This window comes from Microbulbifer aggregans (assembly GCF_001750105.1).
Classification (GTDB): domain Bacteria; phylum Pseudomonadota; class Gammaproteobacteria; order Pseudomonadales; family Cellvibrionaceae; genus Microbulbifer; species Microbulbifer aggregans.
The window spans coordinates 3598601-3713943 of record NZ_CP014143.1; the positions used below are offsets into that span (position 1 = coordinate 3598601).

Consider the following 115343-nt stretch of genomic DNA (forward strand, 5'->3'; position numbering starts at 1 on the left):
ACCGTCGCGTGGAGATGCGCTTCCGCTAGTCAAACCCGTCAATTCAGACATTCACGCCTATCCAATACCCGGCCCCAGGCCGGGTATTTTTTTGCCGCCAACTTCATCTTTTTTGCGGGCCTGAGGAATTCCGCGCCGACTTTGTTTTTTTATTCGACAGATAGGGACGCGTCGTCTACGCCGTCCACAGAATCTGTGGATATCTCTGTGAGCAAATACCGGTAAATCCCCGCCAGCCCCCATGACACCGTTGTAACCTTAATATGAAGAAATTTTAATCAAGGCAATATCCTCTTGAAAATCAACAGGTTACAACCTCCTCTAAAACAGACTTGACAACAATTGAAGCTAAATTCAGCTCTTGACAGGTTAGCGCTTTGCTGTGGAAAGGCTTGCTGGTGCCACTCGAGAAAGTCAATGCCCGACGATCATCTCAGGTGGTTCTTGGCGCAAATTATCGTGACTGGAACCTATGGCAGCTGACTGCGGCCAATTGAAAGGTATCTGCGACGCGACCACTCCCATTGCCGGTGGGAAGCAGGCAACGGTGGACCGGCCATGGAGGGAGTTGAAACAGCATTCAGCACCGCTGGTTGGTCGCCCGCTCCTGGCTCAAAGACGAGTTCTGACCATGACCACCCACCGGCGCAATGTGACGACGTGTGCTATATACAGACGCTAGATAACGATAAAGACAGGCTAACAGGGAAGGTTACCTGACTTCGACTTCGCCAAAACGCCACACTTGCTTGGCCACCGGAGAAAGCGTAATGGATCTACGCCATACCTTGCCAATACACTCGCGACCCGTATCACTTCTTGCATTCATTCTCCAAATCCCCCTGATTCTCGCCAGCGCGCCAACCCTGGCTCTGGGACTGGGTAATGCGTCGCTAAAAACCACTCTCGGCTATCCGCTCGCTGTGGAAATTCCCATATTGGATCGCAGCGCCTCACTGGATGTGTCGCAAGTCAGGGTCCGCCAGGTAGTCGGCATTGATGCCAAGCAAATGGGCTACGATCTGGCCGCCACTGCCCTGCCTCTCTCAATCGATGTCAGCGAGATGTCCAGCGGTCTTACCATCCAGGTAAAGTCACCCGCGCCGTTGAATGAGCCCTTTGTCAGCTTCGTCCTGGAACTGAGCTGGCCCGGCGGCACCCTCTATCGTGACTACGATCTGCTGTTAGACCCGCCGCCAATCGCCCCGCCAACTGCGGCAACAGCCCCGACCAACCCCGCCAGCCCGGCCACCCAAGCCCCCGGCACAAGTCCCGCCCCGGGGAACCTCACCTACGCTGGTAAGCAATGGCGCGTGGCTCCCGGAGATAGCCTCTGGCGCATTGCCCGCCAGCTACAGCCCGATATCAGTATCCCGCTTGATGCTGTAATGGCGGCCATCCATGCACGTAACCCGCACGCATTCCTCAATGGCGACATGAACCGCCTGCAGGCCGGTGCACTATTAGATCTCCCCGGCGCCAATGATTATTCTGCGCCGCCAGTCGCTGCCGCGCCGAGCCCAGCCGGGCGTGAGCCATCTTCCCGGTCCATGAATACAGCTTCTTCCGTGGTCCAGAGCAACGAAACAGCCCAGGGCCGCCTGCGCCTTTCTGGCAGTCCGGCGGGCAACAGTGGCAGTCGCACTGTGCACCCCAGAGAGGAAATTGATGCTATTAAGGAGCAGATCGACAAAGTCAATCGGGAGAACGAGCAGTTGCGCCAACAGATCCAGCGTATTGAAGCCAGCGACTATATGGCCGTTATGCAGGAAATGCTGCAACTGCAGGAACAGCGCATCGAGGAGCTGAAAGCGCAAATGCGTAATGACGCCTCCACCCGTGCTGGAGCCGACAGCACCGCCATTACTCCCGACACAATCAGCAACGCGACACCACCGGCTGTGCCGGCCCCTGTCATCATCCGTGACGCGGGCCCCAGCTTTACTGCCCTGCTGCTCTTGGCCCTGGCCGCTTTCGCGGTAGGTGTAGCCCTCAGCCAGCTGCGGGACTGGTGGCTTAAGCGACGTACAGCTACTGAGGCCCCGGCAGAGAATCAGATTCTCAACTTGGATTCACTCACTAGTCACTGGGGCGGCGAAGCTCCACCACCTGCGCCGGAGGCGGACTCAGCCGAAGCGGAGGAAGGCGAGATGACGGTTTCAGTTAGTCAGGACAAAGGCCAGGAAAACGCCGGCGACCCAGCCCCTCCCCGCACAGGCAGCTCTATCGAGGAGCCGCAATTGGATGAAGCCATCAGTCAGGGCCCTTCTGACTTGCCAGCGTCGGGCGCGGCTGAGGCCGGCAATACCGAAAACAAGCGTGTCATCAGCGGCATGGCAGCGGCTGATAAAGAGGAGAAAAACCAAGGTAGCGCTGGCAGCCCTGCAATCCTTAGCCCCGAGAGCCTTTTCGAAGACCTACAGCTGGATGAGTCCTTTGCCGAGGACTCTGTGGACCTGGCAACGCCAAACAGTCACTCCATCAATAAGGATCTGGTACTGGAATTTGACGCAATCGACCTGTTTCCCTTGGCGGAAATAGATCTGGCTGCCACCCGACCGGAACCCGACGTAGATGGTAACGCCGATGCCGATGACAAAATGGCCATCAAAGAGGCCGCTATTTAATTGTCTTACGCTAACAGGGTATGTGCCCGCAGCGCTGTATAGTACGGCCAGCTTTGTTCCGGAACAGGCCCGTTAGCGTACTGCGATCAACACGCTGCGGGACCTCGAGCAGATTATTACCGGTGACGCCAGCATCACCATAATCCGTCGAGGGTAAAGAGATGACGGTATCTGGTGCGCTGGAAAAATAACCCGCCGCGGAGCTTCCCGGCCAGAAAAGTACTCAATCGTTTCTGGCCGGGATTGGGGTCATTCCCACTCGATCGTAGCGGGGGGTTTACTGGAGACGTCGTAGGTCACCCGCGAGACATTCTCGATCTCGTTGATGATGCGGTTGGAGACCTTTTCGATCAGCTCGTAGGGCAGATGCGCCCAGCGGGCAGTCATGAAATCCACGGTCTCAACCGCACGCAGGGCAATGACGTATTCGTAACGACGGCCATCACCAACGACGCCGACGGATTTCACCGGCAGGAATACGGCAAAGGCCTGGCTGGTTTTGTGGTACCAGTCCGCGTTGTGCAGTTCCTCGATAAAGATGGCATCCGCCTCCCGCAGGATATCGGCGTAGTTCTTCTTCACCTCACCGAGAATACGCACGCCCAGTCCCGGCCCCGGGAAGGGGTGACGGTAGACCATGTCGTAGGGAAGACCGAGCTCCAGGCCGATCTTGCGCACTTCATCCTTGAACAGCTCCCGGAGCGGCTCCACCAGCTCCATCTTCATGTCTTCCGGCAAGCCACCGACGTTATGGTGTGACTTGATCACATGGGCTTTGCCGGTCTTGGCGGCCGCGGACTCGATCACGTCCGGATAGATAGTGCCCTGGGCCAGGTAGTTCACGTCCTTCAGCTTGGCGGCTTCCTCGTCGAAGATCTCGATAAAGGTATTGCCGATGATCTTGCGCTTGGCTTCCGGCTCGTCTTCACCGGCCAGCTTGGACAGGAACAGGTCCTCAGCATCGGCGCGGATCACTTTCACACCCATGTTCTCGGCGAACATTTCCATCACCTGATCGCCTTCATTTTTGCGCAGCAGGCCATTGTCCACGAACACACAGGTGAGCTGGTCGCCAATAGCCTTGTGCAGGAGCGCGGCCACCACCGAGCTGTCCACGCCGCCCGACAGGCCCAGCAGCACCTTGCCGCTGCCCACCTGCTCACGCACCTTGGCGATGGAGTCCTCGATAATGTTGGCCGGCGTCCACAGCTTTTCACAGCCACAGATTTCGATCACGAAGTGCTCGTAAATGCGCTTGCCCTGCAGGGTATGGGTTACCTCAGGGTGGAACTGCACACCAAAGAAATTTTTGTCCGCATGGTACATGCCGGCGATCGGACAGGATCCGGTGGACGCCATCAGCTCGAAGCCCTCGGGCATCTTCACCACTTTGTCACCGTGACTCATCCACACATCCAGCAGCGCGTGGCCGTCACCGTCCAGGTGATCCTTGATATCGTTCAGCAGGGCCGAGCTGCCCTCCACTTTCACCTGCGCATAACCGAATTCGCGGATATCACTGCCCTGCACGGCGCCGCCCAGCTGGTGGGCCATGGTCTGCATGCCGTAGCAGATGCCCAGTACCGGCACGCCCAGTTCATACACCGCCTCCGGTGCCCGCGGAGAGCCCTCTTCCGGCACGGATTCGGGGCCACCGGCGAGAATGATCCCTTTGGGGTTGTACTCGCGAATCTCTTCCTCCGTCATATCGAAGGCGCGGATTTCGGAGAAAACGCCCAGCTCGCGCACACGGCGGGCGATCAGCTGGGTGTACTGGGAGCCGAAGTCGAGAATCAGGATTCGGCTGGCGTGGATATCTTGAGACATGGCTTACTCGTCGATCAGGGTTATACCCAGAAACTGCGAACGGACCCATCGGGTCCGCTCGCCTTCAGAAAAAGAATAGATGCTGCCGCGACAGGGCTATCGCAGCAGCGCTGCCATCAGCGGCCGCCGACCGGGTAGTTCGGCGCTTCCTTGGTGATGGTCACGTCGTGCACATGGGACTCGCCCATGCCCGCGGAGGTAACCCGCACAAACTCAGGCCTGGTACGCATGGTTTCGATAGTCGAGCTACCGGTATAGCCCATGGCGGAACGCAGGCCACCCATCATCTGATGCACGATGGCGGCAATGGGGCCCTTGTATGGCACCCGACCCTCGATACCTTCCGGTACCAGCTTTTCGGCGCCCTTGCTGGCATCCTGGAAGTAGCGGTCGGAGGAACCCTGGGTGCGGGACATGGCGCCCAGAGAGCCCATGCCACGGTAGGACTTGTAGGTCCGCCCCTGGTACAGCTCAACCTCGCCCGGTGCCTCTTCGGTACCGGCGAACATGGAGCCCATCATCACGGAGCTGGCACCGGCGACGATCGCCTTGGCGATATCACCGGAGAAGCGGATACCGCCATCGGCAATCAAAGGCACTTCAGTGCCTTCCAGCGCCTTGGCGACCTCGGCGATCGCGCTGATCTGGGGCACGCCCACACCGCTGACAATGCGGGTAGTACAGATGGAGCCCGGGCCGATACCGACCTTCACGGCATCCGCGCCCGCTTCCAGCAGGGCCTTGGCCGCTTCAGCGGTGGCGATATTGCCGCCGATCACATCCACTTGCGGATGCATCTCCTTGATCCGGCGCACACGCTCGATCACGTTGCGGGAGTGGCCGTGGGCCGTATCCACCACCAGCACATCGACGCCGGCCTCAACCAGTGCGGCGACGCGGTCATCGGTATCCGGGCTGGTACCGACGGAAGCGCCTACACGCAGGCGGCCATCGGCATCCTTACAGGAATTGGGGTACTGTTCCGCCTTGTTGAAATCCTTGACGGTGATCAGGCCACGCAGCTCGAGGTCGTTATTGACCACCAGCACCTTCTCAATGCGGTGCTTGTGCAACAACTCCTGGACTTTCTGGGGTGCGGCGCCCTCTTCGACAGTCACCAGTCGCTCGCTGGGGGTCATGATACTGGCGACAGTGGCATCCAGGTCGGTCTGGAAGCGCACGTCGCGGCTGGTGACGATTCCCACCAGGTTGCCCTTCTCCATCACCGGCACGCCGGAGATGTTGTGGTGGGTGGTCAGGGCGATCAGCTCGCGTACGGTGGCGTTGGACTCGATGGTGATCGGGTCCTTGACCACGCCGGCTTCGAACTTCTTGACCGCGCGCACTGCCAGCGCCTGATCTTCGATCGACATGCTTTTATGGATGATGCCGATGCCACCTTCCTGGGCCAGAGCAATGGCCAGGCGCGACTCGGTCACGGTATCCATGGCAGCGGACACCAGGGGAATATTCAGAGAAATGTTGCGAGACAGCTTGGTCTTCAGGGAGACATCTTTGGCGGTTACCTCGGAATAGCCGGGCACCAGCAGGACATCGTCAAAAGTGAGAGCTTCGCGCGCAATGCGCAGACCGGATTCAGACATGGACACTCAAACCTCGAAAGTGCGGGATTGGGTATCGGCGCGATTATAGCCGCAAGATCCCGGGCAACGAAAGCCATTTTTGCACCATTCCACCCCGAATTGCCGGTGCGGCAGGCTGGGCACTTTACCTGGAATCCGGATACTGCAATATTGGCCCACCAAATTTAGCCTCGCGAGTCAGAAATGCCATCGACCCCGCCCAGCTCCGGCCCCCAGCGCAGTGTCCTGTCGGTCAGCGACCTCAACCGCGAGGTCAAGCACCTGCTGGAGAGCAGTGTGCCGCTGCTGTGGGTGAGTGGCGAGATTTCCAACTTCGCCGCGCCGAGCTCCGGGCACTGGTACTTTACTCTCAAAGATCCTCGCGCCCAGGTGCGCTGCGCCATGTTTCGCGGGCGCAACCGCAGCGTGCGGTTCCGGCCGGAGAACGGCCGCGAAGTGCTGATCCGCGCCCGGGTCAGCCTCTATGAGGGACGCGGCGAGTTCCAGCTGATCGTGGAACATATGGAAGAAGCCGGCCTCGGTGCCCTGATGCGCCAGCTGGAAGCCCTGAAGGCCAGGCTGCAGGCAGAGGGCCTGTTCGACCCGGCCCGCAAGAAGCCGCTGCCCTATCTGCCGGCCAATATCGGCATCATCACCTCCCCCACCGGCGCCGCGGTCCGCGACATGATCCAGGTACTGGGCCGCCGCTACCCGGCAGCCAAGATAGAACTGTGGCCAGTGCAGGTACAGGGCCAGGGGGCCGCAGAGCAGATTGCCGCTGCGATCCGGAAGGCGGGCCAGTCAGGCCGCCACGACCTGCTGATCGTCGGCCGTGGCGGTGGCTCCCTGGAAGACCTGTGGGCCTTTAATGAGGAAATCGTCGCCCGCGCCCTGGCGCAATGCCCGATTCCCACCATTTCTGCCGTTGGCCACGAAACCGATACCACCATCGCGGATCTGGTGGCGGACCTGCGCGCACCGACGCCATCGGCCGCCGCAGAGATCGCCAGCGCCAATGCGGCCGAATTGCTGGCGACCTTCAGCGAAATCCGCCAGCGCCTGTATCGCGGACTGCAACTGCAGCTACGACACCTGCGCCAGCAGGTACAGCTGACCGGCAACCGTATCCGCCATCCGCGGGAACAGCTGCAGAACCGCGCCCAGCGCCTCGACCACCTGGAGCTGCGCCTCAAGGGTGCGATCAGGCAGGGCCTGCAAGACCGCCGCCGGGAACTGGAACTGGCAACCAGCGCCTTTACCCTCGTGCACCCGGAGCGGGAGCTGCGCAACCGCCAACAGCAGCTGGGAACGCTCAGGGAACGGCTGCATCGGGACATGGAATTTCAGCTGCAGCGCCGCGGGGAACTGCTGGCGCATCAGGTGCAGCTACTGCAAAACGTCAGCCCCCTGGCGGTGCTGCAACGCGGCTACGCCATCGTCCGCGACGAGAACCAGCATGTAATCAAGAAAGCGACGTCACTGCAGAGCGGCCAGCGGGTCACTACCCGGCTGGCCGATGGGGAGTTCTCAGCCATCGTAGAGTAAGTCAATTTCGGGCAAGACCGGCTTGCCCTCCATTCCTACTCGCCCCTGGATATCGTGCGTTAGCGGTGGTGATACCCCGACACTACCATGAGGCCTCAACACCTGCCCTGCCCCAGACCGGCGGCAGGGCCGCTCAGGGCCATTGGCCGCACTCGTAGGGAAAGCGCTGACGCCACCGCCGCGCGACCGCTTTCTCACGGCCGCCAAGCGCGCCCATCTGTTCTCCCATGCAGCACGCAGGAGATCGCCATGGGTCAGAGTCACCTCACCCGACGCCCGGATTACCCGGCTTTTCTTCACTGCCTCTTACTAACCTTCCTCGCCCTCACTTTAACCGTGAGCACAGGCTGTGGGGAGCGGGAAGCGGAAAAACCGGCTGATTCACAGCCAGTGGAGGGAGAAATTGAAGGGGTATCCGAACAGCCCCAGGGTGATCACATCTTCCAAAATTACCGGGAAACCGGCGACCTGCAGGCCATCAAGAAGCGCGGCATTATCCGCTTTGTACACCTCTACGAAGACCCCGGCGGCGTTTTTGCCAGGACTGCGATCGTCAGCCAAAGCCACGACGTGCTGGCCAAGCGTCTGGCCGACCAGCTGGGACTGAAGGCGCAGTTCCTGGTGGCGTTAACCCCCCAGCAAGGGATCGATATGGTGATCAACGGCGAGGCCGATGTTATCGCAGATAACCTCGAGGCCACGCAACAGCGTCGGGACATACTCGGTCTCAGTGAACCACTGCAAAGAACCAGTCGAGTACTGGTAACCGGTAAAAAAGGGCCGGATATCAGCGATCCGGCAAAGCTAAAGAACGTCGAACTCACCGTCCTCGCCGACAGCATGATTGCGGTCCACGTTCACAAATTCGTGGCCGAGCACCCCGCGGCCAAGCTCACGGTGCGTGAACTCCTGGCAGACCAGCTGATGACGCAGTTTCTTGATTCCATGGACGGGGATAAACCTCTGACCACAGTCATACAACAGGATAGAGCTGAGTCCTTGAGGCGCTACCATGGGGATGTCAAAGTCGGGGGGGCCATCGGTGAACCGGTCGCGATGGTGTGGGCCGTGCGGAAGGATGCCAGAGAGCTACAAACCCGGATCAACAACTTCCTGACCAAGACCCTCGTAACAGCTCCCGGAAAGCGCGAGGCGGACTGGAGTTCGATCAAGAAATCCGGCGTGCTGCGTTTCGCCACTTACAACGGCCCCAGCTACGCGCTCTGGAAAGGCGTCCTCACTGGTCTCGACTATGAGCTGGCCAGGGATTTTGCCGAAAAAAATGACCTCGAGCTGCAGATGATCGTGGTGCCGGATAAACATGACCTGATCGACTATGTGAAGTCCGGGCGGGCCGACATTGCGGGGGCCACCTCCACAATTACCCAAAGTCGCGAAAGACAAGGGATTGCCTTCAGCCAGCCAATTCTCGAAACCTCACAGCGGGCCCTGAGCAACAAGGACTCCCCGCCCATTGATTCCCTGCAGGATCTCAATGGCAGGACTCTCGTATTGCGAGCTCACTCGGCTTTTATCGAAACCGCACAACGGCTGCGGCAGAAAGGCATCGACTTGGAGATTGAAGTCGCGCCTGAAGGAACCACCTTTATGGAAATAATCAGAGGTGTTGCCGAGGGCAAGTTTGACGCAACCCTGGAAGACTCCAATCTCGCCGACCTTCAGATAGCACTCTACCCGCAGTTAGTAAAAGGCGCTGTGGTCAGCGACCCTCTTCCCCAGGGGTGGATGGTAGCGGAAGGTAATGAAACCTTACTCGGCAAAGTCGATGGATTCCTGAAAGGTTTTCTTGAAAACAAGGAAAACCGGGCCATGGTTGACAGCTATTTCCGGCCCGATGAACAGCTGCTAAACAAGGCCAAAGCCCGACTTCTGCCAGGCGGGAAACTATCGCCCTTTGATGAACTGGTCAGGAAGTACGCTCTGCAGCACAACCTCGACTGGCGACTGGTGGTGGCACAGATGTGGCAGGAGAGCAATTTCGACCCGAAGGCGGAGTCCCACGTGGGCGCACAGGGATTAATGCAGGTCATGCCACGGACTGCGCAGGAAATGGGGTTCCGGGGTCCACTGTTCGACCCCGAACACTCGGTCCACGCGGGCACCAAGTACCTCAACTGGGTGCGGGACCGCTTTGAGGACGACCTGCCGGCCGATGAAAAGTTGTGGTTTTCCCTCGCCGCCTATAACGCGGGCATCGGTCACTTACGTGACGCCAGGGCACTGGCCAGCCAACTGGGTCTGGATCCGAACCAGTGGTTCGACAATGTTGAAGTCGCCATGCTCAAACTCTCGGAACCGCGCTACTTCGAAAAAGCGCGTTACGGTTACGCCCGCGGCCAGGAACCTGTGCTCTATGTACGCAACATCCGGAACCTTTATCGCGCTTATACCGATATTGCCTCCGGTGACACAGCGCTTATGCAGAGCGATGAGCGCCAGCCATTAAACATGGTAGGTCTGTTGCGGCATGCCGACTATTCCCCGTCCACGTGCACCCTACCCTCTCTGCCCGCCGGAATCACGGTGCATCCAATTCGCCCACTGCCTCGAGCCCCATCACCTTAAGATAAGGGCCGTGGAGGTTGCCGGAGTTAACTATGGTAACTGGCAGACGACTACTCTTTTTACCGCACAGCGTGGCCCTCTTGCTCGCTATCTTCCTGATCTTTTGCCTCTCTGGTTGCGACAGGGAGGAGAAGGTCACAGGGCCAACCTCGGCTCCAGCAGTCGAGGCAACCAGCACAACGGATACGGACAATACAGCAGATACGGTATCCGAGGCAGGGGAAGCAGCGCCACTTGCTGAGGAAACACCGACGGAGCTTGCACAGGAAGCTGAGAAAACAACTGAGAAGTTCTACGAGCAAGCGAAGCCCGTTGCGGAAGAGCCTGTCAAGCAGACCCAATATATTGAGACCGGTGATCTCAGCGCGCTGAGAGAGCGCGGCATCATCCGTTTTGTCAGCCTGACCGGGGACAATGAGGGCTACCTGCCCCGAAAAGCCATCGTCACCCAGAGCCATCGCGAACTCGCCGAGAGACTGGCACAGCGACTCAAGCTGGAGCCCCGCTGGCTGATTGCGGAAACACCTCAACAGGCGATTGAGATGGTACAGGAAGGGCGTGCGGATATCGTGGCGGAAAACCTGACCGATACCGCGGAGCGAAGAGAGATTGTCGCCTTCAGCCAGCCTATCCAACAGACCTCCGACGTGCTGGTAACCGGTGTCAACGGGCCGGACATCAGTGATGTCAAAAACCTCAAGGGAACCGAGCTGATTGTCCTCGCCGGCAGCACCTATGCAGAAACGGCCAAGCGGCTGGTTGAGGAAAACCCGGGAGCCAACCTGACGGTGCGGGAGGTCTACCTCAATGCAGAGCGGGATACCCTGTTCGATATGGTCAGCAAAGTCGACAATGCGGTCACTGTTTTACACAAGGGTATTGCCGAAGATACGCTGCAATACAGACATGACCTCAAAATGGGGGCCGAGGTCAGCGAGCCAGAAAATATTGCCTGGGCAATGCGCCTGGATGCAAAACGACTCAAGACCCGCGTCAACAACTTCCTCACCCGCACCCTCGTTACCGCGCTACCTGAACGGACTAACCACTGGCACGCGATCAAAAAATCCGGCGTGCTGCGCTTCGCCACCTACAATGGCCCGACCAGCTATTACATCTGGCGAGGGACGCTCCGTGGCTTTGACTATGCGATGGTCAAGTCATTCGCCGACAAGCACAAGCTGGAGCTCAAGGTCATCGTTGTGCCCTACGAAGAGGATCTGGTGGACTGGGTCGCACAGGGCAAAGCTGATATCGGCAGTGCGACCACCACCATCACCGAAGAACGCCGCAAGAAAGGTGTGGAATTCAGTGAACCATTTACTGAGACTCCGCAAAATATCATCAGCAACCGCAAAAAACCCCAGATCGCCACACTGGGTGACCTTGCCGGCAGGACCATTGTTCTCCGTGCGTATTCAGCCTTCATTGAAACAGCCGAGACACTGAAGGAAAACGGTCTGGATGTGAACATTCAGATTGCGCCTCCCGACGAGTCCTTCGCCGAGGTGCTGAATAAAGTCGCTGCGGGAGAGTATGACGCCACGATCGAGGACGGCTATATCGCAAAGATGCAGGCTGCGCTGCGCCCAAACCTGCAGATCGGTTTGCAAGTCAGCGATCCGCTGCCGCAGGGTTTGATGGTAAAAAAGGGCAACAATGATCTACTCAAACAAGTGAATCGTTTTATGCGCCGGTTCACCAGCAGCGATGAGCATGAAAAGTTACTGGCCGCCTACTTCGAGCCCGACAAACACCTGGTACAGCGTATCAGTGCCCGGGTGGTTCCCGGAGAGGATCTCTCCCCGTATGACAAGCTCGTGAAAAAGAACTCGCTTGAGCGCGATTTTGACTGGCGCCTGATCACAGCGCAGATGTGGCAGGAAAGTAACTTCAACCCGAAGGCTGTATCGCCGGTTGGCGCCCAGGGATTGCTGCAGGTCATGCCGCGCACCGGTGCCGACATGGGGTACCCGCCACCGCTGTTCGAGCCGGACCGCAACCTTGAAGCAGGGGTGAAATATATGGAGTGGATCCGCAATCGGTTCAAGGATCCCCTGCCCCTCAGCGAAAAACTCTGGTTTACGCTGGCTTCCTATAACGCGGGCCTCGGGCATGTGTACGATGCACAGCGCCTGGCGAAGGAGCTGGGGCTGGATCCGACCAAGTGGTTCGACAATGTGGAAGTGGCCATGCTGAAGCTGTCAGAGCCGCGCTACTTCGAGAAAGCCCGCTACGGCTATGCCAGAGGCGCCGAGCCAGTGGCCTACGTGCGCAAGATCAGCAAGCTTTACGTTGCCTATACCAACGTGGCCGAAGGTGAAGTCGCCGGGGAAATTCCCACGGAGAGTTCCGGGGCGCTCACATTCAGAGTGTCAGCACAATCTTGCCGATATGATTGCTGGACTCCATCAGCCTGTGCGCCGCTACAACGTCCTCAAGGGCAAATGTCGCCGCGATCTGGGGACGCACCTTGCCCGCAGCAATCAGCGGCCAGACCTTCTCTTCAAGAGCCCGGGCAATCGCCGCTTTTACCTCCGGCGGCTGAGGCCGCAGGGTGGAACCGGTCAGGGTCAGGCGCTTCACCATGACTGGCAACATATTCAGCTGGACTTTAGCACCCTGCAGGAAAGCGATATTCACGATGCGGCCGTCCCGGGCGGCCAGCTGGACATTGCGATCCACGTAGTCCCCGCCGACCATGTCCAGGATGACATCGGCACCGTGCCCCTCGGTGGCTTGCCGGATCACTTCGACGTAGTCGTCGTTACGGTAGTTGATCGCCTTCTCTGCCCCGAGCGCTTCACAGGCAGCGCACTTTTCATCCGACCCTGCAGTGGCAAACACCCGCGCGCCAAGGTTACTGGCCAGCTGGATCGCAGTGGTGCCGATTCCCGATGAGCCACCGTGAACCAGGAATATCTCGCCCGGCTGCAGCTGCGCGCGGTCAAACACATTGCTCCACACGGTGAACATGGTTTCGGGTAATGCGGCTGCTTCCGCCAGGCTCAGGCCCTGTGGCACCGGCAGACACTGAGCCACTGGCACCGCCACAAACTCCGCATAGCCGCCACCATTGGTCAGGGCACAAACCGGGTCGCCAGGCTGCCATCCCGCAACACCCTCACCCAGCGCAGCAATTTCTCCGGCGACTTCCAGTCCCAGAACCGGGGATGCTCCCGGAGGAGGCGGGTATAGTCCCTGGCGCTGGACGATATCCGGGCGATTGACGCCTGCGGCGGCGACACGGATCAGCACCTCCCCCTTACCGGGTTGGGGCACCGCCATCTCAGCGACGCGCATTACCTCCGGCTCGCCATATTCCGGCAACTCGATATAGCGCATGGAACCCCCAGGTTGTGCAAAAACAGATTGATAGGACGCAAAAATAAAAAAGCCCGGCAGAGCCGGGCTTCTATTCTAGGCGGGTTTAGAGGTCATAGGTCAACTCGACGCCCATCACCCGGCCCTTGTTGAGCGGCGTGAAGCTCGCACCGGGACCACCAAGATTGACGGGCAGCTGGGTATTGTTGCCCTCGGTGACTTCATCCAGCATGTTGCGGCCGAAGAACGCCAGCTGGTAGTTGCCGGCATCGGGTGTATAACCGATGCTGAAGTCCAGCATATCCGCCTCGGACAGCATTCCTCGGTTGTTATCCGTGTACGGCGATGCATCGCGATGGTTGAAGTTGATGCGCGACGTCACGGTACCGGTAGAGCCGAGCGAGAGGTCATGTACGAGACCGACGCCGTAAGTCCAGGGCGCAAGACGCGGAATATCCAGGCCGAGATCGACGTCGTTAACGAGACCGTCACCACTGATATCACCAAGCACTTTATCGTAGTCACCATCGACGTAACCGGCATTCAGGGTGAATAGCAGGTTGTCGCTGGCCACGGCCATCGCCTCGAATTCGGCACCGCGGATCGTGGCGTCGGCAGTGTTACGAATGATCTGCACCACACCCACGATTGGGTTGCTCAGATTCTCCTCCCGCTGCATATCCTCAATGGTGTTGTGGAAGAGCGCGAAGTTGGTGCGCAAACGTCCATCCAGCCATTCCGCCTTGCCGCCAATCTCGAAGCTGGTCTGCTCTTCCTGATCGGTCGGCCCCGGCAGTTCGCCCGGCCCGGTGTTCCGCATGTTGTAACCACCGCTGCGGAAGCCCTTGGTCCAGAAGGAATAAATCTGCGCGTTGTCGGCCAGATTCCACTGCAGGCCGACCTTGGGCGTGAACGCATTCCAGGACTCGCTGTCCTCGAAGTCATAAGCGGCACAGCCATCCAGCGTACACAGATTCACCGGAATCGTGGCGATCTGGGCATCCTTCTCCTCGGTGGAGTAGCGCCCACCGAGCGTCAGGATCCAGGATTCATTCAGGTCGATATCGGCCTGGGCAAACACCCCCATCGCCTCATGATCCTGCTGGCCGCCACCAGTCCAGTTGAGCCCACCGGGTGCGGACAACGGCAGGATGCGGTTCTCCAGATAGGTGAGATCCTGATTGAACCAGTAAACGCCCGTAGTCAGAGAAGTGGCGCCAAAGCGGCCGGCGTAGCGCAATTCGTTGGAGAGCTGGCTCTGCTCGACTCTGGTATTGGCGTGGAAGGCGGTGATCGGCAGGGAGTCGATATCGCCGAGGCCAACCGCGTCGTACTCGCGCCAGGCGAGAATATTGGTGACGGTACCGTTACCGAAAGCCACGTCCTGGTTGAACTCGGTGATTACCTGGGACCACTCGTCTTCCTGGTAACCGCGCTCGTTCTGCGCAACCTCGAAGGAATCATCGCTGTTGTCCCATCCGGAGACATCGACACCAAACAGAGGATATGCCGGGAAATTCACCGCCAGCGCGCCGCGGTTCTGGGCCACCACGCCGTCGGAATCCATGCGACCGTGCTCCATGCGCACCAGCAGCTCGGCAGTTTCGGACAGCTCGACACTGAAGCTGGGACGCAGGAACCAGGTATCCGAAGCGCCGAGGTCGTCCTCGCCGGTAAAGGCGTTTTCGAACCAGCCCTGGTCATTGTTGTAATACGCAGTCAGGCGGCCGTTGACGGTATCGGAAATGGCGCCATTGATGCTCGCCGCGGCGATGGAGTCCAGGTTATCCGTAGTGGAAACCTTGAACTTGCTGGAGAATTCCTCCGTCGGGCGCGCTGTACGGATGACCACCGCACCGCCAGTCACGTTGCGGCCGAACAGGAGTCCCTGGGGACCGCGCAGAATCTCGATACCTTCCAGGTCGAAGAGGTCGGTCACCACACCGGCGTTGATGCCCATGTACATGCCGTCCACAAATACACCCACAGTCGGGTCGATGGAGGGAATGGAGCTGTTAACCCCGAGGCCGCGAACGGTAAAGTTCGCGGTATTTTTTACAGTGCCGATGTCGTCGAGCTGCACGTTCGGCATCTTGAAGGACAGGCTCTGCAGATCCTTGGTTTGCAGTGCCTCCAGCTGGTCGCCGGAAAATGCGGTGGCAGCCACAGGTACTTCCTGCAGTCTCTCCGCCTCGGCGCGCTTACGGGCCGTAACCTGTACTTCTTCCATGATGGTGCCCACGGCACCCTCGGCTGCGTGCGTGGCACCAATGCCGCTGGCCAGCCACAGTGCCGCCACCGAGCAGGTGGACAGCAGGACAGATACACTGCCGCCGTTGAATTGTCGTCCCATTGTTCTCTCTCCATTGCCATCTAAAATTTTTATTGGCAGCAACGGACCCACCGCGATCGGTACTGCATTGCCCCGTTTATTGTTGTTGTCGGGGCTCCGACCAGTGACCGCGCTGAACATCATCGACATGTCGCCGATGCCTTCAAGATTACCCCCGCCGCGTGACCAGCGGAAGATAATTCGTCGGCAAATACGCTCAATTCATGCAGTTTTTTCTACGGGGAATGGGACTTTCCGGATCTTGATCCTGCCACGACTGACTTACCTACCGCCGCGCCCAATCGTGGTGCATGCCCGGTTTAAGAACACAAAGAGTTTCAGGAGTGGAAATGCGATGGCGGGCACCACGCGGGATGAGCGCACAACCGAAATTGAGCAAGAGGGAGGCAAGCGAGAAACTAAAGGAGGAAACCGGTAACCGGCGATCCGGTTACTGTGTCCTCAACTCCGGTAACCGTAGTACCAGCGCGCAGTGGTATCACCAATATTGCGCACCGAATGGTTTGCGCCGGCGGGAATCAGGAGTTCTTCACCAATCGACGGCCTGCTGACAGCGCCGTCGATTTCCACTTCCAGGATCCCCTCTGCCGGCATCAATAGCTCATCGACATCGTGTACAAAATCCTCCCAGCACTGGCCCGCAGGATCCGTCCACAAGTCACAGGAAAAGCCGCGTCGCGCCCAGTCGGCACTGAGCGCGCTGGCATCGACACGGCTCACGGCGACAGGCGTTCTATCTGCCAGCTGTCATCGTCCTGGCGGCGGTATATAAACCGGTCGTGCAGACGACTCGCCCGGCCCTGCCAGAACTCCACGGCCTGATGCACCACCCGGTAGCCTCCCCAGAATTCCGGCAGTGGAACCTCGCCCTCGCCGAAGCGGGCTTTCATTTCCTCAAAGCGCTCCTCAAGCTTGTCGCGGGATTCGATGGCATCGCTCTGGTGTGAAGCCCAGGCGGCCAGTTGGCTCTCCCGCGGACGAGAGTGAAAATAACTTTCCGCTTCCTCTCGGGTCAGCCTTTCAGCACGTCCGTAGACGATGACCTGACGCTCCACGGACTGCCACGGAAACAGCAGGGATACCTGCGGGTTCTGTTCAATATCCCGCGCCTTGTGGCTTTTCAGGTTGGTGTAGAAAGCGAAGCCGCGTGCATCATAGCCTTTGAGCAACACGATCCGCTGTGAGGGCTGGCCCTCGCTATCGACGCTGGCCAGGCTCATGCAGCTGGGGTCGGACAGATCCGTTTCCACCACTTCCTGTAACCACTGCTCGAACTGGTGGACGGGATCGTCCTTCAGATCCCCCCGATTGAGTCCGCCACGCAAATACTCCCGGCGCCACTGATCGATTTCCATAGTACTCCGTCCTTTCTGGCTGTGCCGTAAGTGTACTGCCTCCGCATCATTTTCCCAGAGGCCCGGCGGTGCCAAGTTTTCTGTCCGTCCCTGCGGCAAATCAGTATTTTCCGGTGAATTTCACGCCCGAAGTGCAGACTCTGCGGGCGCTTGCGCGCTTCCTGCGGGGCGGCTAGGCTCGGCCATCAATCGAACAAACAACAAACAGGGAATAAGAGCAGTTATGTCCTCCGCACCCACTTGTGCCCAGGTGTTGATGCGCCTGCTGCGCGAATACCAGGTTGAAAAAGTCTTCGGTATCCCCGGTGTCCACACCATCGAACTGTATCGCGGCCTGCCGGGCAGCGACCTTCAGCACGTGACCCCGCGGCACGAGCAGGGCGCCGCTTTTATGGCCGATGGTTACGCCCGTGCCAGTGGCAAGGTCGGTGTCTGCTTTTTGATTACCGGCCCGGGACTCACCAATGCGGCCACCGCCATGGCCCAGGCCTATTCAGACTCCATCCCTATGCTGGTGATCTCCGCGGTCAACCGCCGCGAGGATCTGGGCATGGGCCGCGGGCGTTTACACGAATTGCCGCGCCAGAGCGATGTCAGCCGCGGTTACTGCATCTGGCAACACAGCCTTACCCAGGCAGAGCAATTGCCAGAGGTCATGCACCGGGCATTCCAGTTGCTCGGCTCCGGCCGTCCCGGCCCCGTGCATATTGAAATCCCCATCGACCTGTTCCCGGCGCCGATGCCCGGTTCGATTGATGACTATCGCGCGGCACCCGCAGCTGCCAGCCCTGCCGCCAGCAGCACAGCGATAGAGACTGCCGCCGCATGGCTGCAGAATGCAGAACGTCCGGTGATCCTGCTGGGTGGTGGTGCGCAGGCCTGCGGCACCGATGCCACTTCGCTGGCGGAAAAGCTGGCAGCACCGGTGTTCGAATCCCTCGCCGCAAAGGGCATCGTCGACGAGCGTCACCCGCTCTGCGGTGGCGCCAACCTGAGCTTCGACGCCGTGCGTAATCGGATTGAAAGTGCCGATGTGGTACTCGCCGTTGCAACGGAGCTGGCGGAAACCGACCGCAACCTGGTGCGTGAAAACTACAACTTCAAGGGCAAGCTGATCCGCGTCGACATCGATGCCGGGCAGCTGGTCTGCAACGCCAATCCGGACCTCGCCATCTGTGCAGATGCGGCCGAGACCCTGGCCCAGCTGAACCGCGCCCTGCCGGAAGGTAACGCAGAGCGCCGAGACCGGGTCGCCGGCGAACTGGAAGAGATCCTGCAAGCATGCCGCAAGGAGTGGTGGCCCGGTTCCGAAGAGCGTTTCCCCTGGGTACAGGCCCTGCGCGAGGCCCTGCCGGACGACGGCGTACTGGTAACAGACTCTACCCAGCTGGCCTATAACACCAACCACGCCCTGCCCCTGTATCAGCCCCGCAGTCACGTGACCTGCACCACTGGTTACGGCACCCTCGGATTCGCCCTGCCGGCGGCAATCGGCGCACGACTTTCCAGCGAGCGGGATGTCGTGGCATTGATCGGCGACGGAGGTCTGATGTTTACTCTCGGCGAACTGGCAGTGGCCGTGGAACAGCAACTGCCCCTGCCGATCCTGGTGTGGAATAACGCCGGCTACGGTGAAATCCGCGATTTTATGGATGACGCAAAGGTGCCCCAGGAGGGCGTCAACCTGCGCACCCCGGACTTTGTCGCCATGGCCAAATCCTTTGGCGCCGAGGGCTGCCTGATCGATCGCCCGGAACAGCTGGGGCCGGCAGTCGCCGAAGCCCTGAGCCGCAACACACCGACCATTATTGAAATCACCGCGCCCTGAAGGGCCACAGACGGAATGGTGTTATGACTGATTTGAGCAAACTGCATACCGACAAGCTGTATATCAATGGCCAGTGGCAAAATTCACATGGCGGCGACCTGCATGCGGTGATCTGCCCGGCCACCGAGGAAAAGATCTGCGACGTGGTCCAGGGCACTGCGGAGGACGTGGATCTGGCCGTGCAGGCCGCGCGCGAGGCGTTCAAGACCTGGCGCACTACCACTGCTGCCGAGCGCGCCGCTTTCCTGAACGCTATTGCCGATGGCATGGAGGCGCGCAAGGAAGAACTGATTGAGGCAGTATCCGTGGCGCTGGGCTGTCCGGCGCACATCACTGAATGGCTGCACGTGGATGGCCCCATTTACGCCACCCGCTATTACGCCAAGCGCGCCCACCTGATGGAAGAGACCGAAAAAGCTGGTCACTCACTGATCATGCGCGAGCCGGTGGGCGTATGTGGCTTTATCACACCGTGGAACTACCCCCTGCACCAGTTTGTCGGCAAGGTGGCCCCGGCCATCGCCGCCGGCTGCACCATGATTGCCAAACCCTCGGAGATGACGCCTCTGCAGGACTATGTGATGGCGGAAATCATCGATTCCGTGGGCCTGCCCGCCGGTGTCTTCAACCTGGTGCCCGGCGCCGGCCCGATCGTCGGTGCGGCCCTGTCCGCCCACCCGGATATCGACATGGTTTCATTTACCGGTTCCACCCGTGCCGGGGTGGAAGTGGCCCGGGCAGCGGCGCCGACCGTCAAACGTGTTTGTCAGGAACTGGGCGGCAAGTCGCCGTTTATCATCACTCCCGATGCGGACCTCGAGGCCGCAGTGCGCTGGGGCTGTGAGGACGTGTTCATCAATACCGGGCAGACCTGTACCGCCCTGACCCGCATGCTGGTGCCGGCTGATCGCTACGAGGAAGCGGTGGAAATCGCCAAGCGCGTGGCCGAGGAGGTGAAACTGGGCAAGGGTGGCGACGCCTTCATGGGCCCACTGTCGTCCGCGCGCCAGCGCGAGATCGTGCGCAGTTACATCGACAAGGGGGTCAGCGAGGGTGCGCGCCTGGTGGCCGGTGGTGCGGAGGCCCCCGAGGGCCTGGAGCAAGGCTTCTACGTCAAGCCCACGGTCTTTGCCGACGTCACCAACGACATGACCATCGCCCGCGAAGAGATCTTTGGTCCGGTGACCTGCCTTATCCCCTACAAGGACCTGGATGAGGCCATCGCCATCGCCAACGACAGCGAGTACGGCCTGTCCAGCGGTGTCTGGGCCAAGGATGCCGAGAGTGCGCTGCCGGTGGTGCGCCGCCTGGAGGCCGGACTCTGCTTCGTCAACGGTGGCGAGTTCAACTACGACGCGCCCTTCGGCGGTTTCAAGCGCTCTGGCAACGGACGCGAGTTCGGTGAAGCCGGTCTCGATGAGTTTATCGAACTGAAATCCGTGCAGATGCCGGCATAAACCTCTGCGCTGCCCCCGCCCGGGGGCAGCCGAGTTGACTGTCCATTCCCGCCCCGCTATCTTTCTCCCCGACATCAAGAGAGTGGCTGACGCCAACGCCAACCTGCCAACCGGGGCAAGGTGGTTGCTCTCTCACCGGAGATACACGGGGAGAGAGGATGGGACTCGATTTTCCACAAGAAAATCTCGGGTAATCCAACCGGAATTGCGAATCTCGCTTCGCAGCTTCCACGTCAGCCCTCCAAAGCTTTTAACTTGGAGGGACCATGTCCGAATCACTGATTTCCAGCAAAGCATTCATCGAGATACAGATCGCCAACCAGCGCAGCCGCACTGCAGTCAGAGCCGTGCGCCAGGGCGATCGCCAGCTGCTGTGGCAACTGCTGTTCGACACTGCCGAGGAAGCGTTAGAATTCGCCACCACCTGCCGCACCAGTGAAATACCGGTCACGGCCCACAAGGCCTGTGAACTGGCGGGTTGAACGCTAACCTTGTGTATTCGCCAGTGTATCCGGGCATTCAGCGGATACACTGCCGGGCGCCACAAGCGCACATCTGAGGAGCCAACAAAAACACCATGTCCAAGTCAGAGCAATTCTTCCAGCATCTGCGCGATGAACTGAAGCAGATCGAGGCCGATGGCCTGTACAAGCGCGAGCGCATCATTACCTCCCAGCAGGCGGCCGAAATCCAGGTCAACAACGAACTGCCGGTGCTGAATTTCTGTGCCAACAACTACCTCGGCCTGGCCAACCACCCGGACCTGATCGCCGCGGCGAAAGAGGGCCTGGACCAGTACGGCTTTGGCATGGCATCCGTGCGCTTTATCTGCGGTACCCAGGACATTCACAAGGCGCTCGAGTCCCGTCTGTCGGAATTCCTGCGCACCGAGGACACCATCCTCTACACCTCGTGCTTTGATGCCAACGGCGGCCTGTTTGAAACCCTGCTGGGCCCCGAGGACGCCATCATCTCCGATGCCCTGAACCATGCCTCGATCATCGATGGCGTGCGCCTGTGCAAGGCCAAGCGCTTCCGCTACGCCAACAACGATATGGCAGACCTGGAAGCCAAACTGAAAGAAGCCGATGCTGCCGGTGCGCGCACCAAGCTGATCGCCACCGATGGCGTCTTCTCCATGGACGGCGTCATCGCCGACCTGAAGACACTGTGCGACCTGGCAGACAAGTACGACGCCCTGGTAATGGTGGACGACTCCCACGCGGTGGGCTTCCTCGGTGAGCACGGCCGCGGTACCCACGAGTACTGCGATGTCATCGACCGGGTCGATATCATCACCGGCACCCTGGGCAAGGCTCTTGGTGGTGCTTCCGGCGGCTACACCTCCGGGCGCAAAGAAATCATCGACCTGCTGCGCCAGCGCTCGCGCCCGTACCTGTTCTCCAACTCCGTGGCCCCGGCCATCGTCACCGCGTCCCTGAAAGTGCTGGACATGCTGATGGAAGGCGGCGAATTGCGGGAGCAAGTGCAGGAGAACTCCGCCTACTTCCGCCGCCGCATGTCCGAGGCCGGCTTCACCCTGGCAGGCGCCGATCATCCGATCATTCCGGTGATGGTAGGCGACGCGGCCCTCGCCCAGAAGATGGCCGACATGATGCTCGAGCGCGGTATCTATGTAGTGGGCTTCTTCTACCCGGTGGTGCCCAAAGGGCAGGCCCGGATCCGCACCCAGATGTCCGCCGCGCATACCCGCGAGCAACTGGACCGCTGTATCGATGCCTTCGTGGAAGTGGGCAAAGAGCTCGATATCATTTAATCCATTCATTCACCGCGACCCGGGTTCTGCCACAAGCGGACTCCGGGTCTTGTGCTGGCCGGCTTACCGCCGCCAGAAACGGGATAACGCATGAAAGCACTGTCAAAACTGAAGGCAGAACCGGGCATCTGGCTCACGGACGTGGAAGTACCGGAGCCGGGCCACAACGACCTGTTGATCAAGATCCGCAAGACCGCTATCTGCGGCACTGACATGCACATCTACCACTGGGACGAGTGGTCCCAGAAGACGATTCCGGTACCCATGGTGGTCGGCCACGAGTATGTGGGCGAAGTAGTGGGCATGGGCCAGGAAGTAGCCGGCTTCGAGATCGGTGATCGCGTCTCCGGCGAGGGACACATCACCTGTGGCCACTGCCGCAACTGTCGCGCTGGCCGCCGCCACCTGTGCCGTAACACCTACGGTGTCGGCGTGGACCGCCAGGGTGCCTTTGCCGAGTATCTGGTTATTCCGGCACTGAACGCCTTCAAGATCCCGGAAAACATTTCCGACGAACTGGCCTCGATCTTCGACCCGTTCGGCAACGCCGTGCACACCGCCCTGTCCTTCGATCTGGTTGGCGAGGACGTGCTGATTACCGGTGCGGGCCCCATCGGCATCATGGCTGCAGCCGTGGCCCGTCATGTGGGTGCCCGCCACGTGGTCATCACGGATATCAACGACTATCGCCTCGAACTGGCGCAGAAAATGGGCGCTACCCGCGCAGTGAATGTCAGCCGCGAAAAGCTCACCGACGTCATGAACGAGCTGGGCATGAGCGAAGGCTTCGACGTGGGTCTGGAAATGTCCGGTGTCCCGGTGGCCTTCCGCGATATGCTCTCCGCCATGAATCATGGCGGCAAGATCGCCATGCTCGGTATTCCCGCCGGTGAGATGGCCATCGACTGGAGCCAGGTGATCTTCAAGGGCCTGATCATCAAGGGCATCTATGGCCGCGAGATGTTCGAGACCTGGTACAAAATGGCGAGCCTGATCCAGTCCGGGCTCAACCTGGATCCGATCATCACGCACCAGTTCAAAATCGATGACTTCCAGCAGGGCTTCGACACCATGGCCTCCGGTGAATCCGGCAAGGTCATCCTCGACTGGCAATAATCCCCCCGCCGGAACCGGGTCACCCCCAGAGGGTGATCCGGGCCCTCTTTTCCCACATATCCTCCTCCTGTGAGGCCGGTGACCGCCGGTTCCCCTCAAATCGGGCAACTTCGCCCAACAGCGCCTAGACTCAGGTGACAGACTTCACACACGAATTTACGCGCCAGCGGTCAGTGCAGTTACGCGTATGGCCGGCGAAATGGAGGAGCAGACCATGAAACTGACATATCGATTCCTGGTGGGCGCAGCGGCGCTAACTGTTGCGGTCTTTGCCCGCGCGGATGTGGTTATCGAAATGCACGCCGTCAGCAAGGACGGCGTGGGCAAATCCCTCGGCAAAGTCGTGGCAACCCAATCCAAGTACGGTGTTGTGTTTACGCCGATGCTGGAAGGGCTGCCATCGCCGGGCACACTGCACGGCTTCCACGTGCACGAGAATCCCAGCTGTGAGCCGGGCGAGAAAGACGGCAAGGTGGTGCCGGCCCTGGCGGCGGGTAGTCACTATGACCCCAAGAAAACCAACCGGCACAGCTTCCCGTGGGGCACCGGCCATCTCGGTGACCTGCCGGCCCTTTATATCGACATGGACGGCAAGGCCAATAGTCCGGTGCTGGCGCCGCGCCTGAAGCTCTCAGACCTGAAAGGCCGCGCCCTGATGATTCATGCCGGAGGAGACAACTACTCCGACCAGCCGAAGCCACTGGGCGGCGGTGGTGGGAGGGTCGCCTGTGGCGTGATCCGCTGAGCACCGAGCCTTGAAGCGGATCATCATCCCCCTTCTGTTGGCCCTGGTACTCCTCGCCCTGGCCGGCACCATCCAGCAGTGCACCAAGGGCGAGCGTGAGGTTTCCCCGGCCACAGAGGAAAGCGGCCAGGCGCCGTAACGCTCCTCTCTCCGGCAAAGCGCTGGTCCAACCGGGACCAGCGCCCCACCGTCAGCGGATCAATGACACCTGGCGGTCGTAGGTGTAGGACTGCAGGCCGAAATGGCCATAGGGGTAGGTATAGCTCGCACGCTCACCGGCAATCTGACTCGAGTGCACACCACCCACAGTGCATACCCCAGTGGCACAGACGATCTGGTCCGACCAGCTTTTGATGCTGTACACGCGGCTTGCAATGGCCTTGCCATACAACCAGTCGAGGAAGGGGCTGGACACAGACAGGCCATAGTAACCACAGGTGCTGTTGAAGACATTGAAGGGATAGGTGCCGCAGGTCCAGAGCCCCCGATAGGCACCGGCAATTCCTACGAAGGCATCCACTTTATCCCTTACACCTGCCTTCACAATCTGCTGGGCGGCCAGCGTCACGCCCATGGAGTGACCGATCACGTCGATCTTCCCCGTACAGGAATTGGCAATGGCATTCTGGATGGCATTGCGTACCGGCGTCTCTTCCGAGCCGTTATGGTCATTACACGCGGCACAACTTTTCGAGCCCCAGTTGGGCAGGTAAATCTGTGCACTCGAATACCCCTGACTATTCAGCGCCTGCACGGTATTGTCCCAGTCCCCGGGTGATCCGGAATTTCCGTGCACCAGCACGACATTGTCGCTGCAGGCGGCATAACTGCCTGCGGCCAGTAGCCATGAGCAGAACAAGGCGAGAAAACCGACAGCACGTGCCGGTAGCGATCGATATGACATGGTTTCCCTCTGTTTTCTCTCATTATTTTTGTGTGGTGCAGTCCGTTATCCGTCTGCCCTTTTTCCTGTGAGGGGAAGCCAACCGCAAACCTCTAACGCGAGTGACCTCCACTGTCGAGAATCGACCGGGATAACCCGGAGAAAAAATCAGACCAAAGTCGTAGATGGCGCCCGCTTGATGGACGCAGCGCACATTTTGAGGTGTCTGGCGCAGAATATTCCCAGTCACAATCCGAACTAACGGCTAAACACGGCGTGAAAAAACACTATGCTGCTGAGATGGAGAGAAGCAATTTCAGAGTACTAATCACCCTCGGCATCGCCCTGCTGTTACTGGCAACCGTCGGTTACCTGTTTTATGCCAACCGCGAGCACCAGATCCGCATTCCGGAGGCCGAGCTGCAGCAGCGGTTCGAGCGGCGCCTGCCGCTGACCAAAACCTATCTGAAGTTTTTTGATGTCACCCTGGAAAACCCCCGGGTCGATTTACTTGAAGAGACAGGCCGCATCAGCGCCGGCATGGATGTGCAGGTGCAGATTCGCACCCCGGGAAAAACCCGGAGTTATGGCGGCACCGTGGATGTGGCCGGCCTGGTGCGTTACGAATCGGCGAGCGGCAGATTTTTTCTTTTCGAGCCGCAAATCGAGCGGCTGGAACTGGGGGACCTGAAAGACCCGACCCTAGAGCGGGTACGCGCCGTCACCCAGAAAGCCCTGGAGGAGTATTTCTCTATTCAACCACTATACGAATTGAAACCCGGCGACATCCGCCAGCGGGCCGCTCGTATGGTGCTGCGCAATGTCGAAATCGAGGACGAAGAGCTGGTCATTACCCTCGGTCTTTAGCGGCCCCGTCGCTCGCGCCCGACTCAGGTTTGCCGAGCAGCCAGCTGCAAGTGGTTCCCTGCACCAGCAGGGAAAACAGCACCACCCCGAATACCATTGACTGAATCGTCCACCAGTACGGCAGATCCTCCGGCAGGGAGAGCACCAGCGCAACGGCCACTACCCCGCGGAGCCCACCCCACCCCATCAGCAGACGCCACTCCTTCGGTATCGGCGGTCCAATAAAGCGCGCCAACGGTGCCAGCAGGAAAATGGTGAGCGCGCGAGCACCCACAGCGGCCGCAATGGCGATGATCATCGCCAGCCAGCGTTCACTGAACATCTCCCAGGTAATGACCAGCCCCATGATCACGAAGATCAGGGCGCTGAACATCAGGCTGAGCCACTCCCAGGTGGGTGCCGCGTGGGCCAGGAAAGTTTCGCGCTGCTCACGCAGGCAGGCGCGGGCGACAATGCCGCAAGTCATCACCGCGAGGATGCCGGAGACATGCACCACATGTTCCGCCAGGTAGAAACTGCCGAAGGCAGCCAACAGCAGTACAACCAGCGCCGCCCCGGCTGAGCGGAGAAAGAGCACGACGATTGCCGTCAATAAACCACACACCAGGCCTATGGCGAGGCCGCCAAAGAAGGTGGCAAAGAAATACAGTGTCACCGTGCCCGGACCTTCCAGGGCTTCTCCGGTACTGGCGCTACCCTCCATGACCGTGTGCAGTGCCACCCCCAGAGTCAGGCTGTAGAGCAGGATGGCAGCGGCATCATTAAAGAGGCTCTCCCCTTCCACCAGGGTGATGAGGTCTTCACCGGAGTGCTTTGTGCGCAGCTTGTTGACCACCGATACCGGGTCCGTTGCCGCGAGAATCACACCGGTCAGGAAGGCGGCGATCCAGGGAAAATCCTCCGCGCGGTCGATGCCGTAGTAGGTCAGAAGCCCGATCAGGATCGCGGAGAGAACAACTCCCACTGTTGAGAACAGCAGCACGGGACCCAGCCACCGCTTCAGCACCACGGGTTCAATCTGCCAGGCCGCCTCGAAAATCAGCACCGGCAGGATAACGAAAAAAACCAGTGCCTGAATATTGTGGGCGCGCAGACCGGTATCGAAATTGATGGCCGGCAGGAGCATACCCGCGAGCACGCCGGCAATCAGGCAACCGAGGGTATTGTCCGTGCGCAATACCCGGGCCAGGGCCAGGCCCACGACGGCCGCGATGGCCATATACAGCCCCTGCCCTACGAGCGTAATCACACTGTCGGCAGACTCCATTGCCTTCTCCCTTTGCTGTCAGATCCCCTGTCGCCGCTGCCGGGTTACTCCACGCCCCTGTCCGAGGCGATCACAGATTTGGGCTTCACTTCCGGCACCAGTTCGGACAGCGGCGTGGCCAGGCCCCGCTCGTTGATCACTTCGACATGATGGCGCCGCAACTGTCGCGGCTCCCGCACACCGCAGGAGTGGGCGATGGTGCCCACCTCGTAGGCGAGGTTGCGGGCGTAGTTGTTGACCCGCTCTGCCTTGTCCACCGGATCCAGTCCCTGCTGCAGATCCCGATTATGGGTCGTCACCCCGGTGGGGCAGGTATTCTTGTTGCACTGCATGGCCTGAATGCAGCCCAGGGCAAACATGAATCCGCGACCACAGTTGACGAAATCCGCCCCCATTGCCAGCGCCCAGGCCACCATCGAGGGGGTCAACAGCTTGCCGGAGGCAATGATCCTGATGCGATCGCGCAGTCCGTACTGGGCCAGCAGATCCACCACCAATGGCAGGCTGCGGTTGATCGGCAGACCCATATAGTCCATGAGGCTCTGGGGCGCCGCGCCACTGCCGCCATCAGCACTGTCGATGGTGATGAAGTCCGGTGCGTACTCCAGTCCTCGCAGCTGGATCCGCTCGCACATCTCATGCAGCCAGTCACTGGTACCGATGACACACTTGAAGCCGGTAGGCTTGCCGGTGACCTCGCGGATGTGGTGGATCATGTCCAGCAGGCCATCGACGGTATTGAATTCAGGGTGGCCATTGGGGCTGATGGAATCCTCCCCGACCGGGATACCCCGCACCCTGGCAATCTCTTTTGTCACCTTGATGCCGGGCAAAATGCCGCCTTTTCCAGGTTTCGCGCCCTGGGAGAGCTTCAGTTCGAACATCTTTACCTGGCGCCGCTCGGCCACCTGGCGCAGCTTCTGATCGCTCAGCAGGCCCTTCTCATCGCGCACGCCGTACTTGGCCGTGCCGATCTGGAAAACCACATCGCAGCCGCCGGACAGGTGATGGTCGGAGAGCCCTCCCTCACCGGTGTTGAGCCAGATCCCGGCCTTCGCCGCACCGTGCGAGAGGGCGGTAACCGCCGGCACCGACAGGGCACCAAAGCTCATCCCGGAAATATTGACGATAGCACTGGTGGTATAGGGGTGCTCTGCATAGCCCTCACCGAGGGTTACCTCCGTGGGGGGTACGGCATCCTTTTTGAGGGTCGGAAAGGGGTAATTGAGAAACAGCACGTCACCGGGCTGGTTCAGCGGGCGCGTGGAGCCGAATGCGGACGTGGAATCGACGTTTTTGGCCGCGCGGTAGACCCAGCTGCGCTGGGCGCGGTTGAAAGGCAGCTCTTCCCGATCGAGGGCAAAGAAGTACTGGCGGAAGAATTCCCCCAGATGCTCGAACTTGTAGCGGAAGCGGCCGAGGACGGGAAAGTTGCGCCGGATAGCCTGCTTGGACTGGCTGATATCCGACAGGTACATGTACAGCACGTACAGCACCAACACCACCAGCGTGAAGGCGAACAGCAGTGCAAATACCTCCAGCACCTGCATTGCAAACGCGCGTATCGCCGCAACCGCCTGTAAGTCCATACCGCCACTCCCTAGTCAGATCAGCCCCTATTGTATGTGGCGGAAACCTGGCTTGCACCATCGGCACCCTTCAAAATAAACTGTATGCATATACAGCTATGTGAAAGAAGCAACTTGGCCAACGATCATCCCGATACCCCTACGCAGCTGCACCGGGGCCGCGGCGCTGTCAGCAACCTCGCCGGCCGCTTTGCCAGCAACACCAGCACCCGTGAAAGCGATGGTTGGGAGCTGAACGAGATAGTACCTGCACGGCTACACACCGAGGCCCTGCCGGAGCGGGCCAAAAGCATTATTACCACCAATCGCTCCCCGGATATCCCTTTCGACCAGTCCATCAACCCCTATCGCGGCTGCGAGCACGGGTGCATCTATTGCTATGCCCGACCGGCGCACGCGTACATGGATTTATCTCCCGGGCTGGACTTCGAGACACGGCTGTTCTTCAAACCCGACGCCCCGGCACTGCTGGAGCAGGCACTGCGCAAGCCCGACTACCGCTGCAGCCCTATCGCCCTCGGTTCCAATACCGATCCCTACCAGCCACTGGAACGACAGCAGCGCATCACTCGCCAGCTGCTCGAAGTGATGCTGCGTTTTCACCAACCGGCCACCATCGTCACCAAGAGCCAGCTGATCCTCGATGATCTGCCCCTGCTCAGGGAGATGGCGCAGAAAAATCTCTGTCGTGTGGCCATCAGCGTCACCACTCTCGACAGTGAACTCAAGCGCCGGCTCGAGCCCCGCACCGCCGGTCCTTCGGCGCGACTGCGCACCATCGAGGCCCTGAGCAGCGCAGGCATACCGGTCGCCGTGATGGCAGCCCCGATGATTCCCGCGATCAATGACAGTGAACTGGAGGCCATTCTCACCGCCGCCCACAATGCGGGAGCCGACCAGGCGGCATATATCCTTCTGCGGCTGCCCCATGAAGTTGCGCCCCTCTTTCGTCAGTGGCTACAGGAACACTACCCGGAGCGACTGTCCCACGTCATGAGCCTGGTACGCCAGAGTCGCGGTGGACAGGACTATGACAGCGACTTTGCCCAGCGGCAGACCGGTTCCGGTGTTTTTGCCCAACTTCTGCAACAACGCTTTCGGGTCATGTGCCGCAAACTGGGCCTCAACAGTCGCCGGCAGTCACTCGACTGCAACGCTTTCTCTCCACCGCCACAGCCCGGCGACCAGCAATCGCTGTTTGATTAGCGGCGATGTTTTCCTGCCCTGTTCATTTCAATAGAGCACGGATTTGCGGACAATGTGCCGACGGAGGAAATGCTTTTGAGTGGCTGGTTTGTTTATTTGATTCGCACCCGGCAGGGCGCGCTCTATACCGGCATCACCCGGGATGTGGAGCGTCGCTTTGCCGAACACAGCGCTGGCGGCGTCAAGGCCGCCAAGGCACTGCGAGGTCGCGGCCCGCTGGAGCTGGTATTCCAGCGTGCGCTGCCAGACAAGTCCGCCGCGCTGGTGATGGAGGCGCGCATCAAGAAATGGAATAAAGCGCAAAAAGAGGCGCTGGTACGCGGTGAGGTAGAGTTGCCAGAGGCGGCATCCGATCATTAGTGACGCCGCGGAAGGGTATTGATGAGCTCACTTCTTGCCGGAGGAGTCCTCATCCCGCCGGGCATAGGCGCGGCAGATTTTCCGCATCGCCTCCATCTGCTCGGCGAAGTTGCGACATCCGCGGCATATGGCCAAATGCATGCGCAGCCCCATACGCTCGCTGAGGCCCAGCTCACGCTCCTGGGCTTCCGAGACGAGGCGGGTGATTTCGCGGCAACTTTTCACGATTCCTCCTGGGCCTCACCGGCCTGAAACCAGTTGTTCTCGAGACACAGCCGCAGGCGCATGCGCGCACGGTGCAGTGTGACATTGAGATTACTCACGGTAATTTCCGCGGCGGCGCAAATCTCCGGGGTCTCCAGCTCGATAAATTCCCGCATCATAAAGATCCGTGCCTGCTGCCCCGGCAGCCGGTCGAGGCAGGCTTCGAATACCCGCCAGAAATGGCGGTCGTGGATGGCCGACTCGGGGTCCTCCCAGTGGGACGGACGCTCGTCCCGTTTCCAGTGGCCACGGGCATTGAACAGCTGGTCCATATCCCGCTGCTCTTCATCCGCGCGCAGCATGGTCTGCACTTCTGCCTGACGGCCCCGGGCCCTCAATGCATCGGCGATCTTGTTCTTGAGGATGGCAAAAACCCAGGTTTTCAGCGCGGCGCGACCATTGAAACTGCGCACACTCTTCAGCGCCCCCAGCAGTGCCTCCTGAACGGCATCCTCGGCCTGCTCCCGATCCCCCAGCTGCAGCAGGGCAAAGCGTTGCATCTGCCGCCGCAGTTCTTCCAGATAGGCGGCATCCTGCAGATGGGACGCCTCCTCCGGAAGACCGCTTTGCGCTTCCGGGCCGTGCCCTTCGGCCATCTCTCCGCCGGCCTTGTCGCCCGCCAAGTCTCCCACGACTGCTCTCCTCCGGATGATAAGGGCCCCTGCCAATCCACAGCCCGGCACTCACCGGACGGCCTCAGCCTCGCAACTCGGCTGGTCAACAGCATTCTGTCGACTTCAACACCTCTGTCGCTTCGATCAGGTGATTTATTACAGTTCTGTTGCTCGAATTTCAGCTGGCGGCCCCAACCGGGCCTTCCCCCTGGTGACTACCAGGGAATGGGGCTGCCATCGTAATTTAAAAAAGATCCGCTTTTATCCGCAGAGGTATGGAGCAGGACCTTTTTCAGGCCGCTCACACTCTTCTGAGCGGAGATGAGGGCATTGGGTCCGCCCATATCGGTCTGGACCCAGCCCGGATGCAGCGCGACGACGGTAATCCCCCGCTCCGCCAGATCGATGGACAGGCTCTTGACCACCTGATTGACCGCCGTCTTGGAAGTCCGGTAGATATAGCCGCCGCCGGAGCTGTTGTCGGCAATACTGCCCACCTTGCTGCTCATCACCGCGATCAGTTTGCGTTCACTGGCCGCCACATTGGCACAGAAGGTTTCCGCCAACATGTAGGGGGCAATGGTGTTGGCCTCCAGGACCTTGCGCCACTCGTCCCGGTCTACCCGCCCAAACAGGGTGCCCTTGGGACCGTAGTAGCCCGCGTTACTCAGCAGGATATCGATCGGCTGACCGCCCAGACGCTCCGCCAACTGGGCCATCTGCCGGTAATCCGTCACGTCCAGGGTATAGACCTGCAGCCTCGGGTATTGCCGCTCCAGCGCTTTCAGTTCCTCGGCGCGATCCAGATCCCGGCAAGTTGCCACCACCTTCCAGCCGTCGGCGGCAAACTGGCGGGTTAACTCCAGGCCGAGGCCGCGATTGCACCCGGTAATCAGAATGGTTCCCGGCATCACAACTCCTTCGTGTTATTCTCGCGTCTGTGAATGATAACAACTGAATGTCGATGGTTTACTCACTGAGCGATCTTTTCTGGTTATTCCTGCTGGCCCTCGGTGCCTGGTACCTGTGGAACGGTATGGCCGCGAAGGAACAGGTGCGCCGCGCCGCCGCCAGGCACTGTGCCCAACTGGGCGTACAGCTGCTGGACGATACCGTGGTGCTGTTGCGCACGCGCCTGCGCAGGGACAGCCGCGGCCAATTGCGACTCCAGCGCAACTACGAGTTCGAGTTCAGCTCCACCGGGGAACGGCGCTACAGCGGTATCGCGACACTGCACGGCCAGCGCATCACCCAGATGCAGCTGTCCCCCCACCACCTGGCGTGACGCCCTCGGAGCCATGGCAGAGTCCGATCATTGTCCCCGCGGTATCTATCGCCACTACAAGGGCCAACTTTACCAAGTCATGGAAGTGGCCCGGCACAGCGAGACCGGCGAACGACTGGTTATCTACCGCGCGCTTTACGGAGACTACGGTGTCTGGGCTCGCCCTCTGCAGATGTTCACCGAAACCATTCAGCGCGATGGCGCCACTGAGCCCCGTTTCGCACTGTTACAGGCATTTGACTAATTCGCTGACTCGCCAGTAAGGTTGCGTCACTATTTTCCACCCCCAACCGAATCAGACAGCAGGGTCCACCGGTGAACAATAAGAAGATCATGATTTACGGCGCCTACGGTTACACGGGTGAGCTGATCGCCCGCGAGGCTGTGGCCCGGGGTTACCGGCCGATTCTCGCCGGCCGCAGTGCCGAGAAGCTGCAGCCGCTGTCCGAGGAACTGGGGCTGCCGGCAATGGCAGTTTCACTGGATGCCAGTGAGACCCTCGAGCGGACCCTGAAGGACATGGATGTGGTGATTCACTGTGCCGGGCCCTTCTCTGCCACGGCAGAGCCGATGATGCACGCCTGTATTGCTGCAGGCACTCATTACCAGGACATCACCGGGGAAATGCAGGTATACCAGCGTGCCCATCACCTGCACGAAGAAGCCAAGGCCGCAGGCATCGTACTCTGTCCGGGCACCGGCTTTGATGTGATCCCCACCGACTGTCTGGCGGCAGCCCTGCAAGAAGCTATCCCCACAGCCACACATCTGACCCTGGGGTTTGACTCCGATTCCGGACTGAGCCCCGGTACCGCAAAGACCTCGATCGAGAGTCTGGGAGTCGGCGGTGCGGTGCGACGCAATGGTTCTGTGGAGATCATCGGCCACGGCGAGCTGACCCGCACTATCGATTTTGGGCGCGGTGAGAAATTCGCGGTTGCCATTCCCTGGGGCGACGTAGCCACTGCCTACTACACCACCAAGGTACCCAATATCGAGGTGTATATTCCCATGAGCCCACGGCGGGCGAAGAAGCTGAAACGCCTCAATGCTTTTCGCTGGCTGCTGAAAATGCCGTGGGTCCAGAACTGGATGAAGCAAAAAGTCGACAAGTCGGTGAAAGGGCCCAGTGAAGAGAAGCGCTCCGAACAGAAAACCTGGGTCTGGGGCGAAATCCGCAACGACCGCCGGGGAGAGCGCAAGATCGGACGCGTGCAGACCGCCAATGGCTACGATGTGACGGTGCACGGATCCCTGGCCGTGATGGAATTCCTGCTCGATTACAAAGGCGACGGTGGTTACTTTACGCCATCCAGGCTGTGTGGCTGGGAGCTGGTGGAACGGCTGCCGGGCTCCAGCCAGATCAAGATCGGCATCGACTGACCCATTCCCCCGCCGGGTCGCCCACTAATCAGGCGCCCCGGCAACCCACTCCCTCCTCGCTCTGTCGGGCTCACGGCTTTCCCGGGGCAAATACCGCCACGTTTCATGTTCCTGCAATAAATCGGTCAAGTCAGCGCAATATTGCGTTCGTAACTTGGCCGCATGAAAAGCTTACCTGTCACTCTGAAAGCGTTCGATGTGTCACTGGTACTGCACATGGCACAGCGGGCTGCACGCCCCGCCTCCCGGCAGCGCTACCTGTGGCTGTCCAAGTCTGCGGACGGTTGGCTGTACCTGATCTCGCCGCTACTGGTTGCACTTGCCAACACCGCCGCGGCGGCAGTCCAGTACTTTACCGTCTGCGGCACTGCTTTCGCCGTGGAGCGATCCCTCTACTGGACCATCAAAAACACCACCCGGCGGCTGCGCCCGCCGCAAGCAATTCCCGGGCTACGCTCGGTGGTTGTGGCCAGTGATCGCTTCAGCCTGCCGTCAGGACACACCTCGGGGGCTTTCCTGTTCATCACCCTGCTATCACAGTTGCTGAGCCCACTGTGGCTCCTGGGCTACTTCTGGGCTGCCGGCGTCGGCGCTTCACGGGTGGGGCTGGGCGTACACTTTCCTACTGACGTCTGCGCCGGCGCCGCTCTCGGCACCAGTGTGGGCCTCCTGATCAGCGGAGCAATGCTTTGAAGATACTCTACGGCGTACAGGGGACCGGTAACGGCCATATTTCCCGCGCGCGAGCCATGGCCAGGGCCCTGCAAGCTCACCCGCAGCTGCAGGTTCAGTGGCTGTTTTCCGGCCGTAGCCCGGAAAAGCTGTTCAGCATGGAACCCTTCGGAGACTACTGGTGGCGGGAGGGCCTGACATTCGTACACCGCGCCGGCAAGATCGACCAGCTGGCGACGGCGCGACAGCTGAGTCCGCGCCAGCTGTTCCGCGATGTCCGAGAACTGCCAGTGGAAGACTTCGACCTGGTGATCACCGATTTTGAGCCGGTCACCGCCTGGGCGGCCAGACGCGCCGGTGTACCCAGCCTTGGTGTCGGCCACCAGTACGCGTTCAACTTCACCATCCCGGCACCCCGCTTTAACTGGATGGCCCGAGCCATCATGCGGGCATTTGCCCCAGCGCAGAGCAGCCTCGGCATGCACTGGTACCACTTCGGTCATCCGATATTGCCACCGATTGCCGCACCCCACACGACGGCCAGCGATGGCGAGCACATCGTGGTGTACCTGCCGTTTGAACATCATGAAGTTTTGCTGCAGGAACTGGCCAGGCTACCCCAGCGCTTTATCGTCTACGGTGCTCCGGTAGATCTGCCCGCGGCAGACAACCTGGAACTAAAGGCCCCCTCTATCGATGGCTTCCAGCGGGATCTCGCCGATTCCCGGGCGGTTATCTGCAACAGCGGTTTCGAGCTGATCGCCGAGACTCTGGCCCTGGGCAAACCGATTCTCACCCGTCCGCTCAGTGGCCAGTTCGAGCAGGAAGCCAATGCCCGTGCCCTGACCGAACTGCAGCTGGCCACTGTGGTGCCAGAAGTGAATGCACAGGCGATCGGCAACTGGCTCGAGCAACAGCCTGTCGGTGTGCGCATCCAGTGGCCCGACGTGGCCGGCAGTATCGCCCAGTGGCTTGCCGCAGGGCGACAGCAGTCCGCCGCCGAACTGGCAGAAGGACTGTGGGAGCAGGTGGTCCCCGGGCGCAGCAACAACACCGACGAGACGGCCGGAGCCGCGCTGGACTGACTCTGCCGGGCTGCTATTGCCCGGCTGTCCTCTTACGCCCTATCGCCTGGCCCGAATCATCATTGCCGTCCCGTCATTGCGCCGTTAATTTCACGTCATGATCCGCCCCGCAAGCAGTGGGGTAAAACTTGTGAAATAACAATGAACGGCGGAGCACGACATGGATACACCCCTACTCAACGAGCGGGATATCGAGTTTCTTCTCTATGAGTTTCTCGATACAGAATCCCTGCTGGAGCGCCCCCGCTACCGGGAGCACTCGCGGGAGATTTTCAATGCAACCCTGCAGACCGCCCGCACTGTCGCGGAAAAACATTTCGCCAACCACAATGCCAAGGGCGATGCCAATGAGCCGCGCTTCGATGGCGAACGGGTCCACCTGATCCCCGAAACCCAGCAGGCCTGGGATAGTTTTGCCGAAGCCGGTTTCCTCGCCGCCCATTGCGATGAGGAAGAGGGCGGACTGCAGCTGCCGGAAGTGATTTTGCGCACGGCGCTGGCTTACATCAGCGCCGCCAACGTGGCCTCCGCCGCTTATCCTTTCCTCACCATCGGTGCCGCCAACCTGGTGCGCTCGTTTGCCAGTGCTGACCTCAAGGCCCGCTTCCTCGGCCCCATGCTGGAAGGGCGCTTCTCCGGCACCATGGCGCTGACGGAGCCGGATCAGGGCTCGGCACTCGGCGACCTGCGCACCACTGCCACGCCCGCGGACGATGGCAGCTACCGGCTCCGCGGGCAGAAGATGTATATCTCCGGCGGCGACCACACCCTGACAGAGAACATCGTGCACATGGTACTGGCGCGGATCGAGGGTGCGCCCGCCGGAGTCAAGGGAATCTCACTATTTCTGGTGCCCAAGTTCCTGGTGAATGAACTGGGTGAAGTGGGTGAGCGCAACGATGTGCAACTGGCCGGCCTGCTCCACAAAATGGGCTATCGCAATACCACATCCACCGTGCTCAGCTTTGGCGAGCGCGATGGCGCAGTGGGCTACCTGGTGGGGGAGCCGCACCGCGGCCTCTCCTACATGTTCCAGATGATGAACGAGGCCCGCATCGGCGTCGGCATGGGCGCGACGGTGCTCGGCTACCAGGGCTACAACCACGCGCTCAACTACGCGCGCTCGCGCCCCCAGGGCCGCTTGCCGTCCAATCGGGATCCCCTGTCGGCGCAGGTGCCGATCATCCGCCACGCTGACGTGCGTCGCATGCTGCTCGCCCAGAAATCCTATGTCGAGGGCGCGATGGCGCTGTGTCTCTACGCCTCATCGCTGCACGAGGACCAGCAGACCGCCGCCGATGCCGCGCAAAGAAAAAACGCCGCCCAGCTACTGGATCTCCTGACGCCGGTAGTCAAATCCTGGCCCTCCCGCTACGGGGTCGTGGCCAACGATCTCGCCATCCAGGTACTCGGGGGCGCAGGATATATCCGCGAATACCCGCTGGAGCAACTCTACCGGGACAATCGCCTCAACCCGATTCACGAGGGCACCGAGGGCATTCAGGCGCTGGATCTGCTCGGCCGCAAGGTCCCGGCGGGTGGGCTGGCGGGCTACCAGCTGCTGCAGGGCGCCATCCGCCAGACGTTGGTGGAAGCCCGGGACTGCCAGTCCCTGGGGAAACAGGCGGAAGCCCTCGAGCAAGCGCTGCAGCAACTGGACGAGACGACGCTTCAATTGATGGGCCAGCTGCAGGCGGATGCCGATCGGGGCCTGGCCAACGCCAGTCTCTACCTGGATGCCTTCGGGCGCGTGGTCCTGGCATGGATCTGGCTGCGCCAGGCGCTGGCAGCACAGCGCGGCCTCACCGGGACCTTGTCAGAGTCGGAGCAGAGTTTTTATCGCGGGAAACTGCAGGCGGCACGCTATTTCAGCGAATGGGAGTTGCCGCAGATTGGCCCGCAGCTGGCGCTGCTGTCAGACGGCAATGGCACTCCCTACGAAATGGAAGACGCCTGGTTCTGAAGCGGGCGTTTGTCTGCCGGAGGCGCGGTCAGATGGAAATGGAAATTTTAGCTCCGCCAAGGTCGGACGGGTTCACCTCAATATCGCCCTCATAACTGGAAACGATATCGACCACCACGGCCAGCCCGATACCCTGCCCCGGTTGCTGCTGATCGGCCCTGACACCACGCCGGGTCATCGACTGCCAGGCATCGGCGTCGATGCCCGGACCATTATCTGCAACGTCGATATGCAGGCGGCGGCCGTCCTCACCGTTGGCGACCGAAACACGAATCCGGCCCCCACCATACTTGTGCGCGTTATCCAAAAGGTTGCCCAGTAACTCCATCAGGTCGCCCTCGTCGCCGTAGAACAGCGGCTCCCCTTCGCACACCACCTCGATATCGGCGGGCTTATCCCGATAGACCTTTTCCAGCGCATCGACAATTTTCTGCAGCACGGGGGCCACCGGGACTCCGCGCAAAATCGACTTTGGCGAACCGGTCACCGCCCTCTGCAGCTGGTAACTGATAATGCCGTCCATGCGCTGCACCTGTTCGATCAGTGCCGTATAGGCCGCGCGGTGATCACTGGTGAAATTCAATCCCTTCAACACCGCCAGTGGTGTTTTCAGGCTGTGGGCCAGATCGGCAAGCGTATGTCGCGTCTTCTCACGCTGCCGGCGTTCGTTTTCAATCAGCAGGTTCAGGTTATCGGTGAGGGGTTTCAGCTCCCGCGGGAAGCGACCTTCCAGCCGGTCGCTGCCGCCCTGCTGCATTTCCTTCAGGGACGTCGCCACACGGCGCAGCGGCGCCAGCCCCCAGCGCAGCACCAGCCACTGGCTCACAATGAGTAGCAACGCCCCCAGGCCCAGCCAGCGCCAGAGGGTCGCCCGAAACTGGGCCACCTGAGCCCGCAGGGGTTCCGCATCCTCGAGCACCACGAATGTAAACTGCAATTCGTTGTCGAGCCCCCAGGCAATCCCCTGGCGCAGGCTCATATAGTCACCAGCACCGGAAAGAGCAACCGTGCCGAACGCCTCCCGGCCCTGTGGCAATGGATGGGAGGGTAACTGCGGCAGGGTCAGGGCCGATTCAGAGCGCCAGATCACCCGTCCACGGGCATCGGTCACCGCGCCGACGAGCCCGGAATCCGGCTGATTGAAACGCTGCTCGGGCAACACTGGGGGAAACCGCAGGGAATCCCCATCAGGTTCTGCTACTGCCAGAAGGGTATAGATATGCAGCTGCAGCTCACGCTGCTTGGCCGCATCCAGGGAGGTGCGGAAAGCATGCTCCAACACCCCGGAAATCAATAACAGGAAAACCACCAGCACTGCGGTGGTCAGGAGAGAGAGGCGCCCCTTGAGGGAGTGCAACCAGCCGGAAAAATCCAAGACCCTGCCCGCCGCTGATCAGGCTGGTGCCACGAATCGATAGCCACGGCCACGCAGTGTCTCGATCGGTTTAATCCCACCGGCTGCGTCGAACTTCTTACGCAGGCGACCGATAAAAACTTCGATCACATTGCTGTCGCGGTCACAGTCCTGTTCATAGATGTGCTCCGTCAGCGCCGTCTTGGAAACCACCTCGTCCGGGTGGAGCATCAGGTATTCGAGAACCTTGTATTCGAAGGAAGTCAGGTCCAGCTCCGCCTCACCGACAGTCACCCGGTGAGAGCTGGTATCGAGGGCAATGGGGCCGGCCTTGACCACCGGCGAGGAGAAGCCGGCAGAGCGGCGTACCAGCGCGTTGAGGCGGGCCAGCAGTTCTTCGGTATGAAACGGTTTTACCAGATAGTCATCGCCACCGGCTTCCAGCCCGTTGACGCGCTCCTGCCAGTGGCCACGGGCGGTCAGGATCAGGATCGGGAAATGCCGGTCTTCGCCCCGCAGGGTTTTAATCACCTGGATGCCATCCATCTTCGGTAGGCCCAGGTCCATCACCGCCACATCGTAGGGAAATTCGCGGCCAAGGTAGAGAGCCTCTTCGCCGTCGGGGGCCTCGTCTACGGTATACCCGGCCTCGCGCAGCGACGCCGCCAGTTGCTGCCGCAGCAGCGCTTCGTCTTCCACCAACAGAGCACGCATGGCTCCCCTCCCCCGAAAACTCGATCTTTAACGGACGATGCGCCCGCTTTGCTTGTCCACGTAGACCACGTAAACCTGACTTTTCTCCGACAGGCCTTTCACCCGGTACATGGAACGGCCGTTTTTCTGCACCTCGGAAACCGCCAGAATCTTGCCGCCAAAACGGCGTTTGACGATAGCCGCGGCCTGGTCCCGCGATACCTCTCCCCGCTGTGTCGGCGACCAACGTTGCAGTGGCGCTGAGCGCACCGGGTCCGCAGCGGGCTGCCAGACAGAAGCCTGGGAAGGCACGCCGAAACCTGCGGCACAAGCAAATGCGAACGTCAGCAAAACAGCGGTGCTTGTGGACTTGTGATTCAGTTTCACAATTGCGCTCCAGAGGGCATGGCAGAATATGTGGCCAGAAATCATTACCAAGCCGGCGTCACGTCGACCCGAACCCGGATTCTATCGCCCGGATGCTGGTCCGTGCGAGTCAGATAGTGTCGTCCATTATAGCGATAGCGAACATCGTATCCGACCAGTTCCCGCTCCGTGGTAAATTCGTCCACCACCTGGCAGCGCTGCTCTGTGCCATAGCGGACCTTGCCGGCCCGACTGATTTCATGGCCAATGGCAGCCCCCACTGCGGCTCCGGCCAGTGTTCGGCCATTGCGCCCCCGGCGTCGATGGCCGGACTCACGACCGACAGCGGCACCGATCAGGCCGCCAATCACGGTACCGGCCGCTGAGCCCGGCCCCGGGTAGGCGACCGTCTCCTCCCAACACTCCGTGCGCGGTCGGCGTACCTGAATGTCCCGGTAGATCGGCGTGACATCGGTGACCCGGGCAAAATCGTAGCCGTCACCTGCGTGGTAGCCGCTGTCGCCAGCCTGGGCGCTGGCACTGGCAAGTGCCGCCAGCAGCGCGGCGATGACCAGATGTCGGTGCAGTTGCATTGGATCGTCTCCCTTGGGTATCAATGGGAGCACTTTAGGGAGAGGTCACTGAATCGAAGCTGAATCCCCGGCAACCGGGCCTCTAAGCTGCAATCCAGCGGTCAAGGATAGCGGCCAGGCCCTCGGGCTGTTCCAGCGGCAACATATGCCCAGCCTCCGGAACTTCGTGCACTGCGGTGTCAGGGCGGTGCTTTCGCAGGGCATCCAGCCAAGAGCGGGTGACAAGGGTGTCGTATTCGCCAAAGCAGAAGGTGATCGGCAGGGGAACTTTGGCCAGGGAATCGCCCAGATCTTCGCGTTCGGACGTGGCCCCCAGTTGTGAAACCAGCGCCTCCTCGCCAAGGTGCGCATCCATGGCCCGCATGGTCTGCGCAATATCCGCGCGCTCGCGGTTAGCGGGTCCAAGCATTGCCGCAATCTTGCGGTCGCTGATGCCGCTGTAACCGTGGCGACTCACCCAGTTCAGCAACTGGCGGCGCTGTTTGAGCTCCTCTTCCGGCAGCGCACAGGGGCTGTTCGAGCAGACAAACAGGCGCCGGACCCTGTCGGGGTGGGCGGTTGCCAGGGCCGACGCCAGGTAGCCGCCGAGAGAAAAGCCGAACAGATTCACCGGCCAATCCGGCAGCTGTGCAACCAGTCCCGCCACAAGTTCCGACACCGTACTGCCTCTGGGAATAACCAAGTGGTGTGCCACCACGCCGGGCAGCCGTGGCAGGAGTTCCCGCCACAGTCGCTCATCGCACATGGTGCCGGGAATCATATACAGCGATCTTTTCTCGTCTTCTCTTGCCGTCATCTTTGCGCTGCCAGGCTGAGATCTGTCGGGCTGAGGGGGCGTCTGAACAGACGACTCAACCCGGCTGGACCAGTTTCTCCGTTGTCGACTCTTTACCACCGAGCCAGTGCTGGGTCAGCGTACCGGCGGTCATTGCGCCGTTCACGTTCAGGGCGGTGCGGGCCATATCAATCAATGGTTCCACCGAGATCAATAGTGCGGCAATGGTAACCGGTAACCCCATGGTGGGTAGCACCACCAGCGCCGCAAAAGTCGCCCCACCACCCACACCGGCGATACCGAAGGAACTGACCACCACCACCGCTACCAGCGTCAGCAACCACATTGGATCCATCACATCGATGCCGAGGGGCACGGCCACCATGACCGCGAGCATCGCCGGATAGATCCCGGCACAACCATTCTGGCCGATCGTCGCGCCGAAAGAAGCCGAGAAATTGGCGATGGTCGGACTGGTGCCCAGTTTTTCAATCTGGGTCTCCACATTGAGCGGAATGGTTGCGGCACTGGACCGGGAGCTGAAGGCAAATACCAGCACTGGCCAGACGCCGGCAAAGTATCGCAACGGACTAATGCCGTTAATGAGCAGCAGCACCCCGTGCACCACAAACATCAAGGCGATGGCGACAAAGGAGGCCAGCACAAAACTGAACAGGTTGATGATATCCGCCCAGCTGGACTCGGCAATCAGTGCAGCGACCAGGGCCATTACCCCGTAAGGGGTGAACGCCATCACCAATCGCACCAGTTTCATAATCCAAACCTGGGCGGAGCTGACGAAGCGCTCGATAGCATCACCGTGCTCCGGACTCTCACGGCGCACGGCCAGGGCTGCCAACCCCAGCAATACGGCAAAAATCACCACCGCAATAACGGAGGTATCACGGGCGCCGGTAAGATCGAGAAAAATATTTTCCGGGATAAATGTCAGCAGTATCTCCGGGAGGGAAAGCCCCTCAACCCGACCGATACGCTCCCCCAACACTTCCGCCCGGGCTGCCTCCCTCGAGCCCTCGACCAGGCCGGCTGCGGTCAAACCAAACAGCTCGGCCATCATCACCCCGATCAGCGCGGCTACGGCAGTGGTGCCGAGCAGCACTGCCAGTACGGAAAAACTGATTTTACCCAGCGACTCGGCGCGGTGCATTTTCACCACTGCACCCAGAATGGACACCAGCACCAGCGGCATCACCAACAGGTAGAGCAATTTGACGTAGCCCTGCCCCACCAGGTCGATCCAGGGCAGCAGCTCCGCCGGACGCACGCCCCAGTCCCTTGAGAGCTGCACCAGAGCACCAAAGATAACCCCGAGCAGCAGTCCACCGAAAACCGCCGGCGCAAGGCTTTTTTGGCTGCGATGCCACAGATAGAGGGGCCAGAGTGCGCCAAAAAATACAGCCAGCAAAAGCAGGGTGCTGATGTGCATAGAACTTAATTCCGCTGTGAACTTCCCGAAAATCACTGAAAAATTTTGGCGGGCATCCTAACAGCGATGGCAAAGGTCACTTAATACGCATTGGTTATAGCGTTATGCGTGCCGCGACTCATTCCGTGCCAGAGTCGAGCCCCAGCGCAGATACCAGCGACGCAGCCGTTTGCGGGCCGACCAGGGTGGCCTTCCAGCGATTGTCAGGTCCAATGACGAAGGTACTGGGTAGCACCTGCGGCCGCGGGCGCTGCCAGAGAGTGGCGGGATCGTCGGCCAGCACCGGAAACTCAATGCCCAACTTCTCAGCCTGCGCGGCGATTTCCTCTGCGGGGAGAGCGTCGTAGTTGACCCCCAGGACCAGAATGTCGTCGTGTTCGGCGGCGATGGCATTCAACTCGGGAATCTCTTCGCGGCAGGGCTTGCACCACTCGGCCCAGTAATTGATCAGCAGGGTTTTGCCGGAGGTTTCCACAGTTTCTCCGCCGACGGTTCGGAATGCTACTGAATCGGTGCGCTCACACCCGCTTATTGCGACGACTAACCACAGACAGACTGCCCACGGAGTCCGGATCAGACTTCGACTTGCCACTGCTTCCTCCACGCTTGCTACCAGTTTTGGTATTTTTTGTCTGGCTTGCCTTCTTTTCGGATGTCGGCTCCCCGGGTGTACCGCTGGGACCGTCACCATCCTGCTTCCAGGCCTCACTGTAAATATCCCCCAGCTTTACCGACAGCTTCTCATCGGCAAAGTCCTGAGACTCGGTAAAACGCGCCTCGACGGCGTCGTACCAGGGCTGACCATGAAAGTCCCGGTGGCTGCGGCCGGAGATTGGACTCGGGTGCAGCCAGTTGACGAGGTCCATCAGTTCGATCGAATCCAGGTCACGGAGCAGTACGTAGTCATTGCGCTCGGTCTGGGTGATAACTTTCTTGTCCTGCAGCACCTTACGAATACGTCGCCACTGGGACGGCTTGATCCCGGCCCGCGAGATATCTGACTCCCGCAGGGGCTGACCACCCTGGTAGCGTTTGTAGGTCTCCCACAGCAACACCATCGAGGCCATCACATCCGAATACTGGCGATCCTGGCTCGCTGCATGATAGACGGACAACGTCCGGACCAATACGCAACCGGCAAGGATGATCATCCAGATCAGGTAAATCCAGATCAAAAACAGTGGTACGAACGCGAAGGCGCCATAGATTGCCTGCACCGAACTCCGGGCCACCATAATGCCGAACAGGTTCTTCGCGACCTCAAAGGCAAAGGCCGTGATGACTCCACCGGCGATGCCATGCTTGAACGGCACACGGCAATTGGGTACGGCGATAAACAGTAGCGTGAAGGCGATGGCATTGAACAACCAGGGCACAATACCGAGCAGTATTGGCAGCAGCCCCAGGGTGTCGCTCTCTTCGAGAAAGACCCTCTGCGAGAATAAGTATGTGGTGGCTGCCAAGCCGGCGCCCAGCAGGATTGGCCCGAGACTGAGCACAGCCCAATAGAGCAGGAAACTGGAGACACCACTGCGCCCGCGGGGGATATCCCAGATTGCATTGAATGTATCTTCAATGTTGCGCAGCATCAGGCCCGCAGTCACCAGTAGTATCGCAATACCGGGCCCGGTCAGGCGTTGCGCCTGGGCAGAAAAGTTACTGATGTATTCCTGCACCTCGCGCCCGCTCTCCGGTACAAAGTGCGAAAAGATCTGCTCCTGGAGCTTGTCCTCCAGCCCTGCAAAATCCGGAAACAGGGACAGCATGGCGTAACTGACCGTCACCAGCGGAACGATGGCGAACAGCGTCATGTAGGTGAGGGCAGCGGCGCTCTGGCGGCAGTTCTTCTCGTTAAAGAGTGCCCATAGCGATACGAGAAAGCGTCGCCAGCGTTGCACGGTCTCCGTCATGGTGTCTTCCGTTTTCCTGCCCTATTCGGGCCGCCGGAGCGCGGAGCGGTGCTTCAGCCCGAACCCTGACCGGCCATTTGATCCCTTAACCCGCAGCCGTTCGGCAACGACCCGGTATATATCCACTGCCTTTTTGCGGGCAGGGGCTTTTATCCCGGTCTGCGCTGCGAGCCGAACCACTGTGAACTCGCTGCACCTATTCGGTTAGAATACGCCAAACCTTAACAGGATACCGTTGATATGTGGACGATTTACCACAACCCACGTTGTTCAAAATCCCGCCAAACCCTGCAGCTGCTGCAAGAAAATGGCATCGAACCCGAAGTGGTTCTCTATCTGGAAACCCCTCCGTCTGCCGAAACACTGGTTGAATTGCTGAATAAGCTGGGTATCGGCGCCCGCGACCTGTTGCGCACCGGTGAGGACGCCTACAAAGAACTGCAGTTGAAGGATCCGCAGTTGACGGACGCGCAGCTGATCGAGGCCATGACCAGCCACCCGAAACTGATCCAGCGTCCGATTGTGGTTTGCGATGACAGGGCCGTGCTGGGACGGCCACCGGAAAACGTGCTGGAGCTCCTCTGATGCCGAACAACGCAGGTGGAGATGCCTACGTTCTCGTTCTCTTCTACAGCCGTAGCGGTTCCACAGCCAGAATGGCGGCGGAAATCGCCCGTGGCGTGGAGTCCTCGGGTATTGCAGCCAGGTTGCGCACTGTACCCAGTGTGTCGCCTGACACGGACGCCAGTTTGCCTCCAGTACCAGACGAAGGCGCGCCCTATTGCACCAACGACGACTTGCGACACTGCGCTGGCCTGCTGCTGGGTAGTCCGACCCGCTTCGGCAACATGGCCGCACCACTGCGCTATTTCCTCGACCAGACCGGAGACATGTGGCTCGACGGCAGTCTGGCCGGGAAACCGGCCGGAGTATTCACCTCCACCGGCAGCCTCCACGGCGGTCAGGAGAGCACACTCCTGTCGATGATGTTGCCGCTCCTCCACCAGGGCATGGTGATCGCCGGTATCCCTTACTCTGAAGCCGAATTGATGCACACCCGCACCGGCGGCACCCCCTACGGGGCCTCTCACTGGTCGGGAGGCGGGGACCATGAGCTCAGCGAGGAGGAGCGCAGTCTCTGCCGCGCGCTGGGCGCAAGGGTTGGCAAGCTGGCACAGAAACTGGAGGGCGGACGATGAGCGAAGACTTACAGCGCAAGCTGGCGATTGGCTGGCGGCTCAACTGGATTTGCTATGTCGGCATGTTGCTGCTTTTTGTGGCCTGGAACCTGTTCATCCCTGGCGGCTCCATCAAACTCTGGATTCTGCAGACAGTGCCGCTGCTGCTGGTACTGCCGGGGATGCTAAAGCGGCGTTCGCGCAGTCTGTTGTGGCTCTGTTTTATCCTGCTGCTATACATCTGCGCATCCGTAGTCGACGTAATGATGCCTACTCGCGGCTGGCAGCATGGTGTTCTGGTGGTGTTAAGCCTTACCCTGTTCATTTCCGCAATGATGACCAGTCGCTGGCAAAACGCACAGTAGTGGGGCTTACGGCTTCCGCGGCGCAGTCAAATGCTGCAGTCGCCAAACCCGGGTTGTCCGGCACGGGTCTTGCCGTGGTGGCTAACCAGGGCCCGAAAATTACAACAACGCGCCAAGGCCAGAAACGGAACGCGCTAAGGAGTAACGAGGTTTGACTGACTCAACCCATAAAAAAGGACTCATCCGTCGCTTCTTCGGGGCCATCGGCGGTGCCATTACCTGGCTGCGCCGGGTCTTTACCAACCTGCTGTTCCTACTCCTTCTGCTGTTTGTTTTTGCTGCCATTTTCGGCAAGGAAGAACGACTGACAGTGCCCCAGGGCGCCGCCCTGAAGCTGGCCCCCACTGGATTCCTCGTCGATGAGCGCTCGCCGCCTCGCGGCCTGCCTGCTTTTCTCGGCGGCCCCCCCGGCCCGGTGGAAACCCGGGTCAAAGACCTGGTGGATGCGATTGATTATGCGGCCAAGGACAAGCGTATTTCCTCAATCGTACTGGAGCTGGACTACCTCATGGGTGGCGGCCTCAGCAAACTGGAGGAAGTCGGCGCGGCCCTGCAGCGTTTCAAGTCCACCGACAAGCCGGTATATGCGATTGGGGACAACTTCACCCAGGCACAGTATTTCCTCGCCAGCCATGCCGACGAAATCTACCTCAACCCCATGGGCTCAGTGCTGCTCAACGGCTTTGGCGCCTACCGTAATTACTTCAAATCCGCACTGGACAAGCTGAAGGTAAACTTCCATGTTTTCCGGGTCGGTGATTACAAGGATTTCATCGAACCCTATACCCGCGACGACATGTCCCCCGCCTCGCGGGAGAACAACCAGCGCTGGCTGCACGAACTCTGGGGTGAGTACACCGAGCAGGTGACGGGCCTGCGCAACCTGCCGCCGCAGGCCATCGACATCTTTATCGAACAGCTGCCGCAGAACCTTCGCGACCAGAACGGTAGCTGGGCGGAGGCCGCACTCGCCAACCAGCTGGTAGACCAGCTCGCCAGCCGCCGGGTGGCGGTGAAAGCGCTGCAGGAAAAGATCGGAGCCGGGGACGACGACCAGACTTACAAGTCCATCGATGCCCAACCCTATCTCCGCCACCAGCGCCTGACACAACTCGCACCCAAGCCCGGCTCGAGTAAAGTCGCCCTGATCAGCGCCTCCGGCGCCATCGTCGACGGCGAGGCACCGGCCGGGCAGATCGGCAGTGTGACTCTGGGCAACCTCATCGCGCAGGCCAGGGAAAAAGATGTCGCGGCCCTGGTGCTGCGCATCGACAGCGGTGGTGGCTCCGCGTTCGCCTCCGAGGCCATCCGCCAGGAGCTGCTGGCTACACGCGAGGCCGGTATCCCCGTGGTCGTATCCATGGGCAGCGTCGCGGCCTCAGGCGGATACTGGATCGCCGCCGGCGGGGACGAAATCTGGGCGACGCCCTCGACCATTACCGGCTCCATCGGTGTATTCGGCGCGTTCCCGACCTTCGAGGACTCCCTCGAGTCCATCGGCATCTTCAACGACGGGGTCGGCACTTCGGACCTGGCCGGTACCATGCGCCTCGACCGGCCGCTGCCAGAAGCGGCGGCAGATGTCCTGCAGCTGGGTGTGGAGAACACCTACGACCGCTTCCTACGCATTGTGGCCGAAGCCCGCAGCAGCACTCCGGAAGAGGTCCACAAGATCGCCCAGGGACAGGTCTGGACCGGCCGTACGGCCCAGCAGCTGGGCCTGGTGGACGAACTGGGCAACCTCAACGACGCCATTGCCGGCGCTGCCAGGCTCGCTGAGCTGGAGGACTATGAGCTGATCGAGATCAAACGTGAGTTGACCCCGGGTGAGCGCTTCATGCGCACCCTGTCAGAAAATATCGACGCCCGTATTGCCGCCGGCATCCAGTCCAACCTGCCGCTGGGCGCCTGGCTCAGCAGCCTGGAGCCTGCACTGCAGCCGCTGGCTGAATTGCAGAGCTATCGCGACCCCCGTGCCATCTACGCACGCTGCATGGCCTGCATGGCACCGTGATGGACCACCAGGCCCGGGCCAGTGCCCGGGCCTGGTGGAACCTGCACCTCACCTCAATAGTGACCCCCCTCGCAACTTATCAATTTGAGAACTGTCTCTATCGCCCAGGTTGTTAAACTGTGCGCCTGCCCCCGACCGGCGGGTGCCGGCTGATGCCACACAGAACCAGAAGAATCGAGGAGACGATGAAAACATTCACCAGACTTGCCGTTGTGCTGCTGTCCTGCGGGCTCGCCGCTGCCGCCATCGCCGAGCCCCCCGAGGGACGGGGCTGGAAGAAACACAAGCACCACAAGCACGATCGCTATGTGGCCAAGGAGGAATACTGGGACGGCAACTGCAAAGTCGAGCGCAAATGGGAGAGAGACGGCAGCTACAAGGAAGAGCGCAAGTGCCGCCCAAGCCACTATCACCACCAACCCGCCGCGGTGGTGGTTCTGCCCCCCTGGTTTGACGACCGCGCGCCCGAGCCCGAATATCGCCCCGAGTGGCGCCCGGCGCCGCGCCCCACCAGTACCCGCTGCAACAGTGAAAAAGTGGGCAGCGTGCTCGGTGGACTCATCGGTGGGGTCATCGGGCACCAGATCGGTGATGGCCGGGGCAATACCGCCGCGACCATCGGCGGTGCCATTGCGGGGGTTCTGATCGGCGGTGAAGTGGGACGCCGCATGGATGCCCGTAACCAGGCCTGCGTGGCTCAGGCCCTCGAGTTTGCCCCGGAGGGACAGCGTATTACCTGGGGAGACCAGGGCCAGCAGCAGTATGCGGTTACCCCCGGCCCGGTTCACCAGCAGGGTGACCAGTACTGCCGCTCCTATACTGCCGAAGTCATGAGCGCAGGAAACCCGCAGTCCACCAGGGGAACTGCCTGCCGCCAGCCCGACGGCACCTGGATCCAGTCCCTCTGAGTACTGATATGGCCGATCCGTTTTCGGGTCGGCCATCCCCTCTCAGTCCTCATCCAACTCTCGCCGCTTCCCACTTTATCGCTCTGACCGGCCGCCGCTGATAATCACTCGCCCTCTGGCCGCTACAGTCGACATAAGCACTGCCTGAACGACAGACGATCAGGGCCGGGCATGTCCAGTCCGCACCGCGTGAAGACTGCGATCCGTCGTCCCGCTCCAATCAGACGCCTTATTCCACGCCAACACTGTCCTGCGGTTACTTTGCCCCAGCGTAAGGCAGTAGAGTTTGAATACTGAAAACGCATCACCATTTCGGTGCACCGCTGGGTGCAAATCACCAATCCCGAACGCGGCGTACCCATCCGCGGATGGACATCGTGACAATCCATGCCGCGAAACCGGCTATTTTCTGTGCCTCGCGGTTCTGGCACTAAATTTGGATTATCTCTAGTTAACGCACAGAGACAGGGCAGTGATGGCAGCGGAATCTTCGAATACGCAATGCGATCAGGAAGCGACCGGGACGACGAAACGCTCATGGCTCGTCGTAAGCGACCTGGATGGCACCCTGCTCGACCACTTCGACTACTCCCACCAGCCGGTGGACGCCCTGCTGCAGGCGCTTGAGGCAGCCGATATCCCTGTCGTGCTGAACAGCAGCAAAACCATCCCGGAGATGATTGCACTGCGACAGGAACTCGAAAACCGCCACCCTTTTATCTGCGAGAACGGCTCCGCCATACTCATTCCCACGGGTTATTTTTCCACTGCAGTTGCTGATGCCTTTGTCGAGCCCGGCAGCCCGGAGTTCCTGATTCTGGAAACGGGGACGCCCCGCGATACCCTGGTGCGCTATCTTCAGGCAGACGCCATCAAGCACGGAGCCCCCTATCTCGCGTTCTCCCGGGCCTCCACCGCGGATATCGTCGAAGCAACCGGTCTGTCTGCAGAGCAGGCGGAGCTCGCCCAGCGAAGGCGCTATTCCGAGCCCCTGCTCTGGCAGGGTACTGACGATGAGCGGAAAGCCTTTCGCGAGCGCGCCCGCAGCGCCGGCCTGGCCACACTGCAGGGCGGCCGCTTCCTGCACCTGCAGGGCCCCACAGACAAGGGGCGGGCGACGGAGTTATTGCGGCGCTGTTACGAAAACGACGGCAGCACGAACATCGCTTTGATCTGCGCCGGGGACAGTGAGAACGACCTCGACATGCTGGCAGTGGCGAATGTGGCCGTCATCATCCGTGCCGCCGATCGCCCACCGCCGAAACTCGAAAAGACTCCCGGGCGGGAAGTCATTGTCAGCAACGCAGAGGGGCCCCTCGGCTGGCGCGAGGTCATCGGAGAGGTGGTGTTTCCCACAAGTACCGCAAAATCAAAAGTGCCGAAAAATAAGTAACCGACCGAGAAGCATGATCGAGAGATAACTTCGGGTGATTGCACCAGAAGAAAAACCGGACTCAAGTAATCCCAGGAGCGCACAGTGACAGACTTTTTCCAGAACGGCAGTATCACCACCCTGCATAACCTTTCGCGCCGGCCACTGGAAGAGATGGAGAGGGAGCTGATCGAATTCTCCCGGCAACGTCCGATGTCCTTACTCCTGCCCTCGCTGTATTCGGAGCTTGAGGGTGAGGCGCTGCCAAATATTCTCGACGAGCTATCCCGCGTCCCCTACCTGTCGGAAATCGTAATCGGCCTGGATCGCGCCGACGAAAGCCAGTACCGCGAAGCCATGCGGGTTTTCAGCAAGCTGCCACAACACGTGCGGGTTCTCTGGAATGATGGACCGCGTCTCAGGAACCTGGATGCCAAGCTGCAGGAGCGAGGACTGGCACCACTGGAACCGGGCAAGGGTCGCAATGTCTGGTACTGCCTCGGTTATATCCTCTCCTCGCGCCGGGGCGAAGCGGTCGCACTGCACGACTGCGATATCGTCACTTACGACCGTTCGCTGCTGGCGCGACTGTTCTACCCGGTCGCCAACCCCAATTTCAACTATGAATTCTGCAAGGGTTTCTACTCGCGGGTGGCCTCGGGGAAGATCAATGGCCGCGTCTGCCGGCTGCTGGTAACGCCGTTGATCCGCACCCTGAAAAAGATCTATGGGCACACCGACTACCTGAACTATATGGATAGTTTCCGCTACGCCCTGGCCGGAGAATTCTCCTTCCGCAGGGATGTCATCAACGACCTGCGTATTCCCAGCGACTGGGGTCTTGAGATCGGCGTCCTGTCGGAAATGTACCGCAATTATTCCACCAACCGCCTGTGTCAGGTGGATATCGCACACAGTTACGACCACAAGCACCAGACCGTCTCTTTCCACGATGATCAGGGCGGGTTATCTAAAATGTCGATCGACATCTCCAAGTCCCTGTTCCGCAAACTCGCCACCCAGGGCATCGTGTTTTCCTCGGAAATTTTCCGCAGCATCAAGGCCACCTACTTCCGCATCGCCCTGGACTTTGTCGAGACCTACAGAAATGACGCCATCATGAACGGCCTGGATTTCGATATTCACAAAGAAGAGCAGACCGTGGAACTGTTCGCCCGCAACCTGATGAAGGCGGGCCAGACCTTCCTTGAGAACCCGATGGAGACACCGTTTATTCCCAGCTGGAGCCGAATCACCAGCGCCGCGCCGGAGTTCCTGATGGAGCTCAACGAGGCCGTCGAAGCAGATTTCCAGGAATTCAGCCCCTGAGCGAAGAAAGCCAATGAGTAGTCAACACAGTACCGAACTGCCAATCAGAGAGCTGCTGCTGCAGAAAGTCTGCGACCACCTGAAAGTGATCTACCCGCATCTTCAGGACTGCGGTCTTGCCGAAGAGCTGGTGCAGGTCATGCGTCTCGATGAAGACTGCCAGACCCCACTGCCCCATAAAAACCTCTGGGACGAGACCGACATGGTGGTCATCACCTACGGCAATACGATCCAGAGCGGTGACCAGCATCCACTGAAAACGCTGCACCACTTCCTCAAAACCCATTTCACCATGCTGATCAACAGCGTGCACATACTGCCATTCTTCCCCTATTCCAGCGACGACGGTTTTGCCGTGATCGATTACCGCCAAGTGGACCCGAGCCTCGGCGACTGGAATGATATTCTGCGCATCAGCACCGATTTCCACCTGATGGCGGATCTGGTGATCAACCACTGCTCTGCTCAGCATCAGTGGTTCCTGAACTTCCAGCAGGACAAGGATCCGGGCAGGGACTACTTCTTTACCGTACACCCCAACGAGGACCTGAGCGGCGTTGTCAGGCCGCGTACCACTCCACTGCTGCGGTCGGTACAGAATGGCGAGGAGAGCCGCTGTGTCTGGTGCACTTTCGGCCACGACCAGATCGACCTGGACTTCCGCAACCCGAAAGTCCTGCTGGAGATGGTGGACATCATCCGCCTGTACCTGGATATGGGCGTACGTATTTTTCGCCTCGATGCAGTGGCCTTCCTGTGGAAGAAAATCGGTACCAGCTGCATCAACCTGGAGGAAACCCACGAGATTGTGCGGCTGTTGCGCACGCTGGTAGAGCATGCCGATCCCAATGCCATCCTCATCACGGAAACCAACATTCCCAACCGGGAAAACCTTTCCTATTTCGGCAATGCCAACGAAGCACACCTGATTTACAACTTCTCCCTGCCGCCGCTGCTGGTACACACCCTGGTGAGTGGCGATTGCCACCACCTGAAAAACTGGCTGATGAGCATGCCGCCGGCCCAGAACGGCACGACCTACTTCAATTTCATCGCCTCCCACGACGGCATCGGGCTGCGTCCTGTTGAAGGGCTGCTCAGCGACGATGAGCAACAGGCATTGATCCAGACGATGGAAAACTTTGGTGGCAAGATTTCCTGGCGGGCACTGGACGACGGCAGTGCGAAACCCTATGAAATCAACATCGCACTCTACGATGCCCTGCGCGGTACCACCGCGGGTGAGGATCAATGGCAGCTGGAACGGTTTATCTGCGCCCATGCCATCATGCTGGCATTGGAAGGCATCCCGGCCTTCTACATCCACAGCCTGGTGGGCTCCACCAATGACTATGCGCGCGTCGAAGAGCACGGCCACAATCGGGCCATCAACCGCCGCCAGTGGCAGGAAGAGCAACTCAACGAGCAACTCGCCGACAGGGGCAGCCATCACCATCAGGTGTTCTACCGCCTGCGCGAGCTGATTCAATTGCGGCGGGAACAGGCGGCCTTCCACCCCAATGCCACGCAGTTCACTTTGCACCTCGGGGAACAGATATTCGCCTTCTGGCGCCAGAGCCTGGATCGCCGCCAGAGTATTTTCTGTCTCAATAACATTTCCGACCGGGAACAGCTGGTGCTGCTGTCGAGCCTGAACCTGATCGGTATCGATCAGTGGAAGGACATAATCACCGGTGAGGTGTTCGAAGATATGATCGGGGAAATCACCCTGGCTCCCTACCAGACGATGTGGATTACCAACCGCTGGTAGACAGCTTCCGGACCTGTGGTGTCAGTCGTGGCTCTCCACCCGGTAGCGACGCAGGTCACCGCTGAGGAGTAACACCGCAAACGCAAGCAGGCTGGCAATCCCCGCCCAGCGCAGGGTGGTGAAAGGCGCGGCGTATTCACTGACGACACCAGCCGCCAGCGCCCCCAGGGCAGCCGAACCGAATAGTGCCAGCTGGTAAATGGAGATGATACGGCTGCGGTATTCCTCCGGTGCCAGGATTTGCACCACCGCGCGGCCCAGTGCCGCCGACGCTGCCGCAACCACACCCCACAGGGCACAGAGCACCAGAAGTCCCAGCGGCGTCGGGCCGAAGCTGATCGCCACCAGCAGGGCAGCGCTGTAAAGAAGGCACATCAGAATACCGCGACCCGGCTCCTGCCCCTGTCCGCGCCGCAGCATCGTCACTGTCGCGATCACTGTGCCAGCAATAAAAGCCAACTGGAGCGTGGCGTAATAGCTCGCGCCGCGACCGTAGTCCTCCGCCAGTAACGGCAACACCACCAGAAAGACCCCGATGTGAACGAAGCCGTTGAAGGCGACCAGAGCAATCAGTTCCCGCAGGGCCGGGCGCTGCCAGGCCTGGGTCATCCCCTCGACGATCAGCGTCAGTGGCAATTGCCGCCGGCGGGGTCCCTCCCGGGAGCTGAGACGCAGGGAGAACAGCAGCACCGCAGCTACCAGCAACACCGAGACCTGAATCGACAATAGTCTCTCCAGCCCCCACTGGTCGAAGCGGCTGGCCAGTAACATCCCTATCGCCTGCCCCCCGTACTGGGCCAGCATCATCCAGGTCACTGTGTGCTGCACACCACTATGTCCCGAGCGCGTTTCGGCCGGATGCGCACTGCGGTGGACCAGGTTGTCCCGGGCGGGTTGCAGGAAGGCGGTACAGGTTCCCAGGCTGATGCCATAGAGCAGCAGAACCGGCAGTTCCGGTACCCGGTAGGAGAAGTACAGCAGCAGCGCACTGTGGCACAGGGCGAGTCCCAGACAGGCCAGGCCGGCGACCAGGGCCGGGTCGCGGCGATCGGCCAGTACACCGCCAAACAGCAGGAAAACCAGATTCGGCAACAGCACCGAGGCCTGTACCCATCCCAGATGCAGCGCCGGCAGGTCAACCACCGTGATGGCAATCCAGGGCAGCAGGATGACCTGCAGCCCGGTCGCCAGCGCGGTGCCGCCATAGCCGAGTAGGAATCTGGATAATCTTGCCGTCATCGTGCCTTTTGCCAACCGGGTCGCCTGGGTTCGGGAAATCACTATGGAGCGCTCAGACCTGCGCCCCGCCATGGCGCAACTCGCGGCTGGCCCGGGCGACCGCGAGCATCGCCCCCATCCGCCACTGACGCAACAACCGGCTCAGTTGCCGCTCCGCGGCCGGGTCCTCTACATAGGCCGCGCGCTCGTAGGCTGCCGTAACCGCCGACACCATTGGCGCCAGCCTGGGCGCCTCTACGGCCACCCGATCGGCGAAGTCCCTTGGTCCCTCCCCGGATCGGCGCGGAATACCGGCCTTCGCCATCCTGCGGCAAAACTTCAGGTACAGACGCTGTGCCCTCGGTAACCGCTCACCGCGGCCGCTCCACCACAACCACACCAGCAACAGCGATAGCCCGAGCCCCACCGGGATGAGCAGAAACGCGGCCAGACGCAACGGCGAAACCTCTCCCAGCAGGCGCTGCAGGAGGTTCTTCTGGCTGTCACTGTCAAAACTGACGACGGTCTGGTACCAGCGGTAGTTGATCATGTCCCACTGCAATCGCAGTCGGTTCAGTACTGAAAACCGATGCAACGGCAGCAGTGCATCTTCCATAAATTCTTCTGCCGCGGCGCTTTGCAGGCCGTCGCGAATCCGTTCCGGCGACACGGCCGCAGTGGGATCCACCCGCTGCCAACCACGCGCCGGGGTCCAGATTTCCGCCCAGGCGTGAGCATCGTACTGACGCACCAACAGGTACTCTTCCTGCTCGACCCACTCGCCGCCCTGGTACCCGGCGACTACCCGCGCCGGCACGCCGGCGGCACGCATCATAAACACATAACTGCTGGCGAAATGCTCACAGAACCCCTGCTGGCTTTCAAACAGGAACTCATCGACGGAATCCACCCCCAGTGCCGGTGGCTTGAGGGTGTAAGTGAAGTGACGGTTGAAGAACTCCAGCACTGCGGCAGAAATTGCCTCACTGTCCGAATGCTCCTGCGCCAGACTCTGGGCCCAGGATCTGGCCCTGGCGTTACCCTCCGAGGGCAACTGCAGGTTGCGCCGGCGCTCGAAGTCCCCCAGTTCCGGGGCCTGGGAGAGACTGCTTCGCGGCCAGGAGCGCACGTCGTAGGCGAAACGGCTATAGACGGGTACCGAACGCACCAGGCGGTCGTCGTGGGTTTCCCCTACCCCCTGGGTCTCCGAGTGCGGCCTCGCCAGGGCAAAGAGCCACTGATTGCGGGTGGCCTCCTGGATAACCCGATAACGGTAACGCGGCCCAACTTCGGGCAGCGGCTTCTCACTCTGTTTCCAGGAGACGGGCGCGCCCTCGCGTGGATCCACGCCAAATCCCTGGCTCCAGCGGCGGCCGTCAAAATGGGAATACACCAGGCCGCGCCAGTAGCGCTGCTCCGGCGGTGGCAGCGGTCCATCGAAGGCGACCCGCAGCGCCGGCTGATCGGACTTGGACAGCCGGGTGAAGTCTCCGGGTGTCATCGAATCGCTGATCCCGGTGCTGGCGCCGCCGCTGTTCTGCGGCACCGCCCACAGGGGCCCGAGCCTCGGCATCACCACGAACAGCAGCAACATCAGTGGCACCGACTGCGCCAGCAATCGCAGCGAAAGGCCGAACGCCCGCCGCGGGCGGGCACTGCGCCCACCCATCTGTGCTGCCAGCGCCGCAGTCACCACTGCCGCGGCGAGAACACCGTAGAGCGCATAGGGAATCGTCTGCTCGAATACAAACAGGGTCGCGGCAACAAAATATGCCAGCAGCAGGCTCAGGAAGGCATCCCGCCGACTGAGCAGCTCCAGGTTCTTCAGGGCAAAAGAAACCGCCAGCAGCGCCACCATGGGCTCTAGCGCAAACCAGCGCCGGTAAGACAGCGCCAGCCCGCCTACGGCCACGGCGACCGCCAGCAGTTTCACCAGCCGTCCGGGAAACTCCCGCCGCCCGCGGTAGACCTCGAATCGCCAGAACACCGCCAGAGCCCAACCGAGGACAATCCACAGTGGCAGGCGCGTAAAATGCGGCAGCAACACGGTGAACTGTGCGGCGAAGATCCACAGCAGGCTCTCCCGGGGCAGCAGGGCTTCAGGTCGACTCATTCAACCCCCTGCAGAGGAAATTCCGCCAGAGCTGCCAGCGCCCGCTGTCGCTGGGGCTCTCCCAGGGACGGCGCCAGGGTCGTTCCGGGCAGCCTCAAGCCGTAGGGAATCTGCGCCCGCTCGGCTTCGAGCACCCAGTGACAGAGGCCGCTGAGACGAGTCTCCACATCCCGGCCAGCCAGTAGGTCCCAGTCCAGCCAGAGCCGTGTGTCGGCGCCGCTATCGTATTCCTTGCTGTGCAGGTCGCGCCCGCCGGCGAACTGCTTCCAGGCCACGTGTCGAAGGGAGTGGCCGGGCTGATAGGGACGCAGCCCGGCAAAATCGTCACCGCCGCGACGGCGCTCGGGACTCTTGCCCTCACCCGCTGCCGCACCCAGCGGCAGCGGCCCCAGGTTTTTCGGAGCCGGGTACACCAGAAAGTCGATATCCAGATCTACATGGCTCCAACAGCGGAACAGCCCCAGGGGAAAGCGACTCTGTACCTTGAGCCTGGGAGCCCGCACCTTGCCGCGCCGGTTAACCGGCAGTGATACCTCGACCTCTGCCGATTCCGCATCGACCAAATCCAGTTGCGCACCCTCCTCTGGCGGCCAGGCGATTTCGATATGCTCGCGCAGGCGATGTTCATTGCGCCCCACCGCGATGCGGGCCCGGGCGTAATCGCCGGCGAAAGCCGGTGGCGCCGCCAGCAAGCGTATGGTCAGTCCGGAGAGATTGGCGAAGGTATGTACCGGCAGCACCGCGAACAGGCTGACCAGTAGAAAGGCGAGCGCAAACACCAGGTTATTTTCGTAGTTGGTGCCGAGCAGCCACAGCAGCAAGATGACCAGCAGGAAGCCCAGCCCGGCTCGCGAAGGCAGGATGAAGAGCTTGCGATGGCCTAGGGTGACGTTGCGCGCCGCCGGCGCCCGGCGCTCGAGCCAGCGGGCAGTCAGACCTTGCCAGCGCGCGCGCAGCCCCTGCAGCCCGGTTGCCGATTCACGGTGAGTGGCGCCCATTGCTATGCGGCGATCACATCAACCTGGTGCATCAAGCGCTCCACCAGCTGGCTACCGTCGCCACTCTCACTATGCAGGCGGTGGCCCGCTACCGAGGGCAGCACAGCCTGTATGTCCTCCGGCAGCAGATGGCCGCGGCCATCGATCAGAGCCCAGGCACGGGCCGCATGAAGCAGTGCCAGCGCGCCGCGGGGAGACAGGCCGACGCTGCAATCCGGGCTCTGGCGAGTAAAGGAGACCAGGCGCTCGAGATAATCCAGCACGCTGTCGGAGGCCTTCACCTGGCCAACCAGTGCCTGAAGACGCTTGAGGGCAGAGCCGTCAATGCGCGGCTTCAACTGCCGCAGTTCTGCGCGCGGATCCACTCCCTGAAACAGTGCCCGCTCGGCCTCACGGGTGGGATAGCCGAGACTGATCCGCATCAGGAAGCGGTCTAGCTGGGACTCGGGCAATGCGAAGGTGCCGGACTGGTGCAGCGGGTTTTGGGTGGCAATGACGAAGAAAGGATCCGGCAGCGTGCGGGTCTCACCGTCCACACTGACCTGGCGCTCTTCCATCGCCTCCAGCAGCGCGCTCTGGGTTTTGGGCGACGAGCGGTTGATCTCATCTGCCAGCAGCAGTTGACTGAACACCGGCCCTTCATGAAAACGAAAACTGCCGTTGTCGCGCTCGAAAATGGAGACGCCGAGAATATCCGCCGGCAGCATATCACTGGTGAACTGTACCCGGTTGTAGGAGAGCCCCAGCACCTGGGCCAGGGCGTGGGCCAGGGTGGTCTTGCCCATGCCCGGCAGATCCTCGATCAGCAGATGCCCACGAGAGAGCAGGCATGCCAGCGCCAGCTTCACCTGGCGCTCCTTGCCCAACAACACCCTGCCAATATCGGAGACGATGGCGGAAATAATCTTTTGCACGGCTAATCCATTACTGCTCAGTTTTTAGTAGTGGGAGTGGCGTCTCTCACAACGCTGCACCCCCTGCGGCACGTCCTGCTGACCAACTCGCAGTCGGCACACAGCCCCACCTTTAATCATAGGTGGCAGCCCCCGTCGCTCCGCGGGGTTCGCCGCCTATCGCTCGTTATTTAACCAGCCGGGTCAATCCCCGCGCCAGGTCCCGCTGCAGGTCCTCGACATCCTCGAGGCCCACAGACACACGAATCAGATTTTCGGTGATACCCGCCCGGTCCTTTTCCTCCTCACTGAGGCGTCCGTGGGTAGTAGTCGCCGGATGCACGATGGTGCTCTTGGCGTCGCCCAGGTTCGCAGTCACAGAGAAAATCCGGCAGGCGTCGATCACCTTCCAGGCCTCTTCACGGCCGCCGCGAACGGTAAAGCTGAGCACTCCGCCAAAAGCGGACTGCTGGCTCGCTGCCAGCAGGTGGCCGGCATGCTTTGGCAGGCCAGTGTAATTGACCTTCTCCACAGCGGGCTGCTCGTCCAGCCACCAGGCCAGAGCCAGCGCATTGCGCGAGTGCGCCTGCATGCGCAGGTTGAGGGTCTCCAGTCCCTTCAGAAACACCCAGGCGTTGAATGGACTCATACTCGGGCCGGCGGTGCGCAGGAAGATCACCAGCTCGTCCATCACCGCCTTCTTGCCGACCACCACACCGCCGACACAGCGCCCCTGCCCGTCCAGATACTTGGTCGCGGAGTGCACAACCATATCGGCGCCCAGGGTCAACGGTTGCTGCAGGGCCGGCGTGCAGAAACAGTTATCCACCACCAGCTGGGCGCCGGCGCTGTGCGCCAGATCGGCCAGCGCGCGGATATCGGCCACTTCGCACAGCGGGTTGGAGGGAGTCTCCATGAACAACAGCTTGGTGTCCCCGTCGAGGGCATCCCGCCAGGCTTGCATATCCGTGAGGTCGACGAAGGACACCCGCACGCCGAACTTTTCCATGTAGCGGGTAAACAACGCCGTGGTGGTACCAAAAACGCTGCGGGAACAGATCACCTTGTCGCCACTTTTCAGCAGAGCCATACAGAGACTCAGAATCGCCGCCATTCCGCTGGAAGTGGCCACGGCCGCCTCGCCCTGCTCCAGTGCCGCAATGCGCTGTTCGAAGTTGCGGACCGTGGGATTGGTGTAGCGCGAATAGACGTTGCCGGGACTCTCACCGGAAAAACGCGCGGCAGCTTCCGCGGCAGAGGGGAATACGTAACTGGAGGTCAGATAGATCGCCTCTGAGTGTTCCCCCTCTTCGGAGCGAACCTGTCCGGCGCGCACCGCCAGAGTTTCCAGAGAGTAACCGTCGTCTTCAAACATGCACACACCGTCCCGGGTTATTGTCTGCTACAGACTACTGCAAAGACGCCGATTGTAAACGATATTGCCGCCGCACCTCTTCCTTACGGGACAATCGAGCCAAAAACGAAAAAGCCCGCGGGATTAGCGCGGGCTTTTCAGCAGTCGACATCAAACCAGGTTACAGCGGGCTCTGATTGCCCTTACCGTTTTTCGCCTGGTCATTGCGCTCGGCATGCAGTCGCTCCAGGTACTGCTCGTCCACATCTCCGGTGACGTAGTCACCATTAAATACGGAACAGTCGAACTTCTCGATCGCACTGTTACCCTCGCCGGAGCTCTCGATCAGATCTTCGAGATCCTGGTAAATCAGCCAATCCGCACCGATAACCTCGCACACCTCTTCGGTGGTACGGCCGTGGGCGACCAGCTCTTCCGAGGACGGCATGTCGATGCCGTATACGTTCGGAAATTTCACTGCTGGCGCGGCGGAGGCGAAGTAGACCTTGTTGGCACCCGCCTCGCGGGCCATCTGGATGATCTGCTTGCAGGTGGTGCCCCGCACGATGGAATCATCCACCAGCAGCACGTTCTTGCCGCGGAATTCCAGTTCGATCGCGTTCAACTTCTGTCGCACGGATTTCTTGCGCTGCTTCTGCCCCGGCATGATGAAGGTACGGCCGATATAGCGGTTCTTCACCAGTCCCTCACGGAACTTGACCCCCAGGCGATGTGCCACCATCTGGCCGGCAGAGCGCGAGGAATCCGGAATCGGGATCACCACATCGATATCGTGGTCCGGGCGCTCGCGCAGAATCTTGTCGGCCAGGTGCTCGCCCTGACGCAGGCGCGCCTTGTGTACGGATACACCATCCATGATGGAGTCCGGACGGGCAAAGTAGACATGCTCAAAGATACAGGGGGTCAGGCTGGAATTCTCCGCACAATCCTGAGCGTGCACCGTCCCATCGAGCTCGATGTAAATGGCCTCACCCGGAGCCACATCACGCACAACCGTGTAGCCCTGCACATCGAGGGCAACAGACTCGGAGGCGACCATATACTCGGTGCCCTTGTCGGTCTCGCGCTTGCCGTATACGAGCGGGCGAATGCCATTGGGGTCGCGGAAGGCGACGATGCCGTAGCCGACGATCAGGGCGACGCAGGCATAACCACCGCGAACGCGATTGTGCACCGCGCGCATCGCAGTAAAGATATCTTCGGCCTTCGGCTGCAGCTTGCCCAGCTTGTGCAGCTCATGGGCAAAGACGTTGAGCAGCACTTCGGAATCGGAATCGGTGTTGATGTGGCGCAGGTCCTGCTGGAAGATCTCGTCGACCACCTCTTTCATGTTGGTGAGGTTGCCGTTGTGCGCCATGGCGATGCCATAGGGGGAATTGACGTAGAACGGCTGAGCCAGCGCCGGGCCGGAACTGCCGGCGGTGGGGTAACGCACGTGGCCAATGCCGAAGTTACCCTTCAGTCTCTCCATATGCCGCGCGCGGAACACGTCGCGGACGAGGCCGTTCGCCTTCTGCTGGTTCAGGCGGTCACGATCGCAGGTGACGATGCCGGCGGCGTCCTGTCCACGATGTTGCAACAGGGTAAGTGCATCGTAGAGTTGGAGATTGACGTCACTCTTACCGACGATACCGACAATACCACACATAGTTTCAGCCCTACTGGTCGAGCGGGGTACTCAGTACCCCGGGAAAAAATTCATTCAACAAACCGGCAGCTATCCCATCGCCACCAGAATCTTGCGGGTCCGGTGTCATGACCGGCTTTCTCCCCGCTTTCGCCCCGGCTCAGCCGGAAGCGCTCTCCACAAACAGATCCTTGATCGCCACTGCGAGATCCCGTGCGCGGTCCTCGAACTCGAGGAAATGCGGAATCAGCACCGATTGCTGCCACCAGCCATCCTCTTCCACCGGCACCAGCGCCGGCGCCAGGATCAGGAGAGCCATCACCACCACACCGCCGCGCAGCAGACCGAATACCATGCCCAGCACCCGATCCGTTCCGGACAGCCCGGTAGCCTCGACAAAAGCCGACAGGGTCATGTTGAGGCCGGCTCCGGCCAGCAGGGTGAAAATAAACAGGATGGCAAAAGCGGCGATGATCTGGAGAGATGGCGTGTCCACAAGGTTTGACAGCAGTGGCGCCAGCTCGTCACGAAACATGGTGGCAACGATAAAGGCAGCAACCCAGGTGAGCATGGACAGCACTTCGCGCACGAAGCCCCGGCTGAGGCCGATCAGGGTCGAGATGGCCACAATTGCCAGAATGGTCCAGTCAGCCCAGTTCATTCCACCTTACCTGCCGCTCGGCGGCTGCCGCGAAGAGCGCGCATTCTAACAGAGTAGCGGCCGCTGAACAGCGGTCTCTGCGGCGGTGGTGCGAACAGCTGGTCAGCGTTGCCGGACAGGAGGACCGAGGTGGCATTACTTGAGGCGCATCACCAGCGTCTGGGCCGCGAGCAGCTGATCCAGTTCCTGCTTGGTCGCCTCGGCATCCGCCCGGTCCACTTTGGGTCCGACATAAACCCGCACGAATGTGCCCTTGTCGGTGCTCGCGGAGCGGGTATATGCCTTGAAACCCTCGTCCATCAGGCGATCACGCAGGCGGTCGGCCCGTACCTGTTCCCGATAGGAAGCGACCTGAACCACCCAGGAGCGCGGCAACCCCCGTTCGTCCAGTACTGGCTCCCTTTTGACCGGTGCCGGCTTTGCGGCTTCAGTCTCTGTCTGCGCTGCAGCGGCAGACTGCGAGGCCTCCCGGGGTTCCGGCTTGGGCTCAACTGCCGTCGATTGCCCGGTCACGGCGACCGGCTGGAACACTGCTTCCGGCTCCGGTGCGGGCGCCACGTCCTGAGCGGGTTGCGGTTGGGCGATTTCGATCGGCTGGATATCCGGCGCCGGCGGGATCTTGCTGGTGATATCGATATAGCGCGCGCCCTCGCGATCGAACAGGCTGGGCAGGAAGATCACGGCAAGTGCAACCAATACCAGGGCACCGACGATGCGCTGTTTGAAGCCATCGTTCAGTCGCCCCGTGGAGCTCAGGTCATTGTTACGACTCGCCATCGCCGTGTTCTCTTACGCGCTGTAAAACTTCCGCAACGGTAAAGAAAGAACCGAAGACAAGCAACCTGTCTCCGTCATCCATGGCATCCACCAGCGGCGTCAGGGCCTCCCCCACTGCCGAGTCATGGCGGTCTACAACCTCCGCGGGCACGCCAACCTGCTGCAGGGCTTCCCACAGCATCTCGACACTGGCCGCCCGGTCATTACCGGGCAATTCCGCTGGATGCCAGTGCGCGACACGCCCGGCCAGCGGTCGGAACAAGCCCTGCAGGTCCTTGTCGCTCATCGCAGCGACGAGGGCAACGGTGCGACCGGACACGGGATGATCATCCAGCCAGCGCGCCAGGTAAGCCGCAGCGGCGGGATTGTGCCCCACGTCGAGCAACAGCTGGCGGCCCCGCCACGTCAGCTGCTGGCAGCGTCCGGGCAGCCGGATACTCTCAATGGCCGCTCGAATGGCTGACTCGCCACCAGCTGGCAGGCTACCCAGCAGTTTCAGTGCGGTGATGGCCGCCGCAATGCTCGGCCGAGGCAGGCTGACCGGGGGCAAGGCAAGCGCCAGGTCGCCAAATTGGTATCGATCCCCCTCGACGGTGAAATCGCGGCCGATAAAACAGGCCGGTGCCGCCAGTCCCGCGGCGGCCGAAGACACGGACAGCGGCGGCTCCGGATCCGCGCACACGAAAGGACTGCCAGCACGCAGGATGCCCGCCTTCTCGCGGCCGATCACCTCGCGGTCGCTGCCGAGCCAGGCCTCATGATCGATGGCGACGCTGGTGATCACAGCCACATCCGCATCCACCAGGTTGACCGCATCCAGGCGACCACCGAGCCCCACTTCCAGCAGTGCCACCTCGACACCGGCGCGCTGAAACAGCCACAGGGCGGCGAGGGTCGTGAATTCGAAATATGTCAGGCTGGTCGCGCCGCGCGCCGCATCAACCGCCTCAAAGGCTTTAACCAGCGCGCTGTCACTGACTTCCTGACCATCAATGCGGATACGCTCATTGAATTGCAGCAGGTGCGGGGAGCTGTAGGCACCCACCGTGTGATCGCCAGCCAGCAGCAATGCCTCCATCGTCGCCACACAGGATCCCTTGCCGTTGGTACCTGCCACGGTGACGACTCTGGGGGCCGGTTTCTGTACCCCGAGAGTTTCTGCCACCGAGGCCACGCGACTGAGGCCGAGTTCGATTTCGGTCGGGTGCAGGCGTTCGAGCCGCTCAAGCCAGGACTGCAAATCGCTCATAAATCACATTCCACAAATACTGCTTTGCGGGCAAAGCCTACCGGAGACGTCCCCGCTGTGGCCAGCGGTCAACCTGGGGGATATTGAAACGCAAAACGGGGCTCACTGAGCCCCGTTCATGCTTTCTTTCTATATCACTGATTCGCTCAGCGGACAGCGATCAGTCATTCATCAGTTTGCCGAGCAAGCGCGACAGCGTATCGCGCATATCAGCGCGCGGAATGATCATGTCGATGGCACCGTGGTCCAGCAGGAACTCACTGCGCTGGAAGCCCTTGGGCAGCTTCTGGCGGATGGTCTGCTCAATGATGTTCGGCCCGGCAAAACCGGCGCGGGCACCAGGTTCGGCTGCATTGATATCGCCCAGCAGGGCCAGAGAGGCAGAAACACCACCGTAGACCGGATCGGTCATCACCGAGATGTAGGGCACCCCGGCCATCTTCATTTTTTCCAGCACCGCTGACGTCTTCGCCATCTGCATCAGGGAGATCAGGGCCTCCTGCATCCGGGCGCCGCCAGTGGCAGAGAAACAGACCAGCGGAATCCGCTCTTCCAGCGCGCGCTGGGCTGCGCGAGTGAAGCGCTCGCCCACCACATAACCCATGGAACCACCGTGGAAAGCGAACTCAAACGCTACAGCCACCACGGGCTTGCCCTTGAGGGTGCCGCGCATGGCGATCAGCGCATCTTTCTCACCAGTGGCTTTCTGGGCCTGAGTGAGGCGATCCTTGTATTTCTTCACATCTTTGAACTTGAGGCGGTCAACCGGCACCACGTCGGTGGCCAGCTCCTCACGCCCCTCCTCATCGAGGAAGATATCGAGGCGGCGGCGGGCGCCGATGCGGATGTGGTGGTCGCATTTCGGGCAGACATCCAGATTGCGCTCAAGCTCCGGACGATAGAGCATCGCGTCACACTTGACGCACTTCTTCCAGACACCCTCCGGCACTTTGCTGGCGCCGGGACGGCGCTCGGTGCGAATGACTGCGGGAACAATTTTCTCTAACCAGCTCATCTCGTTACCCAATCCCGATTCTGTGTTGGCCAATTCCTGCCAACCGGCAGATGGCGCAAAAGGAGAGAATTAAAACACTATCTGAGACGATCCACTTGGCCAGTTCAGCCGCTATTTTTGGCTTTCTGGCCAAGCCTGACTTCATGGTCGCACTCTTGGGTGTCAGCGGTCCAGTTCACCCCGAATTTCGGCAACCAGTTCCGCCACACGGTCACGTGCCTGGGCACCGTCACCGACCTCACCGATCGCCGATACCAGCACACTGCCCACCACGGCGCCATCGCCATCGACGCTTACTGCGCGGGCGGAGGCCCCATCCTTGATTCCAAAGCCGACGCACAGCGGCAGGTCGGTATGGCGGCGAATCCGGGCCAGATTCTCCCGTACGGAGTCCAGGTCCAGGTTGCCCGCGCCGGTAACCCCCTTAAGGGAAACGTAGTAGATAAAACCGCTGGCCAGCTCGGTAATCGCGCGGATGCGCTCCTCACTGGTCGTGGGGGTCAGCAGGAAGATATTGCGCAGTTTGCGTTCTGCCAGCAGTCCACTAAGCAGCCCCGCCTCCTCCGCCGGCAGGTCCACAGTCAGTGCACCATCCACGCCCGCCTCGCAGGCGGCATCGGCAAACACCTCCGCCCCCATGCGTTCGATGGGGTTGGCATACCCCATCAGGATGACGGGCGTTTCCGCGTCCTCACGCCGGAATTCCGCCACCATCTCGAGACAGCGACGCAGGGAAGCCTTCTGGGCCAGAGCACGCTCATGTCCCTTCTGGATGACCGGCCCCTCCGCCATGGGGTCTGAAAAAGGCACCCCCAGCTCGATCAGGTCGGAGCCCGAAGCCACCAACTGGTGCATCAGCGGCACCGTATTCTCGATGCCACCGTCACCGGCAACGATATAAGTCACCAGCCCCTTGCGACCCTCGGTACGCAACTTGGCAAAACGGCGGTCAATGCGGTTCTCAGCTTGCTCGCTCAACGTCTGTCCCCCTCAGACCTCGATGCCGTCAATGGCGGCAACGGTAAAGATATCCTTGTCGCCGCGCCCGGACAGGTTCACGACTATGTTCTGTTCCGGCTGCATGGTGGCCGCCAGCTTCAGCGCATAGGCAACCGCGTGGCTGGACTCCAGGGCCGGCAGGATGCCCTCAGTGCGGGTCAGGGCCCGGAATGCATCCAGCGCCTCGGTATCATTGGCGGCCACGTACTGCACGCGACCGATATCCTTCAGCCAGGCGTGCTCGGGGCCGACGCCCGGATAGTCCAGACCGGCAGAGACGGAGTGGGTTTCGATGATCTGGCCATCCTCATCTTCCATCAGGTAAGTGCGGTTGCCGTGCAGCACACCCGGGATACCGGCACTGAGAGGCGCCGCGTGGCGACCTGTTTCCAGGCCATCACCGCCGGCCTCGACACCGTACATCTCCACGTCACTGTCATTCAGGAATGGGTGAAACAGGCCCATGGCATTGGAGCCGCCGCCGACACAGGCCACCAGGGCATCCGGCAGCTGGCCGAACTCTTCCAGGCTCTGCCGGCGCGCCTCGCGGCCAATCACCGAGTTGAAATCCCGCACCAGCTGCGGGTAGGGATGCGGCCCGGCAACGGTACCGATGATGTAGAAAGTGTCGTCCACATTGGTGACCCAGTCCCGCATGGCCTCATTCATGGCGTCCTTGAGGGTCTTGGAACCGGACTCCACCGGAATCACTTCCGCCCCCAGCAGCTTCATGCGGTAGACGTTGGGAGACTGGCGCTTCACGTCCTCGGCACCCATGTAGACAGCACACTCCAGCCCCAGGCGGGCAGCCACCGTGGCAGTGGCTACGCCATGCTGGCCTGCGCCGGTCTCGGCGATCACCCGACGCTTACCACTGTGCTTGGCCAGCAGCGCCTGCCCCACCGTGTTGTTCACCTTGTGGGCACCAGTGTGATTGAGGTCCTCGCGCTTCAACCAGATGCGCGCGCCACCCGCGCGCTCGGTCAGCCGCTCCGCCAGGTACAGCGGCGATGGCCGGCCCACATAGTGCGCCAGGTCGTAATCAAATGCGGCCTGAAACTCTGGATCGTCCTTCAGGCGGAAGTACATCTCCTGCAGGTGGTCCAGCGCGTCGATCAACGTCTCGGAAACGAAACGTCCACCGTAGGGACCGAAGTGCCCCCGGGCATCCGGAAATGCGGAATAATCCACCGGTTTGCGATCGCTCACTTCTCTACTCCTTCACACTTGCCCGCACCGACGTAGTCAGGCCCGCCGGCGCTCATCGATTTTCCGACCTCTTTCGCAGCGCGCACGAATGCTGCCGTTCGCTGCCTATCCTTCCTGCCCGGCGCCATTTCAACACCACCGCTCACATCCACCGCTCCGGGACCTGCCACACGAATCGCCTCGGCGACGTTGTCAGGGTTCAGCCCCCCGGCCAGCACAATCTGCCTGCCACTGTCGCGGGGCACCCGCTGCCAGTCGAAAGACTCACCGGTGCCACCGGGCACACCGGCCCGGTACGCATCGAGCAGAAATCCGCGCGCGCGTGGATGGGCAGCCATGGCCGCATTCACATCCACTCCCGGCTTCATACGCAGCGCCTTGATATATGGACGCCGAAATTGTTCGCAGTAAGGAGCGGTTTCGCTGCCGTGAAATTGCAGCAGGTTCAGGGGCACCGCAGCGAGGATTTCGCGCACCCGCTCGGGATGGGCATCGACGAAAAGTCCGACCAGCTGCACAAAAGGTGGCACGCCATGGGCAATTTCCGCCGCCTGCTCTGGTGTCACAAAGCGCGGGCTCTTTTCATAAAAAACCAGGCCAAGCGCATCGGCTCCGGCCGCCGCTGCCATCTCGGCGTCCCCGACACAGGTAATGCCGCAGATTTTTACTCGCATTGCTTAACCGCGCTCGACCAGACGTTCAAAAAGAGGGGATTGGCGATACTAGCAGATCGACGCCCGGCGCGAAATGAGTCAGGTCGGCAGGCTTCCCAGAGACAATGGCACCAGTAGCGGCCCGGGCTCACTGGCGGGGAGCTCAAATTCCGCCGGATACTGCACGTCCACCAGGTACAAGCCATAGGGCGGAGCAGTGACACCGGCCACAGTGCGGTCGCGCGCCTCGAGAACTTCACCAATCCACTCCGGCGGGCGCTCGCCGCGCCCCACGGCCATCAGTGCACCAGTGATATTCCGCACCATGTGATGCAAAAAGGCGTTGGCGCTGACCTCAAGCACAATTAATTGGCCGACAGGCGCGATGTCCAGCCGCGTCAGCTCCCGCACCGGACTCTTGGCCTGGCACTGGCTGGCGCGGAAACTGGTGAAGTCGTGCCGCCCAACGAGAAATGCGGCACCAGCCCGCATGGCGTCAATGTCGAGCCCATGCTGGGTCCAGGTCACTTCCGAAGCGCAGTGCGCGGAGCGGGTCGGCGCGCTGTGGATCAGGTAGCGATAACTGCGCGCACGGGCGGAAAAGCGGGCGTGAAACTGGGCCGGGACTTCCGTTGCCCAGCGTACCCGGACCTCATCGGGCAGCTTGGTATTAACTCCCTGCACCCAGGCCCGGTCAGGCCTCTCGGCACGGGTATCGAAATGGATCACCTGGCCGGTGGCGTGTACGCCGGCATCGGTGCGACCGGCACAGACGAGCGTGACGGGCTCCGCGGCGATAGTGGAGAGCGCTCTTTCCAACCAGGCCTGCACGGTATTTGCCGCGGACTTCTGCTTCTGGAATCCATGCAGCCTGGCACCGCAGTACTCGACACCAAGCGCCACCCGGCGGAGTCCTTCCGGCAACGATTCCCCCGGAGGCACCTCGCCATTGGGTTTGTAGCTGTACTCGCCGCGCATAGGCCGCCTGCACTTCTCAATCTCTGAATGACAAACATAAAAAAACCTCGCAGCCAGTGCGAGGTTTTTTTCTCCGGGAGCGCTGTTAAGACATGCGCTCAAGCATCTCCCGGGCCCGGTCACAATGCTCGCCCTGCCCCTCCTCAACGACCTCGTTGAGAATGTCGCGGGCGCCGTCACGGTCTCCCATATCCATATACGCCTGAGCCAGCTCCAGCTTGGTACCGACTTCGTCGCTACCGTCCAGCAGATTCAACTCGGAGTCCAGGTCGCCCTCCAGATCGAACCCGAGGTCCTCAAAGTCTGCCTCGCTGCCAGAAGCCGTCGCCTGGGTCTCTGCTCCCGCACCAGCAGCCTCGGAGATCTCTTCGGGCTGGCTTTCAGCGGACGGCTGGGCCTGATCCATGTCCCCGCTGATGTCATCGAGGTCGACAGAATCCAGGTCGAGTTCACCACCCAGATCACTGAAATCCTCGAATGCGTCGCTGTCGAAATCTTCTTGCGAATCGGTTGCCGCAGCTTCACTCGGGCCGGCGTCACTATCTTCAACCGGGGTCAGATCCAGGTCGAAGTCCAGGCCACCGTCACGCTCGGCGGGCTGCTCAGGCTCTTCAGCCTGAGCCGGGCCAGTGTCGAGATCGAGGTCCAGGTCCAGCGAACCGAAGTCATCTCCCGCCTCACTGCCGCCAGCTTGCGCTTCCGGGGTCACTTCACTGTCGTTTTCCAGCTCCAGATCGAGGCTATCCAGCTCCAGATCGGCGGAGACCAAGTCATCCAGATTGAAGTCATCACTTTCACTCTCAGCAGGCGCATCGCTGGCTTCGTCCTGGCTCTCGAGATCGCTGTCGATATTGAAATCGGAGCCCAGGTCGAGAGAGAAGTCATCTTCGAGCTTGTCGCCACTCTGCGAGCTGTACTCACTCTCAAAGCCGGATGCGCTGTCGCTGGAAAAGTCAGCGCTCAAGTCATCCAGCAGCCCGGCATCTTCCTGCCCAGCGGAATTGTCCGCGGAGAAATCGTCGTCAAAGGAGGCGCTGATGTCGTCCAGCTGTGCAGCCTCCAGAGACTCACTGGAGAAATCCATGGAGGACGGCGCCTCGAAAGGTTCTGCTCCCGCGATGCTCTCCCGCAGGCGCGCCGCGCGATCTGCTGCAGGACCGTCGCTCACTTCAAGCAGCTTGTGATAGTGCTCGTCAAACTTGCCGGCATCCTGCTGGTGCGCGTAGACCTCCAGCAGCATCAGCCGCGCGTCCACATTCTGCGGTGACTTGTCCAGGCCGGCGATCAGCTTGCTCTCAGCCTCACCGTACTGCCCCAGGGACAAATGGATCTCTGCCTCGGAGACCGGATCATCGGTGCCGATGTCATCCAGTTCACCGAGATCAAAGCTGTCTTCCATCTCGGCACTGTGCCCTACGGCAAACTCGCCCTCGGATTCAGTCTCGGAGGGGGCATCGGCGAGTGATCGCTCAGCAGCCATTTCGGCTTCCACGCGGCGCATTGCCTCCTCTTCTTCCTTGCGGCGGCGCCAGGAGATGAAACCGGCAATGGCAATCAGCAGACCACCAATCCCTATTCCGATCAGCTGGATATTCTCCATCAGACGATCGACCAGAGTCGGCTCGGACTGGGTCTGTACCACCACGCGATTACGCTGGTCAGCCGCACTGTCTGCCTCGGCCGGCTCCTCCGCCGCAGCTACCTCAGTAGTGCCACCTTCGTCTGTCAGCTCACCCGCCTCTTCACCGGCAGCCGCATCAACGCTTTCTGCCTCATCGGCGATCGCCAGCGGGTCGGCTGACGGCTCGGCCTGGCTGGAGGCGTCCTGAACCGCTCGCAGCTCCTCATTGGAAACCTCAACGAGGCGCTCCATGGTATCGATCTGCTCGTCGAGTTCAGAGATCCGCTCCTGCAGCTCCTCATTTTCGAGACGGGACTTATCCAGCTCTTCCTCGGTCACGGCCAGCTCGCCTTCGAGCGCTTCGCTCTCGCCGGCACCGCTGCCAGATCCGGACTGTACCGATTCATTGTCACCCGGGGCCGCCAGGCTCACGCGGCCCTCGACGGTGTCACTGGCGCTACGATCTTCGGTTGCGGCGCGCGCATCCAGCGGTGCGCCGGTGGCCTCGGGCACTCCGCTACGCTGACGCCAGGATTCATTCTGGGACGCCACTTCCGCGACCGCTTCGGACAGGGTCAGCTGACGTACCTGCTCAGCGTTGGGCAGGCGCAGTACCGCGCCCTTCTTCAGCAGGTTGATATTGTCGCCGATGAACGCCTCTGGGTTCAGGCGCTGGATGGCCAGCATGTTCTGATGAACAGAGAACTCTCCGCTGGTACGGTTCTCGAGTGCAATTTCCCACAGGGTTTCGTTTGCCGATACCGGACCGTAGACCCGGCTCTGCTCAGCGGCGGGGGTCGCCGCCTCATTGCGCAGCTCGACCGGCTCTTCGGCCACTGGCTCCTGGCGCGGCTCGGGCTGTGCCGGCTGCTCTTCCACCACGGGCTCGGGCTGAGACACCTGCTCCGGTTGTGCAGGTACGACCGGTTGCGGGCGCGGAGCCGGCTGTGGCGCGGGCGCCTGACGCTGCACCTGCTGGCGCTCACGCTCGGCAGCGCGAACCGGCTGGCTGGCTGCTGTATTGGAGAACGCAGGCAGGTCCATCAACAGGGTGTATTCCCGCAGCAGGCGACCACTGGGCCAGCGGGTTTCTACCAGGAAATTGAGGAAGGGTTCGCGTATGGGGCCGCGACTACTGATACGAATCACCGGCTCGCGTCCGGAGTAATCCACATCGAAGCGCAGTTCGGTCAGCAGATAAGAGCGATCGACACCGGCCCGCTCGAAGTCTTCGGGGTTTGCGAGGCGAACTTTGATCTCGCCCTCGCCGAGGCCGCGAGTCTGCAACAGACTGATTTCGGCATTGAGCGGCTGATTCAGGGCCGAGTTCAGCTTCACTTCGCCCAGGCCGAGCGCTAGAGCCGCGTTGCCACCCAGTGCGCTGACCAGACCCACCGCAAGTGCCAGCTTTCGCACACGCATAACCGATTCCCTTTATTGTTAGAATCTACCGGGTGTTCCGAAACAGACGCGCCTTCAGAAAACCCCATCACTGTACAGTAAACGTTCAACAGAACGATTGCCGCAAATATCATCACCGGCAGCTGTTCAATTAGCCACCACCCCAAGAACTTAGAAAGTTAAGGTTAAACCTTCACTATGGCCGCTAAGTATTAATTATCAGTGGTTTTTTAGCAACAAGTGCACTACCTGAGCGCAATTCACAGCAAGATCCCGTCGCAGATTGTCCGAAGCTGCACAAAAATTAAACTGCTTCGGATTCAGCAGACTCTGACGCAGCCGCCCTACCAGGGTTTCATCACCGCCGACAGCCTCTTGGGAAGAGGGGCGCTCTGTCATCTTGAGACGCGCGCCGTTTCGCAGCAATGCGGACACTTCCCCCGCTTCCACTTCCTCTTTCATCGCCACTCGCAAGTTGGCCAGCTGGCCGTGAAAAACTGAAGCGGTGTTGATGGTGGCATCCATAGCAATCTGGTCGCCCAGCAGTCGGCGCAGGTCATGAATCAGGGCCAGCTCGGCGAGGTTATGGCCGCTGGCAAGGGGCTTTTCCGCAGAGCTCAGGTGGTTGAATGCCAGGCGATGCCCGATGGCAGGGTCAACTTCCGCCTCCTGGCCGTTGAACATCCGTGCGGTCTGCGCCGCCATGGCATCCACAGCAGATTTACCCAACGCCGACACCGGCTGGTTCAGCACCACTTCCACCGCCTGGATCCGCTCCCGCAGCGGCAGTAGCGCTTCCGCCACCATGGCCGCACCGGCTGCCGGCAGCGCCAGCACCCGCCGCTCGGCTTCTGCAAGGCTGACAGGATTCAGTAATGGGTGTACCAGAGTTACCGATTCGTCACCACGGGTATTGTCCGCCGCATCGATCACCCAGGCACCGGCCGTCTCTGCCGCCGCCAGTGCCGCCTGGGCGGAAGCGCCGCTTTTCAGCAGCACCACAACCTGCTCGGGCTCGAAGCGGAATTTCTCCAGAGACTCCACCGGCACATTGCGGTTGGCAAAGACCTGGGGATCGGCCTCCCCCTCCTCTTCTTCCAGGAGATGCAACTGGCCCGCCTCGATGATCTCGCGCTCTTCGAGTACTTCCAGTAGTGGCTGGAAGGCCGCATTGTCGACACCGACCAGCACCAGTTCGCGATTGACTTCGGACATAAATCTCACTTCATAGCAGCGGGAGGAAAAGGAAGGGGGGCGATTATACCGATTGGCTGTTCAGTGAACAGCCACATCGGGATCGGCTACCAAAAGTGCAGGTTTAAAGTGCAGATTTAGAGAGGGAAATCGTGCCGGCCCTTTTCACCTTTCGCCAGGCCGACAAATTTGACCACACTGCCGTTTTCCAGCGGCAGCGGATCACCGGTATAGGGGTTGACCAGGCCAGCAGCGCCGACAGAGTCACCATCACGCAAGCGTGCAGCCAGGAGCGCGGCACGTCGCACACCTTCGAGATCCGCTACTCTGGCCAGATATTCCCCGTACGCGGGAAGCGGCATCTCTCCATCCAGCAACATCCGTCCGGAAAGGTTGTACAGACCCAGACGGTTCTCCTTGTCCACCACTGAGGAGCGCGCGGATTCGAGCGCTGCCGGTAACTCCTCGAGAGGAACTTCCAGCTCCTCACCCCAGCGGACGAGGCTTTCCGCGCGGCGGTTCTCGAGATCCTGCGGCTGGAAAAGTGGTTTCATCAACGACCAGAGGATCCGGTCATGGCTACTGCTCTCGACAAAGTCCTGCAACAGGCGGTTGCCATACAACCACTCGCCCGCCATCACCCGATCGAGGGAGCGCTCTTCCGCGGTCATGGGTTCCGCCCAGAGGCTCGGTGCGCCAGTCGGCCCCTCCTCTCCGGATTCCGACAGGCGCCGTAGCACCACATTACCCAGCTGGAAGTGACGCCGGACTGCCGCAGTGGCAATCATTTTGGTAATCAAAAGGTCGGACTCTGCCAGCACCATGCGCCAGAACTTGAGGTCGTTCTCCAGCAGTGCACTGACTTCCTCACCCCGGTCCTTGTCAGCGGCGAGCAGGGCCTTGCCCATCAGCAGCTTCTGCCCTTCCATCACGTCGCTGAACGGGACGAAAGGCAAAGCCGCGTGGTCAGGTATGCTCTCCCGCCAGTGAGGGTATTGTGTTAATGCCAGGTAACGATCCAGCAGCCAGGCTTCATCCGCGACCCATTCCGCCAGCAGGGCGTCATCCGTGGTGAGAAAGGTATCCTGGCCAGAGGCCAATTCGCGAAAACGCGGGGCGCGATCGCGGGAAGCCGACCATGTATTGCCGGGTAGTTCACCCAGATCTGACTCATCCGGGTCGCTATCGGCCTCTGCCAGCCAATCCAGTTTCTTGCGCCCCCACTCTACGGCCGAAGCGCCCTTTTCACTGTCAAAGCCAAACGCGAACACGTAGGCGTTCTCGCCTTCTTTGACCTCCGGTCGCTCAGTCATGAGCGCTCGCATTCGCTCGGCAATGGGCGATGGCGCGGCGTCTTCGAAGTTAATGATCAATGCGGCAACATAGGTGCCAACGAGGAGGACAGCAGGAAGTGAGACAAGCCAGACAAGGCGTTTCATAGAGGGCTCTCCGGTTGCGGTGCGCAGTCCGTTGCGCACGCGATACCGCAAAGCTACGGCAGACCGCCGCGCTCGTCAAAGCACGGCGGCGTCAGTTGAGGATCAGAGCTTGCCCAGCAGGATCAGCAGGACACGGCGCAGGGGTTCGGCGGCGCCCCAAAGCAGCTGGTCACCCACGGTAAAGGCGGAGAGATATTCCGGGCCCATGCTCAGCTTGCGCAGGCGACCAACCGGGATATCCAGCTTGCCGGTCACCGCAGTCGGCGTGAGCTTTTCCAGGGTGGCTTCGCGCTCGTTTGGCACCACGGAGACCCAGTCGTTGGCGCCGTCGATCAGGCGCTCGATCTCGTCCATGGGTACGTCTTTCTTCAGTTTCACGGTAAAGGCCTGGCTGTGGCAGCGCATGGCGCCGATCCGCACACAGGTGCCGTCTACCGGAATGGTGCTGTCCGTGCCGAGAATCTTGTTGGATTCCACCTGCGCCTTCCACTCTTCACGGCTCTGGCCGGTTTCCATCTGCTTGTCGATCCACGGCAACAGGCTGCCGGCAAGCGGCGCGCCAAATTCTGCCGTGGGGAAGTCGCCGGAGCGCATGCTGTCGGCCACCTTGCGATCGATCTCGAGAATGGCGGAAGCCGGATCGGCCAGCTCATCAGCCACGCCGTCACGGATGGCACCCATCTGCGAGATCAGCTCACGCATATTCTTGGCACCGGCGCCGCTGGCGGCCTGGTAGGTCATGGCGGAGATCCACTCCACCAGACCAGCCTTGTAAAGGCCACCGAGGGCCATCAGCATCAGGCTCACGGTGCAGTTACCACCGATGAAATTTTTCACACCGCTGTCGATACCCTTGTCGATCACCTCGCGGTTGACCGGATCCAGTACGATGAGGGCATCGTCATCCATGCGCAGGCTGGAGGCGGCGTCGATCCAGTATCCCTTCCAGCCCTTGTCACGCAGTTTGGAAAACACCTCTTTGGTGTAGTCGCCACCCTGACAGCTGACGATGGCATCCAGCCCGGCCAGCGCATCCAGGTCGTAAGCGTCGCCCAGCGGCGCAACTTCACGGCCGATGTCCGGCGCCTTGCCGCCCGCGTTGGAGGTTGAGAAGAAAACCGGCTCGGCGATGTGGGCAAAGTCGTTCTCGGAGAGCATGCGCTCCATCAATACCGAGCCGACCATACCGCGCCAACCAATAAAACCTACTTTTTGCATTGCAGTGTCCTGTTCATTCTGTGTTCGTTTGTGCCCCGGTTTTTCGGGGCAACGGAGCATCGTGTGCCGATAGAAGAAACGGGAATATCAGAAAGCGGCCACCACTGCTGCGCCCATCTCTGCGGTAGTAACCTTTTTCGCACCATCAGTAACGATGTCCGCAGTGCGCAGTCCTTCGTCGAGTACTTTGCTGACGGCACTTTCGATCGCGGCGGCCGCCTCACCCATATCCAGTGAATAGCGCAGCATCATTGCCGCGGACAGAATCGTCGCCAGCGGATTGGCCACGCCCTGTCCGGCAATATCCGGTGCGGAACCGTGGCAGGGCTCGTACAGACCAAAGCCACTTTCGTTCAGGGAAGCCGACGGCAACATGCCAATGGAGCCGGTGAGCATGGCGGCCGCATCGGAGAGAATGTCGCCGAACATATTGCCGGTCACCATCACGTCAAACTGCTTGGGTGCGCGTACCAACTGCATGGCTGCGTTGTCCACGTACATGTGGGACAGCTCCACATCCGGATACTCCGGGGCCAGACGATCCAGCACCTCGCGCCACAGCACAGTCACTTCCAGCACATTGGCCTTGTCCACTGAGCATAGCTTGCCATTGCGCTTGCGCGCCGCCTCGAAGGCGGTGCGGGCGATGCGCTCGATCTCGAACTCGCTGTAAACGTAGGTGTTGAAGCCCTGCTTCTCACCGTTCTCCAGCGTGCGGATTCCCCGCGGCTCGCCGAAGTAAATACCACCGGTGAGTTCGCGCACAATCAGGATATCCAGCCCGGAGACCACTTCCGGTTTCAGTGAGGAAGCCTCAGCCAGCTGCGGGTACAGAATTGCCGGCCGCAGGTTCGCATACAGGCCGAGACGGCTGCGGATTTTCAGCAGGCCCTTTTCCGGGCGGATGTCACGCTCCAGCTGGTCCCACTTGGGACCACCGACGGCACCCAGCAGCACCGCATCACACTGACGGGCTTCTTCCAGGGTTTCATCGGTCAGCGGCTCGCCGTAGGCGTCGATAGCCGCACCACCAATCTTGCCCTCGGTAAATGTCAGGCCCAGATCAAATTTGCTATTGGCGGCTTCCAGTACAGCGACCGCCTGTTCAACGATTTCCGGGCCGATTCCATCACCCGGCAAGATCATGATTTTCTTGCTCACAACATCATTCTCGTTTTCTGTTTCGTTTAGCTCTGCAGGCTCTCCGCAAAAGCTTCTGTAGCGTCGATCCAGCTTTATTTCACCGCATCAAACAGCCACGGCGCCTGCTCGCGGCGCTTGGCTTCATAGGCGCGGATATCGTCGGCATCTTCCAGCGTCAGGCCGATATCATCGAGGCCGTTCAGCAGGCAATGTTTCCGGAAGGCATCCACCTCAAAGTCGATGGCTTCCCCATTCGGCTTGATCACCTGCTGCTTTTCCAGGTCGATGGTCAGCTCGTAACCTTCCTGCGCATACATTTCTTCAAACAACTGATCGACTACTTCCTCGGCCAGTACGATCGGCAGCAGACCGTTCTTGAAGCAGTTGTTGAAGAAAATATCGGCAAAGCTCGGCGCGATAACTGCGCGGAAACCAAAATCATCCAGCGCCCAGGGCGCGTGCTCGCGGCTGGAGCCACAACCAAAATTCTTGCGAGCCAGCAATACTGAAGCACCCTGATAGTGAGGGAAGTTCAGGGGGAACTCGGGGTTCAACGGACGCCCGGAACAATCCTGCCCGGGGAAACCCTCATCCAGGTAACGCAGCTCGTCAAACAGGTTGGGACCGAAACCCGTGCGCTTAATGGACTTCAGAAACTGCTTCGGGATGATCAGATCAGTATCGACATTGGCGCGATCCATCGGCGCAGCCAGGCCCTTGTGCTGAGTAAAGGCTTTCATTAGTGAATCTCCTCTGCCGTCAGGGCCGAATCCCGTTGCAACTCCCGCACATCGACAAAATGCCCGGCAATTGCCGCAGCTGCCGCCATACTCGGGCTGACCAGGTGTGTGCGACCGCCATAACCCTGGCGACCCTCGAAGTTGCGGTTGGAGGTGGAAGCACAGTGTTCGCCCGCTCCCAGCTTGTCCGCGTTCATGGCCAGACACATGGAGCAGGAGGGCTCGCGCCACTCAAAACCGGCGTCAATAAAGACTTTATCGAGGCCCTCTTTTTCCGCCTGTACCTTGACCGCCTGTGAACCGGGAACGATCAGCACCTGCTTGACGCTGTCGGCCTTTTTACGTCCTTTGGCCACTGCCGCCGCTGCGCGGAGATCCTCGATGCGGGAGTTGGTGCAGGAGCCGATAAAGACGCGATCCAGCTTGATCTCAGTGATCTTCTGGCCTGCTGTCAGCCCCATGTATTCCAGCGCACGCTCGATACCCGCGCGCTTGGTGGCATCGGCTTCTGCCGCCGGATCCGGCACTTCAGCGCTGATAGGCGCCACCATTTCCGGAGAAGTACCCCAGCTCACCTGAGGTTCGATGTCCTCTGCCTGCAGCTCGATCACTGCATCGAATACCGCATCGTCATCGGAATGCAGCTGGCTCCAGGCCTCGGCCGCCTTGTCCCACTGCGCACCCTTGGGGGCATAGGGCTTGTCTTTGACGTAGTCGAGAGTGACCTGGTCCACCGCGACCATGCCAGCGCGCGCACCCGCTTCGATGGCCATGTTACAGACGGTCATGCGGCCTTCCATGGACAGGCTGCGGATTGCCGAGCCGCCGAACTCGATGGCGTAGCCGGTACCGCCGGCAGTGCCGATCTTGCCGATGATCGCCAGCACCACGTCCTTTGCGGTCACGCCCGGGCCCAGTTCCCCGTCCACGCGCACCAGCATGTTCTTCATCTTCTTCTGGATCAGGCACTGGGTGGCCATCACATGCTCGACCTCGGAGGTGCCGATACCGTGAGCCAGGGCTCCCAGGGCGCCGTGAGTGGAAGTGTGGGAATCACCACAGACCACGGTCATACCCGGCAGGGTGGCACCGGTCTCGGGGCCGATCACGTGAACGATGCCCTGCCCGGGCTCGTTGATGCCAAACTGCACCACGTCGAAATCGCGGCAGTTCTCATCCAGGGTCTGTACCTGGATGCGGGAAACCTCGTCGCGGATTCCTTGCACACCACCGGCGCGCTCGGCTGCCTCAGAGGGCACATTGTGGTCAGGGGTGGCCACCAGCGAGTCCTTGCGCCAGGGCTTGCGTCCGGCAAGGCGCAGGCCTTCAAAAGCCTGCGGGGACGTCACTTCGTGAATCAGGTGACGGTCGATATAAATCAGTGCGGTACCGTCTTCGCGGCTTTTGACCAGATGGTCCTGCCAGAGTTTGTCGTAGAGCGTCTGCCCGGCCATCGCCGTTTCTCCTCTTTTTTGGATGGAAGCAGTCTAAGGGCAGCCATTGAATAACATCAATTTATATTTATTATAAAGAGCAGTCGCCATGGGAATACAAAAGTTCCCGCCATCCCTCCTCAGGGCAGGCAGCGGGCCCAATCCAACTCAGGACACAAAACATTATGGAAATCCAGTGGCTAAAGGCCTTCCTCAGCATCGCCGAGCAGGGCTCTGTGTCCGAGGCGGCTGAGTACCTCCACCTCACCCAGCCCGCCGTGAGCAAGCGTCTGGCGGCCCTGGAGCAACAGCTCGGCACCCCGCTGTTTGACCGGATCGGCCGCAAGTTACAGCTTACTGACGCCGGCCGCGCCCTGCTCCCCAGAGCCCGGCATATCCTCAACGAGGTGAGTGACGCAGAACGGGAACTGCGCAGCCTCGGCGGCGAGGTAAGCGGCAGCCTGCGCATTGCCACCAGCCACCACGTCGGACTGCACCACCTGCCCCCGGTGCTCAAGGAATACAGCAACCGCTACCCGGAGGTGGCGCTGGATATCGACTTCGTCGACTCCGAGCAGGCCTATGAGGCACTGATGGCCGGGGAGTATGAACTGGCGGTGGTTACGTTGGCCCTGAAGGAGTATCCGAACCTCGACGCCCAGGTGATCTGGCCCGATCCCTGTGTGGTGGTGGCGGCACCGGATCATCCGCTGGCCCAGATGAAGACCCTGGATCTGCCCGACCTGGCCCGGTACCCCGCCATCCTGCCAGACCTCAATACCTACACCGGCCGCCTGATCAAGCGCGAGTTCGATGCCCAGGGGCTCAAACTGACCGCCAAGCTGGCCACCAACTTCCTCGAAACCATCAAGATGATGGCGGGGGTGGGACTGGGCTGGAGCGTCCTGCCCCGCACCCTGATCGACGAATCCCTTGCCGAGCTACCGGTTCCCCAGCTGAACGTGGTGCGCAACCTGGGCGTGATCAACCACCGGGCCCGTACCCTGAGCAACGCCGCCAGCGCCCTGCAGCAGATGCTGCTGGACACCGCACGCACAGCAAGCGCCGAAAACCGCTAACTGATCACGGAAATTGCTGAATCTGTGCACTGGACACCGCGCCATCACAAAAAAGTTAGTAAACTGCGCGCCAAAACAAGACCCGGCCACATCTGACACGGAGTGAGAACCATGAAAAAAATAACCCTGGCCCTCGCGGTCGCCCTTGCCAGCGGCACCGCCAGCGCGGACACCATCCTCGGCTTTGACGCCAGCGCGGGCGTATGGATGCCGTCCTACACCGGCGGCATCGGCACCGACGGCTTCGATATCGAGGAGTTTGCACCGGCTGAGGACAACATCACTTTTATCCAGGCCGCCCTGGAACACCCGATTCCACTGGTCCCGAACATCCTGGTTGCCCACAGCAGCATCGAGACTGACGGCATGACCCAGCTGGGCGAGTTCGTGACCTTCGGTGACGAGACGTTCCTGATCGGCAGTGAAGTGAACGCCGATCTGGACCTGAGCCACACCGACGCCACCCTGTACTACGAGATCCTGGACAACTGGGTGAACCTGGATATCGGCCTCACCGCGCGCCAGTATGCTGGTGAACTGAATGTCTCCAGCGCACTGCAGGCCGAAACCGTGGAGCTTTCCGGCTACCTGCCGATGGCCTACGGCATGGCCCGCTTCGACCTGCCTTTCACCGGCTGGTCCATCGTGGCCCAGGGCAACGGCACCGGTTACAAAGGTGACACCATCACCGACTTCACCGCCAAGGTACGCTGGGACTTCGTGCCGGCGCTGGACTTCGCCATCGAGGCCGGCTACCGCAGCATGTCCCTGAACCTGCAGGAACTGGACGAGCTGGAAAGCGATCTGGAAATCAAGGGCCCCTACCTGGGTCTGAACCTGCACCTGTAAGTCTTCACCGGCTTGCGGTACAGACAAGAAAGGCGGCCACTGGCCGCCTTTTTCATTTGGAGTTCCGGTATCTGCCCAATAGTCGCCAGCAGTAAACTGCCGAGCACACAGTCAGGATAAGAACGAAAATATTAAGGGTTCGCCGCTGTTTAGAGCCCCCGAAGCCCAAATCGAAGGCAAGGTGCCTGAACGGGTATTTCGAAACCGGCGGCGCCGTCCATGGCGCCGACGGTTTCGAAAGTCTTCGCCAGAAACTCCGCCTTCGCATCACGCCTTTCAGGCTGGGCCACAGGGATACGACGTTTTGTTCAGCTACCAACCGTCACCACGCCCGACCTCACATCCCCGTTCTGCGCCCGCTGGCGCAGGACGTGATCCATCAATACCAGCGCCATCATCGCCTCTGCGATCGGTGTCGCACGGATACCTACACAGGGGTCATGGCGGCCCTTGGTCACCACCTCGATGGGATTGCCGTGGGTATCGATGCTCTTGCCGGGAATACGCAGGCTGGAGGTCGGCTTCAGGGCGATATGGGCGATCAGTTCCTGGCCGCTCGAAATACCACCCAGCACACCGCCGGCGTGATTGGAACGGAAGCCCTTCGGCGTGATTTCGTCGCGGTGCTCGGTGCCCTTCTGCTCAACACAGGCAAACCCGGCCCCGATCTCGACGCCTTTCACCGCATTGATGCTCATCAGCGCGTGCGCCAGATCCGCGTCCAGGCGATCGAATATCGGTTCGCCCAGTCCCGCAGGTACACCCAAGGCGTGGACAGAGATGCGCGCACCGATGGAGTTGCCCTCCTTGATCAGCGCCTGCATGTAGGCTTCCATCTCCGGCACCTTGTCGGCGTCCGGACAAAAGAACGGGTTCTGGTCCACCTGGTTCCAGTCCAGCTTTTCCACTTTGATCGGACCGAGCTGGGAAAGATAACCGCGCACTTCAACGCCCAACTGTTCACGCAGCCACTTCTTGGCGATAGCACCGGCGGCGACGCGCATGGCCGTTTCGCGAGCCGAAGAGCGGCCACCACCGCGGTAATCGCGGACACCGTACTTTTGCCAGTAGGTGTAATCGGCGTGCGCAGGCCGCACCTGCTCGGCAATATTGGAGTAGTCCTTGGAGCGCTGGTCGGTATTTTCGATCAGCAGACCAATCGGGGTTCCGGTAGTTTTACCTTCAAAAACACCGGACAGAATTTTCACCTCATCCGCCTCGCGGCGCTGGGTGGTGTAGCGGGAGGTGCCCGGCTTGCGGCGATCCAGGTCGAGCTGCAGATCCTCAGCGGAGATTTCCAACCCCGGCGGACAGCCATCGACGATACAGCCCAGTGCCGGACCGTGGCTCTCGCCAAAAGTGGTGACACAGAAGAGCTTGCCAAAGGTGTTGCCCGACATACGTGAAGGTCCCCGCCTGCTGCATTTTTATCGTAGGAAGCCGCGCATTATAGAGGATTCGCCGCCGGCGGTGCCGCGTGCCGGCGAAAAAGCACAGAACACTGCGCCCGGCCCGCCGGCGGAGAGAAGAATTACTCCTGAGCGAAGTGGCCTTGGTAGGCCAGCAGCTCTTCGCGGCTGATAACGAAAACCCCGTGGCCACCATCTTCGAACTCAGGCCACAGGAACGGTACTTCGGGGAATGCTTTTTCCAGCGCCTCCCAGCTATTGCCCACTTCGCAGACCAGGATCCCCTCCGGCTGCAGATAGTTGGCCGCCTCAAGGAGCAGCTGGCGAGTAAAGTCGAGTCCGTCATCGCCGGAGCCGAGGGCGATCTCCGGCTCCGCCTGATATTCCGCCGGCATCTCGGCGAGATCTCGTGCATCCACGTAGGGCGGATTACAGACGATCAGTTCGTAGCTGCACCCCTCAAGCCCGGCGAACATGTCGGATTGCACCGCGCGCACCCGCTCGTTGAGCTGATGGCGGTTGATATTGATCTGCGCCACTTCGATCGCGCCGGAGGAAATATCACTGAGGTCGACCCGCGCTTCCGGAAAAGCCTCCGCGCAGGCAATGCCGATACAGCCACTGCCGCAGCACAGGTCGAGGATCGCCAGCGGTTCCACAGCCAGCCACGGCTGGAACTCCTGACGGATCAGTTCGCCGATGGGCGATCGGGGCACCAGCACGCGACTGTCGACATAGAAAGTCATATCGCAGAAGTGGGCCTCATGGGTGAGGTAGGCCGCCGGCAGGCGCTCCTCGACCCGACGCTTCAGGATCGCCATCACCTCCCGGCGCTCATGCATGGTCAGGCGGGCCTGGAGCACCTCCGGCTTGCTGTCCACTGGCAGGTGCAGGGTATGCATGACCAGCAGCAGCGCCTCATCCCAGGCATTGTCGGTGCCGTGGCCAAACCAGAGGCCGGCCTCGTTGAAACGGCTGGCGCCCCAGCGTACAAAATCCAGCAGGGTGCACAGATCCCTGAGATCTTCCGGGCAGCCCGGTGCCGATTCACGATTTTCAGTCATTGGCTCTATCCTTGAAGAGCACGGGCCAGACGACCCGCGACGCCCCGTCGCGTGATCCGCTGACGGTGGCGCGAAGTAAAACAGTCCTGGAGCACCGGCACCAACGCGCCGGATCTTTACTCAAAGGTGACAAACGCTTAGGGTAGCGCACCCGCCCCACGGGCTGAGATAGTTGAAAGCAGGACCAGATGAAAGAACATTACGCGCGAATTATTGAAGCAATTGGCGAGGATCTGCAACGCCCGGGCCTGAAGGACACGCCCGAACGCGCCGCCAAGGCCATGGCCTACCTCACCCGAGGCTACGAGCAGACGGTGGAAGAGGTCGTCAATGAGGCACTCTTCCCCTCCGATTGCAGCGAGATGGTACTGGTCAAGGACATCGAACTCTACTCCCTGTGCGAACACCATATGCTGCCCTTTATCGGTAAGGCTCACGTAGCCTACATCCCCGACGGCAAGGTCCTGGGTCTTTCCAAGATCGCCCGCATCGTTGATATGTTCGCCCGCCGCCTGCAGATTCAGGAGCAGCTGACCGTGCAGGTCGCCGAGACCATCCAGCGGGTTACCGGTGCCGCTGGCGTGGGCGTCATCATCGAGGCGAAGCACATGTGCATGATGATGCGCGGCGTCGAAAAGCAGAACTCCGTGATGAAAACCTCTGCCATGCTGGGCTCCTTCCGCAGCCAGCAGGCCACGCGCACCGAGTTTCTCTCTCTGATCCGCTGAGGTCTAAGATTGGAAGCTGAGGCACATGGATGTGCCGGCAGGTCAGCCCCCTTTCATGGAGTGAAGACAATGCCCCACCTGGTTATCGAGTACGCCGAAAAACTCGAGGAAACGATTTCCATCCCCGCCCTGGTGAGCTCCGCGCAGGAAGCCATGAATCGCTCCGGGCTGTTCGCCCCCCACACCATCAAGACCCGCGCCATCCCTTACCGTCACTTTATTGCCGGCGAAAAAGGCGGGTGCTTTATCCATGCGGAAGTGCGGCTGTTCGAGGGGCGCAGTGATCGGGACCGGGAATCCCTCAGTTCCACCGTATTCAATGCCCTGTGCCAGTTTGCCGACGGCGTACCTGCAGTCACGGTCGAAGTTCGCGAGATGGACCCCAGCTGCTATTCGAAACGCGTGCCCTTCTGAACCGTCAGTCCTCCTGCCCACGGAGGAAGGGGGCGAACCATTGCGCGATTTCAACGGCCCCTTCTTCCATATGCAGGTGGTGTCCGCCATCCATTTCCCGCACGGCGATATTATCCCGCCCCGCCATCAGCGGCTTCATGCGCTCGATCATGTCCGGGATACCATCCCTCGCCAGTACCAGCCGCACGGGCATGGTGACGCGCTCCAGGAAAGCCCGAACCTGTGCATTGGTAAGCTTGGCGGTGGAAGTGGCCATCAGGCGCGGATCGCTGCTCCAGGTCAGGCTCTGGCCCAGGTCCCGGGTACCCCGCTGCACCAGCAACAGGGCAGCCTGGTCCGACAGGCGGAACATACCGTTCTTGCGCGCCTCCACCGCCGCATCCAGCGTAGCGAATTCGCGCGGTTTACGGTGCGCATAACGGGCACGCTGGGCAACTGCCCGAGCCAGGATTTCCGGCGCCTCCTCCGCTTTCGTCGGCGGCGGCACCAGCCCATCGATCAGGGCCAGGCGGCAGATGCGATCGGGAAATGCGCCGGCGGTCAGCATGGCTGAAACCGCGCCGCGGGAATGCGCCAGTATCGAGAAGCGTCGCCAACCCAGTGCATGGGTAATGCCGATCACATCCTCCACCTCTTCCCAGATGTTGTAGTTGGCATCGCCTGAACGATGATAGCTGCACCCATGCCCCGCCATATCGACGGCGACCAGATCGAGTCCATCCAGCATCGGCGCCAGGCGGGCAAAGCTGGCACAGTTATCCAGCCAACCGTGCAGGGCCAGCACCGGCTCCCCCCCTTCGCTACCATAGCGGCGGGCGGCGATGGTGCGGCCATCAAATTCCAGGGTGATTTCGCGGAAGATCTCGGACATGGCGCAACGGCTTCATAAAGTGAACCGCCATGCTGCCAGCGGCGCCTCTGGCTCGCAATGACCGGGCAGCTCAGCGAGGGTGGTCTAATTCGATGGAGAGAGAAGGGAGAAATGCCGTACTGCTACTGCGCGTGCTGCAGCCACTCCAGTTCGGCACAGTTGTTAGCCCAGACTTCGGCGCTGAGACAGGCCAGCGAGGAAGTCCCCATTGGATGCTGGTTGCTGCTGCCACACAGCCCGTTGACGAGGCTGCCCACCAGCGGCTGATGACTTACCAGTAGAATCGGGAAGTCCGCAACAGAAACGAGCGCCTCAAGGACTTCCGAGGGCGGCGTGTCCCCCACCAGAACGGGTTCCGTGCTGACAGGCAGGCCCAGCAGCTCTGCGGCGATGGCCGCAGTCTGCTGGGTGCGCACAAAGGGACTCGCCCAGATAGCGCGCACCTCAGCAAGCTCCGTCGCGCGGGCGCGGCACACGGCAGCCACCTGCTCTCGGCCGTGCTCGGTGAGTTCGCGGGAGGCATCGTCACCGAGAAGCGGTTCCGCTTCGCCGTGGCGCAAAATCATCAATTTCACGATCACCTCCCGCAGGGCTATCAACCCTTGTCGCTTTCGCCGGACTCGTCTTTGCCGGCCCCACTCTTGCCGCTGCTTTTGCTGCCTTTCGCGGTGTCGCTTTCTTTCTCGACGTCCTCGGCGGCTTTTTCTACCTCTTCGGCGTCGAGCTCGACCGGAACATAAGCACCGGCACCCTTGGCCTCCTTGCTCTCGTTCTTGGACGCTTCCGCATCAGCAACCACTTCCCCCTCTACTTCTTCTGCACTCTCATACCCGGAGAGATCCTCGACTTCCGACTCCGGCCACTCTGAGAACGGAAATGGCTTCTCCTCGGAGTTGTAGATCAAAAACTGCAGCGTCTGATACACGTAAGAAGCTACCTGGTCCCCCAGCCGGCGCAGGTTGTCATTGGCACTGCCAGTAAACAGAGCAAACAGGAACTGCAGTACCACCACCGCCAACATGACGACACCGGCAATCTCCAGCAGAATGAGAAACAGCACCATGTAGAGCAGACGCATCCACTGATTGCCGGAGGAAATGTTTTTCTTGAGTTCTTCGTTATCCATGTGCGATCACCATCAAGATTTGGCCGAGTAGGCCACGTCAAAAGTTTGCGCGCCAGACATCAAATCCCTGATCACCTCGGGAATCGGGCGCTCTTCAAATAATATGGCGTGAATTGCCGAAACCAAGGGCATGTATACCCCGAGTTCGTCCGCCTTGCGCTTGATCAGCCGTACTGTGTTCACCCCTTCGGCGACCTGACCGATTTCTGCGACAGCCTGTTCCAGCGGCATGCCCTTACCCACCAGATAACCGACGCGGTAATTACGGCTCAGATCCGAAGAACAGGTGAGGATCAGGTCGCCGACGCCGGCGAGACCGATAAAGGTCATGGGATCCGCTCCCATGGCCTCGGCAAAGCGCATCATTTCCGCCAGCGCGCGAGTGATCAGCAAGCTGGTGGTGTTGCCACCGCGCCCCAGCGCCTTCGCCATTCCGGTCACGATGGCGTAGATATTTTTCAGCGCTCCGGCCAGTTCCACACCAAACACATCGTTGCTGGAATAGACGCGGAAAGTCTCGGAGTGCAGAACACCCTGAATGGTCTTGCACAGTTCCTCGTGCTCGCTGGCAATCACCGTTGCGGTGTAATGCCCCTCGACAATTTCTTTCGCAAAATTCGGGCCACTCAACACCCCCACCCGCATACCGCTGGTCTCTTCCAGCAGAATGTCGCTCATCAGGTGGAAGCTGTCGTGCTCGATGCCCTTGGTGGTGGAAATCAGCATGGTGCCCGGCGCCAGCATTGGCGCAACAGTCTTGACCACCTGGCGGAAGGATTTGCTGGGAATGGCCACAAAGACAATTGCACAGCCGCTGACCGCCTGGGCCAGGTCACTGGTGATATTGAGCTCCGGGTGCAGGGGCACACCGGGCAGGTAGTAGGTATTTTCCCGCAGCTGGCGGCAGCTGGCGGCCTTTTCCGGATCGCGCATCCACTGGCGGGTGTCATGTCCGTTGCCGGCAACGATATTGGCGATGGCGGTGCCGAAGCTGCCGCCGCCCAGTACGGCAATGGAAACGGGCGATGAAGTTTCCGTCTGTGTCATAAAAGCCCAGGTCAAGTCAGAGGGAATTTGTCATTGTTGGGCGGATTATAGAGGGACGGACGGGGCAGCCCAATGAACAGGCGAAAAAAGTGCGAAGTTCGCTCACTTCACAACCAGTAAACGCCGTTTTCCGCACATTTCGCGTGATTTTTCGTCGCCTGAAGAAAAACAGCCTGTATCGGAAACAAAAAAGGGCGGCACTGGGCCGCCCTTCCGTTCCACGGCTACGACTTAGCCGTTCAGCTCCAGTAGCAGGGTGTTCAGACGTCGCACATAGTCCGCCGGATCGGCGAGCTGGTTGCCCGCCGCCAGGTTGGCCTGGTCCATCAGGATGTTGGTGAGGTCCGCAAAGCGGTCCTCATCCTGCTCCTGGTCCAGTCGCTGCACCAGCGGGTGAGACGGGTTGACCTCAAAGATCGGCTTGGCTTCCGGCAGCGCCTGACCGGCCTGCTCCAGAATGCGGCGCATCTGCGGGCCCATATCCTGCTCACTGACCACCAGACATGCGGGAGAATCCACCAGACGGGTGGTGGCACGCACATCCTCGACGCGATTCTGCAGCACTTCCTTGACCCGCTCTACCAGCGCGCCGGCCTGCTCCTCGACCTTCTCGCGCTCGGCCTTGTCTTCCTCGCTCTCCGCTTCACCCAGATCCAGGGCGCCCTTGGCCACATCCTGGAACGGCTTGCCGTCGAACTCGTGCATATGGCCTACGAACCACTCATCGATCTGGTCGGTGAGCAACAGTACCTCGATGCCTTTCTTGCGGAACACTTCCAGATAGGGGCTGGATTTGGCAGTGGCAAAGTTGTCGGCGCAGACGTAGTAGATGTACTTCTGCCCTTCCTGCATGCGGCCTACGTAGTCCTCGAGGGACTGGTCCTGCTTCGGCTCGTCGGTGTGGGTAGAAGAGAAGCGCAGCAGCTTGGCAATCTTCTCCTTGTTGGCGAAGTCTTCTGCCGGCCCCTCTTTCATTACGTTGCCAAACAGATCCCAGAACTTCTGGTACTGATCCGCGTCTTTGCCCGCCAGTTTGCCCAGCATATCCAGCACGCGTTTGGTCAACGCGCTCTTTATGGCGTCGGTATTGCGGTCTTTTTGCAGGATCTCACGGGAGACGTTCAGCGGCAGATCGTTGGAGTCCAGTACGCCTTTGACGAAGCGCAGGTACAGCGGCAGGAACTGCTCGGCGTCGTCCATGATGAAGGTACGCTGCACATACAGCTTCAGGCCGCGGGCGGCATCGCGCTGGTAAAGGTCGAACGGCGCACGGCCGGGGATGTACAGCAGACTGGTGTAATCCAGCTTGCCCTCGACACGGTTGTGGCTCCAGGTGAGCGGATCGTCGAAGTCGTGGGAAATGTGCTTGTAGAACTCCTTGTACTCCTCGGACTTGATGTCGCTGCGGGAGCGGGTCCACAGGGCCTGGGCAGCGTTGACTGCCTCGAATTCCGGCGCCTTGTCTTCTTTCTCCTCACCCTCTGCCGCCGGAGCTTCTTCCTTCAGCATCTCCACCGGCAGTGCGATATGGTCGGAGTACTTCTTGATGATGGAGCGCAGACGCCAGCCGTCGGCGAACTCTTTCGCGTCGTCTTTCAGGTGCAGTACCACGCGGGTACCACGCTGGGGCCACTCGACATTCTCAATGGTGTACTCAGCTTCACCACTGCACTCCCAGTGCACGCCCTGGTCGGCGTCGGCGCCAGCGCGGCGGGTAAATACCTCAACCCGGTCGGCGACGATAAATGCAGAGTAGAAGCCGACCCCGAACTGGCCGATCAGGTGTGCATCCTTCTTCTGGTCGCCGGTCAGGTTCTGCATAAAGTTCGCAGTGCCGGAACGGGCGATGGTACCCAGGTTCTCGATCACCTCATCGCGGCTCATACCGATGCCATTGTCGGTGATGCTGATGCTGCCCTCGTCCTTATCAAACTCGATACGGATGCGCAGGTCCGGGTCTTCTTCCAGCAACTCGGGCTTGGAGAGCGCCTCGAAGCGCAGCTTGTCAGCGGCGTCGGAGGCGTTGGATACCAGCTCGCGCAGGAAGATCTCCTTGTTGGAGTAGAGCGAGTGGATCATCAGGTGCAGCAGCTGCTTGGCTTCCGTCTGGAAACCGTGGCTCTCTTTGTGGGCCTCAACGGTCATAATTTGGTCTCCCCGTACACTTCATTCGGAACAGGGAGCAGATATAGGGGCCGCAGGCGGGGTTTCAAGGGGTATCCAAGCCTGCCCGCCCCTCAGGGGGCACACATGGGCCCGCACACTCCTCCCGGGGGCGGCGAGATGCCGGGCGGAGGAATGCGAAACCGCATGAATACATCCCTGTAGCTCTGTCGATGCCGTCCCTGGCATCGGCAGTTTCGAATTTCTCCACCCGACACCTCCCCTTCCGCTTTCACTTCAGTGGTCACGCACCACGAGCGAAACGTTTCGATAAGCAAAATTAGGGAAAGCGACAAACTCGGATGCTAAGGAGAGATACCCGGTGCACACTTGCGAAACCGTCCGCACCATGGACGGTGCGGACGGAGCTACAGGGAGGTTCATGCGTTTTCGAAAGTGTGCACCGGGCGCCTCACCGCCACTGACGGTGTCCTGAGGCTGGGAAGTCCCGGATCGAGAGGAACCACTAGAAGAAAAGCGCAAGCCTGAGAAACCGCGCAGCGACTCAATAAGAAGACCGGCTGTCGGTGGCGGAACTTATTTATTGGCCATCGCCGTGGCCAGCTTGCCATTGCCGGTGATATCGATCACGAAGTTGGCAGTCAGATCGGCGATCACGCGGGATTCCGCATTCATCAGGATGGCGATGCCCACCTTCTGCTTCTCGGAGTAGGCGACGGCAGCACGGAAACCCGCGACCCAGCCACCGTGGTAGATGATGCGGTCATCACCCATGGTGTAGAGCCGCCAGCCGAGACCGTAACCAGCATGGGACAGATGGTCACGCCAGATCCGGTGACGCATATGGCGCTGGGTGGACACACGCTCGGTGGTGATGTCCTGGATCACTTCGGGCGACAGTACCTTCGGGTAGTAACCCATCTGCGCTTTCAGCCACTGCGCCATATCGGAAATACTGGCGTTCACACCGGCAGCCGGCGCGGCGAAGTAGTATTCCCGCTCCACTTTGACGGCTCGCCAGCCACGCCCGGTCTGCACGTGGGGGGCAGCGCGGTTGTCCGACGCCATGAAGCTTTCCCAACCCAGGGAGGCATCGCCCATCTTCAGCGGTGTAAAGAAGCGCTCCTTCAGCTGGCGCTCATAGCTCACCCCAGTTGCCTTGAGAATGACATCCTCAATCAGGCTGAACAGCACATTCTGGTAGCCGTAACACTTGCCCGGCTTGCAGCGGGGATCGATATTCGCGAACTTGGGCAGGATTTTGCTGAGCGGCTTATCGTCTTCCAGGTAGTTGTCGTAGGCATTGGGAGTCAGGCCCGAGGAATGACTGAGCAGGTGCTCCACCTTCAGCTCGCGCGACAATGAGGGCGTCTTGAAACGGAGATCGGGAACGTAATTGACAACCCGGTCACGCCAGTCGAATTTCTCCTCGTGGGCGAGCACCGCGGCCATGCTGCCGGCAAAGGTCTTGGACACCGAAGCCAGGCGAAACACGGTGTGCGAGTCCACCTTGCCCTTCTTGCCCCTGACCCGGACCCCGTAGGTATCCATGGCCACCACCTGGTCACCATCGACTATCACGTAGGCGCCGCCCGGAATCTCCTTTTCCTTCATCAACTGGCGGAAATAGCGATCGAACTGCTTGGCCTTCGCCTGCACATCCGCCGCCCGTACGGGCGTCCAGACACAGAAAAGCGCCAGCAAAAGGGTGCAATACCGGGCGCCTCTCTGGCGTCCGCTCGCGATTAGGGTAAGAAAAGTTAAAGTCTTCATGCCGTACTTCGCGCCGCCGCGGCAACACACTGTGTTGTACTAAGACTAGCAGGCCGCCGAATAATTCTCCCGCAACCCGCAGCGTCACAGCTGACCATTGTAAGTGCAAAATCACGCCAGCGCACGGCCGCTGCGCGACCGGACGCCCTGTCGCCGAACGCAAAAGTCAGGCATAAAAAAACCGCCTTGCGGCGGTTTCTGCTGATTGCGGGGGACTAAGCCCCCCGCCACCGTTGCGACCAGGCAGTCGCAGACAGCTTACAGCTTCTCGGAGTGCTCGCTCAGGTAAGCAGCAACGCCTTCCGGGGAAGCGTTCATGCCCTTGTCACCTTCCTGCCAGCCAGCCGGGCAAACTTCGCCGTGCTCCTGGTGGAACGCCAGCGCGTCAACCATGCGCAGCATCTCGTCAACGTTACGGCCCAGCGGCAGGTCGTTAACAACCTGGTGACGTACAACGCCTTCTTCGTCGATGAGGAAGGAACCACGGAAAGCAACACCACCCTCGGACTCTACGTCGTAGGCCTGGCAGATTTCGTGCTTCACGTCGGCAACCAGAGAGTACTTAACCGGACCGATGCCGCCCTCGTTCACCGGGGTGTTACGCCAGGCGTTGTGAGAGAACTGGGAGTCGATGGATACACCGATCACCTCAACGCCACGCTTCTTGAACTCTTCAAAACGGTGGTCAAAAGCGATCAGCTCGGACGGGCACACAAAGGTGAAGTCCAGCGGGTAGAAGAAAATAACCGCTTTCTTGCCTTTGATGGCTTCTTTCAGGTTGAAGTTTTCAACGATCTCGCCGTTGCCCAGTACCGCTGCAGCGGTGAAGTCCGGAGCCGGCTTACCTACCAGAACTGCCATGAGAACCTCCTCGTTCCAATGATGGTTAGTCAAACAGATGCCATAGCGATCAATTTATATACAATCGCTATGAACAAAATCAGGTGCAATAGTGGTCCGCTATGATACACACGCGGTCTGGCGAGTCCCATTAAATTTTTATATCGGACTTATAGCGCCGGATCATCGTTATCTGCCAGCGCTTGCCGCCCTATTTAACACAATTCTTCCCGGGTGGCCGCCTCGGCAGCCCGGCCCCGATTCCTCAGTGCCTTTCCACCCCATCGCAAACCACAGCATTCGTGACCTGCAGGTCGATATTTGCCCGCCTAGACTGAAAAATATACGCACTGAATCTTGTTGACAATCATTCTCAATTTCAATACGATCTATACAAGTCATTTATCAGGCAATTCAGCGCCAAGGTTTAGAAGAGATGTACGTCTGTATCTGTAAAGGCATTACCGACCGCCAGATCAAGGAAGCTGTCTACGACGGCACTACCTCAGTACGTGCCCTGCGCCGTCAGCTGGGTGTCTCCTCTCAGTGTGGTCGCTGTGCCGAGCTGACTCAGGAAATCATCGACGAGACCATGGGTGCCGGCGTCATGACCGCAGCCAACAACGGCCTCTTCTATTCCGCGTCCTGATTCCGCACCCGGTGCCGGGCTCCCCGGCGCCAAGCCTCTACCGCCAGCCCAACACTTCCTTCATCTTCCCGACGCCGCCGGCACGCAAAGCCCCCCGCCCTGACCTATCTTTAAGCCCTGAACTGTCCGCTGCTGCGGGCCACTGTGACGCGGACAGCCGCGGATCGGTAACTTTCGAGGGCGCTCATGCATCAAAAGCTAATCCTTATCGGCGAGCGTTTGCGCAGCAGCTTCTGGATGATTCCAGCCCTGATGATGGCGCTTGCCATGGGACTGGCACAGCTGATGTTGTTTCTCGACGAGGTCACGACACTCAGTACCCTGCCGGGCCTCAGCTGGATGGGCCTCAAAGACCCGGACAGCGCCCGTTCCCTGCTAACCACTATCGCCGCCTCCACCATTACCGTGGCGGGTACAGTGTTTTCCATCACAATGGTGGCACTGAGCCTCGCCTCCAACCAGTTCGGCCCTCGGCTGGTACGCAACTTCATGCGCGACCGCGGTACCCAGATCGCCCTCGGCATATTTCTGGCCACTTTTATCTATGCATTGATGGTGCTGCGCGGTATCAACGCCGTGGATGACCCGGCGGCGAGTCACGATCTTTCCGTACATACCGCCGTGGTGTTATCGGTGCTCAGCATCGCCTTCCTGGTCTACTTCATTCACAACGTCGCGCTTTCCATCCAGGTGGACAATGTCACTTTCCATATCAACAGGGAGTTCAGTGCAGCCATCGATCAGCACTATCCCAGCGAACGCAAATACGACAAACGCGTGCAGTGCTTTCCGCCGGAGCAGCTGAATCTGGGCGAAAACTATCTCAGTATCTTTGCACAGGAGAGCGGCTACCTGCTCGCGATCGACAAGCCCGCACTGGTGGCCTGGGCCGAGAAGCACAATTGCTGTATTCGCCTGGACTGGCACCCCGGCAGCTTCATCAATCACTGGTCCCGGGTCGCGCGCATTTATGAGCCGCCGCGGCAGCTCGACAGCGAGAAAATTACCGACACCATCAACGCTGCCATGAGTGTGGGTGCCCTACCCACGGCCGAACAGGATGTGGTGTTTTCCATCCACCAACTGGCGCAGATTGCTGTACGCGCACTCTCGCCCGGTATCAACGACCCGTTTACCGCCTACTCCTGTATCGACCGGCTCATCGATGGCATCGGCAAGGTGTTGCAGCGGCCGGAACTGCCCAACTGCTTCCACGATGAAAAGGGAGAGCTGCGCCTGGTCACCACTGTGCTCGACTTTGCCGATCTGCTCGATGCCGCCTTCGATGAGATCCGCGAGTATGGCCGCGAGAGCGGCGTCGTCATGCGCCACCTGTTGAACGCACTACGGGATCTGGCCGAAATCTGCACACGCAAAAACGACATCCGCGCTTTCAATGCCTATCTCGACCGACTGCAAGAGGACGTGGCAATCTGCGTCGAGGACAAATTCGATCGCACCGCCGCAGAAGAGAAAATCACGGCGATCCGTCACCTTCTCTCCCGCCATTAGGGCCTTCACCATTTCCTCACCTCTCGGCACACCGGACTTCGGAACCAATCTAAACGGCAATCATTCTCGTTGTTTTTAACGGCAAAATTCCCGTAAAAAACTGCGATTTCATCGCGAAATTTCAACGGCCATCGGAACTTGACTTGCCCTGATCTCCACCGCAAACTCGACCGTCATAGCGACTCGGGCCCTATTATTTCAGGAGCAGTTGAGCGCAACTCAAAAACAGAAGCAAAGAACAATTCCGGAGTAACCACCGCAGGTTCTCCCGGGGCCAAAGGAGCAACGGCTATGAAAGGCGATCCCAAAGTCATCGAACACCTGAATAAAGCGCTTGGCAACGAGCTGGTGGCCATCAACCAGTATTTCCTGCACTCGCGCATGTTCAAGGACTGGGGCCTGAAGGAGCTCGCGGACAAGGAATACGAAGAATCCATCGATGAGATGAAGCACGCCGACTGGCTGATCGAACGTATTCTTTTCCTGGAAGGCATCCCCAACCTGCAGCACCTGGGCAAGCTCTACATCGGTGAGAACACCCAGGAAATGCTCGAGTGTGACCTGAAGCTGGAAACCAGAGCCATTCCCGACCTGCGCGATGGCATCGCTTACTGCGAATCCATCCGCGACTACGGCAGCCGTGACCTGCTGGAAAAAATCCTCGAATCCGAGGAGGAGCACGTGGACTGGCTGGAAACCCAGCTGAGCCTGATCGACAAGGTCGGCCTGCAGAACTACCAGCAGACACAGATGGAAAAGGCCTCCGGCTGATAGCGCTTTTCCACAATGCCGGAGCCGCCGAATACAGCGGATTCCGGCCACAAAAAAAACCGCGGCAAGACCGCGGTTTTTTTCGTTCCGGGATTCGACGCCTTACGTTACTCGGCGTCGCCCTCGCTCTCGGCAGCAGCCTCGTCTACAAGGGTCTTCAGCTCGCCGTTCTCGTACATCTCCATAATGATGTCACAGCCACCGACCAGCTCACCTTTTACCCACAGCTGAGGGAAAGTCGGCCAGTTGGCGTATTTGGGCAGCTCGCTGCGGATATCCGGGTTGGACAGCACATCCACGTAGGCGAAGCGCTTGCCGCAGGCCATCAATGCCTGGGAGGCGCGCATGGAAAAGCCGCACTGGGGCGCGTTGGGACTGCCCTTCATATAAAGCAGGATGGCGTTATCGGCGATCTGCTGCTTGATGTTTTCCAGTGTATCCATAGGGAAGACTAACCTCGGGTAATGGGTCCGTTTGATCTGTTGGGCGCGGCACCGGCGCTGGGCAGTCGCGCGCAGGCCGGCATTGTACCCTAGTGTGCAACGAGGTACGAAAGCTGGCTTTTTTCCACCGGCGACCGCTGGCCCGACTACGACCTTGTGCTAGTATTGCCGGCTTTCCCGGGGAAACTGCTGGTCACCAGCACAAATTCCGCACTTTCTGCGGATCCGGCGATTCAGGCCCGTTCTTATAGATAGAGGAGACGTACCGTGGCCACACCCGCACTGATGCACAACTATGGCGAGAGGACCCTGACCCTGGTCCGGGGCGAAGGCAGCTATGTGTGGGATGACTCCGGCCGACGATACCTGGATGCCCTCTCGGGCATCGCCGTCTGCGGCCTCGGCCACTGCCACCCGGCCGTGACCGCCGCCATTCAGGAGCAGGCGGGCGCCCTGCTGCACGTCTCCAACCTCTACAACATCCCGGCGCAGGAACAGCTGGCGGAAAAGCTGGTGTCGCTGTCCGGCATGGACAATGTGTTCTTTTCCAACTCCGGCGCCGAGGCCAACGAGGCGGCCATCAAACTGGCCCGCCGACTCGGCAACGAGCGCGGCCTGGCTGTACCCAAAATCCTGGTAATGCAGGGCGCCTTCCACGGCCGCACCCTCGCCACCCTCACCGCCACCGGCAACGAAAAGGTCCAGGCGGGCTTTGCACCGCTGCCCGAGGGATTCCTGCGCATACCGTTCGACGATGTCAACGCCGTGGAGGAAATGGCCGCGGCCCACGACGATATCGTCGCTATCCTGGTGGAACCGGTGCAGGGCGAGGGCGGTATCCGCGTGCCCGCGCCTGACTACCTCAGCCAGCTGCGAAAGATCTGTGACGCACAGGACTGGTTGCTGATGCTGGACGAAATCCAGACCGGCAACGGCCGCACCGGCAAACTGTTTGCCTACCAGCACGGCGACGCGCTGCCGGATGTGGTGACCACCGCCAAGGGGCTCGGTAACGGCGTGCCCATCGGCGCCTGCCTGGCTCGGGGCCAGGCCGCGCAGCTGTTTACCGCCGGCACCCACGGCTCCACTTTTGGCGGTAATCCGCTCGCCTGTCGTGCCGGCCTCGCGGTGCTGGAAACCCTAACAAATGAAAAGCTGATCGAGCGCGCGGCCACACTCGGCGAGCAACTGCTGGTAGAGTTGCGCGAAGCACTGGCCGACTGCAACGCGGTAAAAGAGATCCGCGGGCTCGGCCTGCTGATCGGCATCGAGCTCGACCGTCCCTGCGGGGAGCTGGTGGAGTGGGCCAGGCAAGAGGGCCTGCTGATCAACGTCACGGCCGGCAACGTAGTACGCCTGCTGCCGCCGCTGACAATGACCGACCAAGAGAGCGTGGAGACTGTCGCGACGGTCTCCGCACTGATACAACAATTTGCCCGGGAAGCGGCCTGAATCAAGGGGAAACACCATGGCCATAAGACATTTTCTCAGCCTGATGGACCTGTCCAGAGAGGAAATCAACAGCGTCATTGAGCGCGCCATCGAACTCAAGGCGCTGCGCAATCAGGGGATTGCCACCGAGCCCTTCCGCGACAAGGTGCTGGGCATGATCTTCGAGAAGTCCTCCACCCGTACCCGGGTTTCCTTCGAAGCCGGCATGGCGCAGATGGGCGGCAGCGCGCTGTTCCTCTCCCCCCGCGATACCCAGCTGGGCCGCGGTGAACCCATCGAGGACAGCGCCCGGGTGATCTCCCGCATGGTCGACATGGTGATGATCCGTACCTTCGGCCACAACGTGCTGGAGCGCTTCGCTGCCTACTCAAAGGTACCGGTGATCAACGCCCTATCCGACAGCTTCCACCCCTGCCAGCTGCTGGCGGACATCCAGACCTACGTGGAGCATCGCGGCAGTCCCACCGGCAAGGTGGTGGCCTGGGTGGGCGACGGCAACAACATGTGCAACTCCTACATCAACGCCGCCCGCCAGTGCGACTTTGAACTGCGCATCGCCTGCCCCGAGGGCTACGAACCGGACGAGGCCGTCCTCGCCGCCGCCGGTGACCGGGTCACCATCGTGCGCAAGCCGGTGGATGCCGTACGCGGCGCTGACTGGGTGGCGACCGATGTCTGGGCCTCCATGGGCCAGGAGACAGAACAGGCGGTGCGCCTGAAGGCCTTCGAAGGCTTCCTGGTGGACCACGAGTTGATGAGCCACGCCAATGAACGCGCCGTCTTCATGCACTGCCTGCCCGCCCACCGCGGTGAAGAAGTGAGCGGCGAGCTACTGGAGGACGAAAGTATCTCTGTGGTGTGGGATGAGGCGGAAAACCGCCTGCACGCGCAGAAGGCGCTGATGGAGTTTCTGCAGGAAAACAGCCGCTGATTTTTTGACCAGACCGATGGAATGCGCGCCGCTCAAAAAACGAGCAGCGCGCATTTTTTATTGGTCCTTTGGCGCCATTTTATCGCCCCTCTGCACAAAGACTGTACAGTGCAAAATTGTTATTGCTCTGGTTAATTTAAGGGGCCTCGATTATTAAAAAAAATTCTTAGAATCTCGGCCCCCTGTGGATGGGCTGTACAGGGTTTAACCACCCCCAGTAATGGCGGGCGCTGGCGCCCGAGTAACTACTGACGTTCACCAAATCCCCACAAGTTATCCACAAAAAACCACAGACTTATCCGCCTTGAATTAGACCCCTCACCGCATTATCTTGTTGCCCAGTCGAGCAGCTACCCCAATATATTGGGGTGAGAGCCGGATACCGCCCCAACGCAGGTGGCACGCAATCCAGCTCCGGCGCACTGCAACGTCTCGGGTTTTTACCCGGCAGTGGACGCCAACATTCAGACGCAGCTTATCCAAGCGATTTCAGAGGTAAACAGGCGGAAAGGATTGTCCGCCGCAGGCACAGGCCGGTAGACCTTCGGGGGGAAATCCGGCCATCAAGCGGCCTGTAATACCAGTGGCATCCGGCACCACCGCGGTACCACTGCAAAACGACGGACCCGTGCCGCAATCACAAGGCCGCCGTTCGGGGGCGCTGTCCTACGGGGCAGCAGCGGAACAAAAAACAGTACAACTCTTTCTTGCGGAGATCTTCATGCACACAGAGACAGGGCGCTCTCAGTCCGTGCCTTCGGAAAAGCCGGGCACTACCAAGGAACAGGCCGGCAGCACTTCATTGGCTGCCACAGCACCGGGCCAGATTCGCGTTATCAAGCGCAACGGCACCGTGGTCCCCTACGACGACAGCAAAATCTCCGTTGCTGTCACCAAGGCGTTTCTCGCCGTCGAGGGCGGCACTGCCGCGGCTTCCAGCCGTATCCACGACCAGGTGCGGGAGCTGGTGGGCCAGATCTCTGCCACCTTCAAGCGCCGTATGCCCTCCGGTGGCACTATCCACATTGAGGAAATCCAGGACCAGGTGGAACTGGCCCTGATGCGTTCCGGTGAGCACAAGATCGCCCGCGACTACGTTCTCTACCGTGAAGAGCACGCCCGCCTGCGCGCCGAGAAAGAACAGCAGAAGCAAGCCGCTACCGCGCCTGCCGATGCCCATCCGAGCATCCGCGTAAAGCTGGAAGACGGCACCCTGATCCCGCTGGACATGGAGCGCCTGCGCACCATCGTCAGCGAAGCCTGTGAAGGCCTGAAAGACGTGGACGGCGAAGCCATCCTCAGCGAGGCGCTGAAGAACCTCTACGACGGCGTTTCCGAAAACGACATCAACACCGCACTGGTGATCACCGCCCGCACCCTGGTGGAGCGTGAACCCAACTACACGTACGCCACCGCCAGCCTGCTGCTGGACAAGCTGCGTTCCGAGGCACTGCGTTTCCTCGGCGTGGCCGAGCGCGCTACCGCCCACGAGATGGCCGAGCTTTACGCCGCCACCCTGCCCGCGTACGTGGAAAAGGGTATCGAGCTGGAACTGCTCGACCCGGCACTGGCCACCTTTGACCTGGAGAAACTGGGCGCGTCCATCAAGGGCGAGCGCGATCACCAGTTCAGCTACCTGGGCCTGCAGACCCTGTACGACCGCTACTTCCTGCACAGCAACGACATCCGTTTCGAGCTGCCGCAGATCTTCTTCATGCGCGTCGCCATGGGCCTCGCCATCAATGAAGAAGACAAGAACGCGCGCGCGATCGAGTTCTACAACCTGCTGAGCTCCTTCGACTACATGAGCTCCACGCCGACCCTGTTCAACGCCGGCACCCTGCGCCCGCAGCTGTCCTCCTGCTACCTGACCACAGTACCGGACGACCTGCACGGCATTTACGGCGCAATCCAGGACAACGCCATGCTGTCCAAGTGGGCCGGTGGCCTGGGTAACGACTGGACGCCGGTGCGCAGCCTGGGTTCCTACATCAAGGGCACCAACGGCAAGTCCCAGGGCGTTGTACCGTTCCTGAAAGTGGCCAACGACACCGCCGTAGCGGTAAACCAGGGCGGCAAGCGCAAGGGCGCCGTCTGTGCCTACCTGGAAACCTGGCACCTGGATATCGAGGAATTCCTCGAGCTGCGCAAGAACACCGGTGACGACCGCCGTCGTACCCACGACATGAACACCGCCAACTGGGTACCCGACCTGTTCATGAAGCGAGTCTTCGAGGACAAGGAGTGGACCCTGTTCTCCCCGGCCAACTGCCCGGACCTGCACGACCTGTTCGGCACCGCGTTTGAAGAGCGCTACGAGCACTACGAGAAGCTGGCCGCCGAAGGCAAGCTGAAGCTGCACAAGAAAGTGCGTGCGGTAGACCTGTGGCGCAAGATGCTGGGCATGCTGTTCGAAACCGGCCACCCCTGGATCACCTTCAAGGACAGCTGCAACCTGCGCAGCCCGCAGCAGCACGCCGGTGTGGTTCACAGCTCCAACCTGTGCACCGAGATCACCCTCAACACCAAGGCGAACGAAGAGATCGCCGTGTGTAACCTGGGTTCCGTGAACCTGGCGCAGCATATCGGTGAAGACGGCAAGCTGGATCAGGCCAAGCTGGCCAAGACCGTGAAGACCGCGGTGCGCATGCTCGATAACGTCATCGACATCAACTACTACTCCGTGGAAACCGCGCGCGCCTCCAACATGCGTCACCGCCCGGTGGGCCTGGGCCTGATGGGCTTCCAGGACGCGCTGTACAAGGCCGGTATCTCCTACGCCAGCGACGAAGCCGTTGCCTTCGCCGATACCTCCATGGAGGCCATCAGCTTTGAGGCCATCTCCGCTTCCAGTGACCTGGCAGCAGAGCGCGGCAAGTACCAGAGCTACGACGGCTCCCTGTGGAGCAAAGGCATCCTGCCACTGGACAGCATCAAGATCCTGAGCGAGCAGCGCGGCGAGCAGTTCATCGAGCAGGACACCAGCAGCACGCTGGACTGGGACAGCCTGCGCAAGAAAGTCTCCAAGCAGGGCATGCGCAACTCCAACGTGATGGCGATCGCCCCGACTGCGACCATCGCCAACATCACTGGCGTATCCCAGTCCATCGAGCCCACGTACCAGAACCTGTACGTGAAATCGAACCTGTCCGGCGAATTCACCGTGGTGAACCCGTACCTGGTCCACGACCTGAAGGATCGCGGCCTGTGGGACAAGGTGATGGTCAACGACCTGAAGTACTACGAGGGTTCTGTACAGAAGATCGATCGTGTACCGGCCGACTTGAAAGCCAAGTACGCCACCGCGTTCGAAGTGGAGCCGCGCTGGATCGTGGACGCCGCCAGCCGTCGCCAGAAGTGGATCGACCAGGCGCAGTCCCTGAACCTGTACATCGCCGGCGCCGACGGCCGCAAGCTGGACCTGACCTACCGCATGGCCTGGTACCGCGGTCTGAAGACCACCTACTACCTGCGCGCCCTGGCTGCCACCACCACGGAAAAATCCACCGTGAACGGCGGCACCCTGAACGCAGTAAGCGCAGGTGGCAGCAACGGTGCGAGCGCCGCAGCGGCAGCACCGGCTCCGGCAGCAGAGCCACAAGCGGCTCCGGTTCCCCAGGCCTGCTCCCTGGACGATCCGGACTGCGAAGCCTGTCAGTAAGGCAAGTTACCGCCGGCTGTTAAAGCTGGCGGTATAGAAAGTCTCTCGGGGGAGAGCGTCGTGACCGCTTAGCGGCCAAGACCAAGTGGTTCATGCGGTTGACTCTGTAAGCGCATGGATCACTAGCACCGGCCCCGGTCCCCGCTCTTCTCTGGGGAGAGAAGGCGGGAATAGAAAAGACCGGGGTGCGGGTGCGCCCCAAAGATGCCGGCTAAGAGTCGGCATGAAAAATGAAATAGAAATAAAAAGAAAAACACACAATTGATCTGGCGCAGAAGTTACCGCGCCAAAATGAGAAAGAATCCTCTCACAGGAACCGGAAAGCTGGCGCTATGCGCCAGCGGACTGGATCGAAACCTAAAGAGATTTCGGGGATCGCGCTCTCAGGTACACAAACAGTACACGAAGAGCAGCGACAAAAAATTCGAACGCACAAAACGTTCTTACGTTTCAAAAACGGAAGGCAACAATATGCTTAGCTGGGACGAATTCGAACAGCCGTCACAAGAATCGAAGAAAAGCGCCGAACCGCGACCGGCGCCGGAAACGCTGACAAAAGAAGTATCCGAACCGGGAGCCGCCTACGAATCCCACAGCGCTCCGGCGTCGCCCGCGGCCCAATCCACGGTTTCCACCGCACCGGCCTCCGACGCCGTGGAAGCCGCACGGGCCGCCATTGCCGATCTGGATCCGGCTCCGGGTCTAGAAGAGCTGGAGATGGGCGCTGCCCGTATCCAGGTGGATGAAAAGCGCATCATCAACTGCCGCGCTGACCTGAACCAGCTGGTACCGTTCAAGTACGACTGGGCCTGGCAGAAATACCTGGATGGCTGTGCCAACCACTGGATGCCGCAGGAAGTGAACATGAACAAAGACGTGTCCATGTGGAAAGACCCCGAGGGTCTGACCGAGGACGAGCGTCGTATCGTGGAATACTCCCTGGGCTATTTCTCCACCGCCGACTCCCTGGTGGCGAACAACCTGGTGCTGGCCATCTACCGCCACATCACCAATCCGGAGTGCCGCCAGTACATCCTGCGCCAGTCCTTCGAGGAAGCCATCCACACCCACGCCTACCAGTACTGCGTGGAGTCCCTGGGCATGGACGAAGGTGAAGTGTTCAACATGTATCGCGAAGTACCGAGCGTCGCCAAGAAAGCCGCCTGGAGCCTCTCGCATACCCAGTCCATCGGCGACCCGACTTTCAAGACCGGCACCCCGGAATCCGACCAGGAGCTGCTGCGCAACCTGATCGCCTTCTACGCCGTCACCGAAGGTATCTTCTTCTACTGCGGCTTCACCCAGATCCTGTCCATGGGCCGCCGCAACAAGATGACTGGCGTTGCCGAGCAGTTCCAGTACATCCTGCGTGACGAATCCATGCACCTGAACTTCGGCATCGACGTCATCAACCAGATCAAACTGGAAAACCCGCACCTGTGGACCATCGAGTTCCAGCAGGAAGTGACCCAGATGATCCTGGAAGGCATGGAGCTGGAAGTGGCCTACGCCCGCGACACCATGCCGCGCGGCGTACTGGGCATGAACGCCAACATGATGGAGGAATACCTCCACTTCATCGCCAACCGCCGGCTCTCGCAGCTGGGCCTGAAGGAACACTTCCCCGGCGCCCAGAACCCCTTCCCGTGGATGTCTGAGATCATGGACCTGCGCAAGGAGAAGAACTTCTTCGAAACGCGGGTTATCGAATACCAGACTGGCGGTGCGCTGCAGTGGTAACAGGAACAACCAAGAAGTAAGAAAGCAAGGACAACTACAACAAAGTAGTCGCTCACAGGAAGAGAGGTATTGAAAGCGGATGTATCGTGAGATGCATCCGCTTTTTTTATCTTCAGAAAAGACGCCCTTCGCAGATACCCTGTTGATTTTTTTCGTCTAGATTAGCCGCGTGAGCATATCTGAACTCATGTGCCTACATCTAGAGACTCATATCCGCACAGGCTTTTAGATAGACTGTTAGGCACACAGGAGAATAAGTACGATGTCGAATCAAAGGATAAAAATACCAAGGCAAAGCGATAAGAAGGTTTGGGGGGTATTCAAGGATCTTGCCTCTCAATACTCTGTAGCGCAAATTAACGTAAATGCAGTCGGTTTTGCTTCAATAGGCGCAGTCAATCCTAATTCCCCATCGACTGAAATGGATGCCTTGCTGTCTAAAAACTCATCCATAATTGATACTATGAGCCTTCCAATACCAGGCTACTCGGTATCTTTTCATCGAGGTGGTAGCTACACACCAGAACAGAAATCTGGGGTTTTTGACGAAATCCTCTTGAGTCAAAATAATCAAAATCAGGTTTCTGTTGAAAACAAAATTAACATCGTTGCTTTTCTTAATAAGAAGCTCAACTCTTTCGATTCATCAAAAAGTATAAAAGGTGACCCAGAGGCACAGGCTCAACTTGAAGCTATGCACATCTCTACCCTTGAGCGCTTAGAGACATTAAACGAAGAGTTGATACAGAAGAGCTCTGAATTTAGAGAGAACCTTGAAAGGCAATATTCAGAGAAGCAGAACTCGCTCGAACAGAATATTCAAAAAGAAAAAGAAAGGCTGGAAGGTGAGTATCGGGCAAAAAATGAAATTCTGGAAACTAAGGCTGATGAGCTTGGTAAAAAAATCAAAGCTATCGATGATCGTGATAATACGCACGTTCGCCGCAGTTTGAGAAAAGAGCTTCAAGAAATAATTCAGAGTAGATCTACAGAGTTCAAATTGACTTCAGGTACGAACCAGCTTCGCACACCAATTCATGTACTTTGCATTTTTCTAATAGCTCTCTTTGCCGCTGGGGGAATTTGGTATGCAATAGAGTTATTTGATTACGTAGGCCAAGAGGGGGCAACCACTACCAATACTGTAATTATAGCTATTAAGCAACTTGGATTAACTATTGGAGGCGTGGGTACAGCAGTATTTTATCTTCGGTGGCTTAATCGATGGTTTGAGCAGCATTCACAGGCAGAATTTCACCTCAAACATTTTCAGCTAGATATCGATAGAGCCAGTTGGGTGGTAGAAACGGCACTAGAATGGAATACTTCGACAGGAACAATCATCCCGACTGTTTTGATGGAAAGTATCACCAAAAATCTATTTGAAAGGGAGGGAGAAGCTCCTGTTCCTGATATGGAGGCAGGTGACCAATTGGCTTCTGCAATTTTGGGATCTGCTTCAAGAGTAAAAATACAGGCTGCAGGTGGGGGAGCACAGCTAGAGTTTGAAGGTAATAAGCTCAGGAAGGAGATGGCGTCATAATTAAGGTGCCTAACAAATCAAAAACTTTACATGGAGGATTTCGTGGTTATAAGCCAAAACGTTAAATGTGATGTATGTGGGCAAGTATATTTTGCCCGAATAATTGGGGTCAGAGTAAATTTTCGGCGCGCAAGACATCATCTGGCCGCCGTTACTGATTGAGCACGGCAACAACAAGAGCAGGTAAGTCAGTGAAAGGTCTCGAAAACCACAAGAAGATCACCATTTTGGTCGATGCGGACAATGCCCTGCGCAAGCCGTTGCTGGAACCGGCCATTGGCGTCATCTACCGACTGGAGACGGAGCCCCGGAGCCACAATCTCTATGTGCATATCCGCGCCCAGTGCGATGTGACAGCACACCGGGATGAGAACACCACATTCCAGCCCCTTGATCTCACCGAGGGCTGGGACCAGCAGGAGCCGACGGAGACCTTGCCGTTCAGCATTTAAGCTGCCGAAGTCGCATAAGCAGCCCGCCAGGGTTGGAGAAGGCCCAAAACACCTTTCGACAATCCTTGCGGCAAGGTATAACTTCAGGCCTGACAGGCAACCCAAAATACCCGTGACTCACGTGCAACCGTTTAACACCCAATTTACGCTATCCCGCGAATACCTTGCCGAGTGTTTCGACCAGTCTTTACCCCACGGTAAAGGCGCCAAACCCAACTACTTGTTCCCGCTATTACTGTTTGCTGCCGGTGCAGGCCTACTGTCGTTCACCGAGCAGCTCAAGGTCGCCAGTTACATGTTGATCGCTTTAGCGATTCTGGAACTGCTCCATATTCGATTCCGGCGCGCCTGGTGGTTGACACGGCAGATGTGGGGCAAGGGTGCCGGCGGCGAAGTGAACTTAACTGTAAATGATGACGGTATCCAGACCCAGAACGCCCATACGCAAACAGCGCTATTGTGGTCTGATATAGAGCGCGTCATTGAAACCGATTTGGGACTGATTCTGGTAGCTAAATCCGGCGGCCGGCAGTACTTGTCCAAATCACTGTTTCCTGCTGGTTTGGTGCCCGAGATCATTACCAAGGCCAATGGAGAAGCTTGAACCTACTCCAGGCAAGACCGGAAGAATTCGCGCACAACTCCCCCAAACTCGATACATCCATGGATTCAAAATGGACGAAATCAAACAGAAGATTGCCCTTTTCATCGACGCTGACAATGCGCCGGCCGGAAAATTCGAGGATGTACTGAGCGAGGTAGCAAAATACGGGGTGGTCACCATCCGCAAGGCCTATGGTAACTGGAAGTCACCGACGCTCAGGCCCTGGGAGGAACTGCTGCACGAGCACGCCATCCAGCCGGTGCAGCAATATGACCTGACCAAGGGCAAGAACGCCTCCGATATCGCTCTGGTGATCGACGCAATGGATGTGATGTATACGAAGGATATCGATGTGATGTGCTTCATCTCATCGGATTGTGACTTTACCCCCATGGTGACTAGGGCCCTGGCGGAGGGCAAGGTGGTTCTGGGATTCGGCGAGCGCAAGACACCTTCACCTTTCGTCAACGCCTGCTCCAAGTTCCTCTTCCTCGACCAAGCAGAAGTGGTCAAGGAGAGAAATGGTGAAAAACGCAAGAACATCAAGTCGGACACCAAGCTGATTACCCTGCTGCGGCATGCCATTGAAGCCACTGAGGACGATGATGGCTGGGCGGAACTCGGCGCCGTCGGCTCCAACATCTCCAACCGGACGTCATTCGACTGCCGTAACTATGGCTTCAAGAATCTGAGCAGTCTGTTCAGGGCCATTGATCTTTTCGAATTGAAGCGTGGCCAGGGCAAGTCATACCTGGTCAGGGATACGAGAAGAAGTAAAAAAAGCTGATCTAATCGCCGCGATCCATAAAGAGAGTTGTGGCACCACAGGGGAGAGCAGCAAAGGTAGGCTAGTTAAATTTTTATTGGAATAATCCCGTGAAAAATGCCTCCGGCGAACCGGAGGCCAACGTCGAGAGTTCGACAACTTCGAGGAAGAGAGATAAGTCCACGCCAGGCGCGGACCCGGAAACTGCTCGGACCTCTCAAGCGCGAGCAGTTTCTTTGCACAACGATCAGAACTTGGCGCGAACACCTAACGTGTAACGCGGCTCGTAAGCGCTCTGCCAGGCCTTCTGATCTTTCCACTGGAGGTAGTACTCCTCCGTTTCTCCTGTGAGATTGGAGCCGTTGAGATAGACGGTAAAGTCGTCATTGACATCGTAACTGACCGAGGCATCAACATAGGTGGTTGGCGCCTGCATCAGCGTCAACCCTTCGGTACCCCAAACCTGGTTGAACGCCACCACCCGCTCGCTGCGATAGTTATATGCCAGGCGAGCCTGTAGACGCCCCGCTTCATACCAGCCTACGAAGTTGGCCAGCTTTTCCGAGTTGTCTGCAAACGGAAGGTCGTTTCCTTCGATATCCACATTGCCGGAATCACTTGGCGAGTAGGTATAATTCACATCCACACCAAAGTTACTCCAAATCCCCGGAAGAAAGTCGAAGGCCTGCTTCGCGGAAAGCTCCAGCCCGGACAATTGGCCGCCATCACCCTGGACATTGGTCTGTACATCGGTGGTACGGCGCACTACCCCATCCTGGTCCGGTAGATCCATTGCCACAGATCCGCGCTCGATAAAGCTTTCGATATCCACCAGGAACAAGCCGGCACTCACCACGCCTGATCCTATGTAGTACTCAAGAGAGAGATCGAAGTTATCTGCACGCCAGGGGTCCAATTCCGGGTTACCGTTGGAGTTGGCAGAGATGACTTCAAACACGCCGGTGCTGGAGTTGATGGCATAGGTCGGAGACAAACCGCCACCCCACTGCTCCAGATTGAGCGGGGACATGGTTTTGGCATAGGCGGCACGCAGCTTGAGGTCGTCGCGCAGATCGAAGGCCAGGTTCAGTGATGGCAGCACATCGGTGTAGGAACGACTGGAAACAAACTCACCGGCGTCCACTTCCGGTGCGCCATAGTCCCGCGAAGCGCCAACTACCCGCTGGCCGACTTCCAGATCGGTCTGTACCACGCGCACACCAAAGTTACCACTCACAGGCACACCCATTTCCGTAGCGAAATTAGCCTGCAGGTAAGCGGAGGTTTCCTGCAGGTTCACGGCGTATGACTGGCCGGGGATGATGCCGCGCTGATTGTTCGGGTACAGGGAATTGTGGAATGCGAGCACATTGTCCATGGCTTCGGGATTCAGCGCATATACACCGGGGATACCCGTAGCGCCGCCGAAATCTGTCACCCACTGCACATCACTGCCGAAGGAAGAGAGTGCAATCGGGTTGCCAGCCGTATAGAAGGTTCCGCTGCCGTCACCATAGGAGCAAGTGCTACCGCCCAACACAACGTCGGTCGCTTTCCAGCGCACCAGGCAGTTGTTGTCGCCAATCGGTGCCAGCAGATGGAACTGCTCATTTTTGGCATCACGGTCGGAATAGCGCAAACCGCCATCCACTGACTGAACCAGACCGCCATCGGCAAAGTCAAAAGAACCATCGAAGCGCGCAACGGTCATTTCACCTTCGCGATCATAGTTGTTTTCTGAGGACAGGGCCCCAACCGCATAGCCATCCAGATTCCTCACGAGATCCGGAACGCCGCTCCAGCGCGGAGCATCACCGCGGTAGTCCACCACAATGGACTGGAAGGGATCCGAATAGCCATCGGGGTTACTGGCCATGGCGCCACCCGGGTAAACAGGGAACTGCACACCCCACTGACTGCCGTCGGCCATATCCAGGTCCATGTAGCTGTTCAGGTTGTTCTGTTCAGCACGGCCGTGCACCAGGCGGGCAGCGCCGGTGAAAGCACCGCCGTTATCGTAATTCAGTTCAACATTGATGTTGCTGGACTCGGAAACGGTCCCTTTGACTTCGGAGTAGGATTTCAGACGGCGGCCGTCGGCCTGATAGACCTGTACAGTTTGAATCCCGTCAGCACCCTCACTGGATACCAGCGGCGCAGCCCAGCCCCACTGCTGCCATTTGTCGGAGATGGCGATGCCCGCACGGCGGTCTTTTTCATCCATGTCCGTGAGAAAGAAGTCGGCTGTCAGGTCAAATCCATTGCCGAGATCAGCCTGGAATGAACCGTTGAGGCCCAGGCGCTCGCGTTCGGCAAACTGGTTGTAGGCCGTGTGGCCCTGGTAGGCAATATAGCGGTCATCGAGATCGCCATCGCCATTCATGTCATTACCTTGATAGTTCCAGTTATCCGCATCGGTGCCCGCCTCGGGCGGCATACCAGACCAGCCGGCATCGGAACCACCACCGGCCATGCCGTTGTAGTAATTCGCAAGATTTACGTTGGCGAGAGACGCGGACAGCAATACGCCGACTTTGTCATTGTTCCAGGCAAACAGTCCCGAAACTGCGCTGTCTGTTTCTCCGGAGTCGCGACCGGTCTGACCTTCTGCAGCAAAAGATGTGGTCACTCCACTATCAAAGTCCATGGGACGATGAGTGCGCAGGTTCACCATACCGGTGATACCACCAGATAGTTTTGAGGCGGTGGGAGATTTGTGCACGTCGGCACCGGCAAATAGCGGTGCAGGAATATCATTAAAGTTGGGCTGCACCGTGGTTACAGAGCCGGCACCCAGATAGGATTCGCCATTGAGTGTGGTCAATACCTGCGGCATGCCGCGCACGTTGATGGCGCCACCCTCACCGGCACTGCGGCGAACCTGAACACCGGTAATACGCTGCAGCGAGTCTGAAATGGTCACATCCGGCAGCTTGCCGATGTCTTCCGCCACAATCGAGTCGACGATGGAAGTGGCGTTGCGCTTGATGTTGACCGCAGTCTCTTGAGACATGCGAATCCCTTGCACCACCACCTCTTCAATCTGACCCGCCCCCTCCTGTGCGAACGCAAACTGAGCGCCCAACAGGCCATAGGCGGCAACACTCGTAGCCAGAATCGCAGGTGCAAACGGCAGTTGTTTTGCCAGCATTTTGTTTTCCCTCAATTATTATCGTGTAGCGACTGCGCGCCATTCGAGCGCAGCCCGGGCGAAGTGAAACTTCGCCTCGCCATCATTGCAGCCGGGACAAGCCCGCAATGTAACCGGTTACAGCTCAACCCTAAAAAAGCTGGTGGCGCTTCGTTACCCCACCGATGTAACCGGTTCCATTCAAAGATTATTACAAGCACCTCCGGAGTGCAAACATTTTCCTCCACTGCACCAGTAAAGAGCAGAATTTTACGCCAGAATATGTAACCGGTTACATAATGTGGTTGAATGACAGCCTGATCCAACCCTGTTGCAGGCAACGGTACAACCGGGAGAGAAGCTCCCAACGATACAGAACGAGGCAATCGTGAACATTCCAGAACGAAACTCTTTGAGAGAGCGCCTGATTGAAGAGCAAAAACGGCTCTCAGGCACTGCGATGACAACTCTGTTCGAGCTTGATCCCGATCGCGCCTGCGCGATGCAGATTCAGGCCGCGGGGTTGGATTTAGACTTTTCAAAAAACAGAATTGACCGGAGCGCTATGGCTGCCCTCGTTGGGCTTGCCCGAGCCCACCAGCTGGAAGCGCACAGAGACGCGCTGTTCCGGGGAGAGCCGATCAATACGACCGAGCAACGCCAAGTGCTGCATCCGCTCCTGCGTGGGGCGATACCGGGGCAGGAATCACTCCGGGCTCAGGTCGAAACGACACTCACACGCATCGAGCAGTTTGTCCATGGTGTGCACAGCGGCCTCATTTCCGGCATCACAGATAAGCCATTTCGCACCGTCATTAATATCGGTATTGGCGGATCACACCTGGGCCCCGCCATGACCTGCCGCGCATTGAAACCCTATGCACAGCGTGATCTCGACGTTCAATTTGTATCCAACGTGGATGCCAGTGATATCTCGCAAAAGCTGCGCAATGCCGACCCGGAAACCACTCTCTTTATTGTCGCCTCCAAAACCTTCACCACCCAGGAGACACTTGCCAATGCCCACACGGCACGCAACTGGCTAATCGAACAAACCGGGCGCCCGGACGCGGTCGAGCGTCATTTTGCCGCCATCAGCACCGCCACAGACCGGATCGCGCAGTTTGGCATCCGCCCTACACACATTTTCCCGATGTGGGACTGGGTCGGTGGCCGCTATTCCATCTGGTCTTCTATCGGGCTGCCCCTCGCTCTAGCGATTGGCTACGAGCTGTTTACTGATTTTCACCGCGGTGCCGCGGAGATGGACAGGCACTTTCAGAAGGCACCCCTGGAACAAAACATGCCGGTTATTCTGGCATTGTTGAGCTACTGGTACCTGCGATTCTGGGGTGCGGAGACCCAGGCACTGTTACCTTACGACCACTACCTAGGTGATTTCCCTGCTTACGTGCAACAGCTGGATATGGAGAGCAACGGCAAATCCACTTCACTGCAGGGAGAACGTCTTCACCAGGCTACCTCCCCGATTATCTGGGGAACCGAGGGCACGAACGGACAGCATTCCTTTCACCAGCTCCTGCACCAGGGTAACTTGATGGTGCCGGTGGATTTCATTCTCCCGCTGCGCTCTCACAACCCCATCGGCGCCCATCAGGATCTCCTTGTCGCCAACTGTCTGGGACAGAGCCGTGCGCTTATGGTAGGGAAATCACTCGAAGAAGCGATCACTGAATTGGGTGAGGCGCGAATGGATGACACCGCCGCGAAGTCACTTGCACCGCATAAAACCATGCCTGGCAACCGCCCCAGCAACACTATCTTGATGGACAAACTCACTCCCTCGACTCTGGGGGCGCTGATTGCGCTATATGAACACAAAGTCTTTGTCCAGAGCGTTCTCCATAAGATCAACGCCTTTGATCAGTGGGGCGTAGAGCTGGGCAAGCAGATCTGCACTGCCCTGCTGCCCTATATCTCCAATGAGCAACCATGTAGTGCCTTTGATGAAAGCACTAACCGCCTGCTGAACCAATATCGCAGCGTAAGAAACTCATGACCCGACAACAATGCGGACTATCAATAAAAAGGGGTTTCATAAAATGAGGATTTTCAATGTGCTCGCGCTCAGCGTAGCAGCGGGAATTACCGCCTGCGACTACAAGGCAATGGAAGAGATCGAAAATACCAGGCAGGATCCAGATCGAGCTTTTGTGCGTGTTCACAATGGCCAGTTTGAACTGGATGGCCATCCCTACTATTTGATCGGCGCCAATTATTGGCATGGTGCCTATCTGGGGGCGAACGACCCCGACCGCCTCACCCGTGAACTGGATCTGATGGCCACCCAGGGCATTAATAACCTGCGGGTACTCGCACTATCCGAGAAGAGCAACCTCTCACGCAGCTTGAAGCCCGCATTGATTTTGGGGCCAGGGCAGATGAATGACTCTCTGCTTCAGGGTCTGGATCGCCTGCTGGCGGAAATGCATTCGCGTGACATGAAGGCAGTTCTATACCTGACCAACTTCTGGCAGTGGTCAGGCGGCATGTCACAGTACCTGGTATGGCAGCAAAACGCTCCGCTGGATGACCCGGATTTGAGCGGTAATTGGGATGGATACATCGAAAACACCACAGACTTTTATCGCTGCGCACGCTGCCAGAAACAGTATCTCGACCAGGCCGCCGAACTGATCAACAGAGAGAATACGGTCACCGGCAGTCCGTACCGGGAAGACCCCACTATAATGGCCTGGCAGCTAGCCAATGAACCTCGCTCAGGTGGGGAAAAGTTCGATCCAGCAAGAGCCAGGGACTATGTACGCTGGGCACACCAAAGTGCGGAAGCTCTGGACCAACTCGCGCCGAACCAGCTGATCAGCACAGGCAGCGAAGGGCTCGCTGGCACCCAACACCAGGCAAAAGTCTATCTTGATGCCCACGCTACGGATGCCATCGACTATCTCACGGTACATCTGTGGATCAAGAACTGGGGATGGTTTGACAGCACAAATCCGGTAAGTACCTTTCCGGCGGCCATTGAGAGGGCCACCGATTATCTGAATCAGCATATCGATTTTGCCCGGGAACAGGAAAAACCACTGGTTCTTGAGGAATTTGGTGTGGAGCGCGACGACGGAAGCTTTTCACCCGAATCCGGAACAGAATACCGGGATCGCTTCCTGAAACTGATGTATCAAAAAATCGAGCAGAGCATCAATACAGGCGGCCCACTGGTAGGCTCCAACTTCTGGGCCTTCAGCGGCTATGGTCGCGCCGACAATCCGGAGTACCTCTGGAAGCCAGGCGACGACTTCCTGGGAGATCCCCCCCAGGAACCCCAGGGCCTTAACTCGGTATTTGAAACTGACGTCAGTACGTTAGCGATCATCCGCAAGCATTCGAACAAGCTGAAATAGCACAATTTCCAGAGGTCTATGGGAGCTGGCCGAGATTCTCATCGGCCAGCATCACCCACAATTTCTATCCTGGGAATGCAGTAGAAACCCGCTGCGATACGCCTCAACAGTGGCAGCCGACGAGGTTGAAGATAAAAGCCACTAGAATGCAACAGCGTGACTGCTAACTGATACCTGCGTGGAGTCCTTTAGTGGGATACACAATTAGTGGGATAAACAATAGGACTGCGAATTGGATGGACCCGATTCGCCAGAATCATTCACCGCTGTCAGCCGGTACAGGGCACAGCGCGGTTTCCCGACGGAAACGAATACTGGCTTTCTGCCATCAGACTCACCCTTTATGGTGTATAGATCCATGGTATCCGGATCCCAGCCATTTTCAGAATCCTGAAGCTTGTCTGCGAATAACTCCCAGTCTTCACCATCGTTGTACGATACATACAACCGGTAGAAACGGCCGGTGGGGGCTCCCATCCAGTTGACCGCACCGGATTCTGAAATCGGGTGCAGCAATGGCGACTGAGGGACTGGCCAGGAAGTTGAAAATTTTTGAGCTCTCTTATTGGAGGAGATCTTTGCCTGTGCCGCACGGATCATTTCGACAACAGCACGCTCATTGTTGCCATCGTTCACTGCAAAACCTGGCAGGTGATAGCTCATATGACCGTTGGATTCATTGTGCCAATAGAAGCCACCAACTTCACGATGCCCCCGATATCCCCAAACCAACCCACCGGCGATCCCAGGCTCTTCCAGCCAGGCGTCGGTTACGAGCCGCATTGTGTCGATTGGTTGCAGCCCGTACTCACCAATAAACAAGGGCTTATTGTATTTCTCCGCCAGAGCCGCCTGCTTACGTATCTCGTCAGCAGACAGATACTGGCCGTAAAAGTGATTAGACTGAATATCGACGTTGGGATCTTTCAACCCCAAAAATTCTCCCTGATCGATACTTGCAGAACCGGGTGCATTGACATAGTCGGCCTGCTGATCACCGTCAACCACCAGCTGATTGGGGGCGAGTTTTTTGAACAGCGCCGCGGTCTCTGCGAGAAATTCCTGGTTGGTGCCGCGGAGTTCATTACCGGTTTCCCAGGCCATAATGGCCTTTTCCTCGCGGTACTCACGACCGGTGCATGTATTCTTGCGACTGACCAGTTGCTCGATAATGTGCTGGTAGGCTGCGTATGTTTTACTTTCCGTGTCGTAGAGCGGGCCGCCTTCCTTGGTATCCTGATCGACCTCCCCCATCATCTGCGCCAGCTCACGCTTGCCGCCCCACCAGCTCCAGTGGTCAATCACCGGGATGATGAGGCGCAATCCATGGGTGTCCGCAAGATAGATCATGCGGTCCATAACCCGCATCGCCTCTTCATTGAGGGCGACATT

General features: G+C 59.8%; 98 protein-coding genes and 1 pseudogene (2 of these 99 running past the window's edge). 46 read left to right on the plus strand and 53 right to left on the minus strand.

Annotated features, from left to right (window positions below; translation table 11 throughout):
• Positions 1-29, plus strand: partial view of an OmpA family protein gene (locus AUP74_RS15790; RefSeq protein WP_069948397.1) — the 3' end only. 1042 nt of this gene lie to the left of the window's left edge; 29 of the gene's 1071 nt are visible here — the last part of the coding sequence; the start codon falls outside the window, past its left edge; its stop codon occupies positions 27-29.
• A 741-nt stretch (positions 30-770) separates the two neighbouring features.
• Complete coding sequence (locus tag AUP74_RS15795; protein WP_083261048.1) at positions 771-2627, plus strand: type IV pilus assembly protein FimV; 1857 nt, start codon at positions 771-773, stop codon at positions 2625-2627.
• A 249-nt stretch (positions 2628-2876) separates the two neighbouring features.
• Here the strand turns inward: AUP74_RS15795 and guaA are convergent, their stop codons facing one another.
• A complete protein-coding gene (gene guaA / locus AUP74_RS15800) occupies positions 2877-4454 on the minus strand; it encodes a glutamine-hydrolyzing GMP synthase (protein ID WP_069948399.1) in 1578 nt (525 codons plus the stop codon).
• Between the two features lie 116 nt (positions 4455-4570).
• Complete coding sequence (gene guaB, locus AUP74_RS15805) at positions 4571-6058, minus strand: IMP dehydrogenase (RefSeq protein WP_069948400.1); 1488 nt, start codon at positions 6056-6058, stop codon at positions 4571-4573.
• 183 nt (positions 6059-6241) lie between these two features.
• Between guaB and xseA the strand changes: the two genes are divergently transcribed.
• The 3 genes and pseudogenes from xseA to AUP74_RS15820 form a co-directional block, all read left to right on the plus strand.
• Positions 6242-7582 (plus strand): exodeoxyribonuclease VII large subunit, encoded by a 1341-nt coding sequence (gene xseA, locus AUP74_RS15810; RefSeq protein WP_069948401.1) that lies wholly within the window; start codon positions 6242-6244, stop codon positions 7580-7582.
• A gap of 249 nt (positions 7583-7831) precedes the next feature.
• Positions 7832-10168 (plus strand): transporter substrate-binding domain-containing protein, encoded by a 2337-nt coding sequence (locus AUP74_RS15815; RefSeq protein ID WP_069948402.1) that lies wholly within the window; start codon positions 7832-7834, stop codon positions 10166-10168.
• Between the two features lie 32 nt (positions 10169-10200).
• Positions 10201-12303: pseudogene (locus tag AUP74_RS15820) on the plus strand (MltF family protein); the annotation flags it as partial.
• A 232-nt stretch (positions 12304-12535) separates the two neighbouring features.
• Here AUP74_RS15820 and AUP74_RS17450 read toward each other — a convergent pair.
• From AUP74_RS17450 to pdxH, 4 genes are all read right to left on the minus strand, one after another.
• The gene (locus tag AUP74_RS17450) at positions 12536-13513 is read right to left on the minus strand and encodes an NAD(P)H-quinone oxidoreductase (RefSeq protein ID WP_083261051.1); all 978 of its coding nucleotides are present in this window, start codon (positions 13511-13513) and stop codon (positions 12536-12538) included.
• Between the two features lie 85 nt (positions 13514-13598).
• Positions 13599-15845, minus strand: coding sequence for a TonB-dependent receptor (locus tag AUP74_RS15825; protein ID WP_069948404.1), 2247 nt, complete (start codon positions 15843-15845; stop codon positions 13599-13601).
• Between the two features lie 441 nt (positions 15846-16286).
• Entirely contained in the window at positions 16287-16565 is a 279-nt protein-coding gene (locus tag AUP74_RS15830) for a cupin domain-containing protein (protein WP_069948405.1), read from the minus strand.
• Positions 16562-17200, minus strand: coding sequence for a pyridoxamine 5'-phosphate oxidase (gene pdxH / locus AUP74_RS15835; RefSeq protein ID WP_069948406.1), 639 nt, complete (start codon positions 17198-17200; stop codon positions 16562-16564). Before pdxH ends, AUP74_RS15830 begins: the two co-directional genes overlap by 4 nt.
• Positions 17201-17423: 223 nt before the next feature.
• On the opposite strand from pdxH, the gene AUP74_RS15840 reads away from it, so the two are divergent.
• The 7 genes from AUP74_RS15840 (at position 17424) to AUP74_RS17515 (ending at position 24262) form a co-directional block, all read left to right on the plus strand.
• Positions 17424-19028 carry a 5-guanidino-2-oxopentanoate decarboxylase gene (locus AUP74_RS15840; protein WP_069948407.1) on the plus strand — a complete coding sequence of 535 codons (1605 nt, stop codon included), beginning with the start codon at positions 17424-17426 and terminating at the stop codon, positions 19026-19028.
• A 23-nt stretch (positions 19029-19051) separates the two neighbouring features.
• The gene (locus tag AUP74_RS15845) at positions 19052-20485 is read left to right on the plus strand and encodes an aldehyde dehydrogenase family protein (protein ID WP_069948408.1); all 1434 of its coding nucleotides are present in this window, start codon (positions 19052-19054) and stop codon (positions 20483-20485) included.
• 266 nt (positions 20486-20751) lie between these two features.
• Positions 20752-20967, plus strand: coding sequence for a hypothetical protein (locus tag AUP74_RS15850; RefSeq protein WP_069948409.1), 216 nt, complete (start codon positions 20752-20754; stop codon positions 20965-20967).
• A gap of 95 nt (positions 20968-21062) precedes the next feature.
• Positions 21063-22262 (plus strand): glycine C-acetyltransferase, encoded by a 1200-nt coding sequence (locus AUP74_RS15855; RefSeq protein WP_069948410.1) that lies wholly within the window; start codon positions 21063-21065, stop codon positions 22260-22262.
• Positions 22263-22352: 90 nt separating this feature from the next.
• Positions 22353-23378, plus strand: coding sequence for an L-threonine 3-dehydrogenase (tdh, locus tag AUP74_RS15860; protein WP_069948411.1), 1026 nt, complete (start codon positions 22353-22355; stop codon positions 23376-23378).
• Between the two features lie 214 nt (positions 23379-23592).
• Positions 23593-24123, plus strand: a complete 531-nt coding sequence (gene sodC / locus AUP74_RS15865) for a superoxide dismutase family protein (RefSeq protein ID WP_069948961.1) — start codon at positions 23593-23595, stop codon at positions 24121-24123.
• Between the two features lie 10 nt (positions 24124-24133).
• On the plus strand, positions 24134-24262 hold the full coding sequence (locus tag AUP74_RS17515; RefSeq protein ID WP_257785518.1) for a hypothetical protein: 129 nt from the start codon (positions 24134-24136) through the stop codon (positions 24260-24262).
• Between the two features lie 51 nt (positions 24263-24313).
• Here AUP74_RS17515 and AUP74_RS15870 read toward each other — a convergent pair whose 3' ends face one another.
• A complete protein-coding gene (locus AUP74_RS15870) occupies positions 24314-25027 on the minus strand; it encodes an esterase/lipase family protein (protein WP_069948412.1) in 714 nt (237 codons plus the stop codon).
• Positions 25028-25306: 279 nt separating this feature from the next.
• Here AUP74_RS15870 and AUP74_RS15875 point away from each other — a divergent pair, with 279 nt between their 5' ends.
• Positions 25307-25873: a DUF1439 domain-containing protein gene (locus AUP74_RS15875; RefSeq protein ID WP_145924430.1), complete on the plus strand. Its 567-nt coding sequence runs from the start codon at positions 25307-25309 to the stop codon at positions 25871-25873.
• Here AUP74_RS15875 and AUP74_RS15880 read toward each other — a convergent pair.
• Both AUP74_RS15880 and AUP74_RS15885 read right to left on the minus strand, forming a co-directional pair.
• On the minus strand, positions 25857-27140 hold the full coding sequence (locus tag AUP74_RS15880; RefSeq protein WP_069948414.1) for a cation:proton antiporter: 1284 nt from the start codon (positions 27138-27140) through the stop codon (positions 25857-25859). The genes AUP74_RS15875 and AUP74_RS15880 overlap by 17 nt on opposite strands.
• 44 nt (positions 27141-27184) lie before the next feature.
• The gene (locus AUP74_RS15885) at positions 27185-28729 is read right to left on the minus strand and encodes an FMN-binding glutamate synthase family protein (protein ID WP_069948415.1); all 1545 of its coding nucleotides are present in this window, start codon (positions 28727-28729) and stop codon (positions 27185-27187) included.
• A gap of 114 nt (positions 28730-28843) precedes the next feature.
• Between AUP74_RS15885 and AUP74_RS15890 the strand changes: the two genes are divergently transcribed.
• Positions 28844-29935 carry a PA0069 family radical SAM protein gene (locus AUP74_RS15890; protein ID WP_069948416.1) on the plus strand — a complete coding sequence of 364 codons (1092 nt, stop codon included), beginning with the start codon at positions 28844-28846 and terminating at the stop codon, positions 29933-29935.
• 75 nt (positions 29936-30010) lie between these two features.
• Positions 30011-30295 (plus strand): GIY-YIG nuclease family protein, encoded by a 285-nt coding sequence (locus AUP74_RS15895; protein WP_069948417.1) that lies wholly within the window; start codon positions 30011-30013, stop codon positions 30293-30295.
• A gap of 27 nt (positions 30296-30322) precedes the next feature.
• On the opposite strand, the gene AUP74_RS15900 is transcribed toward AUP74_RS15895, so the two are convergent.
• From AUP74_RS15900 to AUP74_RS15910, 3 genes are all read right to left on the minus strand, one after another.
• Positions 30323-30520: a zf-HC2 domain-containing protein gene (locus AUP74_RS15900; RefSeq protein WP_069948418.1), complete on the minus strand. Its 198-nt coding sequence runs from the start codon at positions 30518-30520 to the stop codon at positions 30323-30325.
• Positions 30517-31191, minus strand: a complete 675-nt coding sequence (locus tag AUP74_RS15905; protein WP_226999823.1) for an RNA polymerase factor sigma-70 — start codon at positions 31189-31191, stop codon at positions 30517-30519. The genes AUP74_RS15900 and AUP74_RS15905 overlap by 4 nt, the downstream gene beginning before the upstream one ends.
• A gap of 197 nt (positions 31192-31388) precedes the next feature.
• Complete coding sequence (locus AUP74_RS15910) at positions 31389-32084, minus strand: SDR family oxidoreductase (protein WP_069948419.1); 696 nt, start codon at positions 32082-32084, stop codon at positions 31389-31391.
• Positions 32085-32131: 47 nt separating this feature from the next.
• Between AUP74_RS15910 and AUP74_RS15915 the strand changes: the two genes are divergently transcribed.
• From AUP74_RS15915 to AUP74_RS15940, 6 genes are all read left to right on the plus strand, one after another.
• Positions 32132-32458 carry a DUF3301 domain-containing protein gene (locus AUP74_RS15915; RefSeq protein ID WP_226999824.1) on the plus strand — a complete coding sequence of 109 codons (327 nt, stop codon included), beginning with the start codon at positions 32132-32134 and terminating at the stop codon, positions 32456-32458.
• 13 nt (positions 32459-32471) lie between these two features.
• On the plus strand, positions 32472-32702 hold the full coding sequence (locus AUP74_RS15920; RefSeq protein ID WP_069948421.1) for a DUF1653 domain-containing protein: 231 nt from the start codon (positions 32472-32474) through the stop codon (positions 32700-32702).
• A 71-nt stretch (positions 32703-32773) separates the two neighbouring features.
• A complete protein-coding gene (locus AUP74_RS15925; protein ID WP_083261053.1) occupies positions 32774-33841 on the plus strand; it encodes a saccharopine dehydrogenase family protein in 1068 nt (355 codons plus the stop codon).
• A gap of 162 nt (positions 33842-34003) precedes the next feature.
• Entirely contained in the window at positions 34004-34534 is a 531-nt protein-coding gene (locus AUP74_RS15930) for a phosphatase PAP2 family protein (RefSeq protein WP_069948422.1), read from the plus strand.
• Positions 34531-35598 (plus strand): MJ1255/VC2487 family glycosyltransferase, encoded by a 1068-nt coding sequence (locus tag AUP74_RS15935; RefSeq protein WP_069948423.1) that lies wholly within the window; start codon positions 34531-34533, stop codon positions 35596-35598. Before AUP74_RS15930 ends, AUP74_RS15935 begins: the two co-directional genes overlap by 4 nt.
• Positions 35599-35758: 160 nt before the next feature.
• The gene (locus tag AUP74_RS15940) at positions 35759-37561 is read left to right on the plus strand and encodes an acyl-CoA dehydrogenase (protein WP_069948424.1); all 1803 of its coding nucleotides are present in this window, start codon (positions 35759-35761) and stop codon (positions 37559-37561) included.
• 28 nt (positions 37562-37589) lie between these two features.
• Here AUP74_RS15940 and AUP74_RS15945 read toward each other — a convergent pair whose 3' ends face one another.
• The 8 genes from AUP74_RS15945 to AUP74_RS15980 form a co-directional block, all read right to left on the minus strand.
• On the minus strand, positions 37590-38936 hold the full coding sequence (locus AUP74_RS15945) for an ATP-binding protein (RefSeq protein WP_083261054.1): 1347 nt from the start codon (positions 38934-38936) through the stop codon (positions 37590-37592).
• Between the two features lie 18 nt (positions 38937-38954).
• Positions 38955-39629, minus strand: coding sequence for a response regulator transcription factor (locus AUP74_RS15950; RefSeq protein WP_069948425.1), 675 nt, complete (start codon positions 39627-39629; stop codon positions 38955-38957).
• Between the two features lie 27 nt (positions 39630-39656).
• A complete protein-coding gene (locus AUP74_RS15955) occupies positions 39657-39995 on the minus strand; it encodes a PepSY domain-containing protein (RefSeq protein ID WP_158514575.1) in 339 nt (112 codons plus the stop codon).
• 44 nt (positions 39996-40039) lie between these two features.
• Positions 40040-40567 (minus strand): glycine zipper 2TM domain-containing protein, encoded by a 528-nt coding sequence (locus tag AUP74_RS15960; RefSeq protein ID WP_069948427.1) that lies wholly within the window; start codon positions 40565-40567, stop codon positions 40040-40042.
• Between the two features lie 82 nt (positions 40568-40649).
• Positions 40650-41363: an alpha/beta fold hydrolase gene (locus AUP74_RS15965; RefSeq protein ID WP_083261055.1), complete on the minus strand. Its 714-nt coding sequence runs from the start codon at positions 41361-41363 to the stop codon at positions 40650-40652.
• Positions 41364-41418: 55 nt separating this feature from the next.
• Complete coding sequence (locus tag AUP74_RS15970) at positions 41419-42789, minus strand: L-cystine transporter (RefSeq protein WP_069948428.1); 1371 nt, start codon at positions 42787-42789, stop codon at positions 41419-41421.
• Between the two features lie 118 nt (positions 42790-42907).
• A complete protein-coding gene (locus tag AUP74_RS17320) occupies positions 42908-43264 on the minus strand; it encodes a TlpA family protein disulfide reductase (protein ID WP_069948429.1) in 357 nt (118 codons plus the stop codon).
• Positions 43265-43307: 43 nt separating this feature from the next.
• Complete coding sequence (locus AUP74_RS15980; protein WP_083261057.1) at positions 43308-44699, minus strand: YihY family inner membrane protein; 1392 nt, start codon at positions 44697-44699, stop codon at positions 43308-43310.
• A 240-nt stretch (positions 44700-44939) separates the two neighbouring features.
• On the opposite strand from AUP74_RS15980, the gene arsC reads away from it, so the two are divergent.
• From arsC to AUP74_RS16020, 8 genes are all read left to right on the plus strand, one after another.
• The gene (arsC, locus tag AUP74_RS15985; RefSeq protein WP_069948430.1) at positions 44940-45284 is read left to right on the plus strand and encodes an arsenate reductase (glutaredoxin); all 345 of its coding nucleotides are present in this window, start codon (positions 44940-44942) and stop codon (positions 45282-45284) included.
• On the plus strand, positions 45284-45898 hold the full coding sequence (gene wrbA, locus AUP74_RS15990) for an NAD(P)H:quinone oxidoreductase (protein WP_069948431.1): 615 nt from the start codon (positions 45284-45286) through the stop codon (positions 45896-45898). Before arsC ends, wrbA begins: the two co-directional genes overlap by 1 nt.
• The gene (locus AUP74_RS15995) at positions 45895-46242 is read left to right on the plus strand and encodes a DUF2069 domain-containing protein (protein WP_069948432.1); all 348 of its coding nucleotides are present in this window, start codon (positions 45895-45897) and stop codon (positions 46240-46242) included. The genes wrbA and AUP74_RS15995 overlap by 4 nt, the downstream gene beginning before the upstream one ends.
• A gap of 151 nt (positions 46243-46393) precedes the next feature.
• Positions 46394-48256: a signal peptide peptidase SppA gene (gene sppA, locus AUP74_RS16000; protein ID WP_069948433.1), complete on the plus strand. Its 1863-nt coding sequence runs from the start codon at positions 46394-46396 to the stop codon at positions 48254-48256.
• Between the two features lie 185 nt (positions 48257-48441).
• Positions 48442-49164 (plus strand): glycine zipper 2TM domain-containing protein, encoded by a 723-nt coding sequence (locus tag AUP74_RS17110; RefSeq protein ID WP_083261058.1) that lies wholly within the window; start codon positions 48442-48444, stop codon positions 49162-49164.
• A 475-nt stretch (positions 49165-49639) separates the two neighbouring features.
• Positions 49640-50557 (plus strand): HAD-IIB family hydrolase, encoded by a 918-nt coding sequence (locus tag AUP74_RS16010; protein WP_069948434.1) that lies wholly within the window; start codon positions 49640-49642, stop codon positions 50555-50557.
• A gap of 84 nt (positions 50558-50641) precedes the next feature.
• Entirely contained in the window at positions 50642-51865 is a 1224-nt protein-coding gene (locus AUP74_RS16015; RefSeq protein WP_069948435.1) for a glycosyltransferase family protein, read from the plus strand.
• Positions 51866-51878: 13 nt separating this feature from the next.
• Positions 51879-53636 carry a sugar phosphorylase gene (locus AUP74_RS16020; protein ID WP_069948436.1) on the plus strand — a complete coding sequence of 586 codons (1758 nt, stop codon included), beginning with the start codon at positions 51879-51881 and terminating at the stop codon, positions 53634-53636.
• Positions 53637-53657: 21 nt separating this feature from the next.
• On the opposite strand, the gene AUP74_RS16025 is transcribed toward AUP74_RS16020, so the two are convergent.
• From AUP74_RS16025 to leuC, 21 genes are all read right to left on the minus strand, one after another.
• Entirely contained in the window at positions 53658-54875 is a 1218-nt protein-coding gene (locus AUP74_RS16025; protein WP_069948437.1) for an MFS transporter, read from the minus strand.
• 52 nt (positions 54876-54927) lie between these two features.
• Positions 54928-56967, minus strand: a complete 2040-nt coding sequence (locus AUP74_RS16030) for a transglutaminase TgpA family protein (protein WP_069948438.1) — start codon at positions 56965-56967, stop codon at positions 54928-54930.
• Positions 56964-57965, minus strand: coding sequence for a DUF58 domain-containing protein (locus tag AUP74_RS16035; protein WP_083261059.1), 1002 nt, complete (start codon positions 57963-57965; stop codon positions 56964-56966). Before AUP74_RS16035 ends, AUP74_RS16030 begins: the two co-directional genes overlap by 4 nt.
• A gap of 2 nt (positions 57966-57967) precedes the next feature.
• Positions 57968-58879, minus strand: coding sequence for an AAA family ATPase (locus AUP74_RS16040; RefSeq protein WP_069948439.1), 912 nt, complete (start codon positions 58877-58879; stop codon positions 57968-57970).
• A 166-nt stretch (positions 58880-59045) separates the two neighbouring features.
• Positions 59046-60233 carry an O-succinylhomoserine sulfhydrylase gene (locus AUP74_RS16045; RefSeq protein WP_069948440.1) on the minus strand — a complete coding sequence of 396 codons (1188 nt, stop codon included), beginning with the start codon at positions 60231-60233 and terminating at the stop codon, positions 59046-59048.
• Between the two features lie 160 nt (positions 60234-60393).
• Positions 60394-61881, minus strand: a complete 1488-nt coding sequence (gene purF / locus AUP74_RS16050) for an amidophosphoribosyltransferase (RefSeq protein ID WP_069948441.1) — start codon at positions 61879-61881, stop codon at positions 60394-60396.
• Positions 61882-62020: 139 nt separating this feature from the next.
• Entirely contained in the window at positions 62021-62521 is a 501-nt protein-coding gene (locus AUP74_RS16055; protein WP_069948442.1) for a CvpA family protein, read from the minus strand.
• 135 nt (positions 62522-62656) lie between these two features.
• Complete coding sequence (locus tag AUP74_RS16060) at positions 62657-63298, minus strand: SPOR domain-containing protein (protein ID WP_083261060.1); 642 nt, start codon at positions 63296-63298, stop codon at positions 62657-62659.
• Positions 63285-64547, minus strand: coding sequence for a bifunctional tetrahydrofolate synthase/dihydrofolate synthase (gene folC, locus AUP74_RS16065; RefSeq protein ID WP_069948443.1), 1263 nt, complete (start codon positions 64545-64547; stop codon positions 63285-63287). The genes AUP74_RS16060 and folC overlap by 14 nt, the downstream gene beginning before the upstream one ends.
• Before the next feature lie 160 nt (positions 64548-64707).
• Complete coding sequence (gene accD / locus AUP74_RS16070; protein WP_069948444.1) at positions 64708-65562, minus strand: acetyl-CoA carboxylase, carboxyltransferase subunit beta; 855 nt, start codon at positions 65560-65562, stop codon at positions 64708-64710.
• A gap of 162 nt (positions 65563-65724) precedes the next feature.
• Positions 65725-66540, minus strand: a complete 816-nt coding sequence (gene trpA, locus AUP74_RS16075; RefSeq protein ID WP_069948445.1) for a tryptophan synthase subunit alpha — start codon at positions 66538-66540, stop codon at positions 65725-65727.
• Between the two features lie 12 nt (positions 66541-66552).
• Entirely contained in the window at positions 66553-67770 is a 1218-nt protein-coding gene (trpB, locus tag AUP74_RS16080; RefSeq protein WP_069948446.1) for a tryptophan synthase subunit beta, read from the minus strand.
• On the minus strand, positions 67767-68444 hold the full coding sequence (locus AUP74_RS16085; protein ID WP_069948447.1) for a phosphoribosylanthranilate isomerase: 678 nt from the start codon (positions 68442-68444) through the stop codon (positions 67767-67769). The genes trpB and AUP74_RS16085 overlap by 4 nt, the downstream gene beginning before the upstream one ends.
• 78 nt (positions 68445-68522) lie before the next feature.
• The gene (gene truA / locus AUP74_RS16090) at positions 68523-69401 is read right to left on the minus strand and encodes a tRNA pseudouridine(38-40) synthase TruA (RefSeq protein WP_069948448.1); all 879 of its coding nucleotides are present in this window, start codon (positions 69399-69401) and stop codon (positions 68523-68525) included.
• 85 nt (positions 69402-69486) lie between these two features.
• A complete protein-coding gene (locus AUP74_RS16095; protein ID WP_069948449.1) occupies positions 69487-72444 on the minus strand; it encodes a FimV/HubP family polar landmark protein in 2958 nt (985 codons plus the stop codon).
• Positions 72445-72642: 198 nt separating this feature from the next.
• The gene (locus AUP74_RS16100; protein ID WP_069948450.1) at positions 72643-73638 is read right to left on the minus strand and encodes an Asd/ArgC dimerization domain-containing protein; all 996 of its coding nucleotides are present in this window, start codon (positions 73636-73638) and stop codon (positions 72643-72645) included.
• A gap of 116 nt (positions 73639-73754) precedes the next feature.
• A complete protein-coding gene (locus AUP74_RS16105; protein WP_069948451.1) occupies positions 73755-75056 on the minus strand; it encodes a hypothetical protein in 1302 nt (433 codons plus the stop codon).
• Between the two features lie 102 nt (positions 75057-75158).
• Positions 75159-76274 (minus strand): aspartate-semialdehyde dehydrogenase, encoded by a 1116-nt coding sequence (gene asd, locus AUP74_RS16110; protein WP_069948452.1) that lies wholly within the window; start codon positions 76272-76274, stop codon positions 75159-75161.
• Positions 76275-76361: 87 nt separating this feature from the next.
• A complete protein-coding gene (gene leuB, locus AUP74_RS16115; RefSeq protein WP_069948453.1) occupies positions 76362-77435 on the minus strand; it encodes a 3-isopropylmalate dehydrogenase in 1074 nt (357 codons plus the stop codon).
• A 74-nt stretch (positions 77436-77509) separates the two neighbouring features.
• Positions 77510-78157 carry a 3-isopropylmalate dehydratase small subunit gene (gene leuD / locus AUP74_RS16120; RefSeq protein ID WP_069948454.1) on the minus strand — a complete coding sequence of 216 codons (648 nt, stop codon included), beginning with the start codon at positions 78155-78157 and terminating at the stop codon, positions 77510-77512.
• On the minus strand, positions 78157-79611 hold the full coding sequence (leuC, locus tag AUP74_RS16125) for a 3-isopropylmalate dehydratase large subunit (protein WP_069948455.1): 1455 nt from the start codon (positions 79609-79611) through the stop codon (positions 78157-78159). Before leuC ends, leuD begins: the two co-directional genes overlap by 1 nt.
• 164 nt (positions 79612-79775) lie before the next feature.
• On the opposite strand from leuC, the gene AUP74_RS16130 reads away from it, so the two are divergent.
• On the plus strand, positions 79776-80669 hold the full coding sequence (locus AUP74_RS16130) for a LysR family transcriptional regulator (RefSeq protein ID WP_069948456.1): 894 nt from the start codon (positions 79776-79778) through the stop codon (positions 80667-80669).
• Between the two features lie 111 nt (positions 80670-80780).
• Positions 80781-81518, plus strand: coding sequence for a TIGR04219 family outer membrane beta-barrel protein (locus tag AUP74_RS16135; protein WP_069948457.1), 738 nt, complete (start codon positions 80781-80783; stop codon positions 81516-81518).
• 308 nt (positions 81519-81826) lie between these two features.
• On the opposite strand, the gene aroC is transcribed toward AUP74_RS16135, so the two are convergent.
• Positions 81827-82918: a chorismate synthase gene (gene aroC, locus AUP74_RS16140; RefSeq protein ID WP_069948458.1), complete on the minus strand. Its 1092-nt coding sequence runs from the start codon at positions 82916-82918 to the stop codon at positions 81827-81829.
• Positions 82919-83049: 131 nt separating this feature from the next.
• The gene (prmB, locus tag AUP74_RS16145) at positions 83050-83991 is read right to left on the minus strand and encodes a 50S ribosomal protein L3 N(5)-glutamine methyltransferase (protein ID WP_069948459.1); all 942 of its coding nucleotides are present in this window, start codon (positions 83989-83991) and stop codon (positions 83050-83052) included.
• 188 nt (positions 83992-84179) lie between these two features.
• Between prmB and folE the strand changes: the two genes are divergently transcribed.
• Together folE and AUP74_RS16155 are read left to right on the plus strand one after the other, a co-directional pair.
• Positions 84180-84719, plus strand: coding sequence for a GTP cyclohydrolase I FolE (folE, locus tag AUP74_RS16150; protein WP_069948460.1), 540 nt, complete (start codon positions 84180-84182; stop codon positions 84717-84719).
• Positions 84720-84788: 69 nt separating this feature from the next.
• The gene (locus tag AUP74_RS16155) at positions 84789-85133 is read left to right on the plus strand and encodes a 5-carboxymethyl-2-hydroxymuconate Delta-isomerase (RefSeq protein ID WP_069948461.1); all 345 of its coding nucleotides are present in this window, start codon (positions 84789-84791) and stop codon (positions 85131-85133) included.
• 4 nt (positions 85134-85137) lie between these two features.
• Here AUP74_RS16155 and AUP74_RS16160 read toward each other — a convergent pair whose 3' ends face one another.
• The 7 genes from AUP74_RS16160 to AUP74_RS16190 all read right to left on the minus strand — a co-directional run bounded on the left by AUP74_RS16160 (position 85138) and on the right by AUP74_RS16190 (position 92935).
• Positions 85138-86004 carry an alpha/beta fold hydrolase gene (locus AUP74_RS16160; RefSeq protein ID WP_069948462.1) on the minus strand — a complete coding sequence of 289 codons (867 nt, stop codon included), beginning with the start codon at positions 86002-86004 and terminating at the stop codon, positions 85138-85140.
• A 122-nt stretch (positions 86005-86126) separates the two neighbouring features.
• Positions 86127-86570, minus strand: a complete 444-nt coding sequence (locus tag AUP74_RS16165; protein ID WP_226999951.1) for a SixA phosphatase family protein — start codon at positions 86568-86570, stop codon at positions 86127-86129.
• A 29-nt stretch (positions 86571-86599) separates the two neighbouring features.
• Positions 86600-87130 (minus strand): DUF4389 domain-containing protein, encoded by a 531-nt coding sequence (locus tag AUP74_RS16170; RefSeq protein ID WP_069948463.1) that lies wholly within the window; start codon positions 87128-87130, stop codon positions 86600-86602.
• Positions 87131-87142: 12 nt separating this feature from the next.
• The gene (locus AUP74_RS16175) at positions 87143-88177 is read right to left on the minus strand and encodes an NAD(P)H-dependent glycerol-3-phosphate dehydrogenase (RefSeq protein ID WP_069948464.1); all 1035 of its coding nucleotides are present in this window, start codon (positions 88175-88177) and stop codon (positions 87143-87145) included.
• 231 nt (positions 88178-88408) lie between these two features.
• Positions 88409-90322: a molecular chaperone HtpG gene (gene htpG / locus AUP74_RS16180; RefSeq protein ID WP_069948465.1), complete on the minus strand. Its 1914-nt coding sequence runs from the start codon at positions 90320-90322 to the stop codon at positions 88409-88411.
• Between the two features lie 555 nt (positions 90323-90877).
• Positions 90878-92074, minus strand: coding sequence for a serine hydrolase domain-containing protein (locus AUP74_RS16185; protein ID WP_083261061.1), 1197 nt, complete (start codon positions 92072-92074; stop codon positions 90878-90880).
• Between the two features lie 258 nt (positions 92075-92332).
• Positions 92333-92935, minus strand: coding sequence for a peroxiredoxin (locus tag AUP74_RS16190; protein ID WP_069948466.1), 603 nt, complete (start codon positions 92933-92935; stop codon positions 92333-92335).
• 415 nt (positions 92936-93350) lie between these two features.
• Between AUP74_RS16190 and AUP74_RS16195 the strand changes: the two genes are divergently transcribed.
• From AUP74_RS16195 to bfr, 3 genes are all read left to right on the plus strand, one after another.
• Positions 93351-93563, plus strand: a complete 213-nt coding sequence (locus AUP74_RS16195) for a bacterioferritin-associated ferredoxin (protein ID WP_069948467.1) — start codon at positions 93351-93353, stop codon at positions 93561-93563.
• A gap of 186 nt (positions 93564-93749) precedes the next feature.
• Positions 93750-95075 (plus strand): DUF2254 domain-containing protein, encoded by a 1326-nt coding sequence (locus AUP74_RS16200; RefSeq protein ID WP_069948468.1) that lies wholly within the window; start codon positions 93750-93752, stop codon positions 95073-95075.
• Between the two features lie 291 nt (positions 95076-95366).
• On the plus strand, positions 95367-95846 hold the full coding sequence (bfr, locus tag AUP74_RS16205) for a bacterioferritin (RefSeq protein ID WP_069948469.1): 480 nt from the start codon (positions 95367-95369) through the stop codon (positions 95844-95846).
• 107 nt (positions 95847-95953) lie between these two features.
• Here the strand turns inward: bfr and grxD are convergent, their stop codons facing one another.
• Positions 95954-96289 (minus strand): Grx4 family monothiol glutaredoxin, encoded by a 336-nt coding sequence (gene grxD, locus AUP74_RS16210; protein WP_069948470.1) that lies wholly within the window; start codon positions 96287-96289, stop codon positions 95954-95956.
• Positions 96290-96556: 267 nt separating this feature from the next.
• Between grxD and AUP74_RS16215 the strand changes: the two genes are divergently transcribed.
• From AUP74_RS16215 to AUP74_RS16250, 8 genes are all read left to right on the plus strand, one after another.
• The gene (locus AUP74_RS16215) at positions 96557-97741 is read left to right on the plus strand and encodes an aspartate aminotransferase family protein (RefSeq protein WP_193427344.1); all 1185 of its coding nucleotides are present in this window, start codon (positions 96557-96559) and stop codon (positions 97739-97741) included.
• Positions 97742-97757: 16 nt separating this feature from the next.
• The gene (argF, locus tag AUP74_RS16220; RefSeq protein WP_069948471.1) at positions 97758-98672 is read left to right on the plus strand and encodes an ornithine carbamoyltransferase; all 915 of its coding nucleotides are present in this window, start codon (positions 97758-97760) and stop codon (positions 98670-98672) included.
• 721 nt (positions 98673-99393) lie between these two features.
• The gene (locus AUP74_RS16225) at positions 99394-102333 is read left to right on the plus strand and encodes a ribonucleoside-diphosphate reductase subunit alpha (RefSeq protein ID WP_145924432.1); all 2940 of its coding nucleotides are present in this window, start codon (positions 99394-99396) and stop codon (positions 102331-102333) included.
• A 471-nt stretch (positions 102334-102804) separates the two neighbouring features.
• Complete coding sequence (locus tag AUP74_RS16230) at positions 102805-104073, plus strand: ribonucleotide-diphosphate reductase subunit beta (protein ID WP_069948472.1); 1269 nt, start codon at positions 102805-102807, stop codon at positions 104071-104073.
• A gap of 262 nt (positions 104074-104335) precedes the next feature.
• Positions 104336-105616, plus strand: coding sequence for a hypothetical protein (locus AUP74_RS16235; protein ID WP_069948473.1), 1281 nt, complete (start codon positions 104336-104338; stop codon positions 105614-105616).
• Between the two features lie 191 nt (positions 105617-105807).
• Positions 105808-106068, plus strand: a complete 261-nt coding sequence (locus AUP74_RS16240; RefSeq protein WP_069948474.1) for a hypothetical protein — start codon at positions 105808-105810, stop codon at positions 106066-106068.
• A gap of 121 nt (positions 106069-106189) precedes the next feature.
• Entirely contained in the window at positions 106190-106672 is a 483-nt protein-coding gene (locus AUP74_RS16245; protein WP_069948475.1) for a YcxB family protein, read from the plus strand.
• Positions 106673-106742: 70 nt separating this feature from the next.
• On the plus strand, positions 106743-107459 hold the full coding sequence (locus AUP74_RS16250; RefSeq protein WP_069948476.1) for an NYN domain-containing protein: 717 nt from the start codon (positions 106743-106745) through the stop codon (positions 107457-107459).
• Between the two features lie 226 nt (positions 107460-107685).
• Here AUP74_RS16250 and AUP74_RS16255 read toward each other — a convergent pair whose 3' ends face one another.
• Positions 107686-110589 carry a TonB-dependent receptor gene (locus AUP74_RS16255; RefSeq protein ID WP_069948477.1) on the minus strand — a complete coding sequence of 968 codons (2904 nt, stop codon included), beginning with the start codon at positions 110587-110589 and terminating at the stop codon, positions 107686-107688.
• A 367-nt stretch (positions 110590-110956) separates the two neighbouring features.
• Here AUP74_RS16255 and pgi point away from each other — a divergent pair, with 367 nt between their 5' ends.
• Both pgi and AUP74_RS16265 read left to right on the plus strand, forming a co-directional pair.
• Positions 110957-112588 (plus strand): glucose-6-phosphate isomerase, encoded by a 1632-nt coding sequence (gene pgi, locus AUP74_RS16260; RefSeq protein WP_069948478.1) that lies wholly within the window; start codon positions 110957-110959, stop codon positions 112586-112588.
• A gap of 43 nt (positions 112589-112631) precedes the next feature.
• On the plus strand, positions 112632-113951 hold the full coding sequence (locus tag AUP74_RS16265) for a glycoside hydrolase 5 family protein (protein WP_158514576.1): 1320 nt from the start codon (positions 112632-112634) through the stop codon (positions 113949-113951).
• A gap of 204 nt (positions 113952-114155) precedes the next feature.
• On the opposite strand, the gene AUP74_RS16270 is transcribed toward AUP74_RS16265, so the two are convergent.
• On the minus strand, positions 114156-115343 hold the 3' portion of the coding sequence (locus AUP74_RS16270) for a cellulase family glycosylhydrolase (protein ID WP_145924434.1). It continues 447 nt past the right edge of the window; the window shows 1188 of its 1635 coding nt (coding positions 448-1635); its start codon lies beyond the right edge, outside the window; it ends in the stop codon at positions 114156-114158.

Excerpts from the sequence above, each read along its gene's own strand:
- truA (WP_069948448.1), bottom strand. The coding sequence starts at position 69,401 with ATGCGCGGCGAGTACAGCTACAAACCCAATGGCGAGGTGCCTCCGGGG.
- AUP74_RS16230 (WP_069948472.1), top strand. The coding sequence starts at position 102,805 with ATGCTTAGCTGGGACGAATTCGAACAGCCGTCACAAGAATCGAAGAAA.
- AUP74_RS15840 (WP_069948407.1), top strand. The coding sequence starts at position 17,424 with ATGTCCTCCGCACCCACTTGTGCCCAGGTGTTGATGCGCCTGCTGCGC.
- AUP74_RS16020 (WP_069948436.1), top strand. The coding sequence starts at position 51,879 with ATGAGTAGTCAACACAGTACCGAACTGCCAATCAGAGAGCTGCTGCTG.
- arsC (WP_069948430.1), top strand. The coding sequence starts at position 44,940 with ATGTGGACGATTTACCACAACCCACGTTGTTCAAAATCCCGCCAAACC.
- AUP74_RS17450 (WP_083261051.1), bottom strand. The coding sequence starts at position 13,513 with ATGCGCTATATCGAGTTGCCGGAATATGGCGAGCCGGAGGTAATGCGC.
- pdxH (WP_069948406.1), bottom strand. The coding sequence starts at position 17,200 with ATGGAAATCGATCAGTGGCGCCGGGAGTATTTGCGTGGCGGACTCAAT.
- AUP74_RS16055 (WP_069948442.1), bottom strand. The coding sequence starts at position 62,521 with ATGAACTGGGCTGACTGGACCATTCTGGCAATTGTGGCCATCTCGACC.
- folE (WP_069948460.1), top strand. The coding sequence starts at position 84,180 with ATGAAAGAACATTACGCGCGAATTATTGAAGCAATTGGCGAGGATCTG.
- guaA (WP_069948399.1), bottom strand. The coding sequence starts at position 4,454 with ATGTCTCAAGATATCCACGCCAGCCGAATCCTGATTCTCGACTTCGGC.
- AUP74_RS16165 (WP_226999951.1), bottom strand. The coding sequence starts at position 86,570 with ATGATTTTGCGCCACGGCGAAGCGGAACCGCTTCTCGGTGACGATGCC.
- AUP74_RS15950 (WP_069948425.1), bottom strand. The coding sequence starts at position 39,629 with ATGCGTGCTCTGTTGGTGGAAGACGAAGCGCTGCTGCGGCAGCAACTG.
- AUP74_RS15845 (WP_069948408.1), top strand. The coding sequence starts at position 19,052 with ATGACTGATTTGAGCAAACTGCATACCGACAAGCTGTATATCAATGGC.
- leuC (WP_069948455.1), bottom strand. The coding sequence starts at position 79,611 with ATGGCCGGGCAGACGCTCTACGACAAACTCTGGCAGGACCATCTGGTC.
- AUP74_RS16010 (WP_069948434.1), top strand. The coding sequence starts at position 49,640 with ATGGCAGCGGAATCTTCGAATACGCAATGCGATCAGGAAGCGACCGGG.
- AUP74_RS15825 (WP_069948404.1), bottom strand. The coding sequence starts at position 15,845 with ATGGGACGACAATTCAACGGCGGCAGTGTATCTGTCCTGCTGTCCACC.
- AUP74_RS15980 (WP_083261057.1), bottom strand. The coding sequence starts at position 44,699 with ATGACGGAGACCGTGCAACGCTGGCGACGCTTTCTCGTATCGCTATGG.
- bfr (WP_069948469.1), top strand. The coding sequence starts at position 95,367 with ATGAAAGGCGATCCCAAAGTCATCGAACACCTGAATAAAGCGCTTGGC.
- AUP74_RS15995 (WP_069948432.1), top strand. The coding sequence starts at position 45,895 with ATGAGCGAAGACTTACAGCGCAAGCTGGCGATTGGCTGGCGGCTCAAC.
- htpG (WP_069948465.1), bottom strand. The coding sequence starts at position 90,322 with ATGACCGTTGAGGCCCACAAAGAGAGCCACGGTTTCCAGACGGAAGCC.
- AUP74_RS15875 (WP_145924430.1), top strand. The coding sequence starts at position 25,307 with ATGGAGAGAAGCAATTTCAGAGTACTAATCACCCTCGGCATCGCCCTG.
- AUP74_RS15965 (WP_083261055.1), bottom strand. The coding sequence starts at position 41,363 with ATGACGGCAAGAGAAGACGAGAAAAGATCGCTGTATATGATTCCCGGC.
- AUP74_RS17110 (WP_083261058.1), top strand. The coding sequence starts at position 48,442 with ATGAAAACATTCACCAGACTTGCCGTTGTGCTGCTGTCCTGCGGGCTC.
- AUP74_RS16265 (WP_158514576.1), top strand. The coding sequence starts at position 112,632 with ATGAGGATTTTCAATGTGCTCGCGCTCAGCGTAGCAGCGGGAATTACC.
- AUP74_RS16255 (WP_069948477.1), bottom strand. The coding sequence starts at position 110,589 with ATGCTGGCAAAACAACTGCCGTTTGCACCTGCGATTCTGGCTACGAGT.
- xseA (WP_069948401.1), top strand. The coding sequence starts at position 6,242 with ATGCCATCGACCCCGCCCAGCTCCGGCCCCCAGCGCAGTGTCCTGTCG.
- leuD (WP_069948454.1), bottom strand. The coding sequence starts at position 78,157 with ATGAAAGCCTTTACTCAGCACAAGGGCCTGGCTGCGCCGATGGATCGC.
- AUP74_RS15855 (WP_069948410.1), top strand. The coding sequence starts at position 21,063 with ATGTCCAAGTCAGAGCAATTCTTCCAGCATCTGCGCGATGAACTGAAG.
- AUP74_RS15915 (WP_226999824.1), top strand. The coding sequence starts at position 32,132 with ATGTCGATGGTTTACTCACTGAGCGATCTTTTCTGGTTATTCCTGCTG.
- AUP74_RS16175 (WP_069948464.1), bottom strand. The coding sequence starts at position 88,177 with ATGACACAGACGGAAACTTCATCGCCCGTTTCCATTGCCGTACTGGGC.
- argF (WP_069948471.1), top strand. The coding sequence starts at position 97,758 with ATGGCCATAAGACATTTTCTCAGCCTGATGGACCTGTCCAGAGAGGAA.
- AUP74_RS16030 (WP_069948438.1), bottom strand. The coding sequence starts at position 56,967 with ATGAGTCGACCTGAAGCCCTGCTGCCCCGGGAGAGCCTGCTGTGGATC.
- folC (WP_069948443.1), bottom strand. The coding sequence starts at position 64,547 with ATGAGCGATTTGCAGTCCTGGCTTGAGCGGCTCGAACGCCTGCACCCG.
- prmB (WP_069948459.1), bottom strand. The coding sequence starts at position 83,991 with ATGACTGAAAATCGTGAATCGGCACCGGGCTGCCCGGAAGATCTCAGG.
- AUP74_RS16170 (WP_069948463.1), bottom strand. The coding sequence starts at position 87,130 with ATGGATAACGAAGAACTCAAGAAAAACATTTCCTCCGGCAATCAGTGG.
- AUP74_RS16025 (WP_069948437.1), bottom strand. The coding sequence starts at position 54,875 with ATGACGGCAAGATTATCCAGATTCCTACTCGGCTATGGCGGCACCGCG.
- AUP74_RS15930 (WP_069948422.1), top strand. The coding sequence starts at position 34,004 with ATGAAAAGCTTACCTGTCACTCTGAAAGCGTTCGATGTGTCACTGGTA.
- AUP74_RS16225 (WP_145924432.1), top strand. The coding sequence starts at position 99,394 with ATGCACACAGAGACAGGGCGCTCTCAGTCCGTGCCTTCGGAAAAGCCG.
- AUP74_RS15885 (WP_069948415.1), bottom strand. The coding sequence starts at position 28,729 with ATGGACTTACAGGCGGTTGCGGCGATACGCGCGTTTGCAATGCAGGTG.
- AUP74_RS15795 (WP_083261048.1), top strand. The coding sequence starts at position 771 with ATGGATCTACGCCATACCTTGCCAATACACTCGCGACCCGTATCACTT.
- AUP74_RS16060 (WP_083261060.1), bottom strand. The coding sequence starts at position 63,298 with ATGGCGAGTCGTAACAATGACCTGAGCTCCACGGGGCGACTGAACGAT.
- AUP74_RS16035 (WP_083261059.1), bottom strand. The coding sequence starts at position 57,965 with ATGGGCGCCACTCACCGTGAATCGGCAACCGGGCTGCAGGGGCTGCGC.
- AUP74_RS16235 (WP_069948473.1), top strand. The coding sequence starts at position 104,336 with ATGTCGAATCAAAGGATAAAAATACCAAGGCAAAGCGATAAGAAGGTT.
- guaB (WP_069948400.1), bottom strand. The coding sequence starts at position 6,058 with ATGTCTGAATCCGGTCTGCGCATTGCGCGCGAAGCTCTCACTTTTGAC.
- AUP74_RS16250 (WP_069948476.1), top strand. The coding sequence starts at position 106,743 with ATGGACGAAATCAAACAGAAGATTGCCCTTTTCATCGACGCTGACAAT.
- AUP74_RS16190 (WP_069948466.1), bottom strand. The coding sequence starts at position 92,935 with ATGGCAGTTCTGGTAGGTAAGCCGGCTCCGGACTTCACCGCTGCAGCG.
- AUP74_RS15960 (WP_069948427.1), bottom strand. The coding sequence starts at position 40,567 with ATGCAACTGCACCGACATCTGGTCATCGCCGCGCTGCTGGCGGCACTT.
- AUP74_RS16185 (WP_083261061.1), bottom strand. The coding sequence starts at position 92,074 with ATGAAGACTTTAACTTTTCTTACCCTAATCGCGAGCGGACGCCAGAGA.
- AUP74_RS16100 (WP_069948450.1), bottom strand. The coding sequence starts at position 73,638 with ATGTCCGAAGTCAATCGCGAACTGGTGCTGGTCGGTGTCGACAATGCG.
- grxD (WP_069948470.1), bottom strand. The coding sequence starts at position 96,289 with ATGGATACACTGGAAAACATCAAGCAGCAGATCGCCGATAACGCCATC.
- AUP74_RS16045 (WP_069948440.1), bottom strand. The coding sequence starts at position 60,233 with ATGTTTGAAGACGACGGTTACTCTCTGGAAACTCTGGCGGTGCGCGCC.
- AUP74_RS16105 (WP_069948451.1), bottom strand. The coding sequence starts at position 75,056 with ATGAAACGCCTTGTCTGGCTTGTCTCACTTCCTGCTGTCCTCCTCGTT.
- wrbA (WP_069948431.1), top strand. The coding sequence starts at position 45,284 with ATGCCGAACAACGCAGGTGGAGATGCCTACGTTCTCGTTCTCTTCTAC.
- purF (WP_069948441.1), bottom strand. The coding sequence starts at position 61,881 with ATGTGTGGTATTGTCGGTATCGTCGGTAAGAGTGACGTCAATCTCCAA.
- AUP74_RS15880 (WP_069948414.1), bottom strand. The coding sequence starts at position 27,140 with ATGGAGTCTGCCGACAGTGTGATTACGCTCGTAGGGCAGGGGCTGTAT.
- sodC (WP_069948961.1), top strand. The coding sequence starts at position 23,593 with ATGAAACTGACATATCGATTCCTGGTGGGCGCAGCGGCGCTAACTGTT.
- aroC (WP_069948458.1), bottom strand. The coding sequence starts at position 82,918 with ATGTCGGGCAACACCTTTGGCAAGCTCTTCTGTGTCACCACTTTTGGC.
- accD (WP_069948444.1), bottom strand. The coding sequence starts at position 65,562 with ATGAGCTGGTTAGAGAAAATTGTTCCCGCAGTCATTCGCACCGAGCGC.
- asd (WP_069948452.1), bottom strand. The coding sequence starts at position 76,274 with ATGCAAAAAGTAGGTTTTATTGGTTGGCGCGGTATGGTCGGCTCGGTA.
- AUP74_RS15920 (WP_069948421.1), top strand. The coding sequence starts at position 32,472 with ATGGCAGAGTCCGATCATTGTCCCCGCGGTATCTATCGCCACTACAAG.
- AUP74_RS16085 (WP_069948447.1), bottom strand. The coding sequence starts at position 68,444 with ATGCGAGTAAAAATCTGCGGCATTACCTGTGTCGGGGACGCCGAGATG.
- AUP74_RS16195 (WP_069948467.1), top strand. The coding sequence starts at position 93,351 with ATGTACGTCTGTATCTGTAAAGGCATTACCGACCGCCAGATCAAGGAA.
- AUP74_RS16200 (WP_069948468.1), top strand. The coding sequence starts at position 93,750 with ATGCATCAAAAGCTAATCCTTATCGGCGAGCGTTTGCGCAGCAGCTTC.
- AUP74_RS15940 (WP_069948424.1), top strand. The coding sequence starts at position 35,759 with ATGGATACACCCCTACTCAACGAGCGGGATATCGAGTTTCTTCTCTAT.
- AUP74_RS15910 (WP_069948419.1), bottom strand. The coding sequence starts at position 32,084 with ATGCCGGGAACCATTCTGATTACCGGGTGCAATCGCGGCCTCGGCCTG.
- AUP74_RS16155 (WP_069948461.1), top strand. The coding sequence starts at position 84,789 with ATGCCCCACCTGGTTATCGAGTACGCCGAAAAACTCGAGGAAACGATT.
- AUP74_RS16135 (WP_069948457.1), top strand. The coding sequence starts at position 80,781 with ATGAAAAAAATAACCCTGGCCCTCGCGGTCGCCCTTGCCAGCGGCACC.
- AUP74_RS15870 (WP_069948412.1), bottom strand. The coding sequence starts at position 25,027 with ATGTCATATCGATCGCTACCGGCACGTGCTGTCGGTTTTCTCGCCTTG.
- AUP74_RS16160 (WP_069948462.1), bottom strand. The coding sequence starts at position 86,004 with ATGTCCGAGATCTTCCGCGAAATCACCCTGGAATTTGATGGCCGCACC.
- AUP74_RS16130 (WP_069948456.1), top strand. The coding sequence starts at position 79,776 with ATGGAAATCCAGTGGCTAAAGGCCTTCCTCAGCATCGCCGAGCAGGGC.
- tdh (WP_069948411.1), top strand. The coding sequence starts at position 22,353 with ATGAAAGCACTGTCAAAACTGAAGGCAGAACCGGGCATCTGGCTCACG.
- AUP74_RS15970 (WP_069948428.1), bottom strand. The coding sequence starts at position 42,789 with ATGCACATCAGCACCCTGCTTTTGCTGGCTGTATTTTTTGGCGCACTC.
- AUP74_RS15815 (WP_069948402.1), top strand. The coding sequence starts at position 7,832 with ATGGGTCAGAGTCACCTCACCCGACGCCCGGATTACCCGGCTTTTCTT.
- AUP74_RS16095 (WP_069948449.1), bottom strand. The coding sequence starts at position 72,444 with ATGCGTGTGCGAAAGCTGGCACTTGCGGTGGGTCTGGTCAGCGCACTG.
- AUP74_RS15850 (WP_069948409.1), top strand. The coding sequence starts at position 20,752 with ATGTCCGAATCACTGATTTCCAGCAAAGCATTCATCGAGATACAGATC.